The sequence below is a fragment of the Nonomuraea sp. NPDC050328 genome (genome assembly GCF_044459405.1).
In the GTDB taxonomy this organism is placed as follows: Bacteria; Actinomycetota; Actinomycetes; order Streptosporangiales; family Streptosporangiaceae; genus Nonomuraea.
This window is the reverse complement of the sequence record NZ_JBITIW010000002.1, coordinates 276,193-388,377: the sequence shown is the minus strand read 5'-3', so window position 1 is coordinate 388,377 and position 112,185 is coordinate 276,193. Positions and strand designations below refer to the sequence as shown.

Annotated in this window: 103 protein-coding genes (2 of these 103 cut by a window edge); 53 read left to right on the top strand and 50 right to left on the bottom strand. The window is 71.8% G+C overall.

The window, feature by feature from the left end; all coding sequences use genetic code 11:
• From ACIBG7_RS07945 to rocD, 7 genes are all read left to right on the top strand, one after another.
• A protein-coding gene (locus tag ACIBG7_RS07945; RefSeq protein WP_357927232.1) for a CDP-alcohol phosphatidyltransferase family protein crosses the window boundary here: on the top strand, positions 1-1,026 show its 3' portion. It extends 489 nt beyond the left edge of the window; only the last 1,026 of its 1,515 coding nucleotides appear in the window; the start codon falls outside the window, past its left edge; its stop codon occupies positions 1,024-1,026.
• Entirely contained in the window at positions 1,023-1,742 is a 720-nt protein-coding gene (locus ACIBG7_RS07940) for a DUF5941 domain-containing protein (RefSeq protein ID WP_397335584.1), read from the top strand. The genes ACIBG7_RS07945 and ACIBG7_RS07940 overlap by 4 nt, the downstream gene beginning before the upstream one ends.
• A 5-nt stretch (positions 1,743-1,747) precedes the next feature.
• The gene (locus ACIBG7_RS07935) at positions 1,748-2,581 is read left to right on the top strand and encodes a PHP domain-containing protein (RefSeq protein ID WP_397335582.1); all 834 of its coding nucleotides are present in this window, start codon (positions 1,748-1,750) and stop codon (positions 2,579-2,581) included.
• A 29-nt stretch (positions 2,582-2,610) separates the two neighbouring features.
• Positions 2,611-3,546, top strand: a complete 936-nt coding sequence (locus ACIBG7_RS07930) for an isopenicillin N synthase family dioxygenase (RefSeq protein ID WP_397335580.1) — start codon at positions 2,611-2,613, stop codon at positions 3,544-3,546.
• Between the two features lie 27 nt (positions 3,547-3,573).
• A complete protein-coding gene (locus ACIBG7_RS07925) occupies positions 3,574-4,059 on the top strand; it encodes an Lrp/AsnC family transcriptional regulator (protein WP_357927243.1) in 486 nt (161 codons plus the stop codon).
• A gap of 107 nt (positions 4,060-4,166) precedes the next feature.
• On the top strand, positions 4,167-4,958 hold the full coding sequence (gene ddaH, locus ACIBG7_RS07920) for a dimethylargininase (protein ID WP_357927245.1): 792 nt from the start codon (positions 4,167-4,169) through the stop codon (positions 4,956-4,958).
• The gene (gene rocD / locus ACIBG7_RS07915) at positions 4,955-6,169 is read left to right on the top strand and encodes an ornithine--oxo-acid transaminase (protein WP_397335579.1); all 1,215 of its coding nucleotides are present in this window, start codon (positions 4,955-4,957) and stop codon (positions 6,167-6,169) included. The genes ddaH (ACIBG7_RS07920) and rocD overlap by 4 nt, the downstream gene beginning before the upstream one ends.
• 56 nt (positions 6,170-6,225) lie before the next feature.
• Here the strand turns inward: rocD and ACIBG7_RS07910 are convergent, their stop codons facing one another.
• The 4 genes from ACIBG7_RS07910 to ACIBG7_RS07895 all read right to left on the bottom strand — a co-directional run bounded on the left by ACIBG7_RS07910 (position 6,226) and on the right by ACIBG7_RS07895 (position 10,195).
• Positions 6,226-7,281, bottom strand: a complete 1,056-nt coding sequence (locus ACIBG7_RS07910; RefSeq protein ID WP_397335578.1) for a hypothetical protein — start codon at positions 7,279-7,281, stop codon at positions 6,226-6,228.
• On the bottom strand, positions 7,274-7,843 hold the full coding sequence (locus tag ACIBG7_RS07905) for an RNA polymerase sigma factor (protein ID WP_357927250.1): 570 nt from the start codon (positions 7,841-7,843) through the stop codon (positions 7,274-7,276). The genes ACIBG7_RS07910 and ACIBG7_RS07905 overlap by 8 nt, the downstream gene beginning before the upstream one ends.
• 92 nt (positions 7,844-7,935) lie before the next feature.
• Complete coding sequence (locus ACIBG7_RS07900; RefSeq protein ID WP_397335577.1) at positions 7,936-8,646, bottom strand: class I SAM-dependent methyltransferase; 711 nt, start codon at positions 8,644-8,646, stop codon at positions 7,936-7,938.
• 4 nt (positions 8,647-8,650) lie between these two features.
• The gene (locus ACIBG7_RS07895) at positions 8,651-10,195 is read right to left on the bottom strand and encodes an alkaline phosphatase D family protein (RefSeq protein ID WP_397335576.1); all 1,545 of its coding nucleotides are present in this window, start codon (positions 10,193-10,195) and stop codon (positions 8,651-8,653) included.
• A gap of 185 nt (positions 10,196-10,380) precedes the next feature.
• On the opposite strand from ACIBG7_RS07895, the gene ACIBG7_RS07890 reads away from it, so the two are divergent.
• Positions 10,381-11,661, top strand: coding sequence for a Glu/Leu/Phe/Val dehydrogenase (locus ACIBG7_RS07890; protein WP_397335575.1), 1,281 nt, complete (start codon positions 10,381-10,383; stop codon positions 11,659-11,661).
• Positions 11,662-11,954: 293 nt separating this feature from the next.
• Here ACIBG7_RS07890 and ACIBG7_RS07885 read toward each other — a convergent pair whose 3' ends face one another.
• Together ACIBG7_RS07885 and ACIBG7_RS07880 are read right to left on the bottom strand one after the other, a co-directional pair.
• Positions 11,955-12,161 carry a hypothetical protein gene (locus ACIBG7_RS07885; RefSeq protein WP_397335574.1) on the bottom strand — a complete coding sequence of 69 codons (207 nt, stop codon included), beginning with the start codon at positions 12,159-12,161 and terminating at the stop codon, positions 11,955-11,957.
• A 339-nt stretch (positions 12,162-12,500) separates the two neighbouring features.
• Entirely contained in the window at positions 12,501-12,935 is a 435-nt protein-coding gene (locus tag ACIBG7_RS07880) for a MarR family transcriptional regulator (RefSeq protein ID WP_357927261.1), read from the bottom strand.
• A gap of 62 nt (positions 12,936-12,997) precedes the next feature.
• On the opposite strand from ACIBG7_RS07880, the gene ACIBG7_RS07875 reads away from it, so the two are divergent.
• Both ACIBG7_RS07875 and ACIBG7_RS07870 read left to right on the top strand, forming a co-directional pair.
• On the top strand, positions 12,998-14,056 hold the full coding sequence (locus tag ACIBG7_RS07875; RefSeq protein ID WP_357927530.1) for a substrate-binding domain-containing protein: 1,059 nt from the start codon (positions 12,998-13,000) through the stop codon (positions 14,054-14,056).
• 54 nt (positions 14,057-14,110) lie between these two features.
• Positions 14,111-15,121 (top strand): acetamidase/formamidase family protein, encoded by a 1,011-nt coding sequence (locus tag ACIBG7_RS07870; RefSeq protein ID WP_357927263.1) that lies wholly within the window; start codon positions 14,111-14,113, stop codon positions 15,119-15,121.
• On the opposite strand, the gene rox is transcribed toward ACIBG7_RS07870, so the two are convergent.
• The 4 genes from rox to ACIBG7_RS07850 all read right to left on the bottom strand — a co-directional run bounded on the left by rox (position 15,122) and on the right by ACIBG7_RS07850 (position 18,808).
• Positions 15,122-16,546: a rifampin monooxygenase gene (rox, locus tag ACIBG7_RS07865; protein WP_357927265.1), complete on the bottom strand. Its 1,425-nt coding sequence runs from the start codon at positions 16,544-16,546 to the stop codon at positions 15,122-15,124. It lies immediately after the preceding gene.
• 122 nt (positions 16,547-16,668) lie between these two features.
• The gene (locus tag ACIBG7_RS07860) at positions 16,669-17,562 is read right to left on the bottom strand and encodes a Gfo/Idh/MocA family oxidoreductase (protein ID WP_357927267.1); all 894 of its coding nucleotides are present in this window, start codon (positions 17,560-17,562) and stop codon (positions 16,669-16,671) included.
• Positions 17,559-18,458: an NAD-dependent epimerase/dehydratase family protein gene (locus tag ACIBG7_RS07855; RefSeq protein ID WP_357927269.1), complete on the bottom strand. Its 900-nt coding sequence runs from the start codon at positions 18,456-18,458 to the stop codon at positions 17,559-17,561. The genes ACIBG7_RS07860 and ACIBG7_RS07855 overlap by 4 nt, the downstream gene beginning before the upstream one ends.
• Positions 18,459-18,460: 2 nt before the next feature.
• A complete protein-coding gene (locus tag ACIBG7_RS07850) occupies positions 18,461-18,808 on the bottom strand; it encodes a YrdB family protein (RefSeq protein WP_357927271.1) in 348 nt (115 codons plus the stop codon).
• A 115-nt stretch (positions 18,809-18,923) separates the two neighbouring features.
• On the opposite strand from ACIBG7_RS07850, the gene ACIBG7_RS07845 reads away from it, so the two are divergent.
• Positions 18,924-19,619 (top strand): TetR/AcrR family transcriptional regulator, encoded by a 696-nt coding sequence (locus ACIBG7_RS07845; protein WP_397335573.1) that lies wholly within the window; start codon positions 18,924-18,926, stop codon positions 19,617-19,619.
• Here ACIBG7_RS07845 and ACIBG7_RS07840 read toward each other — a convergent pair.
• Complete coding sequence (locus tag ACIBG7_RS07840) at positions 19,609-20,925, bottom strand: APC family permease (RefSeq protein WP_357927275.1); 1,317 nt, start codon at positions 20,923-20,925, stop codon at positions 19,609-19,611. The genes ACIBG7_RS07845 and ACIBG7_RS07840 overlap by 11 nt on opposite strands.
• An 89-nt stretch (positions 20,926-21,014) precedes the next feature.
• Between ACIBG7_RS07840 and ACIBG7_RS07835 the strand changes: the two genes are divergently transcribed.
• Positions 21,015-21,614, top strand: a complete 600-nt coding sequence (locus ACIBG7_RS07835; protein WP_357927277.1) for a TetR/AcrR family transcriptional regulator — start codon at positions 21,015-21,017, stop codon at positions 21,612-21,614.
• Positions 21,611-22,675 carry a P1 family peptidase gene (locus tag ACIBG7_RS07830; protein WP_397335572.1) on the top strand — a complete coding sequence of 355 codons (1,065 nt, stop codon included), beginning with the start codon at positions 21,611-21,613 and terminating at the stop codon, positions 22,673-22,675. Before ACIBG7_RS07835 ends, ACIBG7_RS07830 begins: the two co-directional genes overlap by 4 nt.
• A 3-nt stretch (positions 22,676-22,678) precedes the next feature.
• On the opposite strand, the gene ACIBG7_RS07825 is transcribed toward ACIBG7_RS07830, so the two are convergent.
• Complete coding sequence (locus tag ACIBG7_RS07825; protein WP_357927281.1) at positions 22,679-23,263, bottom strand: TetR/AcrR family transcriptional regulator; 585 nt, start codon at positions 23,261-23,263, stop codon at positions 22,679-22,681.
• A 140-nt stretch (positions 23,264-23,403) separates the two neighbouring features.
• Here ACIBG7_RS07825 and ACIBG7_RS07820 point away from each other — a divergent pair, with 140 nt between their 5' ends.
• Both ACIBG7_RS07820 and ACIBG7_RS07815 read left to right on the top strand, forming a co-directional pair.
• The gene (locus tag ACIBG7_RS07820) at positions 23,404-24,939 is read left to right on the top strand and encodes an MDR family MFS transporter (protein ID WP_397335571.1); all 1,536 of its coding nucleotides are present in this window, start codon (positions 23,404-23,406) and stop codon (positions 24,937-24,939) included.
• Between the two features lie 113 nt (positions 24,940-25,052).
• The gene (locus ACIBG7_RS07815) at positions 25,053-25,547 is read left to right on the top strand and encodes a hypothetical protein (RefSeq protein ID WP_397335570.1); all 495 of its coding nucleotides are present in this window, start codon (positions 25,053-25,055) and stop codon (positions 25,545-25,547) included.
• 35 nt (positions 25,548-25,582) lie between these two features.
• On the opposite strand, the gene leuA is transcribed toward ACIBG7_RS07815, so the two are convergent.
• The gene (gene leuA, locus ACIBG7_RS07810) at positions 25,583-27,265 is read right to left on the bottom strand and encodes a 2-isopropylmalate synthase (protein ID WP_397335569.1); all 1,683 of its coding nucleotides are present in this window, start codon (positions 27,263-27,265) and stop codon (positions 25,583-25,585) included.
• Between the two features lie 194 nt (positions 27,266-27,459).
• Positions 27,460-28,203 (bottom strand): dimethylargininase, encoded by a 744-nt coding sequence (gene ddaH / locus ACIBG7_RS07805; RefSeq protein WP_397335568.1) that lies wholly within the window; start codon positions 28,201-28,203, stop codon positions 27,460-27,462.
• A 38-nt stretch (positions 28,204-28,241) separates the two neighbouring features.
• On the opposite strand from ddaH (ACIBG7_RS07805), the gene ACIBG7_RS07800 reads away from it, so the two are divergent.
• Positions 28,242-28,487, top strand: a complete 246-nt coding sequence (locus ACIBG7_RS07800) for a DUF2630 family protein (RefSeq protein WP_357927289.1) — start codon at positions 28,242-28,244, stop codon at positions 28,485-28,487.
• 54 nt (positions 28,488-28,541) lie between these two features.
• Entirely contained in the window at positions 28,542-29,525 is a 984-nt protein-coding gene (locus ACIBG7_RS07795; RefSeq protein WP_397335567.1) for a GNAT family N-acetyltransferase, read from the top strand.
• Here the strand turns inward: ACIBG7_RS07795 and ACIBG7_RS07790 are convergent.
• Both ACIBG7_RS07790 and ACIBG7_RS07785 read right to left on the bottom strand, forming a co-directional pair.
• Complete coding sequence (locus ACIBG7_RS07790) at positions 29,510-30,130, bottom strand: hypothetical protein (RefSeq protein WP_397335566.1); 621 nt, start codon at positions 30,128-30,130, stop codon at positions 29,510-29,512. The two genes, ACIBG7_RS07795 and ACIBG7_RS07790, sit on opposite strands and share 16 nt — an antisense overlap.
• Positions 30,131-30,168: 38 nt before the next feature.
• Positions 30,169-33,549, bottom strand: a complete 3,381-nt coding sequence (locus tag ACIBG7_RS07785; RefSeq protein WP_397335565.1) for a protein kinase — start codon at positions 33,547-33,549, stop codon at positions 30,169-30,171.
• Positions 33,550-33,587: 38 nt separating this feature from the next.
• On the opposite strand from ACIBG7_RS07785, the gene ACIBG7_RS07780 reads away from it, so the two are divergent.
• The 3 genes from ACIBG7_RS07780 (at position 33,588) to ACIBG7_RS07770 (ending at position 37,038) form a co-directional block, all read left to right on the top strand.
• Positions 33,588-36,086, top strand: coding sequence for a BTAD domain-containing putative transcriptional regulator (locus ACIBG7_RS07780; protein ID WP_397335564.1), 2,499 nt, complete (start codon positions 33,588-33,590; stop codon positions 36,084-36,086).
• Between the two features lie 90 nt (positions 36,087-36,176).
• Positions 36,177-36,500: a hypothetical protein gene (locus ACIBG7_RS07775; RefSeq protein WP_357927298.1), complete on the top strand. Its 324-nt coding sequence runs from the start codon at positions 36,177-36,179 to the stop codon at positions 36,498-36,500.
• A 64-nt stretch (positions 36,501-36,564) separates the two neighbouring features.
• Positions 36,565-37,038 carry a hypothetical protein gene (locus tag ACIBG7_RS07770; protein ID WP_357927300.1) on the top strand — a complete coding sequence of 158 codons (474 nt, stop codon included), beginning with the start codon at positions 36,565-36,567 and terminating at the stop codon, positions 37,036-37,038.
• Here the strand turns inward: ACIBG7_RS07770 and era are convergent.
• From era to ACIBG7_RS07720, 10 genes are all read right to left on the bottom strand, one after another.
• A complete protein-coding gene (gene era / locus ACIBG7_RS07765) occupies positions 36,974-37,876 on the bottom strand; it encodes a GTPase Era (protein ID WP_397335563.1) in 903 nt (300 codons plus the stop codon). The genes ACIBG7_RS07770 and era overlap by 65 nt on opposite strands.
• Positions 37,877-38,347, bottom strand: coding sequence for an NUDIX domain-containing protein (locus ACIBG7_RS07760; RefSeq protein ID WP_357927304.1), 471 nt, complete (start codon positions 38,345-38,347; stop codon positions 37,877-37,879).
• A 1-nt stretch (position 38,348) separates the two neighbouring features.
• Positions 38,349-38,660 (bottom strand): cytidine deaminase, encoded by a 312-nt coding sequence (locus ACIBG7_RS07755; protein ID WP_357927306.1) that lies wholly within the window; start codon positions 38,658-38,660, stop codon positions 38,349-38,351.
• Positions 38,661-38,671: 11 nt separating this feature from the next.
• Positions 38,672-39,274: a hypothetical protein gene (locus ACIBG7_RS07750; RefSeq protein WP_357927308.1), complete on the bottom strand. Its 603-nt coding sequence runs from the start codon at positions 39,272-39,274 to the stop codon at positions 38,672-38,674.
• A gap of 286 nt (positions 39,275-39,560) precedes the next feature.
• Positions 39,561-40,853, bottom strand: coding sequence for a hemolysin family protein (locus tag ACIBG7_RS07745; RefSeq protein WP_357927310.1), 1,293 nt, complete (start codon positions 40,851-40,853; stop codon positions 39,561-39,563).
• Complete coding sequence (gene ybeY, locus ACIBG7_RS07740) at positions 40,850-41,314, bottom strand: rRNA maturation RNase YbeY (protein WP_397335562.1); 465 nt, start codon at positions 41,312-41,314, stop codon at positions 40,850-40,852. The genes ACIBG7_RS07745 and ybeY overlap by 4 nt, the downstream gene beginning before the upstream one ends.
• Complete coding sequence (locus tag ACIBG7_RS07735; RefSeq protein ID WP_357927313.1) at positions 41,311-42,372, bottom strand: PhoH family protein; 1,062 nt, start codon at positions 42,370-42,372, stop codon at positions 41,311-41,313. Before ACIBG7_RS07735 ends, ybeY begins: the two co-directional genes overlap by 4 nt.
• Before the next feature lie 90 nt (positions 42,373-42,462).
• A complete protein-coding gene (locus ACIBG7_RS07730) occupies positions 42,463-42,807 on the bottom strand; it encodes a histidine triad nucleotide-binding protein (RefSeq protein WP_397335561.1) in 345 nt (114 codons plus the stop codon).
• A gap of 10 nt (positions 42,808-42,817) precedes the next feature.
• The gene (locus tag ACIBG7_RS07725) at positions 42,818-44,005 is read right to left on the bottom strand and encodes an extracellular solute-binding protein (RefSeq protein ID WP_357927317.1); all 1,188 of its coding nucleotides are present in this window, start codon (positions 44,003-44,005) and stop codon (positions 42,818-42,820) included.
• Entirely contained in the window at positions 43,984-45,933 is a 1,950-nt protein-coding gene (locus ACIBG7_RS07720) for a vWA domain-containing protein (RefSeq protein WP_357927319.1), read from the bottom strand. Before ACIBG7_RS07720 ends, ACIBG7_RS07725 begins: the two co-directional genes overlap by 22 nt.
• Before the next feature lie 313 nt (positions 45,934-46,246).
• Here ACIBG7_RS07720 and ACIBG7_RS07715 point away from each other — a divergent pair, with 313 nt between their 5' ends.
• Together ACIBG7_RS07715 and ACIBG7_RS07710 are read left to right on the top strand one after the other, a co-directional pair.
• Positions 46,247-46,726, top strand: coding sequence for a SigE family RNA polymerase sigma factor (locus tag ACIBG7_RS07715; protein ID WP_357927532.1), 480 nt, complete (start codon positions 46,247-46,249; stop codon positions 46,724-46,726).
• Complete coding sequence (locus ACIBG7_RS07710; protein WP_357927321.1) at positions 46,723-47,355, top strand: hypothetical protein; 633 nt, start codon at positions 46,723-46,725, stop codon at positions 47,353-47,355. Before ACIBG7_RS07715 ends, ACIBG7_RS07710 begins: the two co-directional genes overlap by 4 nt.
• A 4-nt stretch (positions 47,356-47,359) precedes the next feature.
• Here ACIBG7_RS07710 and ACIBG7_RS07705 read toward each other — a convergent pair whose 3' ends face one another.
• From ACIBG7_RS07705 to hrcA, 3 genes are read right to left on the bottom strand one after another with little or no spacing between them, the layout of a single operon-like run.
• Complete coding sequence (locus ACIBG7_RS07705) at positions 47,360-48,085, bottom strand: 16S rRNA (uracil(1498)-N(3))-methyltransferase (protein ID WP_397335560.1); 726 nt, start codon at positions 48,083-48,085, stop codon at positions 47,360-47,362.
• Between the two features lie 36 nt (positions 48,086-48,121).
• Positions 48,122-49,255, bottom strand: coding sequence for a molecular chaperone DnaJ (gene dnaJ, locus ACIBG7_RS07700; protein WP_357927324.1), 1,134 nt, complete (start codon positions 49,253-49,255; stop codon positions 48,122-48,124).
• 11 nt (positions 49,256-49,266) lie between these two features.
• Entirely contained in the window at positions 49,267-50,286 is a 1,020-nt protein-coding gene (hrcA, locus tag ACIBG7_RS07695) for a heat-inducible transcriptional repressor HrcA (RefSeq protein WP_357927326.1), read from the bottom strand.
• A gap of 179 nt (positions 50,287-50,465) precedes the next feature.
• Here hrcA and ACIBG7_RS07690 point away from each other — a divergent pair, with 179 nt between their 5' ends.
• From ACIBG7_RS07690 to ACIBG7_RS07680, 3 genes are read left to right on the top strand one after another with little or no spacing between them, the layout of a single operon-like run.
• Entirely contained in the window at positions 50,466-51,377 is a 912-nt protein-coding gene (locus ACIBG7_RS07690; RefSeq protein ID WP_357927328.1) for a hypothetical protein, read from the top strand.
• Entirely contained in the window at positions 51,374-52,195 is an 822-nt protein-coding gene (locus ACIBG7_RS07685; RefSeq protein ID WP_397335559.1) for a DUF3097 domain-containing protein, read from the top strand. Before ACIBG7_RS07690 ends, ACIBG7_RS07685 begins: the two co-directional genes overlap by 4 nt.
• A 9-nt stretch (positions 52,196-52,204) precedes the next feature.
• The gene (locus ACIBG7_RS07680) at positions 52,205-52,954 is read left to right on the top strand and encodes a DUF4870 domain-containing protein (protein ID WP_397335558.1); all 750 of its coding nucleotides are present in this window, start codon (positions 52,205-52,207) and stop codon (positions 52,952-52,954) included.
• Positions 52,955-52,978: 24 nt separating this feature from the next.
• Here ACIBG7_RS07680 and hemW read toward each other — a convergent pair whose 3' ends face one another.
• A complete protein-coding gene (gene hemW / locus ACIBG7_RS07675) occupies positions 52,979-54,196 on the bottom strand; it encodes a radical SAM family heme chaperone HemW (protein ID WP_357927334.1) in 1,218 nt (405 codons plus the stop codon).
• Between the two features lie 169 nt (positions 54,197-54,365).
• Here hemW and ACIBG7_RS07670 point away from each other — a divergent pair, with 169 nt between their 5' ends.
• Positions 54,366-55,622 (top strand): glycoside hydrolase family 18 protein, encoded by a 1,257-nt coding sequence (locus ACIBG7_RS07670; protein ID WP_397335557.1) that lies wholly within the window; start codon positions 54,366-54,368, stop codon positions 55,620-55,622.
• A 408-nt stretch (positions 55,623-56,030) separates the two neighbouring features.
• Here the strand turns inward: ACIBG7_RS07670 and ACIBG7_RS07665 are convergent, their stop codons facing one another.
• From ACIBG7_RS07665 to lepA, 3 genes are all read right to left on the bottom strand, one after another.
• Complete coding sequence (locus ACIBG7_RS07665; RefSeq protein WP_357927338.1) at positions 56,031-56,675, bottom strand: MOSC domain-containing protein; 645 nt, start codon at positions 56,673-56,675, stop codon at positions 56,031-56,033.
• 11 nt (positions 56,676-56,686) lie between these two features.
• Positions 56,687-56,986: a hypothetical protein gene (locus tag ACIBG7_RS07660; RefSeq protein ID WP_357927340.1), complete on the bottom strand. Its 300-nt coding sequence runs from the start codon at positions 56,984-56,986 to the stop codon at positions 56,687-56,689.
• Between the two features lie 138 nt (positions 56,987-57,124).
• On the bottom strand, positions 57,125-58,999 hold the full coding sequence (lepA, locus tag ACIBG7_RS07655; RefSeq protein WP_357927342.1) for a translation elongation factor 4: 1,875 nt from the start codon (positions 58,997-58,999) through the stop codon (positions 57,125-57,127).
• Positions 59,000-59,013: 14 nt separating this feature from the next.
• Between lepA and ACIBG7_RS07650 the strand changes: the two genes are divergently transcribed.
• The 6 genes from ACIBG7_RS07650 to ACIBG7_RS07625 all read left to right on the top strand — a co-directional run bounded on the left by ACIBG7_RS07650 (position 59,014) and on the right by ACIBG7_RS07625 (position 67,943).
• Positions 59,014-60,012: a hypothetical protein gene (locus ACIBG7_RS07650; RefSeq protein WP_397335556.1), complete on the top strand. Its 999-nt coding sequence runs from the start codon at positions 59,014-59,016 to the stop codon at positions 60,010-60,012.
• A 108-nt stretch (positions 60,013-60,120) separates the two neighbouring features.
• Complete coding sequence (rpsT, locus tag ACIBG7_RS07645) at positions 60,121-60,393, top strand: 30S ribosomal protein S20 (RefSeq protein WP_397335555.1); 273 nt, start codon at positions 60,121-60,123, stop codon at positions 60,391-60,393.
• A 242-nt stretch (positions 60,394-60,635) separates the two neighbouring features.
• The gene (locus ACIBG7_RS07640) at positions 60,636-63,746 is read left to right on the top strand and encodes an FtsX-like permease family protein (RefSeq protein ID WP_397335554.1); all 3,111 of its coding nucleotides are present in this window, start codon (positions 60,636-60,638) and stop codon (positions 63,744-63,746) included.
• A complete protein-coding gene (locus ACIBG7_RS07635; protein WP_397335553.1) occupies positions 63,743-66,340 on the top strand; it encodes an FtsX-like permease family protein in 2,598 nt (865 codons plus the stop codon). The genes ACIBG7_RS07640 and ACIBG7_RS07635 overlap by 4 nt, the downstream gene beginning before the upstream one ends.
• Positions 66,341-67,255 (top strand): ABC transporter ATP-binding protein, encoded by a 915-nt coding sequence (locus ACIBG7_RS07630; RefSeq protein ID WP_397335552.1) that lies wholly within the window; start codon positions 66,341-66,343, stop codon positions 67,253-67,255. It begins immediately after the preceding gene.
• Positions 67,248-67,943, top strand: a complete 696-nt coding sequence (locus ACIBG7_RS07625) for an ABC transporter ATP-binding protein (RefSeq protein WP_397335551.1) — start codon at positions 67,248-67,250, stop codon at positions 67,941-67,943. The genes ACIBG7_RS07630 and ACIBG7_RS07625 overlap by 8 nt, the downstream gene beginning before the upstream one ends.
• Before the next feature lie 437 nt (positions 67,944-68,380).
• Here ACIBG7_RS07625 and holA read toward each other — a convergent pair whose 3' ends face one another.
• Positions 68,381-69,364 carry a DNA polymerase III subunit delta gene (gene holA, locus ACIBG7_RS07620; protein WP_397335550.1) on the bottom strand — a complete coding sequence of 328 codons (984 nt, stop codon included), beginning with the start codon at positions 69,362-69,364 and terminating at the stop codon, positions 68,381-68,383.
• Positions 69,365-69,908: 544 nt separating this feature from the next.
• On the bottom strand, positions 69,909-71,207 hold the full coding sequence (locus tag ACIBG7_RS07615; RefSeq protein WP_397335549.1) for a ComEC/Rec2 family competence protein: 1,299 nt from the start codon (positions 71,205-71,207) through the stop codon (positions 69,909-69,911).
• A 778-nt stretch (positions 71,208-71,985) separates the two neighbouring features.
• Here ACIBG7_RS07615 and ACIBG7_RS07610 point away from each other — a divergent pair.
• The 6 genes from ACIBG7_RS07610 to ACIBG7_RS07585 all read left to right on the top strand — a co-directional run bounded on the left by ACIBG7_RS07610 (position 71,986) and on the right by ACIBG7_RS07585 (position 77,939).
• Complete coding sequence (locus ACIBG7_RS07610; RefSeq protein WP_397335548.1) at positions 71,986-72,237, top strand: hypothetical protein; 252 nt, start codon at positions 71,986-71,988, stop codon at positions 72,235-72,237.
• A 133-nt stretch (positions 72,238-72,370) separates the two neighbouring features.
• Entirely contained in the window at positions 72,371-73,933 is a 1,563-nt protein-coding gene (locus ACIBG7_RS07605; protein ID WP_397335546.1) for an AAA family ATPase, read from the top strand.
• Positions 73,934-74,132: 199 nt separating this feature from the next.
• Entirely contained in the window at positions 74,133-74,504 is a 372-nt protein-coding gene (locus ACIBG7_RS07600) for a hypothetical protein (protein ID WP_397335544.1), read from the top strand.
• Positions 74,505-74,652: 148 nt separating this feature from the next.
• Positions 74,653-74,985, top strand: a complete 333-nt coding sequence (locus ACIBG7_RS07595) for a hypothetical protein (protein ID WP_397335543.1) — start codon at positions 74,653-74,655, stop codon at positions 74,983-74,985.
• Between the two features lie 635 nt (positions 74,986-75,620).
• On the top strand, positions 75,621-76,574 hold the full coding sequence (locus ACIBG7_RS07590) for a helix-turn-helix transcriptional regulator (protein WP_397335542.1): 954 nt from the start codon (positions 75,621-75,623) through the stop codon (positions 76,572-76,574).
• Between the two features lie 171 nt (positions 76,575-76,745).
• Complete coding sequence (locus tag ACIBG7_RS07585; protein ID WP_397335541.1) at positions 76,746-77,939, top strand: phage major capsid protein; 1,194 nt, start codon at positions 76,746-76,748, stop codon at positions 77,937-77,939.
• Positions 77,940-78,998: 1,059 nt separating this feature from the next.
• Here ACIBG7_RS07585 and ACIBG7_RS07580 read toward each other — a convergent pair.
• The 7 genes from ACIBG7_RS07580 to ACIBG7_RS07550 form a co-directional block, all read right to left on the bottom strand.
• Complete coding sequence (locus tag ACIBG7_RS07580) at positions 78,999-80,588, bottom strand: recombinase family protein (protein WP_397335540.1); 1,590 nt, start codon at positions 80,586-80,588, stop codon at positions 78,999-79,001.
• Positions 80,589-80,645: 57 nt separating this feature from the next.
• On the bottom strand, positions 80,646-81,782 hold the full coding sequence (locus ACIBG7_RS07575) for a ComEC/Rec2 family competence protein (RefSeq protein WP_397335539.1): 1,137 nt from the start codon (positions 81,780-81,782) through the stop codon (positions 80,646-80,648).
• 160 nt (positions 81,783-81,942) lie between these two features.
• Positions 81,943-83,058: a helix-hairpin-helix domain-containing protein gene (locus ACIBG7_RS07570; protein WP_397335538.1), complete on the bottom strand. Its 1,116-nt coding sequence runs from the start codon at positions 83,056-83,058 to the stop codon at positions 81,943-81,945.
• Positions 83,059-83,401: 343 nt separating this feature from the next.
• On the bottom strand, positions 83,402-84,214 hold the full coding sequence (locus ACIBG7_RS07565; protein ID WP_357927361.1) for a DegV family protein: 813 nt from the start codon (positions 84,212-84,214) through the stop codon (positions 83,402-83,404).
• Between the two features lie 182 nt (positions 84,215-84,396).
• Positions 84,397-85,605, bottom strand: a complete 1,209-nt coding sequence (gene hutI, locus ACIBG7_RS07560; protein ID WP_357927363.1) for an imidazolonepropionase — start codon at positions 85,603-85,605, stop codon at positions 84,397-84,399.
• 382 nt (positions 85,606-85,987) lie between these two features.
• Positions 85,988-87,376 (bottom strand): GTPase HflX, encoded by a 1,389-nt coding sequence (gene hflX / locus ACIBG7_RS07555; protein ID WP_357927365.1) that lies wholly within the window; start codon positions 87,374-87,376, stop codon positions 85,988-85,990.
• Between the two features lie 130 nt (positions 87,377-87,506).
• Positions 87,507-88,199 carry a DUF4097 family beta strand repeat-containing protein gene (locus ACIBG7_RS07550; RefSeq protein WP_397335537.1) on the bottom strand — a complete coding sequence of 231 codons (693 nt, stop codon included), beginning with the start codon at positions 88,197-88,199 and terminating at the stop codon, positions 87,507-87,509.
• Positions 88,200-88,356: 157 nt separating this feature from the next.
• Between ACIBG7_RS07550 and aceB the strand changes: the two genes are divergently transcribed.
• Genes aceB through ACIBG7_RS07510 form a run of 8 tightly spaced genes read left to right on the top strand, consistent with a single transcriptional unit; the run spans position 88,357 to position 97,345 of the window.
• Positions 88,357-89,934, top strand: coding sequence for a malate synthase A (aceB, locus tag ACIBG7_RS07545; protein WP_397335536.1), 1,578 nt, complete (start codon positions 88,357-88,359; stop codon positions 89,932-89,934).
• A 27-nt stretch (positions 89,935-89,961) separates the two neighbouring features.
• Positions 89,962-91,407 carry an FAD-linked oxidase C-terminal domain-containing protein gene (locus ACIBG7_RS07540; protein ID WP_357927369.1) on the top strand — a complete coding sequence of 482 codons (1,446 nt, stop codon included), beginning with the start codon at positions 89,962-89,964 and terminating at the stop codon, positions 91,405-91,407.
• Positions 91,408-91,460: 53 nt separating this feature from the next.
• Positions 91,461-92,480 carry an FAD-binding oxidoreductase gene (locus ACIBG7_RS07535; protein WP_397335535.1) on the top strand — a complete coding sequence of 340 codons (1,020 nt, stop codon included), beginning with the start codon at positions 91,461-91,463 and terminating at the stop codon, positions 92,478-92,480.
• On the top strand, positions 92,481-93,704 hold the full coding sequence (locus ACIBG7_RS07530; RefSeq protein WP_397335534.1) for a (Fe-S)-binding protein: 1,224 nt from the start codon (positions 92,481-92,483) through the stop codon (positions 93,702-93,704).
• 2 nt (positions 93,705-93,706) lie between these two features.
• Entirely contained in the window at positions 93,707-94,447 is a 741-nt protein-coding gene (locus tag ACIBG7_RS07525) for an IclR family transcriptional regulator (RefSeq protein WP_397335944.1), read from the top strand.
• A gap of 20 nt (positions 94,448-94,467) precedes the next feature.
• Entirely contained in the window at positions 94,468-95,205 is a 738-nt protein-coding gene (locus ACIBG7_RS07520; RefSeq protein ID WP_357927376.1) for an IclR family transcriptional regulator, read from the top strand.
• A 3-nt stretch (positions 95,206-95,208) separates the two neighbouring features.
• Positions 95,209-95,415 (top strand): DUF2277 domain-containing protein, encoded by a 207-nt coding sequence (locus ACIBG7_RS07515; protein ID WP_357927378.1) that lies wholly within the window; start codon positions 95,209-95,211, stop codon positions 95,413-95,415.
• Between the two features lie 46 nt (positions 95,416-95,461).
• On the top strand, positions 95,462-97,345 hold the full coding sequence (locus ACIBG7_RS07510) for a hypothetical protein (RefSeq protein ID WP_397335533.1): 1,884 nt from the start codon (positions 95,462-95,464) through the stop codon (positions 97,343-97,345).
• Here ACIBG7_RS07510 and ACIBG7_RS07505 read toward each other — a convergent pair.
• Positions 97,342-97,794 carry a hypothetical protein gene (locus ACIBG7_RS07505; protein WP_397335532.1) on the bottom strand — a complete coding sequence of 151 codons (453 nt, stop codon included), beginning with the start codon at positions 97,792-97,794 and terminating at the stop codon, positions 97,342-97,344. The two genes, ACIBG7_RS07510 and ACIBG7_RS07505, sit on opposite strands and share 4 nt — an antisense overlap.
• Positions 97,795-97,888: 94 nt before the next feature.
• Here ACIBG7_RS07505 and ACIBG7_RS07500 point away from each other — a divergent pair, with 94 nt between their 5' ends.
• From ACIBG7_RS07500 to ACIBG7_RS07470, 7 genes are all read left to right on the top strand, one after another.
• Positions 97,889-98,569, top strand: a complete 681-nt coding sequence (locus ACIBG7_RS07500; protein ID WP_357927384.1) for a response regulator transcription factor — start codon at positions 97,889-97,891, stop codon at positions 98,567-98,569.
• Positions 98,566-99,750: a HAMP domain-containing sensor histidine kinase gene (locus ACIBG7_RS07495; protein WP_357927386.1), complete on the top strand. Its 1,185-nt coding sequence runs from the start codon at positions 98,566-98,568 to the stop codon at positions 99,748-99,750. Before ACIBG7_RS07500 ends, ACIBG7_RS07495 begins: the two co-directional genes overlap by 4 nt.
• A 46-nt stretch (positions 99,751-99,796) precedes the next feature.
• Positions 99,797-100,111, top strand: coding sequence for a PepSY domain-containing protein (locus ACIBG7_RS07490; RefSeq protein ID WP_397335531.1), 315 nt, complete (start codon positions 99,797-99,799; stop codon positions 100,109-100,111).
• 79 nt (positions 100,112-100,190) lie between these two features.
• Positions 100,191-100,619, top strand: a complete 429-nt coding sequence (locus tag ACIBG7_RS07485) for an Hsp20/alpha crystallin family protein (RefSeq protein ID WP_357927390.1) — start codon at positions 100,191-100,193, stop codon at positions 100,617-100,619.
• Between the two features lie 61 nt (positions 100,620-100,680).
• Complete coding sequence (locus tag ACIBG7_RS07480; RefSeq protein ID WP_357927392.1) at positions 100,681-101,022, top strand: MerR family transcriptional regulator; 342 nt, start codon at positions 100,681-100,683, stop codon at positions 101,020-101,022.
• Between the two features lie 60 nt (positions 101,023-101,082).
• Positions 101,083-101,688: an RNA polymerase sigma factor gene (locus tag ACIBG7_RS07475; RefSeq protein ID WP_397335530.1), complete on the top strand. Its 606-nt coding sequence runs from the start codon at positions 101,083-101,085 to the stop codon at positions 101,686-101,688.
• A complete protein-coding gene (locus tag ACIBG7_RS07470) occupies positions 101,685-102,749 on the top strand; it encodes a CU044_5270 family protein (protein ID WP_397335529.1) in 1,065 nt (354 codons plus the stop codon). Before ACIBG7_RS07475 ends, ACIBG7_RS07470 begins: the two co-directional genes overlap by 4 nt.
• Here ACIBG7_RS07470 and ACIBG7_RS07465 read toward each other — a convergent pair.
• The 7 genes from ACIBG7_RS07465 to ACIBG7_RS07435 all read right to left on the bottom strand — a co-directional run.
• Positions 102,746-103,420 (bottom strand): HNH endonuclease family protein, encoded by a 675-nt coding sequence (locus ACIBG7_RS07465; RefSeq protein ID WP_397335528.1) that lies wholly within the window; start codon positions 103,418-103,420, stop codon positions 102,746-102,748. The genes ACIBG7_RS07470 and ACIBG7_RS07465 overlap by 4 nt on opposite strands.
• Before the next feature lie 67 nt (positions 103,421-103,487).
• A complete protein-coding gene (locus ACIBG7_RS07460; protein WP_397335527.1) occupies positions 103,488-106,628 on the bottom strand; it encodes a 2Fe-2S iron-sulfur cluster-binding protein in 3,141 nt (1,046 codons plus the stop codon).
• Positions 106,625-106,873: a sarcosine oxidase subunit delta gene (locus ACIBG7_RS07455; RefSeq protein ID WP_357927401.1), complete on the bottom strand. Its 249-nt coding sequence runs from the start codon at positions 106,871-106,873 to the stop codon at positions 106,625-106,627. Before ACIBG7_RS07455 ends, ACIBG7_RS07460 begins: the two co-directional genes overlap by 4 nt.
• The gene (locus ACIBG7_RS07450) at positions 106,873-108,075 is read right to left on the bottom strand and encodes a sarcosine oxidase subunit beta family protein (protein ID WP_357927403.1); all 1,203 of its coding nucleotides are present in this window, start codon (positions 108,073-108,075) and stop codon (positions 106,873-106,875) included. The genes ACIBG7_RS07455 and ACIBG7_RS07450 overlap by 1 nt, the downstream gene beginning before the upstream one ends.
• Positions 108,072-110,441 carry an FAD-dependent oxidoreductase gene (locus ACIBG7_RS07445; protein ID WP_397335526.1) on the bottom strand — a complete coding sequence of 790 codons (2,370 nt, stop codon included), beginning with the start codon at positions 110,439-110,441 and terminating at the stop codon, positions 108,072-108,074. Before ACIBG7_RS07445 ends, ACIBG7_RS07450 begins: the two co-directional genes overlap by 4 nt.
• Positions 110,442-110,527: 86 nt before the next feature.
• Positions 110,528-111,286: an SDR family NAD(P)-dependent oxidoreductase gene (locus ACIBG7_RS07440; protein WP_397335525.1), complete on the bottom strand. Its 759-nt coding sequence runs from the start codon at positions 111,284-111,286 to the stop codon at positions 110,528-110,530.
• A gap of 56 nt (positions 111,287-111,342) precedes the next feature.
• Positions 111,343-112,185, bottom strand: partial view of a tetratricopeptide repeat protein gene (locus ACIBG7_RS07435; RefSeq protein WP_357927409.1) — the end only. Its footprint extends 1,443 nt past the window's final position; 843 of the gene's 2,286 nt are visible here — the last part of the coding sequence; the start codon falls outside the window, past its right edge; its stop codon occupies positions 111,343-111,345.

Below are 112,185 nucleotides of genomic sequence, written 5' to 3'. Positions count from 1 at the left end.
CTCGGACCGCTCCACCTCAAGGCGCAGCACCTCCCGCTGCTGGCCGAGACCTGCCGCGAGCTGGCCGAGCTGGCCCACCTGTTCGGGCCGGAGGACGACCTGGTCCAGCTCGTCGCCTTCGGCCTGGTGCGCAAGGGCGTCTCGCTCGGCATCCGCGGCCGCCGCGACCTGTTCTTCCGCCGGGTCACCACCCAGCCGGAGGCCAACGAGGCCGGCGCCGAGATCGCCGGCATGGACGAGGACCGCGCCCGGCTCGACAACGCGGTCAAGGGCGCCGACGGCTTCTTCACCACCTACTTCGTCAGCACCTACTCGCGCTTCATCGCCCGCTGGGCGGCCCGGCGCGGGCTGACGCCCAACCAGGTCACCCTCATCTCCATCGCGCTCGGCGTGGCCGCCGCCGCCTGCTTCGCCACCGGCCAGCGGCTCGGCATGGTCGCCGGCGGCGTCCTGATCTACTTCGCCTTCGTCTTCGACTGCGTCGACGGCCAGGTCGCCCGCTACGCCCGCAAGTTCGGCGTGCTCGGCGCGTGGCTGGACGCGACCTTCGACCGGTTCAAGGAGTACGTGGTCTTCGCCGGCCTGGCGATCGGCTACGTCGCCATCGGGCACGGCGACGAGATCTGGGTGCTGGCCATGGCCGCGATCGGCCTGCAGTCGGTGCGCCACCTGCTCGACTTCTCCTACGGCGCGGCCAGCCGGCGCAAGCCGCCCCGGCAGTTGCCCACCCTGGAGCTGACCGCCCCCGACGACCGCCAGCTCCGCAAGCAGCTCGAGGAGCGCCGGGTCGAGCGCAGCGGCGGCATCCGCGGCCTGCTCAAGATGTGGACCAAGGCGGGGCGCAACCGCGCCGTGCACTGGACGCGCAAGATGCTGGTCTTCCCGATCGGCGAGCGGTTCGCGGCCATCGCGATCACCGCCGCCCTCTTCGACGCCCGGATCACCTTCCTCACGTTGCTGATCTGGGGCACCGTCGCCGCCTGCTACTCCCTCTCCGGTCGTCTCCTGAGGTCGCTCGCATCATGATCACTCAGCCGCAGGCCCTGTCCACCGGCGCCCCCGACCCCGACGAGGAGCGCCGCCGGATCCAGACCGCCCGCCTGCACGCCTACCGCGACGACGGTCCCCTCGTCCACGCCGTGGCGCCCCGCCTCGGCTTCTCCCTGCCCCCGGTGCCCACGCTCCTGGTCGCCGTCGTGGCGGTCGTCGCGCTGGCCGCCGCGGGGCTGCTCACCTCCGGCTTCTGGCTGCTGGTGCCGGCGCTGGTCATGCTCGTGCTGGTGCTGCCCACCGCCGCGCACAACCACCTGGGCCGCTTCGACTGGCTCACCCCGCCGCTGGTGCGAGGGCTGGAGTTCCTGGTCATCGTGCTGGTCGGCCTGGCCGCCGACGCGCCCAAGTGGCTGCTGTTCGTGCTGCTGTACGTCGTGGGCTACCACACCTACGACACCGTCTACCGGACGCGGCAGAGCATCTGGCCGCCCGCCTGGGTGTTCCAGGCCGGGCTCGGCTGGGAGCTGCGCCTGCTGATCCTCGGCATCGGCGCGGCGACCGGGCAGCTCACCTGGGTCCTGGCGGTGCTGACCGCCTACCTGCTGGTGCTCTTCTCGGTGGAGAGCGTCACCTCCTGGGTCCGGCTCGACAAGGCCTCCGCCCAGGCGGGCGCCGACGCCGAGCAGGATCTCGAGGCCTCCCCCGAGGACGCCCAGGAGGCCGCCACCGGCGAGGCCGACAAGGGCTGATCCGCATGCCGTACCCGGGACTGCCCGCTGACAGCCACGTGCACAGCCAGTGGTCCTGGGACGCGCTGGCCGGCTCGATGGAAGCCACCTGCGAGCGGGCGGTCCGGCTCGGACTGCCCGCTCTCGCGTTCACCGAGCACGCCGACTTCACGCCCTGGGTGCTCGGCCCCGGCGAGCGGCTGCCGGACGCCTGGCTGCCGCTGGTGCGCGAGGGCGTGCTCACCCCGCCCGAGCTCGATCTCGACGGCTACCGGGCCTGCCTGACCCGCTGCCGGGAGCGGTTCCCCCGGCTGACCATCCTGTCGGGGGTGGAGCTGAGCGAGCCGCACCACCACGCCGGGCGCAGCTCGCGGCTGCTGCGTTCCGGGCGCTTCGAGCGGGTGCTGGCCTCCGTGCACTCCCTGCCCGTCGGCGGCGGGTTCACCGAGGTCTCCGCTCTGTACGGCGAGCGCCCCGCCTCGGCCGTGGTGCGCGACTACCTCGCCGAGACGCTGCGGCTGATCGAGGGTTTCGACGACTTCGAGGTGCTCGCCCACCTCGACTACCCGGCGCGGAGCTGGCCCGGGCAGGCGTTCGCGGCGGCGGCGTTCGAGGAGGAGTTCCGCGAGGTGCTGCGCGCGCTGGCCCGGGCGGGCAAGGCCCTGGAGGTCAACACGCGGGTGCCGCTCGGCCCCGAGGTGCTGCGCTGGTGGCGCGAGGAGGGCGGGCGCGCGGTGACCTTCGCCAGCGACGCGCACGAGCCGGAGCGGCTGGCGCACGGCTTCGGGGTGGCGGCGGCCATGGCCGAGTCCGCCGGTTTCCGGCCGGGCGCGCACGCCTGGGACTTCTGGCTCGCCTGACCCGGCGCCGGGAGCCGATAATGCCGGGTATGACCGCGCTACCGGTGATCGACCTCAGCCAGGACTCCCCCACCGTCGCCGAGGAGGTCGGCCGGGCCTGCCGCGAGCACGGCTTCTTCTACCTGGCCGGCCACGACGTGCCCGCGGAGCTGACCCGGCGCCTCGACCGGGCCGCGCGGGCCTTCTTCGAGCTGCCCGAGGCGGTCAAGAACGAGATCTCCATGGAGCGCGGCGGCCGGGCCTGGCGCGGCTTCTTCCCGGTCGGCGGCGAGCTGACCTCGGGCGTGCCGGACCTGAAGGAGGGGCTCTACTTCGGCCGCGAGGAGCCGCCGGGACCGGTGCCGCTGCACGGCCCCAACCTCTTCCCCGAGCAGGTGCCCGAGCTGCGCGAGGCGGTGCTGGAGTACCTCGACGTCATGACCGCAACCGGCCACCGGGTGATGCGCGCCGTCGCCGAGAGCCTGGGCCTGGACGGCGGCTACTTCCGTGACACCTACACCGCCGACCCGACGGTGCTGTTCCGGATCTTCCACTACCCGCCCAGCGAGCCGGACGCCGACGGCTGGGGCGTGGGCGAGCACACCGACTACGGCCTGCTGACGCTGCTGCTCCAGGACGGCAACGCGGGCCTCCAGGTGCACACCCGCGACGGCTGGATCGACGCGCCGCCGATCGAGGGCACGTTCGTCTGCAACCTCGGCGACATGCTCGACAAGCTCACCGGCGGGCTGTACCGCTCGACGCCGCACCGGGTGCGGAACCTGACCGGCAACGAGCGGCTGAGCTTCCCGTTCTTCTTCGACCCCGGCTGGGACCGCGAGGTGCCGCCGCTGCCGTACACGCCGGGCGGCCGGGCCCGCTGGGACGGGCAGGACCTGCGCGCCTTCACCGGCACCTACGGCGAGTACCTGCTGGGCAAGGTGGCGAAGGTCTTCCCCCAGCTCCGCGCCGACGTGCTCGGATAGCGCGAAGAGGCGGTATACAGGACTTTCGTGGAACTGGACCGGCTTGACCGTGACATCATCGGCGCGCTCGTGGAAGACGCTCGGGCGACTTATGCCGAAATAGGCCTTCATGTCGGCCTTTCCGCGTCGGCGGTGAAGCGGCGCGTCGACCGGCTGCGCGAACTGGGCGCGATCACCGGGTTCAGCGCCCGCGTCGCGCCCCAGGCGCTTGGCTGGACTACCGAGGCCTACGTCGAGCTGTTCTGCGCGGGCAAGACCAAGCCGTCCGACATCGCGCTCGCGGTGACGCGCTATCCCGAGGTGGTCTCGGCGGCCACGATCACCGGCGAGGCCGACGCGTTGCTGCACATCCGGGCGACCGACGTGCGGCACGTGGAGCGGGTGATCGAGCGCATCGCGGCCGAGCCGTTCGTGGTGCGGACCAAGTCCTCGATCGTGCTCTCGCGGCTCGTCGACACCCCGCCGGGCACCGCCGTACCGGAGGCACGCAACGGATCCCCGGTCGGCGGCTGAGACGCGCAACAGACCTGCGGCAACACGCAATGCAGGGTGCTTGGCCTGCATAAACATGCATTCCTAGGCTGTCTCCGTTCCCCCTGAACGAGTGATGGAGCCCAGCCATGCCCAAGCACTACCTGATGTGCCGCCCGGAGTTCTTCGCGGTCGAGTACGCCATCAACCCCTGGATGGACCCCTCCGAGGGCGCCGACCGCGAGGTGGCGATCGGGCAGTGGGAGTCGCTGAAGGCGGCCTACGAGGGCCTCGGGCACAAGGTGAGCCTGATCGACCCGATCGACGGGCTGCCGGACATGGTCTTCGCCGCCAACGGCGCGCTCGTCGTGGGCGGCCGCGTGTACGGCGCGCGCTTCGCCTTCCCCGAGCGCGCCGCCGAGGGCCCCGCCTACCTGAAGTGGTTCGTGGAGCAGGGCTTCGAGCAGGCCAAGGAGGCGGAGTTCACCAACGAGGGCGAAGGGGATTTCCTCACACTCGACGACGTCATCCTGGCCGGGACCGGCTTCCGGACCGACCGGTCGGCGCACCTGGAGGCCCAGGAGTTCCTCGGCGTCCCAGTGGTCACGCTCCAGCTCGTCGACCCGCGCTTCTACCACCTGGACACCGCGTTGTTCCCGCTCGACGGGCGGAATATCGCGTACTACCCCGGAGCGTTCAGTGAAGGGAGCCGTGAAGTGCTGCGCCGGATGTTCCCCGACGCGGTGATCGCCACCGCGGCCGACGCGGAGGTCCTCGGACTCAACGCGGTCAGCGACGGCTCCACCGTCGTGATCAATACCGAAGCGCACGATCTTCAGCTCGAGCTGAAGCGCCGTGGCTACGAAATCGTCACCGTCGACCTGTCCGAGCTTCGCAAGGCGGGCGGCGGACCGAAGTGCTGCACCCTGGAGATTCGATGAGCACCACCACCGACCTGATCGAGATCAGCGAGCGCCGGAGCGCGCACAACTACCACCCGCTGCCGATCGTCATCCACGAGGCGCACGGTGCGTGGGTCACCGACGTCGAGGGCAAGCGCTACCTGGACTTCCTGTCCGGGTACTCCAGCCTCAACTTCGGTCACGGCAACGAGAAGATCATCGAGGCCGCCCAGGAGCAGCTCCGCAACCTCACGCTGACCAGCCGCGCGTTCTACCACGACCAGTTCGCGCGGTTCGCGGCCGGGCTCGGCGACCTCACCGGCAAGGACATGATCCTGCCGATGAACACCGGCGCCGAGGCCGTCGAGACGGCGATCAAGGTCTCCCGCAAGTGGGGCTACGAGGTCAAGGGCGTCGCGCCGGAGCAGGCCAACATCATCGTGATGGAGGACAACTTCCACGGCCGCACCACCACGATCGTCAGCTTCTCCACCGACCCGGACGCGCGCGACAACTTCGGCCCGTACACCCCCGGCTTCACGATCGTGAAGTACGGCTCCGCCGAGGCGATCCGCGAGGCGATCGACGAGAACACCGTCGCGGTCCTGGTCGAGCCGATCCAGGGCGAGGCCGGCGTGCTGGTGCCGCCGGACGGCTACCTCACCCAGGTGCGCGAGATCTGCTCCGAGAACAACGTGCTGATGATCGCCGACGAGATCCAGTCGGGCCTCGGCCGGACCGGCAAGACCTTCGCCTGCGACCACGAGGGCGTCGTCCCGGACATCTACGTCCTGGGCAAGGCCCTCGGCGGCGGCGTCGTCCCGGTCTCGGCCATCGCCGCCAACAGCGACGTGCTCGGCGTCATCAAGCCGGGCCAGCACGGCTCCACCTTCGGCGGCAACCCGCTGGCCTGCGCGGTCGGCAACGCGGTCATCGAGATCCTCAACACCGGCGAGTTCCAGGAGCGCGCCACCCGCCTCGGCGAGATCCTGCACGCCCGGCTCGGCGAGCTGGTCGGCAAGGGCGTCATCACCATCCGCGGGCGCGGCCTGTGGGCGGGCGTGGACATCGACCCGTCCCTCGCCACCGGCCGCCAGGTCTCCGAGGCGCTGCTGGCGCGTGGCGTGCTCGCCAAGGACACGCACGGCTCCACCATCCGCCTGGCCCCGCCGATCGTCATCTCGGAGGAGGACCTCCTCTGGGCCGTCGACCGGCTCGCCGAGGCCATCGCCTCCTTCACCCAGGCCTGACCCCTGTTTTCCAGTACGGCCCGCATCCGGTCCTCCGGGTGCGGGCCGTACGCGTGTCAGCCGGAGGGCGTCGGCACCAGCACGGTCGTGGTGCCGGTCGGCCGGAGGTCCGGCTCCACCGGCGACCACACCGGGGAGGGCAGCGGGGTGTGCCAGTTCGGCTTGTGCGAGGTCGGCCGCACGGTCGGCGCCGGCGGCTGGAGGCAGAGCCCGCTGGGCATCGCGCTCGGGCCGGGCATGAGCTGGTACCGCACGCGAGCGGTCAGCAAGGTGACCATGCCGGCGACCCGGCCGTGCTGCGTCTGCGTCGCCGTGACCCGGCGGCCGAGCACCAGGTAGCTCTCCGGGTCGAAGACGAGCTGGTCCAGGTAGCCTCCGACCCGCCGCCCCAGCGCGGTTCCCGGACGGCCGAGCGCGTCCCGGACCTCCGCCTCGACCTCCCAGCCCGGCAGGCCCTTCAACGCCTCGAAGGCGGCCTTGCGCTGCGCGAAGGGCATGTAGGTCTGCTCCAGCAGCCGGGGCAGTTCCAGCCCGCCCAGCGGCGCACCGGCGGCCCGGCGCTCCATCCACGCCCGCATCGCCCCGGGCTCCGCCGGCAGGCTCCGGAGATAGGCGTAGTCGACCCGGGCCCCGTCCTCGATCGGCGGGCACGGGGTGCCGGCGAACCGGCCCGGCGGCGGGAGCGGGATACCGTCCACGCCGGTCTCGACGAGCCCGACCCCGTGGTCTCCGTCGACCGGCTGCCAGACCCGCTCGTAGCGGATGCCCGCACTCGGCTGCGGCGTGGCCGCGCTCGGCACGGACGGCGTGTTGACCAACGACTCGATCATGATGAGCTGTCCGGGACGCGGGTCGAGCTCCTCCAGCCCGCCCACCGCGGCCCCCCGGATGTCGCCCGGCCCACCGACGCGCACCGCCACCCCGCCGACCAGCACGACCGTCACCGCGAAGACCGCGGCCACCGGCCCGAGCCAGCGCGGCCACCGGGGCGTCGCCGCCCGGGCCGGCGACCGGTCCGCGAGCAACCGGGCGCGCAGCGCCTGTCTGGCCCTCTCCGGGTACGGCGGGGCCTCCGGGCGGTGTTCGGCGAAAATCCTGACCTCGTCATCCACTGTGCCGCTCCTCAACGAAGGGACCCAGGTCCCGGCGTACCTTGGCCCGTAACCGGTGCAGCCGCGAGCGGACCGTCCCGACCGGCACGGCGAGGGCCAGGGCCGCGTCCTCGTAGGACAGGTCGGCCCACGCCAGCAGGAGCAGCAGGTCGCGCTCGGCGGCGTTGAGCCGGGTGAGGGCCCGGGCCAGCCGGGGCTGGAGCTGCTGCGCGCTGACCCGTTCGGCGCTGCGCTCGTCGAAGGCGGCCTCGGAGCCGCCCGGCCGGTCGGCCGCGAGGCGGGCCAGCGCGCGGGTGCGCCGGCGTTCGGCGCGGCGGTGCTGGGCGATGACCCGGGTGGCGATGCCGTACAGCCAGGGCCGGGCGTCCTCGCGGGCGCGATCGTAGTCGGCGCGGCGGCGGAAGGCGGTCAGGAAGACCTCTCCGACCACGTCCTCGGCGAGCTCGCCGCCGAGCCGCCGGGCGGCGTAGCGGAACAGCTCGTCGGCGTGCCGGTCGAAGAGCCGCGCGAAGGCCTCCGGTTCGGTCAGCGACCGCCCGATCAGCTCGGCGTCAGCGGTCAAGGAAGGTCCTCCCGGGAATCACTGCTGTCTTCCCGTACTTGGCCGCAGGCTGAGCCCTGGTTCCGCCTGTTTTCCCGCCGTTTCGCGGCCGGTCAGCCGAGGGTCCAGGCGAGGAGGGGTTCGGGGGCGGGGGCGGGCACGAAGCCGGCCCGGGCGAGTTCGGCCTCGAGGTCGGCGCGCGTGGGCCGGTAGGCGTCGCTGACCACGACCGTCTCGTCGATGACCACGCCGCGCTGGCGGATCAGGTAGCGGAAGCGCGAGGTGACCCGGCCGGACTCCGCCGCAAGGACGCGGGAGCGGATCTCGTAGACGTGCCGGCCGACGCGGTAGCCGGCCAGGAGCTCCTCCTCGCCGGGTTCGGGCAGCGGGCGCTCGCGGTGGTTGAGCACGAGCAGGCCGCCGGGTTCGAGCTGGCGGGCGAGCACGGGCCAGAGCCGCTCGCGCTCCTGCGGCGAGAAGGCGGCCAGCACGGCGATCAGCACGACCGCCTCCACCGGCTCGTCGAGCTCGACGTCCAGGCCGCCGCAGGGCAGGACGGTGACCCGGTCGAGCAGCTCGGGCCGGTCGGTGAGCCGGGACAGCAGCACGCCGCGCATGGCGAGGGCGGGCTCGACGGCGAAGATCTCCGCCGGGGTGGCCGTGGCGATGATCTCGGTGACCCGTCCGGTGCCCGCGCCGATCTCCAGGACGCTCCGCCGTACTCCGGACAGCAGGCCGGGCAGGTGCTCGCGGACGGCGGGCAGGTGGCCGTCGTCGTGCCAGAGGTCGTAGAAGGGCACGGCCCTGGAGAAGTGCTCGTCCATCCCGCTATTTCACCCTGAGCGCGTCGATCGGCGCGAAGTCGGGCGAGGCGGTGTACCAGGTGACGGTGGCGGCCTCGCCGAGGTCGAGGGTGGCCAGGGCGTTGCTGAACCACGGCCCCTTGGTGATCCGCCAGCGGAAGGGCGGGCGCGGCAGCCCGGCCAGCCGGGCCAGGAAGCGGCCGACCAGGGTGGCCAGCCCGAACTGGGTGATCACGTTGGCCAGGCGGAGCGTACGGCTGAGCGGGTTGCGGATGGGCGAGCAGACGAGCTGGTGGATCGGCCCGGCCTGGGCGGCGTAGGAGTAGTGGACGTCGCCGGACAGGATGAGGACCGGCTTGCCCTGCCGGTGCAGCAGGCTGCCGAGCTGGTCGAAGGACTGCCGGAAGGCGGCCCAGTGCTCCAGGTCGAAGGCCTGCCGGAAGGTCTCGGACAGCCGCGCGACCAGGCGGCCCCACTTGCCGTCGGACAGGGCCTCGTTCCAGTTCTGGACGTAGTGCACGCCCTCGGGCAGCAGGTACGGGATGGACGAGCCGATGACCAGCCGCCCGGTCGGCGCGCTGACCTGCTCCAGCAGCCACGACCACTCGGTGGGGTCGAGCATCATGCGGTCGCGCGGGGTGAGCTGGCGGGCGCAGCGGGTGTCCACCATGATCAGGCGGGTGTCGCCGAACTCGCGCGAGTAGCTCCAGCGGTTGCTGGCCGGGTCGGCGTCGGCGCGGGCGGCGAAGACGTCGAGCGCCTTGGTCGCCTCCACCTCGTCGCACTCGCGCAGCCGGGCGAAGAGCTCGTCCTCGGCCCGCTCGGCCGGGGAGAGGTTGCCCAGGTGCTGGTAGACCCAGTAGGCGCCCAGCCCGGCGATGACGCGGCGCGGCCACCACTCGACCTTGGCCATCTTCCGCCGCCAGTCGCGCGAGGTGTTCCAGTCGTCGCGCAGGTCGTGGTCGTCGAAGATCATGCTGGTCGGCACGGTCGACAGCAGCCAGCGGATCTCCGGGTCGGACCAGGCCAGCCGGTAGAGCTCGGCGTACTCCTCGTAGTCGGCGATCTCCTTGGCGGGCTCGGTGCCGGGCCGGCGTTCCTGGATGAAGCGCACCATCTCCGCCGACGGGCTGTCGGCGTAGACCTGGTCCCCCAGCAGCAGCAACGCGTCGGGCCACTCCTGCTCAGGGGCGTTCTTCAGGTGCCGGGCGTAGGCGCGCAGCAGGTCGGGGCCGTGCGTGCGGTTGTGCGCGGCGTCGTGGGGCACGCTGGTACGGCAGGAGCCGAAGGCCAGCCGGGTGGCCTTGTCCTGGTTGGTCAACATGATGCGGCTGGGCGACTCGCCCGGCAGCGGCCACACCCGCTCACCGTCGAGCCGCACCTCGTAGGCGCCCTCCGCCTCGATGTCCACGATGGCGTAGTGATGCCCGTGCACGGTGAAGGTCCGCGAGCTCGCGTCCACGCCGCTCGCGCGCACGCCCACCTTGCAGGGCACGCTCGTCTCCACCCAGATCGAGGCGCTGCTCGAATCCACATACCGCAGCAGCGGCCCCACCACCAGTGATGCCATGCCGTACCCCTTCCCACTTCAAACGATCACAACAGATCGGCCGCGAAGCCACAACAGACGCAACGCCACCCCCTAGCCAACGCCAAACCCCCCGCCTAGGGTTGATTCCGACAGATCGCCCATACAGGTAAGGCAACGGCGCCTTGCCTGAATTATGGGCGTCCATAACAGGAGGACTTCCTTCCATGACCGTCATGGTGCCGTCAAGGACGCCGGCCCACTCGATCACCCCCGGCCGCCAGGCCCTCGACTCCGCGCTCCACCAGCTCGCCCAGGCCGCCGAAGGACTCGGCCTCGACGAGGGCCTGCACGCGATGCTCGCCACCCCCCGCCGCTCGCTGACCGTCTCGGTCCCGGTGCGGCGCGAGGACGGGCGCATGGACGTCGTGCAGGGCTACCGCGTGCAGCACAACATCACCAGAGGCCCGGCGAAGGGCGGCATCCGCTTTCATCCCGGCACCGACCTCGACGAGGTCACCGCGCTGGCGATGTGGATGACCTGGAAGTGCGCCCTGGTGGGCATCCCGTACGGCGGCGCCAAAGGCGGCGTGGCCGTGGACCCGGGCTCGCTCACCACGCGCGAGCTGGAGCGGCTCACCAGGAGATACGTCAACGAGATCCTTCCGCTCATCGGCCCGGAGAAGGACATCCCCGCCCCGGACGTCGGCACCGACGAGCAGACCATGGCGTGGATCATGGACACGTACAGCGTCAACGCAGGCTACTCAGTCCCCGGGGTCGTGACCGGTAAACCCACCACTTTGGGTGGGTCGCTCGGCCGCGCCGGCGCCACCTCGCGCGGCGTCCAGATCGCCACGATGGCCGCCTTGGACCGTTCCGGCGACGGCATCACCGTGGCCGTGCAGGGCTTCGGCAAGGTCGGCGCGCTCGCCGCCCAGTACCTCGCCGACGCCGGCTGCCGCGTCGTGGCCGTCTCCGACGTCACCGGCGCCATCCACTCCGCCGCCGGCCTGGACGTCGCCGCCGTGCGCGCCTGGGTCGCCGAGACCGGCGGCGTGCGCGGCTACCGCGAGGCCGACGCCCTCGGCCTGGACGAGCTCCTGGAGCTCGACGTCGACGTGCTCGTCCCGGCGGCGCTCGAAGGCGTCCTCACCGCCGCCAACGCCCCGCGGGTGAAGGCCAGGCTCATCGTGGAGGGCGCCAACGGGCCCACCACTCCCGAGGCCGACGCCATCCTGGCCGACGCCGGCACCGTCATCGTCCCGGACATCCTCGCCAACGCCGGCGGGGTGATCGTGTCGTACCTGGAGTGGGTGCAGAACATGCAGGCCTACTCCTGGAGCGCCGGCGAGGTGGACGTGCGGCTGCGTGATCTCATGGAGGGCGCCTTCGGCGAGGTCAAGTCCCTGGCCGCCGACCGCGGCGTCACCCTCCGCGACGCGGCCCACCTGATCGGCGTCGGCCGCGTCGCCGACGCCCACCGCATGCGCGGCCTCTACCCCTGACCGCCCTCCGCCGTGCTGGGGCCTGCCGTCCGGCGGGCCCCGGCACGCCGGGACCTCACAGTCATTCCGGAAGCAGGATCAGCGCCCCCGTATGGGCGGGCCGGACCACGCTGAACTGCCCCGTTCACGGCCTTGCTGCCCTGCCGCCTCTCGACAAGCTGGCACACCTCGGTGGCCACTGTGGTCGGGACCAGCAAGGGTCCGGGGTGGATTCGCAGCAGCCGCGCGCAGGCCACGGGGTGGTTGTCACGACCGTTCACCGCTGCCACCAAGGAGGCCCGTGTCGAGGACGATCACAAAGCGTGATCGTCCTCCGACCGCAGGATCTCCTCAGCCCGTTCCGCGAAACCCGGCTCCGCCTCCAGCATCCCGATGAACGGCAGCTCGCGGACCGCCGGCGGCCCATCTAGCTGGTCCCGGACCAGGCGGAGCAGAGGCGCCACCTTCTCCTCCGGCAGCGGATCCACCAGGTGATGAAGCTCCTCGCGCATCATGCTCATGCCACGAGGCTAGGAGACGAGCGTCCCAGCCAGTAGGACACGCATCCCAATTCGTTCCCGAAGCCCGGCAACCGTCTCTTCCCCCCTGCCTGCTTGGCGTGCCTTGTCGCCGTCCCCGGTTTCCGTACGTCGTCACGCCGACGGCCCTTCCCTCCACGCGCACCTTCGGCAGGGGATCACCTTCCTGGCCCTCGCCACGGCGAGACTGCGGCGTCTCGGGATCCCTCACCTGCTGGCCATCGGCTCAATCCGGGCCGGCCATCACGCAACGGTGAACAGGTGGGGTGTGGGGGCTCTGCCCCCCACAAAAGGGAGCCCGGAGCGAAGCGGAGGCTCGGTCTACTGTTGTTCGAGGGCCCGGATGAGGTCGTCGAGGTCGGTCATGAGGCGTCCCGTGCGGTCGGGCCCGTAGGCGGCCTCGATGTCCCGGTGGTGCTCGGCCACCGTGCCCTCGACGCGGGCCAGGAGGTCGACACCCCGGTCGGCGAGGAAGACGGCGACACGGCGGCGGTCGCCCGCGCAGGGCCCCCGGTAGACGAGGGCGGCGTCGATCAGGCGGTCGACGGCCTTGGTGAGGGTCGGGTGGGGCATGAGGACGGCGACGGCGAGTTCGCCCATGGAGTGGCCCTGCCCGTCGGCCAGGGCACGCAGGATGCGCCACTGCTCGACGGTGACGCCTTCGGCGCTGAGGGCGGTGGCGAGGGCGCGGTTGACGCTGCGTTCGGCCCGGCTGAGGAGGTAGGCGAGTGAGGCGCCGAGCCCGGTCGTCACCATCGAATCCTCCAGCCCCGTACGAAATGCCGCCGTAAGGGAGGATACTCGTCCACGTGGTCCCGATGGTCGATCCGCTGGAGGCACGGCTGCTGCCGTCCGAGGCGACGAGGATCGGGCTGATCGTGCCGGTGTCGGGAGTGCTGGGCATGGTCGGCCCGAGCGCGATCAACTGCGCGTTGCTCGCGGCGGAGGAGTTGAACGCCAAGGGCGGCATCCTGGGCCGTCCGGTGGAGCTGGTGCTCGTCGACGGGGGCCGCCGGCCGTACGAGGTGGCCGAGGAGGTGGCGGGGCTGGTGGCCGGGGGCACGGTCCAGGCGCTGGCCGGGTCGGTGGCCAGCGACGTGCGGGTGGCGATCGTGAGCGCGGTGCGCGGGCGGGTGCCGTTCGTGTACGCGCCGCCGTACGAGGGGGGCGGGCACGCGAAGGGCGTGTACTTCCTGGGTGAGACGCCGGTGCGGCAGCTTGGGCCGGCGATCGCGTGGCTGGCCGAGCACCGGCGGGCGCGGCGGTGGTTCCTGCTGGGCAACGACTATGTCTGGCCGCGGCTGGTGCACTCCGGTGTCCGGAAATATCTGGAGCAGGTGGTGGCTGAGCTCTATGTGCCGTACGGCAGAGCAGCCGCCACCATCGAGACGATCAAGTCGACCCGCCCCGACGCCATCCTGGTGACCCTGATCGGCAGCGACCTGGTCGAGTTCAACCGCGAGTTCAACGCCTCGGGCCTGACCACCCCCCGGCTGTGCGCGGCCCTGGAGGAGCACGGCCTGATGGGCATCGGCGGTGACGACACCGGCGAGCTGTACGCCTCGATGGGCTACTTCCACGGCCTGACCACCGACGCCGGCCTGCGCTTCGCCGAGCGCTACACCAGGGCCTTCGGCCCGAGCGCCCCGCTGCTGAACGCGCACGGCCACGGCCTCTACGAGGCGGTCGCGATGCTGGCCGCGCTCGCCGCCAGGGCGGGTTCGCTGGCCGTACCCGACATCGACGCGCACGCGGACGGCACGTCGATCACCAGCGCGCGCGGGCGGCTGACCCTGGAGGACCGGCACGTCCGGCAGCGGGTCCTGCTGGGCCGGGCCGACGGGCTCGAATTCTTGCTGGAGAAACCTTTTCTCTAGAAAGCGATAGGTCCTAGGGTGCCTTCCAGGCATCCCGCACGAAATCGAGGTTGTATGAACGTCCTGACCTACCGCCCGGAGCCCAGCGAGCTCAGCTACACCTTCGGCGGCCGGGCACCGGTCGCGAAGGTGCGCCCAGGGACGATCCTGGAGCTGTTCACCGAGGACTGCTTCGGCGGCCGGGTGCGGGACGTGGGCGACCTGCCGTCGCAGGTGTGCGAGTTCCCCTTTCTCAACCCGGTGACCGGCCCGTTCCACGTGGAGGGCGCCGAGCCCGGTGACACGCTGGCGTTGCACTTCGTCTCGATCACCCCGGCCCGGGACGTGGCGTGGTCGTCGACCTTCCCGCTGTTCGGCGCGCTGACCGGCACGCACACCACCGCGACGCTGCAGCCGGCGCTGGAGGAGCGGGTCTGGCGTTACGACCTCGACCTGGAGCGGCGGGTGGCGCGGTTCGAGGCCCGCCGCAGCGACTACTCGGTCGAGCTGCCGCTCGACCCGATGCACGGCACCGTCGGCGTCGCCCCGGCGGCCAACGAGGCCCGGATGACGATCACGCCGGACGCGCACGGCGGCAACATGGACACCACCGAGCTGCGCGCCGGCGTGACCGCCTACCTGGGGGTTAACGTCGAGGGCGCGTTGTTCGCCATCGGCGACGGGCACGCCCGCCAGGGCGAGGGCGAGGTCTGCGGCACCGCGCTGGAGTGCGCGATGAACACCGTGGTCGCGGTCGAGCTGATCAAGGGCGTCGCCACCCCGTGGCCGCGCCTGGAGGACGATCTGCACCTCATGTCCACCGGCTCGGCCCGGCCGCTGGAGGACGCCTTCCGGGTCAGCCAGCACGACCTGGTGACCTGGGCGGCCGAGCTGACCGGGCTCGACACCCTGGACGCCTACCAGTTGATCAGCCAGGCGGGCACGGCGCCGGTGGGCAACGTCTGCGACACCAACTACACGATGGTGGCGAAGGTCGCCAAGGAGTACCTGCGCGGCGGCGAGGTGTACGGCTCGGCCCACGCGCGGCTGCGCGAGCTGGCCCGGCAGTACACCGCGCAGCGCTAGTCAGGCGCCGAACCACCTGCGGAGGTGGGCGAGCAGTTCCTCCTGGGCCTCGCCCGCCCACGCGACGTGGCCGTCTGGCCGCAGCAGGAGCGCGGGCGCGTCCAGCTCGGGGCTGACGTCGACGACGTGCTCGACGCGGCCCTCCCAGCCGGCCGCCGACAGCCGGCCGGTCTGGTCGAGCAGCAGGCCCCGGCCGCCGTGCATCAGCTCGTAGAGCCGCCCGCGCTTCAGCTCCACGTCGCGCAGCCGCCGGCCGACCAGCTCGTGCCCGCCTTCGCCGAAGTCGTAGCGGACCGAGACGGCGGTGACCTTCTCCATCAGGTGCCGATTGACCTGCTCGAAGTCCATCAGCTCGGACATCACCCGGCGCATCGCCCGCGGCCCGGGCTCGGTGGACATGAGCAGGCCCTGGGCGCGGGTGTTGTCCAGGACGTCGGCGGCCACCGGGCGGCGCTCGGCCTCGTAGCTGTCCAGCAGCCCGTCCGGCGCCCAGCCGGCGACCTCGGCGGCCAGCTTCCAGCCGAGGTTGAAGGCGTCCTGGATGCCGAGGTTGAGCCCTTGCCCGCCGAGCGGCGGGTGGATGTGCGCGGCGTCGCCGGCCAGCAGCACCCGGCCCTCGCGGTAGCGCTCGGCCAGCCGGGTGGCGTCGCCGAAGCGCGACAGCCAGCGCGGCGAGTGCACGCCGAAGTCGGTGCCGGCGTAGCGGCGGAGCTGGCGGCGGAAGTCCTCCAGGGTCGGCGGGACGGTCTTGTCCCGCGTGAGCCCGTCGGCGGGCACGACGACGCGGAAGACGCCTTCGCCGCCGATCGGGCCGAGGCCGAAGAAGAGCTCGGTCTTGCGGATCTCCGTCACGAGCTCGGCGATCGCCGCCGGGTCCTCGGTCACCTCCATCTCGCCGAGCAGCGTCTCGCGCCGGGCCGGCTCGCCGGGGAAGCCGATGCCGAGCAGCTTGCGCACGGTGCTCCGGCCGCCGTCGCAGCCGACCAGGTACCGGGCGCGCAGGCGGGTGCCGTCGGCCAGCTCGGCGGTCACGCCGTCCGCGTCCTGGCTGAGGCCGGTGAGCTCCCGGCCGCGGCGGATCTGCGCGCCCGCCTCGGCCGCGTGCTCCTCCAGCAGCCGGTCGATCACCGGCTGCGGCAGGCCGAGGAGGTAGGGGTGGGCGGTGTCCATCCCCTCCGGCCACGGCTTCATGATGCCGGCGAAGTAGCCGCCGAGCTGGAACTTCTTGCCGGGCTCGAGGAAGCGCCCCAGCAGGCCGCGCTGGTCCATCACCTCGATGCTGCGCACGTGCAGGCCGAGCGAGCGGACGAAGGGCGGCGGGGTGGCCTCCTTCTCCAGGACGACCACCTCCACGCCCCACAGCCGCAGCTCGGCGGCCAGCATCGTGCCGGTCGGTCCACTGCCCGCGATGATGACGTCGATCATCACTTCCCCCTTGTTTTCGCAGGTCCGGACGTACGGCTAGCGATTGTGCGGCATGACGGGGGTCTTGCCGCAAGCCCCGGGTCGCGCTATATGTTGAAAGTGGCGGGAAGTGTCTACTCCCGTCAGCGCTCCGCGGCGACGGCGATCTCCTCGCAGATCTGGTGCGTGACCAGCGCGTCGCCCGCGTCGAGCAGCTCACCGGCCCGCACCGCCTCCAGGAAGGCCAGCGTCACCTGTTCGACCCCGCGCTGGCGGGAGACGGGCACCCAGTCGGGCCGCCGGACCAGGCTCTCGCCGGCCGGGGTGTAGGTCACCACGTCGCCGAGGTTGACCACGCGGCTCTTCTGCCCGCCGCCCATGACCTCGCAGGACTCCTCCGAGGCGCCGCTCGCGCGGTGCATGGTGCCGATCGTGGTGAAGCCGTCGCCGTGCAGGCTGAGGACGATGTGCTCCAGCACGCCGCCGGCCACCCGCACCTGGAAGGAGTGCGAGCGCACCGGGCCGGGGGCCAGGAAGCGCAGGGTGTCGACGACGTGGATGAAGTCGTCGAAGACCGCCCGGCGCGGGGTGTCCGGGAAGCCGGTGCGATTCTTCTGCATCAGCACCAGGTCACGAGGCGCCTGGGCCAGGGCGGCGTAGCCGGGGGCGTGCCGGCGGTTGAATCCGACCAGCAGCGAGCGCCCGGCCTCGCGCGCCAGCCGTACCAGCGCCTCGCTCTCGCCGAGGGTGTAGGCGATCGGCTTGTCGACGTAGACGTGCACCCCGGCCTTGAGCAGCGTCTCCACGATCGCCGGGTGGGCGTCGGTGGCGGCGTGGACGAAGGCCGCCTCGACCCCGGCGGCCACGACCTCCTCGACCGAGCTCGACAGGGCGGCGACCCGGTGGGCGGCCCCCAGGCGCTCCAGCGTCCGGGGGTTGCGCGTGCACAGGTGGAGGTCGAGTCCGGGCTGGGCCGCGAGCACCGGGAGGTAGGCCTTCTCCGCGATGTCCCCGAGCCCGATCATGGCGATTCTCATCGCCCCAGGGTACGGCGGAGCGCCTCGTCGAGCGGCGTGGGCGCCATGCCGAAGGTCTTCTGGAAGTCGGTGGAGTCCATGACGAACGGGGCGGTGAACTGGTAGCGCACCTCGCCCAGCTCGCCGATCATCGGGGAGAACAGCCCGGCCGCCCGCACCAGCGGCCACGGCAGGGAGCTCATCTTCGGCGCGGGCTTCCCGAGCACGGCCGCCATGCGCGCGCCCATCTGCCGGAAGGTCTGCGGTTCGTCGCTGGGCACGTGCCAGGCGCGGCCCCAGGCCCGCTCCTCGCGCCCGGCGATGATCAGGGCGTCGGCGACGTCGGGCAGGTAGGTCCAGGTGTGCGGGACGTCGAGCGGCCACAGCACCGGGATGCGCCGCCCGGCCAGCAGCGGCGCGATGAAGCGGTCGCCGAGGTAGGACTGGTCGGTGGCGCCCGGGCCGAAGTAGTCGGAGCCGCGCACCTCGACCGTCCGGATGCCGGCGGCCAGCGCGTCGTGCCACATGCGGGTCCGCACCTTGAACTTGGCCGAGGGCGAGGCCAGCGGCAGGTCCTCGGTCATCGGGCCGCGCACCGGGCCGTAGGGGTAGAGGTTGCCCAGGATGGTCAGGACCGCGCCGGTGTCGCGGGCGGCGGCCAGGAAGGCGTCGGCCATGGGCGGCCAGTCGGTGAGCCAGCGGTGGTAGGGCGGGTTGACGCAGTTGTAGATCACGTCGGCGCCGCGGGCGAGCTCGGTGAGCCGGCCCGGGGCGGCGATGTCGGCGGACACCCTGGTGGTGCCGTCCGGGCCGCTGCCGGAGCGGGTGACCACGACGACCTCCTCACCCTGGGCGGCGAGCTTGGCGGCCAGGTGCGAGCCGACCTGGCCGGCTCCGACGACGATGTGCTTTCCCATGATCAGACCTGCTTCCAGACGAGGCGGAGGACGCCGTTGAGCGCCCACAGGGCGAAGAAGGCGGCCGCGGGGGCGGCCGAGGCGGCGAAGTAGAGCAGGACGGCGCCGCCGCCGAACCAGACCAGTTCGAGCAGGAGGCGGGCGAGCCCGGTGAGCGGGTAGGTGGCGCCGTTGGCGGCGCCGAACAGGGCCCACACGGCGATGAAGAGGGCGGGTGCGCCGATCCCGGCGACGATCCGGACCAGCCAGCCGGCCGGCAGGGTGAAGCCCCAGAATCCGGCGGCGGCCAGCACGCCGAGCTCCAGGAGGAACATCAGGAGCAGGTTGGCGCCCTTGAGAACCGACATCATCGCCTCGCAATTTCGTGATTAGTGCTTCGCAACGAGAGCAATGCTCTCCAAATGAAGCGCACTTGTCAAGAGCAGTGCTCTCACAAACGGGCACCGCTCTGATACGGTGACGGCTATGAGCGCTGGACGTACGGCACGAGAACGGGTCAGGGCTGAACTGACCAGGGAGATCACCGAGATCGCGCGGCGTCGCCTGGCCACGGAGGGGGCCGGCGGGCTGTCACTGCGCGCGGTCGCCAGGGAGATGGGGATGGTCTCCAGCGCGATCTACCGCTACTTCCCGACCAAGGACGACCTGCTGACCACGCTGATCATCGAGGCGTACAACGCGGTCGGCGACGCGGTCGAGCAGGCCGACGAGGCGTGCGACCGGGACGACTACACCGGGCGCTGGCTGGCGATGTGCACCGCGGTGCGCACCTGGGCGCTGGCCCATCCGCACGAGTACGCGCTGATCCACGGCACGCCGGTGCCCGGCTACCAGGCGCCGCAGGACACCGTGGACCCGGCCTCCCGCGACGGGGTGCGCTTCGGGCTCCTGATCGCCGAGGCGGCGTCGGCGGGGGCGGTGGCCGCGCCGCCACCCACCCCCGCCCCGCCGGGCGCGGCACAGGACGCCCGGCACCTGGAAGCGATCTTTCCAGGGGTCCCGCCCGAGGTCGCACTGCGCGCGGTGCACGCGTGGACCTGGTTGTACGGGTCGGTCAGCTTCGAGTTGTTCGGGATGTACAACAACCTCTTCCACCACCTGGACGCGACCTTCGAGCACGGAGCCCGCTCGATGGCCGCCTACCTGGGGTTCACTCGCTGACGTCCTGGACCGCCCAGCTCCGCCGTACGGTGAGGAAGAACAGCGCCGCGGCGACGGCGAGGATGCCCGCGGTGACGAACAGGCTCGGGCGGCCGATCACCGGGTCGAGCGCGCTGGCGTAGACGACGTAGCCGAGCGCGAGCAGCCCGGCGACCGGCGCGAGCGGGTAGAGCGGCATGCGGTAGGTGCCGCGTGCCGTACTGCCGTTGCGCCGGCCGGCGATGACCGCCACGCACAGCGCGGCGTACAGCACCACGAGCGAGGTGCCGGTGACGACGAGCAGGAACGACAGCGGCACGAAGCAGACCGCGGCGCTGATCACCCCGGCGACCAGCGTGGCGGGCCACGGCGTGCCGAAGCGCGGGTGGATCGTGCCCAGCACGCGGTTGACGCCGGCCGGCCAGGTGGCGTCGCGGGCGGTGCTGAAGATCAGCCGGGCGCAGAGCAGCATGATGGCCAGGACCGCGTTGACGATGGCCAGGGCGATGCCGAGGCTGACCAGCGTGGCGAGCGTGGAGCCGCCGCGCGCGGTGACGAAGCCGAGCATCACGTCGCCCTGGAGGCTGTCGGCCGACAGCAGCACCGCGGTGATCGGGATGAGCTCGGCGGCGACGGTGATGAGCAGGGCCCAGAGGATCACCCGGGCGATGTCGCGGCGCGGTTCGTGCGTCTCCTCGCCGAAGTAGACCGCCGAGCCGTACCCGTTGTAGGAGAAGATCGCCACGGCGGTGGCGATCGCGATCAGGCCCAGCCCGCCGCCGGCCAGCGGCTCCACCAGGATGGCCGAGGCCGGACGGGTGACGTTGGCCAGCCCGAGCCAGGTCACGACCGCCAGCGCGAGCATCTCGACCGCCAGGAAGATCCCGGTGACCAGCGCGTTGACCTTGATGTCCAGGACGGCGAGCACCATCGCCAGCAGCACGGTCACCGCGGCGACGACCGGCCCGTTGAGGCCGGGGATCAGCGCGCCGAGGTAGGTGCCGACGCCGAGCGCGATGACCGCGAGGATGAGGAGCTGGGTGACCAGCACCAGGACCAGCGCCATGAAACCGGGCAGCCGGCCGAGGGTGCGGCCGATGATGGTGTACTCGCCGCCGGTGAGCGGATAGGCCGACGACAGCTCGGCGTAGACGAAGGCCATGAAGACGCCGACCACCGCGGCGGCGACGTAGCTCCAGAAGGCGCCGGTCCCCGCCTGGGCGATGACGCCCGGGGCGATGATGAAGACCGACGAGGCCGGGGTGATGGCGGACAGGACGATGAGGAGGGTGCCGAAGGCCCGTAACCCGCGCGGCAGAGTGGTCATGACGCCTCCATACTTTTAACAAGCATCAAAGAACTCGACGTCGGCCCCGTCAATAGCTTTGAATGTCATTCAGACAACTGAGAGGTGAGATGGCACGACCCTCCCGTGCGCACGAACGCCGTGCGCACCTGATCGAGGCGGCCCGCCGCAGCGTCGTCGAGCGCGGCCTGCTGGGGCTGCGGCTGCGCGACGTCTCGGAGGAGGCGGGCATGTCACCCGGCTCGGTGCTCTACTACTTCCCCGGCCTCACCGACCTGCTGCGCGAGGTGCACCGGGAGGCGGTCGAGCGCTTCTGCACCGCCCGTGAGGAGGCGGTGCGCGAGGAGCCCGACCCGGGGCGCAAGCTGGCCGCGATGATCGACAGCGGGTTGCCCGGCGACCCGCGCGACGAACTGTGCGTACTGCTCTACGAGCTCGGCGCCATCGCCCGGCGCGACGCCGGCTGCGCGGCCGAGTACATCCGGCTCTACGAACGACAGGTGGGAATCTACGTGGCCATTCTGGAAGCGGGCGCGGCCACCGGCCGCTTCGCCCTCACCGGCGACGCGGTGGTGATCGCGCGCAACCTCGTCACCCTGGAGGACGGCTACGGCCTGCACGCCACCATGGCCGTGCCGACCGTCACCCCCGCACAGGCCGCGGCGCAGATCCGCGCCTACGCCGCCGGCGTCACGGGGGTGAGCCTGTGAGGGCGCGCGACCTCGGCCTCGCGCTCGCCGGGCTGCCCGGGGCGCACAACGCGATCACCGACGTCCCCGGCGTCGAGGTCGGCTACACCACGCTCGTGGCCGGCGACGACGTGCGCACCGGCGTGACCGCGATCCTCCCCCGACCGCGCCCCGACCTGGCCCTGCCGTGCGCCGCGGGCTGGCACTCGCTCAACGGCAACGGCGAGATGACCGGCACCGCCTGGATCAGCGAGAGCGGCTCGGCCGGCCTGCCCATCATGATCACCAACACGCACGCGGTCGGCTCCTGCCACCGCGGCGTCGTCGAGTGGGTCACCCGCGAGCGGCCCGCCGGGGCGCACGAGTGGCTGCTGCCGGTGGTGGCCGAGACCTGGGACGGCTACCTCAACGACATCACCGGCGATCACGTACGGCCCGAGCACGCCGTCGCGGCCATCGACGCCGCGCACCCCGGCCCGATCGCCGAGGGCTCGGTCGGCGGCGGCACCGGCATGAACTGCTACGGCTTCAAGGCCGGCAGCGGCACCGCCTCCCGGCTGGTCTCGCACGGCGAGGACACCTACACCGTCGGCGCCTTCGTCCAGGCCAACTTCGGCGCCCGCCGCGAGCTCACCATCACCGGCCGGCCGGTCGGCCCGTTCCTGCTCGACGACGACCCGTTCGCCGACGCCGCGCCCCCGCCCGGCGCGGGCTCGGTCATCGTCGTGCTGGCGACCGACGCGCCCCTGCTTCCGGGCCAGTGCACCGCGCTCGCCCGGCGGGTCCCGCTGGGCCTGGCCAGGACCGGGACCACCGGCTCGCACTTCTCCGGCGACATCTTCCTGGCCTTCTCCACCGCCAACGCCGGGGCGCTCACCAGCGGCTTCCCCGAGGGCGCGGCGGTCTACGAGAGCCTGCGCTTCGTGCCCTGGGGATGGATGGACCCGTTCTACCGCGCGGTGGTCGAGGCGGTGGAGGAAGCCGTGCTCAACGCCCTGGTCGCCGGCCGTACCATGACCGGGCGGCAGGGCCGGCGGGTGCCGGGACTGCCGCTGGAGCGGGTCCTCGGGCTGCTCGGCTGACGGTCACCGGAACGGGCGCGCGAACTGGTCGAGCACCTCGTCGCTGACCTCCTGCAGGGTGCGGGCCTCTTCCTCGGCCAGCCACCGGTGCGTGGCGATCCGCAGCGCGGCCAGGAACGCGCCGGCGATCACCATCGGGTCCACCCCGTCCGGCTGGACCCGCCCGGCCAGGAGCTGGCCGAGCTCGTTCTCCAGCCGGACCCGGCCGGCGAGCTGCCGCGCCAGCAACGACGGGTGCTGCTTGGCCAGCCGGGCGCGCTGCAGCCATTCGCGGTCGGGCGAGCCCTGCTCGCCGTAGTAGGACGCGAACGCCCCCCGCAACGCCTGCCAGGCCGAGTACTCCGCCGGCTGGTCGCGGACGAGCTGGACGAGTTCCGCCACGCGCTGCTCGTCGCCGTAGAGCAGCGCGTCCTCCTTGCTCTCGAAGTAGTTGGAGAAGGTCCGCCGCGAGATGTTGGCCGCGTCGGCGATGGCCTCGACCGTCACGTGGTCGAGCCCGTGCTCCATCACCAGCCGCAACGTGGCCTCGTGCACCGCCTGGCGCGTCTCGGCCTTCTTGCGCTCGCGCAACCCGACTGTCGTGTCCATGATGCGGACGAGCTTACCGGAGGGGAATAAATGCCCAGTGCGCAAACTTTCTCACTGTGCATGTATGGTGTCCCAGTCATCCCCTTTCCTGGAGGTCGCGAATGAGCGCACAGCCGGCAGCGCCGCCCACGGCGGCACCCATGAACCACCGCCAGGTGCTCGAATCGCTCAGCGGCCTGCTGCTCGTGCTCTTCGTCGCGATGATCAGCGGGACCGTCGTCTCGGTCGCGCTCCCCCAGATCATCGGCGCCCTCAACGGCACGCAGTCGCAGTTCACCTGGGTCATCACCGCCTCGCTGCTGGCCTCGACCGCCTCCACGCCGATCTGGGGCAAGCTCGCCGACCTGTTCGACAAGAAGCTCCTGCTCCAGATCTCCATCGTGCTGTTCACCGTGGCCTCGCTGGCCTGCGGCTTCGCCCAGAACGCCGGGCAGCTCATCGCCTTCCGCGCGGTCCAGGGCCTGGCCATGGGCGCGGTGCAGATCCTGGCGCAGGTGATCATCGCCGCCATGATCAGCCCCAAGGAGCGCGGCCGCTACAACGGCTACCTCGGCGCCGTCATGGCCGTCGCCACCGTCGGCGGGCCGCTGCTCGGCGGCCTGCTCACCGACACCTCCTGGCTCGGCTGGCGCTGGTGCTTCTTCATCGCCGTGCCGTTCACCGCGGTCGCCCTGGTCCTGCTGGCCAAGACGCTGCACCTGCCCGACACCCGCCGCACCGGCGTCTCCATCGACTACTGGGGCGCCACCCTCATCGCCACCGGCGTCAGCGTCCTGCTCATCTGGGTCACCTTCGTCGGCAACAGCTTCGCCTGGCTGTCGTGGCAGACCGCGGCCATGGCCGGCGGCGGCGTCGTGCTGCTCGCCCTGGCCACCTGGGTCGAGACCCGCGTCAAGGAGCCCGTCGTCCCGCTGCACGTCATCCGCCGCCGCACCCCGGCCCTGGCCATCCTGGCCAGCCTCGCGGTCGGCATGGCCATGTTCGGCGGCTCGGTCTTCCTCGGCCAGTACTTCCAGACCAGCCGCGGCTTCGGACCCACCGAGGCGGGCCTGCTCACCATCCCGATGATGGCCGGCGTCCTGCTCTCCTCCACCATCAGCGGCCGGATGGTCTCCCGCACCGGCAGGACCAAGCCGTACATCATGGTCGGCCTGATCGTCCTGACCGCCGGCTTCCTGGGCCTGTCCACCATCGACCACGCCACGTCGCTGGTCCTGATCTCGCTCTACATGCTCCTGGTCGGCATCGGCGTCGGCATGTCCATGCAGAACCTCGTCCTGGTCGTCCAGAACACCGTGCCGCTCCGCGAGATCGGCGCCGCCAGCGGCGCGATCACCTTCTTCCGCTCGCTCGGCGGCACCGTGGGCGTCTCCGTCCTCGGCGCCATCCTGGCCAACCAGGTCACCGCCAACGCCCTGGAGGGCCTGGCCAAGGCCGGCGTCCCCGTCACGGGCGCCACCACCGGCAAGATCGGCCCCAACCTGGGCAGCCTGCCGGAGCCGATCCAGGAGATCATCAAGGTCGCGTACGGCGACGCCACCGGGCACATCTTCCTCGTCTCGGCGGGCATCGCGGTCGTCGGCATCATCGCCGCGGCCTTCCTCAAGCCGGCCACCCTGCGCGACAGCCTGGACCTGCCGTCCGAGCCCAAGCAGGAGGCCACCGCCTCGGCCTGATCAGCCCGAGGCACCGCAGACCGGAGGCCGCGTCCCCCTCGCCCGGGGGCGCGGCCTCCCCCGTTCGCGGTGGGTCTCCCGTTTTGTCGGACCGCGCGGCTACCCTGCGTGCTGTGGATCAGGTCGAACCGCTTCAGATGCCACCGCTGGTGCTCTACGCCGGCAAATCCCCCGCTTTCCTGCTGGCCTGGCGGCGGGGCACGGCCGACGGGCAGCCCGTCTGGGAGGCCCGCCTCGCCGTACCGCAGTCACAGGTGGACGTCTACGGCCACCGCGTGCACGGGCTCAACTACCGGTGGGCGCCCGCCGCGGAGCTGAAACAGCTCCCCGGCGTGGACTACTCGCCGGTCCCCCGGCCCGCGCCCGGCGACGACACCGAGCCGCAGCCGCTGCGGATGCCGCCGCTCGTGCTGCGCCCGGACGGCTCGCCCGCCTTCCTGCTGGCCTGGCAGCCGGTCACCGGCGAGGGCGGCACCCGGTGGGAGGGCGTCCTGGCGACGATGCCCGACCAGGCCGATCTGCGGGTCGAACAGGCCCGCGCCGCGGCCTCCGAGATCACCAAGCTGCCCGAGGCCGACTACAGCGGCGTCCCCGCACCCGGCCGATAGCCCGGGGGCGCGTGGCGCCCCCGGGCGGAAGGCGGTTACCGGGTGGCCCGGTTGACGGCCGAGATGATGGCTTTGAGCGAGGCCGTCGTGGTGTTGGCGTCGATGCCGACGCCCCACAGCACCTGCCCGCCGACCTCGCACTCCACGTAGGAGGCGGCCTTGGCGTCCGAGCCGGAGGTCAGCGCGTGCTCGACGTAGTCGAGGACCCGCACCTCCACGCCAACGGCGCCGAGCGCGTCCACGAAGGCCGAGATGGGCCCGTTGCCGGTGCCGCTGATCTCCCGGATCTCGGCGTCGAAGCGCACGTCGGCGCTGATCCGGTCCTTCTCGTCGACGGTCGACTCGTGCCGGTGCGCCATCAGGCCCAGCCGGCCCCAGCGGTTGGCCGGGTTGGGGAGGTACTCATCGGCGAAGACGTCCCACATCTGCGCGGGCGTGACCTCTCCGCCCTGGTCGTCGGTCTGGGCCTGCACGACCCGGGAGAACTCGATCTGCAGCCGCCGCGGCAGGTCGAGCTGGTGGTCGGCCTTCATGATGTAGGCCACGCCGCCCTTGCCGGACTGGCTGTTGACGCGGATGACCGCCTCGTAGCTGCGCCCGATGTCCTTCGGGTCGATCGGCAGGTACGGCACGGCCCAGGTGTAGTCGTCCACCGGCACCCCGGCCGCGGCCGCGTCGCGCTCCAGGTGCTCGAAGCCCTTCTTGATGGCGTCCTGGTGGGAGCCGGAGAAGGCGGTGTAGACCAGCTCCCCGCCCCACGGGTGGCGCGGGTGCACGGGGAGCTGGTTGCAGTACTCGGTGACGCGACGGATCTCGTCGATGTCACTGAAGTCGATCTCGGGGTCGACGCCCTGCGAGAACAGGTTCATGCCCAGGGTCACCAGGCAGACGTTTCCGGTGCGCTCGCCGTTGCCGAACAGGCAGCCCTCGATCCGGTCGGCGCCGGCCTGGTAGCCGAGCTCGGCGGCGGCGACGGCGGTGCCGCGGTCGTTGTGCGGGTGCAGCGACAGGATGATGGAGTCGCGGTGGGCCAGGTTCCGGTTCATCCACTCGATCTGGTCGGCGTAGATGTTGGGCGTGGCCATCTCGACGGTGGCGGGCAGGTTGATGATGACCTTGCGGTCGGGGGTGGGCTGCCAGACCTCGTTGACCGCGTTGCAGACCTCGACAGCGTAGTCGAGCTCGGTGCCGGTGAAGGACTCGGGCGAGTACTGGAAGTGGACGTCCACCTCGCTGGCCTCGGCGAGCTTCTTGACCAGCTTGGCGCCCTCGACGGCGATGGCGGTGATGCCCTCGCGGTCCTGGCCGAACACGACGCGGCGCTGCAGGGTCGAGGTGGAGTTGTACAGGTGCACGATGGCGCGGTGCACGCCGGTGAGCGACTCGAAGGTCCGCTCGATCAGCTCGGGGCGGGCCTGGGTCAGCACCTGGATGGTCACGTCCTCGGGGACGCGGCCCTCTTCAATGATCTTGCGGATGAAGTCGAAGTCGGTCTGGGAGGCGGCCGGGAAGCCGACCTCGATCTCCTTGTAGCCCATCCGGACCAGCAGCTCAAACATCTGCAGCTTGCGGTGGGAGTCCATCGGGTCGATCAGGGCCTGGTTGCCGTCGCGCAGGTCGACCGCGCACCACCGGGGGGCCTTGGTGACGACCTGGTCGGGCCAGGTGCGGTCGGCCAGCCGTACGGGCTGGAAGGGCTGGTAACGGTGGATGGGCATGCCACTGGGCTGCTGAGAAGTCATCGGGGTTCCTCGCCGGTTTCGTCAAGACGGAAAGCGGCCGACACGCGGAAGCGGCACCGCGGCGAGGGAGCCGGCCTCTTACAGGCCCCCGCCGCGGCGGCTAAGAAGAAGCAGCCCGCGCAGCATGTCAAGCACGCTACCAGACGTCTCGCGATGACCCGGCCCTGGTCTCACATGATGAGAACCGAAAGGCAGGTGACGCAGCCTTCCAGCTTCTCGAACTCGGAGATGTCCACCTTGACCGGCGAAAGCCCGCGCGCCTCCAGCAGGGCGGCGGTGCGGGGGGCGGAGGCGGCCATGAGCAGCCGCGTCCCGCCGAGCGGCACGACGTGCGAGCCGGCCTCCTCCGGCGGCACCAGCAGGCCGGGCAGGTCCACGAAGGCGGGGTCGCCGATGAGCGTGCCGTCAGGCAGGGCGGTGACCGCGGACTTGAGGTGCAGCACGCCGCGCAGCTCCACCGGCACCACGGTGTGGTCCGGCAGCGCGGCGGCCAGTTGCGCGATGCCCTCGTCGTTGCTGCGCGCCGAGCGCCCGACGTAGACGGTCTGGCCGACCTGCAGCACGTCGCCGCCGTCGAGCGTGCCCGGGGCCTCGATGCGCCGCACGTCGAGGCCGAGGTCCTGGACGGCACGCGCGGTGGAGTCCACCTCGGGCCGCCGCTCGGGCGCGCCGGGCCGGGTGAGGACGGCCCGCCGCCCGGCCACCACGAGCGTGTCCTCGACGAAGGGGGCGTCCGGCAGCTCGTCGGCGGCCTCCAGGTGGACCGCGCGCCAGCCGTTGTCCTCCAGCGCGGCCACGTAGGCGGCGTGCTGCGCGAGCGCCAGAACGGGGTCCACCGGAGTGCGTTCGAGGTGGGTGACGAGGCCGTCGGCCAGCCGCGGTCCGGGCTTTCTTACCAGCGCGATACCAGACATAGGGCGTGTTCTATCACGCGGTGGCTAGAGTCAGGATCATGCAGGACAACGAGATTCTGGGCCGGATCAAGGATCTGGTGGCGGAGGAGCACGAGCTGCGCTCCCGGTTGCAGGACCGCTCGATCGGCTCCGACGAGGAGAACGCGCGCATGCGGGAGGTCGAGGTCGCGCTCGACCAGTGCTGGGATCTGCTGCGCCAGCGCCGGGCCCGGCGCGAGTTCGGCGAGGACCCCGACGCCTCCGGCGTGCGCCCGCCCGGCGAGGTGGAGAACTACCAGCAGTAGGGGCGCCGGAAAACCCGTGGCGCCCGCCTCTCCGCGTCGGTTTGGCTGGGCGGCATGGAACTGCACCGCATCGATCTCGACCGGCCGGGTCACCTGCTCGACGGCTACTACGCGGCCTACGTGGCCGGCGACGACGAGCGCCCCGAGCCGCCCCGATCCCGGCCGAGGTTCGCGTGGATGATCACCCGGGGCTGGGCCGGCTACCCGCACGAGGCCTGGGCCGCGGTGGCGGACGGCGAGGTGGTCGGCGGCTACGCGCTGGAGTTCCCGGAGGACGAGAACCCGCACCTGGCCGAGCTGCTCGCGCTGACCGTGCATCCGGCGCACCGCCGCCGGGGCGTGGGCCGCGCGCTGATCGCGCACGTCCATGAGCGGGCCCGGGCCAACGGCCGCGGCGCGGTGCTGACGTGGGCCCGGGCGGAGGGCGCCACGGCGGGGTTCGCCAAGGCGCTCGGCTTCGACCAGACCTACGCCTCGGTGCGCCGCCTGCTCGACCTGCGCACGGCCGGCTGGGACCGCTACCGGGAGCTGGCCGCCGTGCGGGTGCCCGGCTACGAGCTGGAGTACTGGGACGGCCCGGCGCGCGGCGCGCGGCTGGACGACCTGACCGCCCTGATGCAGGGCATGAACGACGCCCCGCAGGCCGAGGGGGTGGACAAACCCGACTGGGGGCGGGAGCGGGTGGCCTTCGCCGAGGAGGCGCTGGGCCCGTGCCGCCAGCGGTCGCTGGTCGTGGTCGCGCGCCGCCTGGCCGACGGCGTCCCGGCCGGCTTCACCCGCATCTACGTGGACGAGGACGGCGAACCGGCCTGGGGGCTGCAGGCCGACACGACCGTGCTGCGCGAGCATCGGGGCCGGCGGCTGGGCGTGCTGCTCAAGGCGGCCAACCTGGTGCGCCTGCGCCGCGACGCCCCCTCGGTGGAGCGCCTGGTCACCTGGAACGCGGCGAGCAACGCGCCCATGGTGGCGGTCAACGACGAGCTGGGCTACCGGCCCCTCGACGCGTGGGGCCAGTGGACGGCTCAGTCGGCGACGTAGGTGAGGAACGAGACGTGGTAGCCGCGCGCCTTGGTGCCGCGCACGTGCATCCCGACCGAGCCGCCCTCGTAGTACCAGTGGCACACGTAGCCCTTGGGCTCCTTCGAGCAGCCCATGAACTGGTGGGGCGTCGAGTTCGGGTCGTACTTGACCTTGAACTGCTGCTTCACCGCCCCGGTCGAGGCCACTTCCAGCGCCGCGTGCCGGTCGCCGCGCTGGTAGGCGCCGTAGAGCCACTTGGCCGCGGCCGAGGGCTTGGTGAGATGGCGCGAGGTGTACACGCGGGTCACCTTCGAGCCGGAGACGATCATGCGGATGCCGTTCAGCCCGCCCGGCACGGTGACGCTGGTGTGCCGGAAGTCGCAGACGCCACCCGTGCAGTGCGGCCCGGTGTCGGGGGCACGGAACGTGTAGGCGAACAGCGTCTTGACCGCGGCCGGCGAGGCGAGCGCGGCCGCGGCGGCCGGGTCGTCGGCCAGCCAGGCCTTGAAGAGCTGCCCGGCGACCTTGGCGGGCTTGGGCGGGGCCGCGGCGGCGGCCTGGGAGTGCAGCAGGAGGGCGGCGCAGGCCGTGGCGGCGACGCCGAGCAGGAACTTCGAGCGCATGTGCCGACGGTAGGTTCGAGGGCTTGCAGGCCGATTTCTCAGCGGTTGCACTCCGTGATCGGCGCCGTGCCGGGGTCCAGCGCCGTCCACTCGGCCTCGGTCAGCGGCTTGGTGAGCCGCGCGCAGACCGCCGCCGCCACCCGGGCCGGTTCCAGCGGGAAGCTCCGGACGATCCCGCCGGGCACCGCGCCGGCCAGCGAGGAGCCGGCGAAGGCCAGCGAGGCGCCGCTCTGCGCGCCGATCTCGGTGCCGCCGTCGAAGAGCACGCCGAGCGAGCGCCGCCCGGCCACCTCCCACAGCCGGACGCGGTCGCCCCGCTCGTAGGAGGCCAGCAGCCGGCCGTCCGGCGACCAGCGGACGAACTCGGTGATCCCGGCGGCGGGGAGGTCTCCGGCGGGTCCGCTCAGATCGCCCTTCCACAACCGGATCCGCTCGTCCCCGGCGAAGGCCACCAGGCTGCCGTCGGGGCTGAACGCGGCTGGCCCGGACAACGCGCCGAGGCCGGCGGGCGCGGGCAGCAGGCGGCCGGTGGCCGGGTCGAACGGCGTGGGCGGGTTCCCGGCCAGCGCGAGCCGCCCGTCGGGGCGTACGGCCAGCGGTTCGGCCAGCGGTTCGGCCAGCGGTTCGGCCAGGCCGACGGGCACAACCCGCGGGCCGGCGCGAAGCTCCAGGCGTTCGGGCTGGAAGGTGTCCACCAGCAGCCCGCCCGGGACGAAGGCCAGCTCGTCCACGCCTTCGGCGCCGTGGCTGAAGGAGTGCAGGACCTGGCCGGACGAGGTGTCGAGCACCCGCACCCCGGCCTGCCCGCCCACGGCCAGGCGGCTGCCGGTGGGGTCGAAGGCGAGTTCCGCCCGGTAGCCGCCGAGTTCCACGGCGGGGCCGATGCGGCGGGCCGTACCGGCGTGCCAGAGCTGGGCCCGGCCGCCGGCGAAGGTGGCCAGCAGCCGCCCGCCCGGCCCCAGCACGGCCGAGCTCCCGGCGACGGCGGTGCGCGGCTCGTCGAACAGGTGGGCCAGGTCGAGCGTGGTGACCTCGCCGTCGAGGGCGAACAGCCGCAGCACGCGCCCGGTCTCGTCGAATCGGACCAGGTCGAGGTCGTCGGCGACCTTGCGGCGCACGACCGCGGTCCCGTCGTCGGTGCGCAGCACGATCAAGTCGCCCAGCAGGCTCCAGATCGCCAGGTACCGGTCGCCGAACCCGAAGGCCACCTGCAGCCCGGCGGCCGGCGCGACGGTGGCGGAGACCTCCTCTCCCGAGGGCCAGCGACGCAGCCGGACGACGCGCTCCTGCGTGCTGTCGCCCGGCTCGACCAGGGCCAGCAGGCCGCCGCCCGCGCTGAACGCGGCGTCGTCGGACTCGGTCTTGGCGGTCAGCCACGAGCGCTCCAGCCGCCGCCGCGGCCCCGTCTCCCACAGCTCCACCGGCCCCGCCTTGCCGCCCGAGCGCACCACGCCGTACGCGGCGTCGGGGCTCAGGGCGTCGTACGGCACGCCGTCCGGGCTCAGCAGCCGGGTGCGGGTAGCGAGGTCCCACCAGGCGACCGCCCACTCCCCCGACGGCACCGCCAGCCGCCGCCCGGTGGCGTCGAATTCCAGCAGCCCGATGTGCGGCAGGCTGATCGGGCTGTCCAGCTCCACCCCGGTGGGCCGCGCGGAGGCCACGTCCCACAGCCGCACCCGCCGGGCGTCCTGGAGGGCGAGGGTGCGCCCGTCCGGGCTGAGCGCGGCCTTGACCGCCTCGCCGACCCCGGTGATCAGGCCGGTCCTGCGGCGCTCGCGCACGTCCCACAGCGCGGCCCGGCCGCCCGCCACCGCGACCAGCGTGCGGCCGTCGCGGCTGAGCGCGTACGTGGTGCCCGGCGCCGCCTCCGGTTCGGCGAAGACGTCGAGCAGCGGCTGGGCCAGCGAGCTGTTGAGCGCCTCGCGGGTCTCCGCCAGGTCCGGCGCGAGCCGCCAGCCGGCCACGCTGAGCGCCATGGCCGCCCGCGGGTCGCTCTGCCGCAGGTCGGCGGCGCGCAGGGCGAGCGACCTGGCGGTGGCCTCGTCCCGCTGCCGGTCGGCGACGCCGCGCCGGTACTCGGCCAGCCCCAGCCCGCCCAGCGCGGCGACCAGCAGCACGCCGAGCGCGCCGGCGAGCAGGCCGCGGCGGCGCGAGGCGCTGCGTTCCCGCCGGGTGGCGGCGGCCAGGAAGTCGCTCTCCAGCTCGGTGAGCGTCACGTCCTTTCGTTCGGTGGCCGCCCAGCGCAGGGTGCGGTCGAGGACGCTGCCGTGCAGCAGGTCGGCCGGCCGGCGGGCGTGCTCCTGCCACGAGCGGGCCGCCTCGGTCAGCCGCCGGTGGACCGGCAGCCCGTCCCGGTTGGCCGCCACCCAGCCGCGCAGCCGGGGCCAGGCCCGCACCAGCGCCGGGCCCGCCAGCGCGTAGCCGTCCGCGCTCTCGCTCACCAGCCCGGCGGCCACGTACCCGGCCAGCAGGCCCGCCTCACCGACCTCGTCGTACGGCGTGCGGCGCGGCTCGCCCTCGCCGTCCACCAGCCGCAGGAAGACCTCCGGCGCCCGCGCCCGCTCGGCCTCGGTGAGCTCCTCGAACAGCTCCTCGGCGACCGTGCCCAGGTCGGGACCGCCCTGCCCGGTGAGGTCGGCCGCGGCCTCGCCACCGGCGGCCAGCGGGTCGGCCACCTCGCCCAGCAGCGCCAGCAGCAGGTCGCGGGCGGAGGGCCGGTGGGCGGGCTCACGCTCCAGCGCCCGGCGCACCGGGTCCCGGAGCGCCTCCGGCAGCGCGCCGAGCTCCGGCCGGAAGCCGAGCGCGCCCAGCGCCCCCTCGACCGCGTCGCGCCCGGTCGCGGCGAAGAGCACCACCAGGCCCCACGCCCACACGTCCGCCGCCGGCCCGGCCGCCCGTCCGGCCAGCACCTCCGGCGCCATGTACGTCGGCGTGCCGAGCACCGGCCCGCTCGTGGTCGGCCCGGCCTGCCTGGCCACCCCGAAGTCGATCACGCGGGGGCCGTCCGGGCCGAGGATGATGTTGTCCGGCTTGAGGTCGCGGTGCACGATGCCCGCCTGGTGGATCGCCGCCAGCGCCGCCGCCACCCCGGCCGCCAGCCGGTGCGGGCCCTCGCCGTCGAGCCGGCCCACCTCGCGCAGGCTCGGGCCCGGCACGAACTCGCTCACGATGTACGGCACCGCGAGATCGACCTCGATGACGCGTGCCGTACAGAAGGCGGCGACCTGCTGCGCCGCCGCGGCCTCGCGCGCCAGCCGGTCACGCGCCGCCGGGTCGCCCGCGCGCGGCACCTTGATCGCCACGCGTTCGCCGGCCTCGCCGTAGGCCTCGTAGACCACGCCCTGGCCGCCGGCGCCCAGCCGGCCCGCCAGGGCGTAGCGGCCCAGCCGCTGTGGGTCGGAAGCAGTCAAGGGAGCCATCGGCTGTGCCATCCTAGGGCCCTATGGACTTCCGGATCATGGGTTCACTGGAAGTGAGCGACGGCGGTCAGGACCTGACCCCCACCGCGCCCAAACATCGTGATCTGCTGACGATGTTCCTGCTCAACGCCCGGCGTCCGCTGACCGTGCCGCAGTTGCGGCGGCTGCTGTGGCCGCACGAGGACGGCGAGCGCTCCGACTCCCTGGTCCGCGGCTACGTCGGCCAGCTCAGGCAGGTGCTCGGCAAGGACGTGATCACCACCGTCTCCGGCACCTACACCTTGGCCATCGCCCCCGCCCAGCTCGACGTCAACCGCTTCCGCGACCTGGTCGAGCGGGGCGAGTACGGCCCGGCGCTGGCGTTGTGGCGCGGCCAGGCGCTGGAGGACGTCGACCCGCGGGCCGAGCGGTGGACCCAGACCCGGCGGCTGCGCGAGGAACTGGCCGAGCTGCGGCTGCTGGCGCTGGAGCGGCGGCTGGAGGCCGAGTTGAACGCCGGGCGGCACCGGGAGGCCCTGGCCGAGCTGCGCGGCCTGGTCGAGCGGCACCCGCTGGCCCAGCGCCTGCACGGCCTGCTCCTGCTGGCGCTCTACCGCAGCGGGCGGCGGGCCGAGGCGCTGGAGTGCTACGGGCGGCTGCGCGCCGAACTGGACGCCGCGCACGCCATCGAGCCCGACCCCGATCTGCAACTCCTGCACCACCGGATGTTGCACGACGACGTCTCGCTGCACGTGGCGGCCGGGCCGCCGCTGCTGCTGCCGCCGGACGTCACGCCGTTCACCGGCCGGGCCGCCCTGCTCGACGAGGTGGTCGGCCCGCAGGTCACCGTCGTGCACGGGCCGGCGGGCGTGGGCAAGTCGGCGCTGGCCGTGCACGCCGCCTGGCGGGCCAGGACCGGCTTCCCGGACGGCATCCTCTACGCCGACCTGCGCGAGACGCCGCCGGGCGCGGTGCTGGAGGACTTCCTGCGCTGGCTCGGCTGCCCGGCCCGGGCGGTGCCGGCCGCGGCCGACCGGCGCGAGCGGCTGCTGCGGACGTACGCGGCCAACCGGCGGGTGCTGGTGGTGCTCGACAACGTCACCGCCGAGGCACAGGTCCGGCCGCTGCTGACCGCCGCGCCGACGGTGGTGACCAGCCGGTCCACGCTCGCCGGGCTCACCGGGGCGCGGCGGGTGGCCGTGGGGCTGCTGGAGCCGGACGAGGCCACGGCCCTGCTGAGCGACCTGGCCGGGGAGCGCGGGCCGTACGACGAGCTGGTGGCCTGCTGCGGCGGCCTGCCACTGGCGTTGCGGGTGGCCGGGGCGCGGCTGGCCGCGCGGCCGGGGTGGAGCGCGGCGCACCTGGCCGGGCTGCTGGCCGACGAGCGCGGCCGGCTCGACGGGCTGCACGCCGGGGACCTGGAGGTCCGCAGCGTGCTCGCGCTCGGCTACGAGGGGCTGGCCGAGCCCGCGCGGGCCGCGCTGTGCCGGCTGGGCGCACTGTCGGCGCCCGACTTCGGCGAGTGGCTGGTCGGCTCCGCGCACGCCGAGCCGCTGGCCGACGCCGGGCTGCTCGACCCGCACGGCGTGGACGTGGCGGGCCAGCCGCGCTACCGGCTGCACCCGCTGACCCGGCTGTTCGCCCGCGAGCGGCTCGACGCGATCCCGCAGGTGCTGGCGGAGCTGGCCGAGGAGGTCATGGCGCGGGTGGGCATCGCCCGGTTCACGCTGGTCTCCGGGGATCCGGCCACGATCCTGGCCACCCGCGACATCCGCGAGTCGGTGCAGTGGCTGCTGGCCGAGCACGGCTTCCTGGTGGCCTTCACCGCCGACCTGGGCCGGGCCGGGCTCGACGAGGCCTGCCACCGGCTGGCCCACCTGCTGACGCCGTTCCTCGACCGGCACCGGCTGCTGGCCGACTGGCGGCAGGTGGCCACGGCCGGGCTGGAGGCGGCTCGCCGTACCGGACAGCCGCGGGCCGAGGCCCTGGCCGAGCGCGATCTGGGCGACCTGCTGCTGGCCGAGGAGCGCTGGGAGGAGGCGCACGAGGTGCTGCGCCGCGCGCTCGGGCTGGCGCTGCGCGCCGGGGCCGACACCGTGCCCGTGCGCCGCCGGCTCGGCCAGGCGCACCTGGCCCTCGGGCACCTGGCCGAGGCCGAGCGCAGCCTGGGCCGCTGCCTGGAGGCGGCCGGCCGCCCGCACGAGCAGGCCCTCACCCTGCTCGCCCTGGGCAGCACGCTGCGCCTGGCCGGCCGCGCGGGCGAGGCCGTGGCCCGGCTCACCGAGGCCGCCGCCGGGCTGGCCGAGCTGGGCGAACGCCACCGGCACGCCGACGCGCTGCTCGAACTGGCCGAGGCGGAGCTGGACCGCGGCGAGCCGGCCGCCGCCCGGCAGGCCGCCCAGCAGGCACGGAACCTCGCCACCCGGCTCGGCGACCGGCTGCTCGGCGCCCGCGCCCTCCAGGCCCTCGCCCGCGTCAACCGGGCGGAAGGCGACGCCGAACAGGCCCGCGAGCTGGACGAACAGGCCCACGCCTGGCTGGCCGCGGCCGGGGCCTGACGCGGACTCAACAAGACCTCAACACGCCCCGGCCTACTTTCCTCCTGTCGCCGGGAACCGCCCCGGAGCATCCGACCAAGGAGGACCACCATGAACACCTTCGCCAAGCTCGGCTCCGTGCTCGCCGCCGGTGCCCTCTCCCTCGGCGCCCTGGCCGCCGCCACCCCCGCCGCGCAGGCCGCTCAGCCGGCGCAGGCCGCTCAGGCCGCCAACTGCGTGCGCGTGGACCACTGGACCGGCCGCGTCTCCCAGACCGTCAAGGTGACCAACAACTGCACCTACCGCATCTCGTTCCAGGTCAAGCGGGTCGGCCCGGACAGCCCGTGCTTCCTGGTGAACGGGAACGGCTACGGGCGCACCTACCAGTGGGCCCGCTACGCCAACTTCCAGGGCATCCGCTGGAACTGCGCCTGACCGCAACGGCCGGCTCTCCCCCGGCGCGAGTGCCAACCGGGGGAAAGCCTCCTACAGTGAAGGCATGGCCTCACCACGAACCTCCGCCTTCGCCGTCGCGCTCGCCGGCGGCCTGCTGGTTCTGAGCACGACCACGCCGTGGATGGCGGTCGAGGCGGGCGTCGGCCTGTTCCGCGGCGGCCTGTCCGCCACCACGCGCGGCCTGGAAGACCCGCTGGGCCTCTACACGCTCCTCGCCGGACTGGCCGCGGCGGCGCTGGGCGTCGCCGGGCTGCTCACCCGGCGGCGCTGGCTCACCGCCCTGGCCGCCCTGCCCGGCGCGGGAGCCACCGCCCTGGTGGTGTCCTACGTCGCCGGGCGCAGCGACGTGGGGCTCGACCTCGGCTACATCACGGTCGGCTCGGTGCTCAGGCCCGGCTGGTACGGCGCGCTCGGCTGCGCGCTGGCCGTGGTGCTCTTCGCCGTGCTGGCGATCAGTCGTAGAAGCCGAGCCGGCGCAACTGCTTCGGATCGCGCTGCCAGTCCTTCGCCACACTGATCCGCAGGTCGAGGTAGACCCGGCTGCCGAGCAGCGCCTCGATCTGCTTGCGCGCGCGGGTGCCGACGTCGCGCAGCCGCTCGCCCTTGTGCCCGATGATGATCGCCTTCTGCGAGGGCCGCTCGACGAACAGATGGGCGTAGATGTCGAGCAGGTCGTCGCGGCCCTCGCGCGGGAGCATCTCGTCGACGACGACCGCGATGGAGTGGGGCAGCTCGTCGCGCACGCCCTCCAGCGCCGCCTCGCGGATCAGCTCGCCGACCAGCACCTGCTCGGGCTCGTCGGTGAGCTGCCCGCCCTCGTACAGCGGCGGCGACTCCGGCAGGTGCTCGATCAGCACATCGGCCACGATGTCGAGCTGCTCGCCCGACTCGGCCGAGACCGGCACGATCGCCGCGAACTCGCCGAGCTCGGAGACGGCCAGCAACTGCTCGGCGATCTGCTCGCGGGAGGCGAGGTCGGTCTTGGTCACGATGGCCACGATCGGCGTCTTGCGCACCGCGGCCAGCTTGTCGGCGATGAACCGGTCACCCTTGCCGATCTTCTCGTTGGCCGGCACGCAGAACCCGATCACGTCCACCTCGGTGAGCGTGGAGAGCACGAGGCTGTCGAGCCGCTCGCCGAGCAGCGTGCGCGGCCGGTGCAGGCCGGGGGTGTCCACGATGACCAGTTGCGCGTCCGGCCGGTGCACGATGCCTCTAATGGCCCGCCGCGTGGTCTGGGGCTTGCTGGAGGTGATCGCCACCTTCTGCCCGACCAGGGCGTTCATCAGCGTGGACTTGCCGACGTTGGGCCGTCCGACGAAGCACGCGAATCCGGCGTGATGTTCTGTGGTCACTTAGTGATTGTCCCACCAGGCGAAGGCCGCGGGCAGCACTCGGGGCGCCCAGGCGGGCATCTCGAGCCCCGACGCCTCCTCCTCGCCGACCCATCTGACCTCGGTGATCTCTTCCATGTCGGGCGTCGGCGTGCCGCCCACGACGGCCAGCGCGTAGACCGCGTTGACGTAGGCGCACTCGTGCCCGTTGGGGTAGACGGTGCGGAACTCGGGGCCGCCGAAGACGCCGATCAGCCCCCGCACCTCGACCTCGAGGCCGACCTCCTCGGCCAGTTCGCGCACGATGGCCTCCTCGGGCACCTCGTCGGGGTCGACGCCGCCGCCGGGCGGGGCCCAGAAGCCGAGGTCCTCGTGCCGGGCCACCAGCAGCCTGCCGTAGGAGTCGAAGACCATGCCGGTGACCGCGGGCAGGAGCAGCAGGCGGGAGCCGACCTCGGCGCGCAGCTCGGCCAGGTAGGGGGACATCGCCATGTCAGGACCGCAGCGTCCCGTCGGGGCCGGCGACCAGCAGGACGCCGCCCAGCTCGCGCACGAGTTCCTCGTCGCCGGCGCCGGGGCCCTCGCCCGCGGTGACCAGGGCCGCGGCCTCCAGGGAACGCGCGCCGCTGGAGACCGCGGTGGCCACCGCGACCTGCAACGCCGACAGCTTCAGCGCGGCCAGCGCGACGTCGGTGCCGCTGTAGGTGCGCCCGGTCTCGTCGCGTACGGCGGCGCCCTCCACGGACTCGTTGCGGGCGCGGGCCGAGCGGGCCAAAACGATGAGCTTGTTGTCTTCTGGGTCCACGAGAGCCCAGGTTACTTGAGGAACGAGCGCGCCAGTTGCTGGGTGCGCCGGCCGTCCACCGCGGCCAGCCCGGTGTGCACCAGCGAGATGACGGTGTCGCCGGTGCGCACCAGCAGCACGTTCATGGCGTACGGGTAGCCGTTGAGCCGTCCCTTGGCCTGCCCGCCCACCACGTCGTCGCCCACCGACTCCACGTCGAGCCGGCGCAACGTCAGCGTGGTGCCGCCGCGCGCGGTCAGGCTCGTGCACTCGTTCAGCGACTTGCCCAGGTCGCGCAGGTGCCAGTCGGCCTCCTCACCGGTGTAGGAGGCCATGCCGACCGCGACCGTCTCGCCGAGCAGGTCGCCCTCGTAGCTGACCGCGGCCTGGGCGCGGATGCCGCGCGGCGGCGCGTGGCCGGCGGCGGCCTGCAGGACCGCCCGGCAGGGCCGGCTGGGCACGGCGAAGGGCGGCGACCAGGCCGGGCGGGCCCTGGCCGAGAAACCGTCGGGCAACGCCGGGCTGCGGTTGAGGATCTCGCGCAGCCGCCGTAGCTCCTGGCGCACCTCACCGTCGGCGTTCTGGGCCCCCTCGCCGCCGCATCCCGTCATCAGCAGGGCGCAGCAGGCGATCACTATCCAAGATCCCCGATTCACGATCAAGCATGTGCCCAGGCCACGAAAGAGGCAATCCACGGGAGTCGCCAATAAACGCTTAAGGGTGCCCTCGCCAGGCGAGAGCACCCTTAACCGTCGAGCAACTCGCGTTGCTCTCCCCCCTGGGATCCTCCTCGCGACCGCGAACCCCTCCCGGTGTCCGGACGATCCCCCAGACACCCACCGCACAGGGTGTCTGAGGAAGAGACTGCCGGAGGAAGCTTGCAATCCACTTGTAGAACGCTTGATGCCGAAAAATCCAGGACTAGTCCTGGTCGGCGGTAGCTTGCAGGGGCTCGTCGGATTCGTCGGTCTTGACGCGGCGGGCCAGCACGGTGCTGATCCGGTTGCGCCGGCCGGCGAGGCTCTCGGCGGTCAGCCGCAGCCCGGCCACCTCCGCCTCCGACCCGGCGATCGGGACCCGGCCCAGCGCGTGCGCCAGCAGGCCGCCGACCGTCTCGACGTCGTCCACCTCGATCTCGGTGTCGAACAGCTCGGCCAGCTCGTAGATCGGCATGCGGGCGGTCACCCGCAGGGCGCCGTCCGGCTGCTCCTCCACCCGGGGAGCCTCCTGGTCGTACTCGTCGGTGATCTCGCCGACGATCTCCTCCAGGATGTCCTCGATGGTGACCAGGCCGGCCGTCCCGCCGTACTCGTCGATCACGATGGCCAGGTGGATCTGCCGCGCCTGCATCTCGCGCAGCAGCTCGTCGATCGGCTTGCTCTCCGGCACGTAGCTGGCGGTGCGCATGATCGTGTCGACCCGCTCGGCGCCCGAGCGCAGCTCGGAGATGCGCCGGGCCACGTCCTTGAGGTAGGCGATGCCGATGACGTCGTCCTCGTTCTCGCCCACCACCGGGACGCGCGAGAAGCCGCTGCGCAGCGCCAGCGACAGCGTCTGGTCGAGCGTCTTGCCCCGCTCGATGAAGACCATGTCGGTGCGCGGCACCATGACCTCGCGCACGAGCGTGTCACCCAGCTCGAAGACCGAGTGGATCATCTCGCGCTCGTCCGGCTCGATCACCCGGCGCTCCTCGGCGAGGTCCACCAGGTCGCGCAGCTCGGCCTCGGAGGTGAACGGGCCCTCCTTGAAGCCCTTGCCGGGGGTGAGCGCGTTGCCGACCAGGATCAGCAGCGACGGCAGCGGGCCGAAGACCTTCGTCAGCACGTAGACGACCGGCGCGCTGGCCAGCGCGATCGGCTCGGCGTGCTGGCGGCCCAGGGTGCGGGGCGAGACGCCCACGATGACGTAGCTCACCACCACCATGACCGCGGCGGCGGTCACGTACGCCCAGCCCTGGTCGCCCATCAGGTCGATGAAGAGCGCCGCGGCGATCACCGTGGCGACCAGCTCGCAGCTCAGCCGGAGCAGCAGCAGCAGGTTGAGGTAGCGCGGCGGGTCCGTCACGATCGCCTGCAGGCGCTTGGCGCCCGGCCGGCCCTCGCGCACGAACTCCTCCGCGCGCACCCGGGAGATGCGCGACAGTGCGGTCTCCGCACTGGCGATCAGGCCGCCGCACACCACGAGCACGACGGCCAGGAGCAACCAGCCGTTCACCGGTCGCGCCACTCCTCCAGGAGCTTGGCCTGCAGGCCGAACATCTCCTTGTGCTCCTCCGGCTCGGCGTGGTCGTAGCCGAGCAGGTGGAGGATGCCGTGCGTGAGCAGCAGGTCGAGCTCGTCCTGCGTGCTGTGCCCGGCCTCGGCGGCCTGCTGCTCGGCGACCGTGGGGCAGAGCACCACGTCGCCGAGCAGCGCCGGGTCGACCGGGCCCTCGCCGTCGCCGCGGGCGCCGCCGCCCGGGCGCAGCTCGTCCATCGGGAAGGAGAGCACGTCGGTGGGGCCGGGCTCGCCCATCCACTTCTCGTGCAGCTCGGCCATGTGGTCCTCGTCCACCACGATGAGCGACAACTCCGCCAGCGGGTTGACGTCCATCGCGGCCAGCACGTGACCGGCCAGCGCGATCATGCGCTGCTCGTCCACCTCGACGCCGGACTCGTTGTTGACCTCGATGCTCATGACCGCTCCCCCGTGCGCGTGCCGTACCGGCTGCGCCCCTGCTGCTTGACCGCCGCCAGCTCCTTCTGCCGCTCGGCGTCGTAGCGCCCGTAGGCGTCGACGATGTCGCCGACCAGCCGGTGGCGCACCACGTCCTCGCTGGACAGCCGCGCGAAGTGGATGTCGCGGATGTCGCTGAGGATGCCCTGGACGACGCGCAGGCCGCTCTCCACCCCGGAGGGCAGGTCGACCTGGGTGACGTCACCGGTCACCACGATCTTGGAGCCGAAGCCCAGCCGGGTCAGGAACATCTTCATCTGCTCGGGCGAGGTGTTCTGGGCCTCGTCGAGGATGATGAAGGCGTCGTTGAGCGTGCGCCCGCGCATGTACGCCAGCGGCGCGACCTCGATCGTGCCCGCCGCCATGAGCTTCGGGATCGTCTCGGGGTCGAGCATGTCGTGCAGCGCGTCGTAGAGCGGGCGCAGGTAGGGGTCGATCTTCTCGTAGAGGGTGCCGGGCAGGAAGCCCAGCCGCTCACCCGCCTCGACCGCCGGCCGGGTCAGGATGATGCGGTTGACCTTCTTGTCCTGCAGGGCGCTGACCGCCTTGGCCATGGCCAGGTAGGTCTTGCCGGTGCCGGCGGGGCCGATGCCGAAGACGACCGTGTGCTTGTCGATCGCGTCGACGTAGCGCTTCTGGTTGGCCGTCTTGGGCCGGATGGTGCGGCCGCGGGAGGACAGGATGTTGAGGGACAGCACCTCGGCCGGCCGCTCGGAGGTCATCTTGAGCATGGCGATGCTGCGCTCGACGCCGTCGGGGGTCAGTTCGCCCCCGGTGCGCAGCACCTCGACCAGCTCCTCGAACAGGCGCACGACGGCGCCGCTCTCCTCCGGGCTGCCGGTGATGGTGATCTCGTTGCCCCGGACGTGGATGTCGGCGCGGAAGGCGCCCTCGATGACGCGCAGCAACTCGTCCCTGGAGCCCAGGAGGCTGACCATCGAGTGTTCGTCCGGAATCAGCACCTTCGCCTGAGTGCGAGTCGGCGGGGCTGGTCTGCGGGATTCGTGTGGCTCGGACATGGGCAGGCCGTACGGCCTGGTGCCTCCTGGTCTGGAGTGGTACTCGTCAACCCCATGCTATCCGGGACCTGCGGAAAGGTCTCGGGGGTTTTAGCCCGGCGGCCAGGTGAGATCCCGCCCGCCCAGAACGTGGGCGTGGACGTGGAAGACCGTCTGGCCGGCGCCGGGGCCGGTGTTGAAGACCATCCGGTAGCCGCCCTCGGCCACGCCTTCCTGCTCGGCGACGGCGTGGGCCGCCTTGAGCACCTCGTCGGCCAGGCCGCTGTCGGCCTCGGCCAGCGCGGCGGCGGTGGCGTGGTGCTCCTTGGGAATCACCAGCACGTGCGTGGGGGCCTGCGGGTTGATGTCGCGGAAGGCCAGCGCCCGGTCGTTCTCGTAGACGACCTCGGCCGGGATCTCCTTGGCGACGATCTTGCAGAAGAGACAGTCCGTCACGGCGTTCACCCTATCCGCAGGCCTCCCCGCCGGTCATCCGCCCCGCCCGCGCACCGGCCAGCACGTCGGCCATCCCTTCCGGCTCCTTCTCGCGTACGGCCAGCGTCAGGCAGCGCCGGTAGGCCTCGCCGTACTCGGGGTAGTGCTCCAGCTTGGGCCGCTCGGCCCGCTCGAGCTGGCCCTTGACCAGCTCGGCGAAGGCCGACAGCCGCTCCCGGTCGGGCGGGTCGGCGGCGTCGGCGGGCCGGGGCAGGTCGCAGGGCCGCACGTCGGTGTAGGCGGCGGCGACCACCGGCGGGTAGCCGCCGCAGGCGAAGAGCCGGCGCTGGACCTCCGGCGACAGCAGGTACTCGATGAAGGCCCGTGCCTCCTGGGCCTTGCCGGACCCGGCCGCGACCGCCAGGTTGGTGCCGCCGAGCGCCGGGGTGCCGGGCAGCGCGGAGACCTCGAAGGGCACGCCCTGGGCGCGCAGCCGGTGGTAGGCGTAGGGCCAGTGCCGCAGGTAGCCGGTCCTGCCCTGGGCGAAGGCGGCCAGGGACTCGCCCTCCCGCCAGGACCACGAGCCGCCGAACTGCTCGTTGTCGTCGGCGGTGCGCGCGGCGGCCAGGTCTCCGGCCAGCTCCAGCAGGTTGACCGTGCCGCCCTCGTAGTCGGCGAGCTGGGCGGCCAGAGTCTCACCGGTGGCCCACAGCTCCGCCCACGACCGGGGCTCCGGCAGGTCGGGGCGGCGGTAGAGGAGCCCGACGTCGGCGGCGAACGGCACGCCGTACTGGATGCGGTCCCAGGAGCCGCCTTCGGCCAGGTCGCCGACCAGGCCGGTCAGCTTCCCTGGGTAGGGGTCCAGCAGCCCGGCGGCGGCGAACTCGGCGGTCGCCGCCACGTCGAGGGCGTAGACGTCGTAGCCGGGGCACCGGGAGGCGCCGTCGGCCCGCAGCTCGGCGGTCATCAGGTCGGCGACCTCGGAAACCTCCGTGACCTGCACTTCGGCGCCTCGGTAGGCGGCGATGACGGTCCGCCAGATGTCGTCCGCCGAGACGTCGGGGGCCATGGCCACGCGCACGGCGGCCGGCCGCGGGCACTCCTCGCGGTGCCCGAGCTTCCAGGCCACGGCCGGCACGAAGCCGAGCACCAGCAGGGTCGCGGCGAACCACACCAGCGGCGCGATCGCCATCCCGCTCACGGTCCGGCGGTCAGCCATAGCTTGATCAGCTCCTCGTGGACCACGTCGGCGGGGTCGTCGGACGGGGCGATCCGGTGGCAGGCGTCGCCCTCCTGCAGCAGGCGCTCGCGCAGCTCGCCGCAGTCGCCGCCGCCGGTGAGCAGGGCCAGCACGGTGAAGTCGCGCCGCGGCGACGGCTCCGGCGGCAGCGCGCCCGCGCCACCGCCGTCGGTGAGCAGCACCAGGATGCGCTCGCGCCCGCTGTCGGCCAGCCGCCGGGCCGCCTGGTCGAGCGCCCGGTCCAGGCGCAGGTCGCTGCCGGTGGTCCGGACCCGCTCGACCGCCTGGTCGAGCTCGCGGAAGGTGTCGCCGGGCAGCCGCGCGCCGGGGGCGGCGGCGGAGAAGGTCAGCACCGCCGCCTCGTCACGCCCCTCCTGCAGCCGGCCGAGCAGGTCGCGGGCGGCGCTCTTGGCGAGCTCCAGCGCGCTGCGTCCCAGCGCGTCCTGGTCGGCCATGGAGCCGGAGGCGTCCAGCGCGATGGCGAACGAGGTGCGGGGGTGGGCGCGGGCGATGCGGTCCTGGAGCGCACGGACGTTGACCTCGCCCGGCGCGACCACGTCGGCCACCGGGGTGGAGACCGAGCGGAAGCCGCCGTCGGCGCGGCGCAGGCGGTGCTCGTCCTCCAGGCGGTCGCCGGCCGCCGCCAGCCAGGCCGCTAGGTCTTCCGTCCAGCGTTCGCGCTCGTAGGACTGCTGGGCCCGCCAGCGCAGGTGGACCAGGTCGTAGGCGAGCACCGGCAGGCTCGGCGGGTAGAACGAGCTGACCGCGGCGCCCGGCTCGGGCTCGCCGCACTCGGGCATCCGCGCGAAGGTGAGCGCCAGGTGCTCCGGGACCACCATCGCCAGCGCCGGATCCTCGCCGTCGGCCAGCTCCTGCCGCGCGTGGCAGAGCAGGTCCACGGCGTCGGAGAGCGGCACCCCGGCCGGGGACAGGCCGAGCTCGGCGTTGATGTCGTTGAGGTTGCCCGCGTCGCCGTTGGGGTCCTTGCCGATCTCGGCCGGCGGGTAGAGCGCGTCGGTGGCGACCAGGCCGCTCTCCGACAGGTCGCCGCGCGGGCGGGCGAGCCGGCCGCCGAGCAGCGAGCGCAGCCGCTCCAGCGACTCGCGCTTGTCGGTCTGCGTCAGGCCCTCGGCGACCTTGGGGGTGACCGCGACGACCAGGGGCGAGGTGGCGATGGTACCGAGATTGGCCGCGCTCAGCAGGGTCTCCCGGTCGGCGACCAGCTCGGCGAGGTGCTCGGCGTGCGCGGTCACGATCAGGTCGGGGTGGACGGCGACCAGCGGGCGGTGCACGCCTTCCGCGCCGGGCTCGTCGATCCAGCCGTCCTGGGCGGCCCTGGTCAGCTCGGCCGGGGCGGGCGCGCGCTCGACGGCCACCCGGACCCGCGCGCAGCCCGACGAGCCGGCGCGCTCGCGCTCGTAGCGCGCGGCCAGGTCGGTCAGCGCCGCCCACTGCTCCACCGGTACGGCCAGCCGTACCTGCACCGGGTGCCCGCACGTGCCCAGGTCGGCCCGCTCGGCCCACCGGACGAAGGCCCAGCCCCCGGTCACCGCGGCGGCGACCAGCACGAGCCGGAGGACGACGCGCCACCCGCGCTCGTCCCGCCGCCCGCCGGCCAGCCGGTAGAGGAAGGCGGCGACGGCCGCCTGCCGGGCCCGCAGCCGCGCCAGCCGGACGCCGACCCGGCCCTGCGGGGCCCGCGACATCCGCCACGCCGCCACCAGCACGGCCAGCGCGTAGCCGCCGGCGACGACCACGTTGGGCAGCAGGGGCGGGAGGACCGGCGCCAGGTTCAGCAGGCTGGCCAGGCCCTCCAGGACGACGGCGAGCCCGGTGAGGGACTCCGCCGCCGGCTTCAGGCAGGAGCGGAAGGGCGGCGTCTTCCGCCCGGGAGGGGGATCGGGCATAGTCTCACCTGGGTCCGACCCTATGCCGACCATGCCGTTGTGAATTGGTAATCCATCGTTTCGTGCGTTGGAAGATCCCCACGGTTAGGGTGAGTGTGCGACACTTCACCCGATAAATTCGACAGATTCAGGGTCGGGCGAGGCCACCTGGCGAGGACACGACTGGGTCATGCACCCCAAGGAACCGGGAAACCCTCCAGAACCGGAAGAGCGTAAACCCACTGGGAAGGCCGCGCGTCCCACTGATGTGACCACCGAAACCTTGCTGGCCGACAGGTCGCTCGGGGCGGTGCAAGTCGGGTGGGACGCCGACATGGCCGTGACCGCGCTCTACAGCGCGCACTTTCGGTCATTGGTGCGTCTCGCTGTGTTGCTCGTACGCGACATAGCGACCGCGGAGGAAGTCGTGCAGGACGCGTTCGTCGCCCTGCACGGGGCCTGGCGCCGGCTCCGCGACCCCGACAAAGCACTGGCCTATCTGCGACAATCCGTTGTCAACCGGTCCCGTTCCGTGCTGCGTCACCGCGCGGTCGTCGAGAAGTACGCACCCAAGGGCATGCCGGACGCCCCGAGCGCCGAGAACGGCGCCATCGGCGAGTTAGAACGCTCCGCCGTCATCGAGGCCCTGCGCTCCCTGCCGACCCGACAGAGAGAGGCCCTCGTCCTTCGCTACTACGGAGACCTGTCAGAGGCTGAGATCGCCCATGCGATGGGCATCAGCAAGGGCGCGGTCAAGAGCCACACCGCACGTGGCATGGCCGCCTTGCGTTCCGTCCTGGAGAGCATCACATGACTTCCCAGCGCCCCGACGATCACGGCGACCTGCTGCGCCGTGTGCTTCGTGCGGAGGCGGACCAGGTCGTGCCGTCTCCGGAAGGACTCGAGATCATCCGTGCCCGCATCTCGCGGCGCGGTGTCCGGAACCTGTTCTGGTGGCGGGCGAGTGCGGGCGTCGCGAGCGCGCTGCTCGTGGCGGGCACGGTCGTGATGGTCGTCCCCGAATGGCGCAACACGGTCATCACCAACGTCGTCGACAACGGCGGCACCCCCATCGGACCGGCCGAGCCGTCGTCCTCCTCCACCTCGCGCAGCAAGCCGCCGGAGCAGTCCCCGCAGGACCCGCCGGCCGTGCCCAACCCGGGCACGCCCACCGCGCGCCAGCCTCAGCAGCAGCCCAAGTCCCAGCGCGCCGAGTCCACCAGCCAGCCCTCGACCTCCCCCTCGCCCACGCCGACCGAGTGCCCCACGCCGGCGCCGGAGGAGAGCGACTGCCCCGAGGAGAGCCCGTCGCCCTCGCCCTCCGAGACCACGTCCGTCGAACCGGACGGCGCCTGCCCGGGCGAGGAGTGCCCGCCGGAGGAGAGCCCGGCCGACCCCGCGCCGACGATCGAGTACAGCCCGCTGGCCGAGCCGACCGGCTGAGCCGTCACCACCTGCCGGTGCGCGCGAGCAGGACCGAGGCCGCGGCGACGCCGGCCGTGGAGGTCCGCAACACCGTCGGCCCCAGCAGAGCCGGTACGGCTGCCGCGAACCGGTCGAGTTCCTCGTCCGCGATGCCGCCCTCCGGGCCGACCACGAGCACGATGTCGCCCTCGGCCGGCAGGTCGATCCGCGAGAGCCGTACCTCCGCCGCCTCGTGCAGCACGACGCCGAGCGCGGCGTTGGCGAGCAGCTCGGCCACCTGGGCGGTGCTCGCCTGCTCGGTCACCTCGGGCAGGTGGAAGCGCCTGGCCTGCTTGCCGGCCTCGCGGGCGGTGGCCCGCCACCGGGCCAGGGACTTGGCGGCGCGCTCGCCCTTCCACTGCGTGATGCTGCGCTTGGCCGCCCACGGGACGATCACGTCGACGCCGGCCTCGGTCATCATCTCGACGGCCAGCTCGCCGCGCTCGCCCTTGGGCAGGCCCTGGACGACGATCAGGCGGGGGGCGGGCGGCGGCAGCTCGTAGCTGCGCAGCACCTCCAGGCGCAGGGCGTCCTTGAGCTGCTCGGTGACCACGCACTCGGCGACGGCGCCCCGGCCGTCGGTCAGGTCGACCCGCTCGGGCGGGCGCAGCCGCCGTACCGTCGCCGCGTGGCGGCCCTCGGGGCCGCCCAGCACGATCTCGCTCTTGCCGAACTCCAGCCGGTCGGCCAGGAACACCGGGACGCTCACGTCACCATCGTCCCACGCCCGCGACCGGGCGAGAGGTCAGCGGCCGTTGAAGGCGTCCCGCAGCCGGGAGAAGAAGCCCTGCTGACCGGGGGCGAACTTGCCCGGCGGCCGCTCCTCGCCGCGCAGCTTCGACAGCTCGCGCAGCAGCTCCTCCTGGGCCGGGTCGAGCCGCGACGGCGTCTCCACGTTGACGTGGATGAGCAGGTCGCCGCGCCCGGTCTCGCTGAGCCGCTGCACGCCGCGCCCGTACATGGTGATGACCTGCCCCGACTGCGTGCCGGGCCGCACGTCGATCTCCTCGGCGCCGTCCAGCGTCTCGATGGTCAAGGAGGTGCCGAGCGCGGCGGCGGTCATCGGGATCTGCACGGTGCAGTGCAGGTCGTCACCCCGCCGCTCGAAGATCTCGTGCGGGCGCTCGACGATCTCCAGGAACAGGTCGCCGGGCGGGCCGCCGCCGGGGCCGATCTCGCCCTCGCCGGCGAGCTGGATGTGCGTGCCGTCCTCGACGCCCGCCGGGATGCGGACCTTGATGGTGCGCCGGGTGCGGACGCGGCCGTCGCCGGAGCACTCCTGGCAGGGGTGGCGGATGATGCTGCCGAAGCCGCCGCACTGCGGGCAGGGGCGCGAGGTCATGACCTGGCCCAGGAAGGACCGGGTGACCTGGGAGATCTCGCCGCGCCCGTGACACATGTCGCAGGTGTCGGGGTGGGTGCCCGGCGCGGTGCCGGCGCCCTCGCAGACCTCGCAGCGCACGGCGGTGTCCACGTGCAGCTCGCGGGTGGTGCCGAAGGCCGATTCCTTCAGGTCGAGCTCGACGCGGATGGTCGCGTTGCGGCCACGGCGGGCGCGCGAGCGCGGGCCGCGCTGGCCGCCGCCGGTGCCGAAGAAGGCGTCCATGATGTCGCTGAACGGGAAGCCCTGGCCGAAGCCGCCCGCGCCCGCCCCGGCGTTGGCGAAGGGGTCGGCGCCGAGGTCGTACATCTGCCGCTTGTTCGGGTCGGACAGGACCTCGTAGGCCTGGGTGATCTCCTTGAACCGCTCCTGGGTCGCGGGATCGGGGTTCACGTCAGGGTGCAGCTCACGGGCGAGACGGCGGTACGCCTTCTTGATCTCGTCCTGACTCGCCTCACGCCGGACCCCGAGGGTGGCGTAGTAGTCGCTGTTTGCCACTTATCGACCTCTTATGAAGCAGCCAGGATCTGGCTGACGTAACGTGCCACGGCGCGCACCGCGCCCATGGTGACGGGGTAATCCATCCGGGTGGGGCCGAGCACGCCCAGGCGGGCGAGCTGCTGGCCGCCAGAACCGTATCCGGTCGCCACGATCGACGTCCCCCGCAGTCCGCTGTAGGGGTTCTCCGAGCCGATCCGGACGGTCAGGGCGGCCGGGGTGTCCGGGGACGTCTCGCCCAGCAGCCGCATGAGCACGACCTGCTCCTCCAGCGCCTCCAGCACGTCCCGCAGGCCGCTGGAGAAGTCGGCGCCGGCCAGGTTGGCCGCACCGGCGAAGACGATCTTCTCGTCGTGCCGCTCGACCAGGGTCTCCAGCAGTACCGACAGGATCGTCGCCACGACCGGGCGGTCCTCGGCCGGCACCCGTTCGGGCAGGTCGGCGACCAGGTCGGGCACGGCGCTCAGCCCGCATCCGTCGAGGCAGGCGTTGAGGACGGCGCGCAGGTGCGCGATCCGGGCCTCCTCGATGACCTCGGGCAGCTCGATCACCCGCTGCTCGACGCGGCCGGTGTTGGTGATCAGCACCAGCATCACGCGGCGGTCGGTGAGCGGCACGAGTTCGACGTGCCGCACCGTCGAGCGGGTCAGCGTGGGGTACTGCACCACGGCGACCTGGCGCGTGAGCTGGGCCAGCAGGCGGACGGTGCGGGTCACGACGTCGTCGAGGTCGACCGCGCCGACCAGGAACGTCTCGATCGCCCGCCGTTCGGCCACCGACAGCGGCTTGACCTGCGAGAGCCGGTCGACGAACAGGCGATAGCCCTTGTCCGTCGGCACGCGGCCCGCGCTGGTGTGCGGCTGCGCGATGTAGCCCTGCTCCTCCAGCACCGCCATGTCGTTGCGGACGGTGGCCGGGGAGACGTTGAGGTTGTGGCGCTCCGCGAGCGCCTTGGAGCCCACCGGTTCGTTGGTGGACACGTAGTCCTCGACTATGGCGCGGAGGACCGCGAGTTTCCTGTCGTCGAGCACGTGCTCACCTCCTGCGTCGACCTTACCGAGAACGTCAGATCTGGCACTCTGTGTTCCCGAGTGCCAAGTGTACGGCGCGCGCCCGCGTGGTGCGATAAGGCCTGCTTGGCCCGTGCCGCGAAGGGGCCCGGGGACCCCGGTATGGCGATATGTGGCGACATGGAGTCAGACTGCTAGATATGACCGACGATTCCCAGACCCCGCCCGAGGACTCCACCCGGCGCGTGTCGCGGGACGACGTGCCCCCGCCCCCTCCCGGCCAGCCTCCCACCGGCCCCCAGGCTCCGCCGTACCAGCAGCCTCATCACGGGTCGGGCCCTCAGTACGGGCCCGGCCCTCAGTACGGATCCGGCCCTCAGTACGGATCCGGCCCGCAGTACGGCCCTGGTCCCCAGTACGGCGGGCCGCCGCCGCCCCAGGGCGGGCCCGGTCAGCCCCCGCCCGGGCAGCAGCCGCCCTACGGCGGGTACGGCCAGCAGCAGCCCTACGCCGCGCCCCCGCAGTACTTCCAGCAGCCCTACGGGGCCCAGCCCTACCAGCAGCAGCCGCGCCCGAAGGTGAAGCCGTCGCTGTGGTGGATCGGCGGCGCCTGGGCGCTGGCGGTGGTCGCGGCGATCGTCGGCGGCGTCCTGTTCGTGGCCAACCTGTCGGAGTCCGGCTTCGGCCCGGTCCGGACCTTCGCCTCCGGGGAGCAGGTCACCGTCCGGCTCGACCCGGCCGACGAGCCGACCCTGTACTACACCGGCCCGCGCGCCAACTACACCTGCAAGAGCCTGGGCGACGCCCAGCTCTCCCAGGCCACCGGCAACGAGACGGTGACCATCAACAACCTCACCTGGCACGTCATCGGCAGGGTCAGCGTGCCCTCGGCCGGCGACTACCAGGTGTTGTGCACCACGCAGGAGCAGGTCGCCGGGCGCTTCGGCGTGGGCGCCGCGCCGCTCAAGGGCCTGGCCGGGGTGCTGGGCGGCATCGGCGGGCTGATCCTGCTGTCGCTGGGCGGCTTCCTGGTGGCGGTCGTCGTCACGATCGTCGTCCTGCTGCGCCGCAGCGCCAATCGCAAGCGGCTGCTGCTACCGTCCCAAAGGTGACGCGATACGACGGAGACGTGCTCGCGGGCAACTGGCGACGGCCGCTGAAGGGCAAGATCCCCCAGGTGCCCGCGGAGCTCGACCTGGTGGTCGAGGACGCCGACAGCGGTTTCTGCGGCGCGGTGGTGGGCTGCGACAAGGAGGCCGTCACCCTGGAGGACCGCTTCGGCCGCCGGCGGCTGTTCCCGCTGGCGCCCGCCGCCTTCCTGCTGGAGGGCAAGCCGGTCACCCTGGTCCGCCCGGCCGCCGCGCCCCGCGGGCCGGCACGGAGCGCCTCGGGATCCATCGCGGTCGAGGGGCTGCGGGCCCGGGTCGCCCGCGAGAGCCGCATCTACGTCGAGGGCGTGCACGACGCGGCGCTGGTGGAGAAGATCTGGGGCCACGACCTGCGGGTCGAGGGCGTCGTCGTGGAGTACCTCGAAGGCGTCGACCACCTGGCGGCCATCGTCGAGGAGTTCGAGCCCTCCCCGGATCGCCGCCTGGGCGTGCTGGTCGACCACCTGGTCGCCGGGTCCAAGGAGAGCCGCATCGCCGCTCAGATCACCTCGCCGCACGTGCTGGTGGTCGGGCACCCCTTCGTCGACATCTGGGCCGCGGTCAAGCCGTCGGTCCTGCGCATCCCGGCCTGGCCCTCGGTGCCCAAGGGGGTGCCGTGGAAGGAAGGCGTCATCGCCGCGCTCGGCTGGCGGATGGAGCCCGCGGAGGCGTGGAAGCGCATCCTGGGGTCGGTGTCCTCCTACGCGGATCTGGAGCCCGAACTGCTGGGGCGGGTGGAGGAGCTCATCGACTTCGTGACTAACCCGGGTGACTCCGATTAGCCTCGGAGCATGAGTCAGCCCTCGGACGACGACGCGACGCGGCGTATCCCGAACTCCGACGCCCAGCCAGGTTACGGACAACCCGGTCACGGCCCGCAGGGGTACGGCCAGCCCGGCTACGGACAGCAGGCCCCGAGCCAGCCGGGCTACGGGCAGCAGGCGCCGAGCCAGCCCGGTTACGGACAGCCCGGTTACGGGCCTCAGGGCTACGGCCCGCAGGGCTACAGCCAGCCCGGCTACGGGTACGGCCAGCCGCCGAGCGCTCCGGCCGGATACCAGCAGGGCTATCAGCAGGGCTACGAGCAGGGTTACCAGCAGCCCGGGTATCAGCAGCCCGGTTACCAGCCCGGTTATCCGCAGGCGGGCTACCCGCAGGCCGGTTACCAGGCCGCCCCGGGTTACGGCCAGCCGTACACCCCGGGCGTGTACGGCCCGCGTCCCGGCACGGACGACACCTCGATGGCGATGCTGTCGCACCTGCTGGGCATCCTGACCGGCTTCGTCGGCCCGCTGATCATGTACTTCGTGAAGAAGGACCAGTCGCCCTACGTCCGCGACCAGTCCGCCGAGGCGCTGAACTTCCAGATCACCGTCTTCATCGCCTACATGGTCAGCCTGTTCCTCACCATGGTCTTCATCGGCTTCCTGCTGATGTTCGCGGTGTGGATCTGCGCGCTGATCTTCGAGATCATGGGCGCCGTCGCGGCCAACCGGGGCGAGCGCTTCCGCTACCCGATCAACATCCGCATGGTCACCTGACCACACCCCACGCCGGGGGCGGCGCTACGCCAGGTCGCGGATCAGCGCGTCGGCGAGCAGCCGTCCCCGCAGGGTGAGCAGCATCCGCCCGCGCTTGAACGCCTCGGTGTCGAGCAGCCCGTCGCCCAGCGCCCGCGCCACCGCCGTCCGCGCGCCGGGCGCGACGTCGGCCAGCGGGTAGCCGGAGTCGAGCCGCAGTTCGAGCATCAGCCGTTCGACGCGCTGGTCGTCCGCGCTGAGCAGTTCGCGGGCGTGGGCCGGCGAGCGGCCCTCGGCCAGGCGTTGCGCGTAGGGGGCGGGGTGCTTGACGTTCCACCAGCGCGTGCCGCCCACGTGACTGTGCGCGCCCGGCCCCACGCCCCACCAGTCGCCGCCGGTCCAGTACAGCAGGTTGTGCCGGCAGCGCCCGGCCTCCGAGGTGGCCCAGTTGGAGACCTCGTACCAGGTGAAGCCGGCCTCGCTCAGCATCCGGTCGGCGATGAGGTAGCGGTCGGCCGCGGTGTCGTCGTCGGGCATCGGCACCTCGCCGCGCCGGATGCGCGCGGCCAGCTTGGTGCCGTCCTCGATGATCAGCGCGTAGGCGGACACGTGGTCGGGCCCGGCGGCGATGGCCGCCTCCAGCGATGCCCGCCAGTCGTCGTCGCTCTCCCCCGGCGTGCTGTAGATCAGGTCCAGGTTGACGTGCTCGAACCCGGCCTTCCTGGCCTCCTGTACGGCGACGCCGGCCCTGCCGGGCGTGTGGTGGCGATCCAGGACGCGCAGCACGTGCTCGCGGGCGCTCTGCATGCCGAAGCTCATCCGGGTGAAGCCCGCCTCGCGCAGCGTCTCGAGGTAGGCCTGGTCGACCGACTCCGGGTTGGCCTCCGTGCTCACCTCGGCGCCCGGGGCGAGCCCGAACTCGGCGTCGATCGCGCCCAGGATCCGGCCGAGGTCCTCGGCGGGGAGCAGGGTGGGCGTGCCGCCGCCGAAGAACACCGTCTGGACGGGCAGGTCGGTCTCCCCCAGCACCCGGCGGGCCAGCCGTACCTCCTCGATCGCGGTGTCGGCGTAGTCGCGCTGCGAGGCGCCGGGGCCGAGCTCGGAGGCGGTGTAGGTGTTGAAGTCGCAGTACCCGCAGCGGGTCACACAGAAGGGCACGTGGACGTAGAAGCCGAACGGCCGCTCGCCCAGGCCGGCCGCGGCGCTCGGCGGGAGCTCACCGGTCGCGGGGACCGGATCGCCGTCGGGAAGGGTGGAAGGCACGTCATCAAGTGTGCCGCCTCCCCACCAGTGCCCCGCTCACCAGCCGCTCGAAGGCGCACTCAGGGGGAAACCCGGCGCCCGGGCGGGGACCCATTGACTGGCCGTCCCCTCCGTCCTACGATCCGCTCAACTTATAGGAAAGTTTCCTATAAGTTCGAGGAGCCGCCCTGTGAAGAAGATCGTCCTTCTGCTGGCCACCGTTCTCGGCTTATCCCTGGTCTCCGCCGTGCCCGCCGAAGCGCACCGTGACTACAAGCGTGTCGCCTATTTCATCCAATGGGGCATCTACGGCCGCAATTTCCATGTCAAGGACATGGACACCAGCGGCGCCGCCGCCAAGCTCACGCACATCAACTACGCCTTCGGCTTCGTCAATGCCGACTCCGAGTGCTACTCCGCCGACCCGTGGGCCGACTGGCAGCGCCCGGTCCCGGCCGAGCAGAGCGTGGACGGCGTCGCCGACGAGCCCGGCCAGGCGCTCAACGGCAACCTGAACCAGCTCAAGAAGCTCAAGGCCAAGCACCCCGGCCTGAAGGTGCTCATCTCGCTCGGCGGCTGGACCGGTTCCAAGCACTTCTCCGACGCCGTGCTCACCCCGGAGTCGCGGGCCAAGCTCGCCAAGTCCTGCATCGACCTGTGGCTGCGCGGCAACCTGCCCGGCACGCCCGACGGCACCGGCGCCGGCGTCTTCGACGGCATCGACCTCGACTGGGAGTGGCCCGGCTCCGAGGGCGCGCCCGGCAACGTGATCCGGCCCGAGGACAAGCAGAACTTCACCGCCTTCGTCGCCGAACTCCGCTCCCAGATGCGCGCCTACTCGCGCCGCGCCCAGCTCACCGCCTTCCTCCCGGCCGCCGCGGCGAAGATCGACGCCGGCTTCGAGGTCGCCAAGGTCTTCGGGCTGCTCGACTTCGCCACCATCCAGGGCTACGACCTGCACGGAAGCTGGGACCCGATCACCGGGCACAACGGCAACCTCTTCACCGACCGGCGTGACCCCAACGCGGTGAAGTTCAGCGTCGACCAGACCGTCCGGGACTACCTCTCCCGTGGGGCTCCCGCCCGCAAGATCGTCGTCGGCGTGCCCGCCTACGGCCAGGGCTGGACCGGCGTCACCGACCCCGGCCCCCGGGGCGACGGTCTCTGGCAGCCCGCGACCGGCCCGGCCCCCGGCAAGTGGGCCGCGGGCAGCGAGGACTACAAGGACCTCGCCGCCAAGCCCGGCAAGCGCTACCGCGACGTGCGGACCGGCTCGTTGTGGCTCTACGACGGGAACGAGTTCTGGTCCTACGACGACCCGGCCTCGCTGACGCAGAAGGCGCTGTACATCCGGCTGCGGGGGCTGGGCGGGTCGATGATGTGGTCCATCGACCAGGACGACAGCACCGCCTCCCTCACCACCGCCCTCTACCGCGTCCTCCGGTAATCCTTCTCCCGCGTCCTGCGGTAACCCTTCTCCCGCGTCCTGCGGTAACCCCTCTACCGCGTCCGCTGGTAGCCCCTCTGCCGCTCCGGCGGTGGACCCCGACGTTGCGCGGCGCGCCCTCTGGGTGGGCGCGCCCCGCAACCACCCGGCCCCGCCTGCCGTCCGGGCCCCCGACCCGGCAGGCGGCGGCCCCTCGTGTACGGCCGGCCGCGGCGTGGAGAGCCTGGCCCAGCCGACGGCCCCCCGGTAGGCGGGAGCCCCCGCCTGCCCGAGGGGCGGACGCTGAGCCCCGAGGTGAACCGGCCTGGCCTGAGGCCGCCCCAGCCCGCCCAGAGCGGCGGGACTCGACCCGGGCGAGACGAACCGCGGCGTACGCGGTGGTGCGGGGCCTGTGGGGTGGCCCCGGTGTCAGGAGGCGGGGGTGGGTTCGGTGGGGAGGACTCGGGCGGCGACCTTGTCCCAGTGGGGGGCGTGGCCCGGGTAGGCCAGCAGGCGGCGCATGAGCTCGGCGTCACCGTGGTAGGCACGGAAGGACTCGGCGACGGTGACACTGTTGCCGGGCCGGTGGACGATCTCAACCGTGTCGCCCACGCCGAGGTCGCCCTCCTCGATCACGCTGAGGTAGGCACCGGGCCGCCCGGCGGCGGTGAAGCGCTTGACCCACCCACGCTCGTCGAGCCAGTTGCGGAAGACCACGCACGGCACCCGCGGGGCGGTCACCTCGACGACGGCGGTGCCGATCCGCCAGCGCTCGCCGAGCATGGCGCCGTTGACGTCGAGGCCGGCCGTGGTGAGGTTCTCGCCGAACTGGCCGTCCCGCAGAGTGCGCGCCATCTCGCCCTCCCACCAGTCGTAGTCCTCCCGCGCGTAGGCGTAGACGGCCTGGGTCGGCTTGCCGTGGTTGGCGAGGTCGGCCCGCTCGTCCCCGGCCAGCCCGCCGGTGCGGACGGCGACGCGGCCCTCGACCGGGCGCTTGTCGATGGCCGTGCGCTTGAGGTTGCCCGCCCACTCCGCGTCCACTGCTGACCCGACATTTACTGAAATAAGCCGCATGTTTGCAGACGCTAGCCGAACCTGCCGTTGAGCTGCGACTCAGATTCCAGCTCGGCCAGTTGTAAGACCGCTTCCAGGGCTTCACGGCGGGCTTCCTCGGGGCTCGCCCCGGCGCGGGCGAAACAGTCGGCGGCGACCTCCAGGACCACCTGCAGCACCGCCGACTCCGGGTAGGGCACGTTGATCAGAACCGTGCCGTCGGCCGCCACCTCGGCCGGGGTCACGTGCGCCCGCAGGATGCGCCTCGTCTCCTCGGCCATGGCGACCCCCAGGATGGCGGCCCGCTCGAACCGCTCCGCGGCGACACTCATGCCACACCACTCCCACCTGTCTCGCACATCAGTTCGACTGTGGTGATGGTAGAGATCGGCACCGACATTTCCCGGCGCCTGCCGTACCCGAAAGAAAAGGACCCCCCTGAAGAGGAGGGTCCTGAAACGCGGACGGAGCTACTTCTTGGACTTGTCCCCGGAGGGGGCCTCGGTGGAGAGGGCGGCGACGAAGGCCTCCTGGGGGACCTCGACGCGGCCGACCATCTTCATCCGCTTCTTGCCCTCCTTCTGCTTCTCCAGCAGCTTGCGCTTACGGGTGATGTCACCGCCGTAGCACTTGGCGAGGACGTCCTTGCGGATCGCGCGGATGTTCTCGCGGGCGATGACGCGGGCGCCGATGGCCGCCTGGATGGGCACCTCGTACTGCTGCCGCGGGATGAGGTCCTTGAGCTTCTTGGCCATCTCGACGCCGTAGGCGTAGGCCTTGTCCTTGTGCACGATGGCGGAGAAGGCGTCGACCGCCTCGCCCTGCAGCAGGATGTCCACCTTGACCAGGTCGGAGGCCTGCTCGCCGGCGGGCTCGTAGTCGAGCGAGGCGTACCCGCGGGTGCGCGACTTGAGCTGGTCGAAGAAGTCGAAGATGATCTCGCCGAGCGGCAGGGTGTAGCGGATCTCGACCCGGTCCTCGGACAGGTAGTCCATGCCCTGCAGCGCGCCGCGGCGGCCCTGGCAGATCTCCATGATCGCGCCGATGAACTCGGCCGGCGCGAGGATGGTGGACTTGGTGACCGGCTCGTAGACCTCGGCGATCTTGCCGCCGGTGGGGAACTCGGACGGGTTGGTGACGGTCAGCTCCTTGCCGTCCTCCATGACCACCCGGTAGACCACGTTGGGCGCGGTCGAGATGAGCGACAGGCCGAACTCGCGCTCGAGCCGCTCGCGCACGATCTCCATGTGCAGCAGCCCGAGGAAGCCGACGCGGAAGCCGAAGCCGAGCGCGGCGGAGGTCTCCGGCTCGTAGACGAGGGCGGCGTCGTTGAGCTGGAGCTTGTCGAGGGCCTCGCGCAGCTCGGGGTACTCGTCGCCGTCGATCGGGTAGAGGCCGGAGAAGACCATCGGCTTGGGGTGCTCGTAGCCGGCGAGCATCTCGGTGGCGCCGCGCACGGCCGAGGTGACGGTGTCACCGACCCGCGACTGGCGCACGTCCTTCACGCCGGTGATGAGGTAGCCCACCTCGCCGACTCCGAGCCCGCGGTCGGAGATCTTCGGCTCGGGCGAGATGACGCCGATCTCGAGGGTCTCGTGCTGCGCCTGCGTGGACATCATCAGGATGCGCTCACGCTTGGACAGGTGGCCGTCCATGACCCGGACGTAGGTGACGACGCCGCGGTAGGTGTCGTAGACGGAGTCGAAGATCAGCGCACGGGCGGCCGCGTCGGCGTCGCCGACCGGCGCGGGGACCGTGGCGACGACGTGGTCGAGCAGCTCGCGCACGCCCACGCCGGTCTTGCCGGAGACCCGCAGCACGTCGCCGGGGTCGCAGCCGATCAGGCCGGCGATCTCGTCGGCGAACTTCTCCGGCTGCGCCGCGGGCAGGTCGATCTTGTTGAGCACCGGGATGATGTGCAGGTCGTTGTTCATCGCCAGGTACAGGTTGGCCAGCGTCTGCGCCTCGATGCCCTGGGCGGCGTCGACCAGCAGGATCGCGCCCTCGCACGCCTGGAGCGAGCGGGAAACCTCGTAGGTGAAGTCGACGTGGCCCGGCGTGTCGATCATGTTGAGCACGTGCCCGTCCCACGGCAGGCGGACCGCCTGGGACTTGATGGTGATGCCGCGCTCGCGCTCGATGTCCATCCGGTCCAGGTACTGAGCGCGCATGGAGCGGTCGTCGACCACGCCGGTGATCTGCAGCATCCGGTCGGCAAGGGTCGACTTGCCGTGGTCGATGTGCGCGATGATGCAGAAGTTGCGAATCAACGCGGGGTCAGTCTGGCCAGGCTGAATGCGCACCGGGGTCCGTTTCGACAGGGTTGAGCTCAACGTCAAATCCATGGTGACATGTCCGGATGGCTTCCCGGACCGTCCTCCGCTCCGGCCTGCGCCTCCTGGCGCTCGCCGTAGCGCTCGTGGTGTTGCTGGCCGGGCTCGTCGCCGGCGCTCACCGTGTCAAGTTTACCGGCGACCCGGAGGCGTGGGCGAAGAGCACCGGGAATGACGCGCTGTGGATGGGTCACATGTGGGTGGACGGGCGGCGGAAGCAGGGTGACCTTCGCCACCTCGCCGGGCGGCTCCGCCGTACCGGGATCAAGGATTTGTACGTGCACACCGGGCCTTTCTCCCCGGACGGCACGCTGGATCCGGCCCTGTACCCGGGCGCCGGGAATCTCGTGCGATGGGTGCGGGAGGAACTGCCCGGCGTCCGCGTCTCGGCCTGGCTGGGCCAGAAGGTCGACGGCGTGCTCGACCTGGACGACGTCAAGACCCGGCAGAACATCCTGGCCTCGGTCGCGACCGCGCTGAAGGCCGGCTTCGACGGCGTCCACTACAACTTCGAGCCGATCGGCGACGGCGACACCGCCTTCCTCGACCTGCTCGACCGCACCCGCCCGCTGACGAAGCTGATCTCCACCTCCACCCCGCAGATCGAGCCGTACCCCGGCATGCGCCTGGCCGCCCGGGTGGCGGCGACCCACGACAAGTACTGGTCGCAAGGCTATTTCCGCGACGTCGCCGCCCGCGCCGACCAGGTCGCGGTCATGACCTACGACGCCTTCCTGCCCGCGACCGCCCTGTACGGCGGGCACGTCGTCCGCCAGGCGGAGCTCGCCCTCGACCTCGTCCCCAAGGACAGACTGGTGCTCATCGGCGCTCCCGCCTACCACGACCACGGCGTCTCCTGGGGGGACGAGGCCGAGAGCGTGGCGGCCGCCGCGCAGGGCACGCGCCTGGCTCTGACCTCGTCCGGCAGGCGGGAACGGGTGGGTCTGGCCCTCTACGTGGACTTCGCGGCCACGGAACAGGACTGGCGCGAGTACACTGAGAGCTGGTTCCAGCCGGGTCGTTGATTTGAGCGACGCCCTGGCTTATTGGTAACCTGAACAACTGCGTGTGGCGCGCCCTCTCACCGAGCCCGCGCGTCCCATCCAATCTCAGACCTTCACCGAGGCTTCTTCGTGGCGAACATCAAGTCCCAGATCAAGCGCAACAAGCAGAACGAAAAGGCGCGCCTGCGCAACAAGGCCGTCAAGTCTTCCCTGAAGACCGCGGTGCGCAAGTTCCGCGAGGCTGCCGAGAGCGGCGACGCCGCCGCGGCGATCGAGGCGCAGCGCGCCGCCTCCCGCCAGCTCGACAAGGCTGTCAGCAAGGGCGTCATTCACAAGAACCAGGCCGCCAACCGCAAGTCGGCGATCGCCAAGCAGGCCGCCGAGCTGGCCGCCGCCAAGTAACGCTCGCCGAGCGCCGCACCCCCGGGACGGGGTGCGGCGTTTTCGCGTGTCCGGAGCCCGGCGCATCCATACTTCGTGGCAAAGAGCATGAAGATGTGGATGACGTCGCGGTTGTGTCACAGTTCCGATATCACGCAGGCATCGCCGCAGCGTATCGGCTACGCAACCGTTGAGAAGATCACCTTGCTCCCCCCCGTCAACCATCTGACAGAGTGCCTTCAAGACGGGACAAAGGGGGGCTCATGCGGGGGCGGGTGCCGCTGGTGATCAAGCGCGCGTTCAGCGAGCCGCTGCTCCTGCTCGCCGCGCTGGGCTCGATCCTGCTGGCCACCACCACGCTGGTCTCGCTGACCATGTACGCCTCGACGATCGCCGAGGTCGGCGTCCGCCGCACGATGGAGACCGCGAGCTTCCGCACGCTGTCGGCCACCGTCTCGACGCCGGTCACCGGCAAGACCTTCGCCGAGCTCGACCGCATCGTCCGGGCGCAGTTCGCCGAGACCTATCCGGGCGTACCGGTCGCGATCACCACGAGCATGCGCTCCGACTCCTATGTCCGTCCCGGCCAGGAACGCCTGGAGCACCCCGAACTGCTCCGGTTCGGCAGCCACGACGACCTGCAACGCCAGGCGAAGCTCATCGAGGGCGCCTGGCCGGGCCACGGGGGCCGGGTCATCGAGGCCGTCCTGTCCACCACGGCCGCGAACACCCTCGGCCTCAAGCCGGGCGACGAGTTCGACACCGCCGCCCGGCTCGACGGCAAGCGGGTCCGCGTCAAGATCACCGGCCTGTTCCAGCTCAACGACCCCTTCGGCGACCAGTGGAGCGGCGAGCCGCTGCTCAGCCGCGGCGCGGAGACCGGCGACTTCACCACCTACGGCCCGCTCATGGTCTCCGGCGAGACCTTCCTCGCGCGCCTGGCGTCCACGGTCAACTCCACCTGGACCGCCCTGCCGGACCTGACCCGCATCTCGCCCGATCAGCTCCAGCCGCTGGCCGCCAGCGTGACCACCCTGCGCGAGGACCTACAGCAGGCGGGCTGCCGCTCCTGCGCCGCCGCCAGCCGGCTGCCCGAGATGCTCACCCAGCTCGGCACCGCCTCCCTGGTCGCCCGCTCGACCATGCTCATCCCGGTGCTGCAACTGCTCCTGCTGTCGGCCTACGCGCTGATGCTCACCGCCCGGCTGCTGGCCGACCACCGCCGGATGGAGGTGGCCCTGCTGCGCTCGCGCGGCGCCGGCACCTTCCGGCTCGCGGGACTGGCCGGCGGCGAGGCGCTGCTGGTCGCCCTGCCGTGCGCGCTCGTCGCGCCGTTCCTCGCCTCGCCGCTGTTGTCGCTGGTCAACTCGCTGCCGTGGATCAAGTCCAGTGGGGTGCGGCTCGCCCTCACCCCCGACCTCGGCACCTTCCTCATCGCCCTGTCGGTCGCGCTGCTGTCGGCGGTGCTCCTGGCGCTTCCCGCCCTCGCCGGTGCTCGCCGTACCTATGTGGAGGAGCAGTCGTCGCGGGGCCGCGGCGGCGCGCGCGGCCTGATCCAGCGCGCGGGCGCCGACCTGGCGCTGCTGGTCGTGGCCGCGCTGGCGATCTGGCAGCTCCAGCACTACGGCGCCCCGGTCACCACGACGGCGGCGGGCGGCCTCGGCATCGACCCGCTGATCATCTCCGGCCCGGCGCTGGCGCTGCTCACCGGCGGCATGCTGGGCCTGCGCCTGGTCCCCCGGGTGTCGAAGATCGCCGAACGGATCACCTCGAAGCGGCCCAGCCTCGCCCCCGCGCTCGGCGCCTGGCAGGTGGCGCGCCGCCCGCTGCGCTACGCCGGGCCCGCCCTGCTGCTCACCATGGCCATCGCGATCGGCATCGTCTCGCTGGCCACCGCGGCGACCTGGCGGTCCTCGCAGGTGGACCAGGCCGTGCACCTGGCCGGGAGCGACCTGCGGCTGTCCGGCCCGGCCGACGGCCCCGAGCTGGGCGCGTTCGGCCGGGGCACCGCCTTCGCCGCCCTGCCGGGCGTCGCCGAGCTCGCGCCGGTGCTGCGGCAGGAGGTCGAGTTCGGGGCCACCACCAGCGTGCTGCTCGCGACCGACTCGGCCAAGCTCGGCCGGCTCCTGCACCTGCGCGCCGATCTGTCCGACCAGAACCCCGCCGAGCTGGGCCGGGCGCTGGCGGTCCAGACGCCGGCCGGCCTGGAACTCCCGGGCACGCCCGCCAAGCTCGTCTTCGACCTCAAGGTCAACACCCCGGACGTGGGCAGCTCGCCGGTGCGGGCCGTGCTCTCCGACAAGTACGGCGTCTGGCGGGACGTGCCGCTGACGGGCATCCGCCCCGGCGCCAACCGGGTCGAGATCGACCTGCGGGCCATGGCCGGACGCTCGGGCGAGCTCACCTACCCGCTGCGCCTGCGCAGCCTCGTCGGCACCAACACCAACGGCGCGATGGTCCCGATCAAGGTCGAGCGGATCACCGCCGACGGCCGGGAGCTGTCCTGGAAGCCGCAGCTCGAACTCGTCGACACCTCGACGCCCGGCCAGCCGCCCACCGTCTACCTCCCCGACGGCCCGCCGCAGCAGGCCAAGCCGCTGCCGGTCGTGCTGACCGCGAGCCTCGCCGCCGAGCTCAAGGTGCGGGCGGGCGCGACCACCAAGGTCACCTTCGAGCGCCGGCCCATCGACGTCACCGTCGTCGGCGTGGTCGAGCGCATGCCCACCACCACGCCCGAGCGGCACGCGCTGCTGGTCGACTGGACCGCCCTGCAGTACCGGGGGCTGGTCCAGGGCGACTTGGCGCGCCCGGCGACGGAGTGGTGGCTGGCCGCGCCGGACACGGCGCCGGCCGCCGGGGCCCTGCGCACGCAGCCCGCCTGGAGCGTCACGACCGTCGACCGCCAGGCCCTGATCGCGCAGTTCCGCGACGACCCGCTGGCCAGCGGCCTGCAGGGCGCGCTCATCCTCGGCTTCGCGGCCGCGCTCGTCTTCGCCGCGCTCGGCTTCCTGGTGAACGCGAGCGTCGCGGCCCGCGAGCGGATGAGCGAGTTCACCATCCTGCGGGCGCTCGGCGTCAGCTTCCGGCAGATCTTCGGGCTGCTCGCCGTCGAGCAGGCCTTCGTCATCGGCCTGTCGATCATCGCCGGTACGGCTCTCGCCCTGGTGGTGGGCTCGCTGGTGGTGCCGCACATCGTGCTCACCGGGCAGGCTTCTGCGGTCACGCCCGCGGTGCTGCTCGACATCCCGTGGCCGGCGACGGCGGCGATGCTCGTGGCCGTGACCGTGATCTTGTTCGCCATCGTCGCCCTCCTGGCCCGCAGCATGCGCAAGCAGGGGCTGGGCCGGGTGCTGCGGATCGGGGAGGACCAGTGAAGGCGCTGCTGCTGGCCAGGGTGAACGCCGGGGCGGTAGCCGTACTGGCCGTGCTCACCCTGAGCGCCTGCCTGCTGGTCGGCGGGCTGCCCCGCGCGATGCAGGCCTCCTTCGACGACGCGCTGCGCAAGGACCTGCGCGCGGCCGGCGCCGACCAGATCGACCTCACCGTGCGCTACGAGCCGCGCGGCGGCGACTCCGGCATCAGCAGCCATGCGATGTTCATGCAGTTCGACGACATCTTCCGCGGGAAGATGCCGGCGGCCCTCGACCGGATCGTCACCCCGGCTGGCGCCGGGACCTCGCACCTGAGCCTGAAGAGCGTCAACACCCCGATGGTCGGCACCACGACCAAGTTCCTGAACGTCGGCTGGCTCTCCAACGGCGACCGGCAGGTCACCTGGGTGGAGGGCCGCGCGCCCGCCGCCACCAAGGACAACGTCATGGAGATCGGCGTCGCCCGCACCGCCGTGGGCGGGCACATGGGTTTCGCCCTCGGCGCGACGTACCGCATCGGCGCGACCGACCCCACCACCGTCAAGGTCGTCGGCGTCTTCGAACCCAAACGCGCCGAAGATCCCTACTGGCGGCACAACCAGGAGTTCCTGCAGATCAACGAGGTCGTCCGGCCCGGCGCGGCGGACGCCGACCTCTACTACACCGCGCTGATCGACGCCAGCAGCCTGCCCGCCCTCCAGGACAGCGACCGACGCGTCGTCTACGCCTGGATCATGGGGGTCGAACCCGGCCAGGTCGGCACCCAGGGCTTCACCGGAGTGCTCGACGCCCTGAACGACTTCACCCGCGAGCTCGGCCTGATGTCGCCCAGCTTCAGCCCCTACGTCCTGGACACCCGGTTGAAGGCCGTCCTGGAATCCTTCATGGACGAGCTGGCCACCGCGCAGACCATCCTGTACCTGCTGCTGGGCGGCCTGCTCGTGGTCGCGCTCGGCGTGGCCGCGCTGGCCACCCAGCTCGTCACCGAGCGACTCGACCCGACCCTGTCGCTCATGCGCGCCCGCGGCGGCTCCCTGGCCCGCATCACCTGGACCGGCACCTCCGTCATCGCCCTCGCCACCCTCCCGGCCGCCCTGATCGGCTACGGCCTGTCCTACCTCGTCCCCGGCGGCACCACGCCGATCGTGCACCTCGCCCCGGCCCTGGTGCCGCTGACCGCCCTGGCCTTCGCCGCGGTACGGCAGGCGAACGCCCACCGCTCGCCCCTGAACGAACGGCGCGGCGACGTGGCCTCGCCTAGGCCCTCGGCGCGGCGGGTGACGCTGGAGATCCTGGTGATCGGTCTGGCCCTCGGCGGGGCGTACATGGTGCGCTCGCGCGGCCTCGCCACCGACGTGGCCACCCAGGGCCAGGACCCGTTCCTGCTGCTCGTCCCGGTCGCGCTGACGCTGGCCGCGGCGTTGATCACGTTGCGCTGCTACCCCTACCCGTTGCGCCTCGTCGTCTGGCTCGCCTCCCGCGGGCGGCCTGCCGTACCGTTCCTGGGGCTGACGCGGGCCGCCCGCGCCCGGTCCTTCAGCACGCTGCCCGTGCTGATCCTGCTGCCGGCGCTCGCCGTCGCGATCTTCGCCTCGGTGATCTCCACCGGCCTGACCCGCACCCAGACCCTCGCCGCCTGGCAGGCCGCCGGCGCGCCCATCACGATGCGCACCGACCTGGAGTACGACGCGGCCGCGATCGAGCGGATCAAGCAGGTCCCCGGCGTCGAGACGGTCGTGCCCGCCCAGACCGGCCGGGTCCAGCTCGGCATCGGCACCCAGAAGCTGGAGATCATCGCGATCGACCTGGCCGCCTACCGCGACCTGGCCAAGGACAGCCCGCTCGACCTGCCCGCGCCGCCCACCGGCGACGGCATCCCCGCCCTGGTCTCCCCCGACCTGCGCGACCGCCCCAAACTGGACATCGGCTGGCAGAGCCGGATGACCCTCACCCCCAAGGGCGAGATCGCCTCCGTGCCCGGCTTCTTCCACGGCTCGATGTTCGCGCTGGTGCCCTTCGACGCCAACGAGCGCGCCGGCACCCGCACCGCGGTCAACGCCCTGCTGATCAAGGGCGACGCGGACGTGGCCGCCCTCACCGCCGCGGCCAAGGTGGACAGCCGCGTCACCACCTACGCCCAGCGCCACGCCGCGATCGTCGAGGACCCGCTGACGGAGATGATCCAGCTCGCCCTGCTCGTCGTCACGCTGGCGCTGGCCGCCTACGCCATCGTCGCGGTGATCGTCTCCCTGGTGATCAGCGCCGCCGACCGGACCGCGGCCCTGTCGTTCCTGCGTACCCTGGGACTGTCCACCGGGCAGGCGCAACGGCTCACCGTGCTGGAGGTCTCCCCCCTGATCGTCATCACCGCGCTGGTCGGCCTCGGGCTGGGACTCGGCCTGCCCGCCGCGCTCGGGCCGGGCATCGACCTGTCCTCCTACGCGGGCGACCTGGCCGTCGACCCGACCGACCCCGACCTGCTCACGCCGATCCTGCTCGGCGTGGGGCTCACCGTGGTCGCCATCCTGGGAGCCCTCGTGCACACCACCATCACGCGCCGCCGTACGCTCGGCTCGGTCCTACGAGTGGGGGACTAAGTGGAACAGACACTCTCGGAGCTGGAGAACCAGGCCGCCCAGGAGAAGGCCGCCTTCGGCGGCGACGCGCACATCGTCTGCGACAACCTGGTACGCATCTACAAGACCGAAGGCGTCGAGGTCGTCGCCCTCCAGGGCCTCGACCTGCTGATCGACAAGGGCGAGCTGGTCGCCATCGTCGGCGCCTCGGGCTCCGGCAAGTCGACGCTGCTCAACGTGCTGTCCGGGCTGGACGTGCCGACCGCCGGTCTGGCCCGGGTGGCCGGCATCGACCTGCTCGCCATGACCGCCCGCGACCGGCTCCGCTACCGCCGCGACGTGGTCGGCTTCATCTGGCAGCAGACCGCGCGCAACCTCCTGCCCTACCTCACCGCGCGCGAGAACGTCGAGCTGCCGCTGCGCCTGGCCGGCAAGCGCGGGCGCGCCCAGCGCTCGCGCAGCCTGCTCGACCTGCTCGGCGTCGACTACTGCGCCGACCGCAAACCCGCCGAGATGTCCGGCGGCGAACAGCAGCGCGTGGCCATCGCCGTCGCCCTCGCCAACTCCCCCCAGCTCATCCTCGCCGACGAGCCCACCGGCGAGCTCGACAGCGAGACCTCCGGGCTGGTCTTCGAGGCGCTCCGCACCGCCAACAAGGAACTCGGCGTCACCGTCGTCATCGTCACCCACGACTCCCTCGTCTCCGAACAGGTCGGGCGGACCATCGGCATCCGCGACGGCCGCACCTCCAGCGAGACCCTGCGCCGCGACGGCGAACACGCCCAGGAGTACGCCGTCCTCGACCGCGTCGGCCGGCTCCAGCTCCCCCGCGACTTCACCAACGCGCTCAACATGGAGCGCCGCGTCCGCCTCGAACTCGAGTCCGACCACATCGGCGTCTGGCCGTCGAGCCCCAAGGAGGAAACCGGTGAGTGAGCCCCTGGTCGTGGTCGAAGGGCTGCGCAAGGTCTACCGCAGCGGGCCCAAGGAGGTCGTCGCCCTCCAGGACGTCACCTTCAGCGCCTACCCCGGCGAACTCGTCGCCATCCGCGGCCGCTCCGGGTCCGGCAAGACCACCCTCCTCAACCAGATCGGCGGCCTCGACCGGCCCGACGCCGGACGCGTCGTCGTCGCCGGCCAGGACGTCACCAGCCTGGGCGAGGACGCCCTGCTCGCGCTGCGCCGCGACGTGCTCGGGTTCGTCTTCCAGTCCTTCGGGCTGATCCCGGTGCTCTCGGCCGCCGAGAACGTCGGCGTGCCCATGCGGCTCGTCCGCATGCCCGCCGACGAGCGGGACAAGCGGGTGCGGATGCTCCTGTCCCTCGTCGGGCTGGAGCAGCACGTCAACCAGCGTCCCTACGAGCTGTCCGGCGGCCAGCGGCAGCGGGTGGCCATCGCCCGCTCCCTGGCCAACCGGCCCCGCCTGCTCATCGCCGACGAGCCCACCGGGCAGCTCGACTCGCAGACCGGGCGGCAGATCATGCAGCTCCTGCGGGCCCTCGTCCGTAGCGAGGGCGTCACCGCCCTTGTCGCCACCCACGACCCCAGCCTCATCACCTTGGCCGACCGCGTCCTCGAGATCAGCGACGGCATCCTTCACGAGGCGGCCCTCCAGGGGTCATAGCCCTTTCCTTGGGGTACGGCAGGCGGCGCGTGCCTTGCACCCAGCGGCCGGACCCCACCCCGTCCTCCCAACCGGGGCGGGGCACTACCCAGGCGTACGGCAGGCATCCCGGCGGCGCCTGGCTTGGTGACGGAGGCCAGGCATCACCCAGATCTCCCCAACCAGGGCTGGACCCGCCGGCCCCATCCCTCCCCCGCCGGCCATCTGAACGGACTGGGCCTGAGCCGGCTACGGCCGACCTCACCGACTCGCCCACTCACCTCAGGCCGGGGCCATCACCCGTCCCGATCAACCACCCACCGCGAGCCGGCCGTCGCCAACCATTCCGAGCGACCACCCACCGCGAGCCGGCCGTCACCACCCACCCCGACCGACCACCCACCACAGGCCAGACCTCACCGACCCACCCCGACCGACCACCTACCGCGGGCCGGACGTCACCGCCCATTCCGATTGGCCACGATCTGCTGGATGGCGTGCTCCAGCGCATACCCCGTGTCCGCGCCCCCGCCCTTGACCTGCTCATCAGCATGGGCAACCGCCTGGATGGCCCGAGCCAGCCCCTGCGGCCCCCACCCCCGAAGCTGCCCCCGCACCCGATCCACCTGCCACGGCGGCATCCCAAGCTGCGCAGCCACCTGCGGCCCCCGAGCGTTCCGCGGCGCACTCTGCACCTTAGCCAGCCCCCGCAACCCCCGAGCCAACGCACTCACCAGCAGAACCGGCGCCACCCCACTGCCGACAGCCCACCGAACCTGCTCCAGCGCCTCCGCCAGCCGCCCCTCGACCGCCGAGTCCGCCACGTTGAACCCGGTCACCTCGGCCCGCCCCCGGTAGTACCGCTCAACCGCCGCCAGGCTGATCGCCTTCTCCTGCGTGTCGAACATCAACTGGCTGCACGCCGCCGCGAGACTCCGCAGATCGTTCCCGACCGCCTCCAGCAGCGCCTGCGCCGCATCAGCCGAGATCGTTCGCCCCGCCCCCCTGATCTCCCCCCGGATGAACTCCATCCGCTCACCCGGCTTCGTCACCTTCGCCACGGTGTGCAGCTGCGCCCCAGCCTTCTTCACCCCGTCGACCAGAGCCTTCCCCTTCACCCCACCGGGATGCACCAGCACCAGCGTCGTGTCCTCGGCCGGATTCTTGGCATACGCCAAGATCTCCGCGACCACGTCCTTGGACAGGTCCTGCGCTTGCCGAACCACCACCACCGACCGGTCCCCGAACAGCGACGGCGAGGTCAACCGGGTCAATTCCCCCGTCTCGACCTTCCCCCCCAGCAGATCGTGCACCTCCGCCGTAGGATCGCCCCCCCGCGCCGCCCCCACCACCGCGGCCACCGCCCGATCCACGAGCAGCTCCTCCTCGCCGACAATCAGGGTCACGGGTGCGGGCGAAGTCTGGGCCATGCCGTGCAGCATGCCACGTCCCACCGACAAGCCGGTACTCAACGCCCCCGATCCCCGACCCACCCTTCATCCCATCCACCTCCCCCTATCCACCCGCCCCTATCCACCCGCCCCTATCCGCCCGCCCCTATCCGCCCGGTTCGCTCCACCTCGGTCCGCCCACGCCCCGGCCCCACGCCCCGCCCTCTGCCCGGCCCTCTGCCCCGCCCTCTGCCCGGCCCTCTGCCCCGCCCCACCCCGGTCCCACGCCCCGGTCCCACGCCCCGGTCCTACGCCCGGCCCTATCCGCCCGCCCCTACCCACCCGCCCTTATCCGCCCCACCCCGGTCCGCCCACGCCCCGGCCCCACGGCCCTGCCCCACGGCCGGCCCTCTGCCCTAGCCCCACGCCCCGGTCCCCAGCGCCGCTCCCTCCCGCTGTCCCCTGCGCCGCTCCTCCCGTTGTCCCCCGCACCCCTCCCCTTCGCCATCCGCCCACGACTGGCCCTCGCCGTGTGCCCGCGTCTTGCCGAGCTCACCGCATCCCCCAACCCGCAGCTCGCCACCCGCTTGCCCGATCAAGGACCTCCCCCGGCATGCGAATGCCCAGCAGCCCCCTCCGCGAGCCCAGCCGTCCGTCTGGACGACGAACCCGCCGCCTCTTCCGCCCGCTTCGCTCCCCGGACGATGGCCAGCTTCCCGTCCCGCTCCACAACCGCCAGCGCCCCCATCTGGTCAGTACGAAAGACCCGCGCCCCCACCCCGGCCAAGGCAGCGAGCGCCCCAGGAGCCGGATGCCCATAGTCATTGCCCCGCCCCACACTGATCAACGCCGCCCGAGCCCCCACCGCACCGAGGAACCCGGGATCCTGCCGAGCCGAACCATGATGCGGAACCTTGAGAATGTCCGCCTGAGGCACGCCCTGCCGTACCAACTGCACCTGGGCCTCGGTCTCGATGTCCCCACTCAGCAACGCCGACCCCACAGCCCAGCGCACGTGCAGCACCACGCTCGCGTTGTTCAGCATGCTCCCCTCCCCCGGACCAACGAACTCCTCGCTCTCGTGCGGCGCGAGCACGGTCACCTCCGAGGGACCGAACGTCCACCTCGCACCGGGTTGAGCCGATAGGGCGACCGGTCGAGGCGCGTCCCGTGACGACGGCTTGAGCTCCGCTCCATGCGCACCGCTGACCAGCAAGGCACCCACCCGCCGATGCCTGAGCACCCCCGCCAGCCCACCGATGTGGTCGGCGTGCGGATGAGTCAGCACGATCAAGGGGATCTCCCGAATGTCGAGATCGCGCAGGCACCGATCCATGAGCACCGGATCCGGGCCGGTGTCGACGACCACCCCTCTCCTCTGGCCCGCCGCGATCACCAGCCCATCCCCCTGCCCGACATCGCACATCACCATCAGCCACCTGTCGGGCGGCCAGGGAGCAATCACGGGTGGTACGGCAAGCACCGCCGCGAGCACGGCGCCCATGACCACGACCAGCGCCTTCCTCCACCGCCGCCACAGAGGCACGGCCACCGCGCACACCACCGCGAGCAGGAGGAGGCCACCGATTCCCGCCGGCCAGGGGATGTTCGTGAGCGGTGCCTGAGCCGCCCATCCGGCTACCGCGATGATCCAGCCCACCGCATAGCCGGCAGGGATGACGAGCCATTGCGACACCTCCGGCGACACCGGCGCGACCACCGCCGCAGCGAACCCCAGAACCGTGGCCGGCGCGACTGCCAGACCTGCCAGGAGGTTGGCAGGGATGGCGATCAGGGTGAGCTGCCCAGCCATCAAGATCAGGACCGGCGTCACCGCCGCTTGGGCAGCGACCGGAACCGCCACCGCTTCCGACATCCACCTCGGCAGCCGCACCCGCCACCACCTGGGCTTCTCCCACCTACGATGCTCCGCCCCGGACTGGCCCAGCCGGTCGTACTCCGGCCGGGCCTGACCCAGCCTGCCGAACTCCCGCCGGGCCTGACCCAGCCTGCCGAACTCCCGCCGGGCCTGGCCCAGCCTGCCGTACTCCTGCCTGCCGTACTCCTGTCTGCCGTGCTCCTGCCTGCTGTACTCCCGCGTGTACCGGTCCGGCCATGGCTGCTCAGCTCCGAGCGGACCCGGCACACACTGATCCAGCGTGAGCGACCTTGGGTCGGCCGCTTCCGCCCCGAACGAGCCACGCTTGCGCTGGTCCAGCGTGAGCAGGTCCGACTCAGGCTCATCTTGCGCCCCTTCTTGTCTGGGGTTGGACAGGCGATCTCGGAGGCGGGGTGCCAGGAGGAGGATGCCTGCCGTCGCGCAGACGGAGAGGGCGAAGCCGTACGAGGATGCTCCACGAAGCTCGGTATCTCCATAGTACGCCTGACCAGGGAAAACGGAACCCCGCCCCCGCAAAGAGTCCGAGATGTCGGGTTAGGGAGAACCCTAGAGCGGGGAGCCTTCTATCAGGCGCGTGGAACGGGTCCGTCTGGCAGACCCAACGAAGCGCGTGGGCCACCGCCCTAAAGGCGGTCGGGAGATCTTCACGGATCTTCACATGGGGTCAGAGTCGTAACAGTTGCCGAAGGAAGCCCGCAGAGGAAGCGGCGGCCACGCCAGAGCCGCAAGCCTCATTGGCGACGGGCGCTCAGCTCCTAATGGCAAGGGACTCGTGATCATGCCCAGTACGCCAATCCGCCAGACCACCCGCACCCAAGCAGCCCGCGCAGCTCTTGCACGCGCCGTGCGCAGCGGCACCCCGGAAGACATCGCGGAAGCCCGCAGGTACTACACCGCATCGCACATCGCCGATGTGATCATGACGCACGCCGAGAAAGAAGGAAGCGTCACGATCCCTCAGGTTCGGATGATCCTCGAAGACACGCGCGCCCTGCTGGAAGAGGCCAGCGAAGACAGCGCATGAACTTCTCTCAGACCAGGCGGGGCAAGAGGGCTGCACTTTCCACGGTCGCCCCCTGCCGCACCGCCAAAGACCCCCGCCACTCCACGAAGCCGCCGTTTCGTACCCCGGAGGACGTGACCGAAGGAGACCCTAGATGCTACCCAGTTCCACGCTTGTCGACCCGATTCCGTCCACTGGTAAGGGGCTGCACCGCTTCGCTACCTGCGTGGAATGCGGCAGCCTGACCTTCGCCTGTGAGGGATGCGGCGAGGCGCTCGGAGACCAGGCGCAGGGCCGTTTGGTGAAGTACCCCTTCATGGCGGAATGGTGGGCTGGACACGACCGGTGCGACGAAGATCGCGTTCCCCCTGAGGAGTGGGCGGAAGCGCATCGCTTCGGCACCCTTCCGGAGGCGACCCACTGGACGCCCCGTCCCTTCACCGCGCAGAGCGTAGCGGAGTGGTTCGCGGCTCAACCGATTACACAGGTCGGGGACTGGCGGGACGTCGTCCGGGACGCGAAGACGGCCCCGCTGCTCGCTCTAGACGGCCCTTGCTCCCACAGCGAGACCGGCGAACCCGTCAAGCCGCCGAAGAAGCGGCGACGGCACCGAGACGACTCTGACGAGGAAGATGAGGCGGAAAGGGAGTACCGCAGAGCGAAGGCGCGGCGCGAAGGGCTTCGACGTGACGCGGAGGACCAGGCGGCGGAACAGCTTCGGGATCTATCTACAGTTGCGGCATCCCGCACGGTGACGGGTGCCCATCTCTTCGAGTTGCCCGCTACTGCCCCCGCCATCTGGGGTGAGGCGAACAGGGTCGGGTGGATGGCCGGCGAGTCCTTGATGATCGCCTCACCGCCGGGCATCGGGAAGACGACTCTGGCCACTTGCCTGGTCTTCGCGAGGCTGGGGCTCGGGGATCGCGAGGTCCTTGGGATGCCCGTCGTGGAAGGCAGGCATGTGCTCTACCTCGCGATGGACCGACCGGACCAGATCTTGCGAGCCTTCCAACGTCAGGTGGTCCACAACGCCGCGTGGCGGGACGTACTCGCTGAGCGGCTCACCGTATGGCGGGGACCTCTGACCGCCGACCTCGCGAAGAACCCCGAGTTGCTGTGTCGTCTCGCGGAGTTGCATAGGGCGGACACAGTAGTGATCGACAGTCTCAAGGACGCCGTGATGCAGCTCAGCCAGGACGAACCCGCTGCCGGATACAACCGGGCGCGACAGCTCGCGCTGGCGGCGGGCATCGAGTTGATGGAACTGCACCACACGCGCAAGTCATCCGCCGATGGCGGGGTGCCCAAGTCGGCTGCCGACGTGTACGGGTCCACGTGGCTCACGGGCGGTGCCGGATCGGTCTTTGTGCTGGAAGGTGAAAGCGGCAGTCCCATCGTGACCTTCCACCACCGGAAGTCTCCCTCCGGTGCCGTGCCCCGCTTCAAGGCTTGGCTGGATACCAAGCTTGGCCTGGTCAGCCTGATCGAGGCGGTTGAGCCCGTGGCACTGGCCGGGGACTGCGGACACGACGGCATCTCGGCACGCGAACTGGCCCGGCGCCAGACCGGGAAGCAAAATCCGTCCCCCGCTGAGGTGGAGAAGGCCCGTAGAGATCTGCTGACGGAGGTGGACGCGGGTGTTCTTGAACGCTTTGACTCCCCCCGCACGGGAGGGGGAAGGCCGGAAGCCCGGTTCCGGCTCACCCCCAGAATGTAAGGACCAAAATTCAATCACGGCCATTACACGGAATCCGCAATCACGAAACGACTCACACGATACGCACGCGATCAAGGAACCCGCAGGTCGGGGCAATCACGCTCAATCACGCGGCGTCTCGCCCCCACCAATCACGAACACACCCCTCCCTAGAAGGAGGGGTGTGTGAGTGGGGCACTCAGAAGGAAGGAAATCCACCTTGAGCGATCAAGAGGCGAAGCGACTGACCATCTCCTTGATGATCAACCATCTCCGCGACAACCCCAGCACAGCCGCAGAGATCATTGGCTTGGTTCCCGACAGCACTCTGCCGGACCTGCTCGGCTCCGCCGTCCGACTCACCACCCGGCTGAGCCATCTCACCCCCACCGCCAACGTCGTGCTCGGCCCGCCACCTGATGTCGATCCCGGCTCGCCGGAGGAGACGAGAGGCGCGATCCAGGCAACGGTCAAGCACGCGGCGGAGATCGCTCACCTTGAGTTCGGCACACGCGGCGCGGAAGTCATCTTCGTGCATGCCGCCGCGCGGAACCGCCTAACCGATGGGACGTCGGAAGGGGATCTGAAATGACCTACGAGCAAGAAGGCCCGGATCAACGCCCGGCGGCGCGCGATGAGAAGCCTCCCGAGCCGGATCGAGAGTCCGCGTCTCACTGGGATGAGCGCCTGTGGCATGGCCCGAGCCGCCGCAACCGGATCTAGGGAAGGGGCGACGGATCATGACCTCGCACGATGACTTCACCGACACGCGACGGTGCGTTGTCGCTACCGTACGCGCACTTCTCAAGGACGATCTCCGCACCGCTCGGCATCTGCCGACGCTCGTGGATGACGCTCGGGAATTCGCAGATGTGTCCATTGGCTTGCTGCAAGCGGTGTGCCAGCTTTACCCGGTCGCGGCTGCCTCCATCAAGGCACCGCCGCCCACCTCCGACGCTCGGCAGGCGGGATACGTCGCTTGTCAGCTTGCGATGCTGGTCCTCAGAGGCGGGGCGGGAACTCAAGCTCCCCGGCTGCTGGAGACACTGGCCTACCGTATGGCAACCACCTGAACCGCACGGCCTTTGACCCTACGCCCCGCCTGGTGGGACCCACGGCGGGGCGTAGGGGGTCAAGGGGGGACACGGCCCCCGCGACATGGGCGGGATGAACCTTGTGCGGGGGCCGTGTCGCGCCACACCGGAGCAACCCTCCAGCGCTCCGATGTGAGTAGTGGGGCTATGGGCTCGACCGGAGTGGGACCGGGCATCCGGATATGAAGTTGCGGCGGAGGGCGGAGATCGCTCCCCATTTCCGCTTCGGCGGGTGGCATGTCTCGCAGTCCAGGGAACAGGAGACGGGGCACCATACGTCACCGCACCAGTGGGTGTCATGATGCGGTGTCTCGGGGTTTCCGATGCCGTCCCTGCTGTAGATCTCAATGCGGAGTGTCATCGTCGTCTCCGGCCATCGTCGTTGCCACCAGTCGCCCGTTCTCGTAGGTCCACAGCTCTCGACCCACCTGCTCAGGTCTCACCAAGGGCCTGTCGGGGTTCAGCCGGAGCCGGACGATGTTCACCGCCACCTGACGCTGGCCATCACTCTCTGTCCTCGACATGTCCCCAATCACAGCGGTCAGGAGTCATGATGGGAGGTACCAGGCCCACACCCCCACCTGGAGGCCCACACCTTGATGCCTATCGGCCCCATGATCGCGGAGCTGAGGATGGAACTCGGCCTCTCTCAGGCTCAGCTCGCGGATCGGGTGAACAAGATCTCCGGCAAGTGCCTCACCCGCTGGGATGTGTCTCGGTGGGAAGCAGGCCGGCGCGTCCCTGTGGGCGACATTCCAGCGCTAGCCGTAGCTCTGGACGTGGCTGAATCTGTCCTTGACGAGGCGGCAGAGGAGGCGCGCAGAGCCCGGAGACCTGACACGGTAACGGCTGACGCGCTGGAGGGTGTGCTTCTCTCTCACCGCAAGCTGGAAGACACCGTGGGCTCAAGGGTGGTGCTTCCCGCCGCGATAGCGCATCAGAAGCAGGCGGAGACTGTTCTCCGAGAAGCGCGAGGAGTCAGCCGGGACAGACTCGCGTCAGTCGCTTCCTCGTCGGCTCAGTTCTCTGGATGGCTCACGGCGTACTTGAGGCAGTTCGGCAAGGCTGATCGTTTCTACGACAAGGCCCTGAGGATCGCCCTCGAAGCCAACGACGATGACGCGGCCTCCACGGCGCTCGCCATGAGGGGACACCTCGCCTGGATGAGGGATGACGTTGGCGAGATGATCGCTCTCTCAAGGGCTGCCCGGAAGCTTGCCGTGAGACCAGCGACCAAGACGATTGCCACACAGCAGCAAGCGAGAGCGCATGCCCTGGAGGGAGACGAGGTCAGCGCCCTTCGCCTGTTCGATGCGGCGGAAGAGAGCTATGACCCGGAGGCGACAGCGCCCGATTCGGCGTACTTCTACAGCCCGCCCTACCTGATGATGCAACGCGGCATCGTCATGTTCTATCTGGGACGGTTCCAGGATGCCGCCGCCTTGATCGGGCAGGGTCTCGCGGAGCTGCCAGAGGAGATTCGGAACGCGGAGTGGATGGACTGGTACAAGAACATCAAGGCTGACGCGGAGGGCGGCGGAAGGAAGCTCGCCACTATCCAGCGATAAGTGGTGATTCAGGCTTCAGTGCCGGGTATATCTCAAGAGCAGAAGCCGACCAGGCCAGCCAAGATCGAAGAGCCCCAAGCCAAGATCGAAGAGCCCAACTGACGGCGAGACGTACGACGCGTCGAGCATTCCCTAGCTCCGCGTCGCTTCCTCGACGAAAGCGATTCGATCATGGCGTACTTCACCTACGGCAAGTCCCTCTCAGAACTCAAGGACGACCTCACCACGATGAGGGCGCGCTTGAAGGAACTCACATCCAAGGCCACCCACACCACCGCCGAAAAGGTGGAACTGGACACGCTCAGCGACGCGACGATGAACGCGGTTCGCGCCCTGGAGCGGAAGCAGTCCCAGAAGACTCTGAATGACGCCCTCAAGGAGCTGAACGGCGGTGCCGTCCCTCCGGTCGGCGGAAACGGGGCGGTGACATGGGGTGAGAAAACTCTCCGGCGCATGCTCGGCGGGGATCGTCCCGGCGACCTCTTCGGAGCGAAGGCGGTTCTCTCTCCGACCGGTGCCGTCACCACACCTGTCGCAGCGCCAGCGCCGTACGTACAGGGTCAGCCAGCTACCTCGCTGTTGAGCCTGATCCCGCGTCAGCCGACCGACACGCACTTCAGCTATCTGCGGCAGACCACGCGCACCAACAACGCGGCACCCGTCGCGGAGGGCGCGCGCAAGCCGACGTCGATCTACACCCTCGAACTGATCGAAGATCGGTGCCGCGTCATCGCGCACCTGTCGGAAGAGGTTCCGCGTCAGGTGCTCGCGGATCTCCCCGCCTTGCAACAGTTCCTAGACGGCGAGATGCGGTACGGGATCGATCTGGCGGTTGAGGGGCAAATCCTCAATGGGTCGGGTGCTGGTGAGAACATGCGAGGCATCCTCAACACGTCCGGTGTCCAGGTACAAGCGTTCGCCACGTCCAAGTTGCTGAGCATCCGGTCAGGCATCACGAAGCTACAGAATCTCGGCTACGAGGCGGGAGCTATCGCCCTCCGCCCGGTGGACTGGGAAGCTATCGAGACCAGCGTGACGGACGCCGGTTCGTTCATAGGCGCAGAGGCAGGACAGGGCACTCCGGTGGACGCCATGCGGCGCACACTCTACGGCGTCCCGGTGGCGCTGTCCCTCGCCGTTCCCGCTGACAAGGCCGTGGTCTTCGATCCTCGCAAGGTGCAGCTCAACACCCGTGAGGAAGTTCGACTGGACTGGTCGGAGTCGGTGTACAAGCCGGACCGCTTCGGGGCGGGGCAGGGCGGCACAGCGTTCGAGGCCAACATGATCACGTTCCGTGCCGAAGGTCGCTTCGGCCTGGAGATCCACGCACCCAGCTCAGCCGTCTCGGTGTCGCTGGTCGCGTGACGCTCTTCCCTCGTGGCTGTCATGGGCTTGGGACTCCATCTCCCCGAGCCGCCGTCACGAGGGAAGGCCAGCAGGGCGTTCGGGGTCGCTTGATCCTCCGTTTCCCGACCCCTTCGCCCTGCTCCCTAATCGCACCTCTGAGCCCCCAACGCGTAGTCACGGCACTGGAGGCCGGACCGCTGGCTGGTAGGGCGCTGGTCGCTCGCCCCGGTGTGTTCCAGGCCGCTGTAGGACAGCCGGGGGTAGGGGCGTTCAAATCTCTCCGTGATCATGGAGTCAAGGGACCACCGAGGGGGTCTCGTTCTCCCACAGGCGGAAAATCCGATCGTCGAGCCGTGCTCAAAGGAGTGATCAACTATGGGCGGACCCGGTAGCGGGCGAACTCCTAAACCCACTGCCCTCAAGCTGCTACAGGGCACCTATCGCGCTGATCGCGCGAATCAGGCTGAGCCTGTTCCGCCACCTGGACCGGTCGCCCCGCCGTACAAGCTTCCGCCCACGGTGCGAGAGATCTGGGATGATCTGCTCCTCAAGATGCCGCCCGGTTTGATCACGCCGTATGACGCGGAGTCATTCGCAACGCTCTGCGCGGTGATCGCAGGAATGCGGAACTCGGTCCGTCGTGGCGACGATGCGCGGGAGATGGGCCGGTGGGTCACCATGTTCGTGACGCTGTCAGCCCGGTTCGGACTCACGCCGGCTGATCGTGCGAGGGTGACTCGCCCTCAGTCCCAGCCAGATACGAAGGGCGAGGACCTGCTCACTTGAACAAGGACCCTGTTACTGTCGGTTATGCGTTCAGCGAGGGCAAGTTGGGGGCATCGCTGAGCGACAAGAGCGAAGGGACCGGGATACTAACCCTATCCCGGTCCCTTCTTGTGCACCCCCGTGCCCCCTATGTCTGACGGATGAACACGAACCTCGCTTCGCGGCGTACAGGGCTCAGCTTGCACACCACGTCGAAGGGACGTTCGTTCCTGTCAGCGTACGAGAGGGTGAGCAACTCACCCTCCGGGGCGAAGTAGGCGATGGTCTCCCACAGGAGACTGCTAACGATCGTCATCGCTCTTCTCCCCCCTCGTCCAGCATGAGCGTGAGCTTTGTGCGCTTGACCTCCGACTGGTTAGCCTGCCCGGCGTAGATGATCTCCACGGCCAGATCCGTGGATCGCGGGACGTAGGGCTTCGTCCAGCGGAAGGTCAGCATCCGCTCGGAGCCCTTGAGCTGGAACCAGATGGTGTCCGCCCGGAACGGACCTCCGCGTCCCCCCGCCTTGTGGACGACGATCTGGGCCAGGAGCGCCCGGAGCATCTCCCGTTGTTCTTCGAGGCTGGAAGCGTTCCAGGTCTCGTCCGTGTACCGTGCAGCCGCTTCGCGCTGCTCACGCTCCTTCTCGCGGGTGGCTACCTCCCGGCGAACCTCCTTCTGCCGGTGACGCAGGTTCCGAAGCGTCGCGAAGTAGTCGGCATCCGAGATCTGGTCCTCTTCGTACGCCTTGCGGGTGGTATCGATCTTCCTTTCGATCTTGTCGATCTCTGCGGAGAGGTCTTCGATGATCTGCTGATCGTCGGAGGCCCCCAGCGGGCCTTCCTCGTCCTGCTTCGCCTCCAAAGTGGCGACCACTGCGAAGCTGATCAGGACATCGATGATCCGGCCCGTCCTCGTGATCTCCCCGCATCCGCCGAACTGTTTCCGGCACCGGTAGACGTAACCGCCCGGGTCGCGCTTGTCGGGAGCCCCGTACAGGGCCGAGCCGCACTCTCCACAGGTGGCGACCCCAGAGAGCAGGTATCGACGCGGCTTGTGCTCGCCGATGCCCCGATGGGAGCTGAGGACGGCTTTCACCGCCTCGTGCTTCGCCACGGAGATGATCGGTTTCCAGTTCCCCTTGAAGCGCTCGGTGACCACCGTCTTCTCCGGATAGTGCACCGTGTGGGTGTAGTCCATCATCCCTGCCAGTGCAGGGTTAGCCAGGATGCGCCGGACGGTCGAGGGGTACCACCGCTTACCTCTCCCACGTGACCCCCTGGGAGGCGGGCAGCCTTCGAGATTCAGTCTCTCTACGAGATGGCCGATACTGCCGCCGGACAGCAGATGCTTCACCCAGCTCCGGATGACTTCGGCTTCCTCCTGGACGATCTCCATGTCGGCGGTGTAGCCGAACCTCCGTCCTCCCGTGGGCTTCTCTCCCTTGCGAGCCTTCGCCAGCAGGGCGCGACCGGACCGCTCGCTGATGCGCTCTGCTTCCTGCTGAGCGAACACCCCTTTCATGTGCAGGTTGCCCCTGCCGTTGGCCGTACGGAAGTCGTCTCCCTCGATGGTCTCCACCGGACACCCTGTGGTCTGGACCCATTCGACGAAGTCCACCAACTCAGACATTCGTCGGGTGAGACGGTCGAGGGAGTACACAAGAATGCCGTCGATCTTCCCGGCGATGTAGTCGGCCTTGAGCTGCTCGAAGACCGGACGGGCCTTCCCCTTGCTCGCACTGGTGTCGTTCTCGACGTAGTGGACGGGGTTACCCCATCCGAGATTCGCGGCGAGTCGTTCGAGGTCCTCCTTCTGACGGCTGACACCCAACTCCAGGCCGCGCAGGTCTCTGGAGATTCGTTCGTACGCGCCGGGCCGCTTCGGTTTGGCTCTAGACATGATGACCTCTCGGGTTGAATGTTCCCGCTGGTCAGCGGGCTTATCCCATCCCGAGTTTCAAGAAGCTCGCTCGTACGAGCGGGCGAGAGCCGGTTCGAAGAGGATCAAGATGACCACCGACGCCGAGAGGGCGGTGATGCCGTCCTTTGTGCGGCCGGTGCCCAGGGCTGTGACGGCGACCAGGCCCATGACGAGGGCGCGGAGGACGCTCGGGGACGGCCGGGCGACGACAGCAAAAGCGATCATGGCGGCGGCAGCCAGGACAGCACGTGCTGGGAGGGAGAGACCAGCGACGCGGCCGAGGACCAGGACCGCGCCGGCGACGATGGCGAGGTTGGCGCCTGACACGGCCAGAAGATGGGTGAGGCCTGCGTCGCGGAAGTCGGCGGCGACTTGGGGGTCCATGCGGGAGACGTCGCCGACCACCAGCCCGGGGAGGAGCCCGCGCTGGTCCGGCGGGAGTACGTCGGCGGCGTTGCGGAGGCCCGCTCGCAGGTCGCCGGCGATGCGGTGGATCCAGGACGGGGGTGACAGGACGCGGGGCTCGGTCCGGGCGAGCAGGGTTGCGGCCGTGAGATGGCTGGGGTCGGCTGGGGCCAGGCGGGCGGTCACCTCGATGCGCTGGCTGGGGAGCAGAGTGCGCCAGCCCGGGCCGAAGGCGTAGAGGCGGACGGGGATGTCCATGGCCAGGCGGTGGGAGCCGGTGATGAGGGTGCGGAGGTTGGCTGTGACGACGATCTGGTCTCGGTGGAAGTAGCTGCCGGGGCGGGGGGAGCGGATCTTCGGGTCGTCGGTCAGGACCAGCTGGGCGGTGATCGTCGCGCCGCGTTTGGTCAGGGCTGGGAGGGGGCCTGAGGAGATGGACAGGAGGTTCAGGGCGACGACTGTGGAGGTGGCTGCTACTGCGGCCAGGGTGGTGAGGATTGTGAGGTTGGAAGGGGCACGACGGGCTGCGCGATGGTCGGTTGTGGGGTGACCTGGTTCGGGACGACCTGGTTCAGGGTGGCCAGGCACGGAGTAGCCAGCCGCGGAGCCGCGGGCCAGCAGAAGGCGGGACGCTGAGCGGCGGGTTGTGGGGCGGCGGTGGAGGGTTAGGGCGGCTAGGGCGCAGGCGGCGGTGACGAGGAAGCCGGTCAGGGGTGGGCAGCCGAGGAGGATCAGGGCACTGGACCAGGCGCCCAGGGCGGGGAGCACCAGGGTCCAATTCTGCGCCGCGGTCCAGCCGTGCGCCTGGGTCCGAACGTGGGGCCGGGCGTGGAGCTGTGCGTGGGTTTGGGTCCGGGCGTGGGCCTGTGCATCGGATTGGGGCTGGGTGCGGGCGGGGGTGGCGGTGGGGGGTGGGGGGTGGGGCATGTCAGATCTGCACCTTGTCCTTGAGCTCGGCGTACGTTCGGGGGCCGATGCCGCTGACCTCGCGGAGTTGGTCGACTGACTGGAAGCCGCCGTGGGTGTCGCGGAAGGTGATGATGCGCTGGGCCAGGACCTCGCCTACTCCGGGGAGTTGTTCGAGTTGGTCGGGGGTGGCGGTGTTGATGTTCACGAGGGCGGTCGTTGCGGGGGCGGCTGCGGGGGGCGGGGTGTTGGGGGCGGCGGGGGTGCCTATGGCTATTTGTTCGCCGTCGGTCAGGCGGCGGGCGAGGTTGACGGTGCTGGTGTCGGCGCCTGGGCGGGGGCCGCCCGCGGATTGGAGGGCGTCGGTTACTCGGGAGCCTGCCGGGAGGGTGTAGACGCCTGGGCGGCGGACCTTGCCGGTTACGTGGACGATCAGTTCTGCGGTGGGGGTGGGGGTGGTGCGGGGGTGTTGTTGCTGGGTGGAGGGGGCTGGGTTGGGGGTGGGGACGGGGAGGGGTTCGGGGAGGGGTTGGGCGCGCCACAGCCAGAAGGCGGCGATGACTGCGGCTACTACGCCTAGGAGGATGAGGGCTCGGGTTTGGGGGCGGGCTGGGGCTAGTTGGGTGGCCACCGTCGCGCGGAAGGCCTCGAAGGTGGGGGGCAGGTTGGGGGGCTCCAAGGTTGGGGGGTTTGGGGCGGGGTGGGGGTGCTCCGCGGTGGGGGGTGGGGGCGGCGAGATGGGCTGCTGGTTGTAGGGGTTGAGTCTGGGCGGCTTGCTGGTCTGGGGGTGGGTGATGGGGTAGCCGAAGGTGAGGTAGTCGTCGTAGGCGGGTGAAGGTGAGGTGGGTGGCTTGGCAGTGGGGGATGGCGGGGGGCGGTCCGCCGTGGGTGGGTCGGCGGTGAGCGGCCTCGCCGGGGTGGAGGCAGAAGCGGGTCCGGCGGTGGTGGTGGGGATGGCCGTGGCGGCGGTAGGGGGTGGCGGGGCGGGAGCGGGGATGGGCGTGACGGGTATGGGGGTGCCCTGAGTGGGGGTGTCCGGCGTGGGGGTGGGCGTGGTGGGGCGCCGAGGCAGCCCCGTGGTGACGATCGCGTGGAGCCGCTTCTCGGCGATCAGGCGGTCCTGCTCGTCGGCGCGCACTCAGGGAGGTTAGGTGGGGCGACGGACCGGCTCGCGGGGCCGAGTGTGGTTCTGGGGATAACCGGGTGGGGAGGCTCGGGTGTGGATAAGGGGATCCGGCAGGCCGGTGCAGGCGCGAGTAGGTCCGAGGCGACAAGGTTCCGCGCTTGGCAAGCACCGGGCAGCAAGGCGCCAGAGCGGCGTCGGGGCAGCGTAGGGGTGCGTGTTGCAACGCAGGGCGCAGGGCGCAGGGCTCAGGCGCGCGGGAGCGCAGGGCGCAAGGGAGTGAAGGGCGCAAAGGAGCGAAGGAGCCGGGGCAGCCTAGAAGCGCAGGACGAACTCAGGGTGGGTTCGCCGACGGGCCCTAGGCGGAGATGGTGACGCCGAGCATGCCTGGGCCGACGTGGGCGCCGACGACGGTGCCGACCTCGACGAGGCGGATGGTGGCGTCGGGGAGGCGGTCGGTGAGGTGGGTGGTGAGGGTGGCGGCCCGCTCCGGGGAGGCGAGGTGTTGGACGGCGACGTCCAGGGCGCCCAGGTCGGCGGCGGCCTTGGTGGCCAGTTCCTCCAGGCGGAGGAGGGCACGGCCGGGGGTGCGGACCTTCTCCAGGAGGGCGATACGGCCGGCGGTCACCTCCAGCAAAGGTTTGATCATCAGGGCGGAGCCGACGAGGGAGGCGGCGGCGCCGATACGGCCGCTGCGGCGCAGGTGGTCGAGGGTGTCGACGTAGAAGAAGGTACGGGTGGAGGTGACGCAGCGGCGGGCGGCGGCGACGACGGAGGGGAGGTCGCCGCCGGCTTGGGCGATACGGGCGGCGGCCAGGACTGGGTAGCCCAGGCCCATGGCGATGGAGCGGCTGTCGACGACCTCGACCGGGATGGGGGCCGTCCCTGCGGCGGCGGTGGCGGCGGCAGCCGTACCGGAGAGTTCGCCGGACAGGTGGATGGAGGCGACCGCGGTGAAGCCGGCGGCGGCGAGTCGGGCGTAGGTGTCGGCGAAGAGCTGGGGTGGGGGCTGGGAGGTCTTGGCCCGGCTCAGGGCGCTACGGCTGAGGTCGACGGTGCCCTCGGGGTGGGCGGCGCCGTCCACGATCACCTGCAAGGGGACGATGGTGACGCCCGCCTCAGCGGGGAGGTAAGCGGTCGAATCCGTGACGACAGCAACCGTAGGTGGCATACATCACTATTGCATGGACGGCTCGTGGCACTGGACCCCGGCGTCGGCGGCCTCTCTTTGCAGGGTCGCCTGCTGCGGTCCCGGGTCCAAAGGTACTGCGGCCGGGCTTCGACTTAAGGCCGGCACACCAAGCGAAGCCCGGGACATCAAGCGAAGCCCGGGACACCAGGCGAAGGCAGGGGCTACTGCACCGGGGTGCCGCCGCGCCAGACGCGCTTGGGCTTGAGGCCGTAGGACCAGGCGAAGGCGCCCTCGTGGTCGGCGTCCCACTGGACGATGTCGGCCAGCCGCCCAGGAGCCAGGATGCCGCGGTCAGGGGCGCCGAGGACGGTGGCACCGCCCAGGGTGGCGGCCCGGAGGGCGTCGCCGACGCTCATGCCGAACATGGCCACGGCCAGCGAGATGACCAGCGGCATCGAGGTGATGCCGCAGTGGCCGGGGTTGTGGTCGCTGCCGAGGGCGACGGTGACACCGGCCTTGAGCATGCGCTTGACCGGCGGCACACTGCCCCGCTGCATCGCGGTGGCGGGGCAGATGACCGCGGGCACGCCGTACCGGGACATGATCGCGATGTCCTCGTCGGAGGTGAAGTGCAGCAGGTCGGCCGAGGCACAGCCGAGCTCGGCGGCGAGCTGGACGGCGCCACGGCGGCTGAAGACCCCGGCGTGGATACGGGGAAGGAGCCCGACGTTGCGGCCGGAGGCCAGCACCCAGCGGGACTCCTCGGTGGTGAAGTGGCCGTCGTCGCAGTAGACGTCGACGGAGTCGGCTCCCGCCGCGGCGGCGTCGGCGCACCAGGCGCCCACGGCCTCGACGTAGTCACGCTGGCGGCCGAAGTACTCAGGGGGCACCACGTGCGCGGCCAGGAAGGTCACGTGCACGCGGGGCATCATCGGCTCCTTCTCCAGCTCGCGCAGGAGCCGCACGTCGGCGAGTTCGCCGTCGCGGGTGAGGTGGTAGCCGGTCTTGGCCTCGACGGTGGTGGTGCCGCTCTGCAGCCAGGAGCGCAGCCGCTCGCGCACGCCGTTGCAGAGCGTCCAGGGGTCGGTGCCACGGGTGACGGTGACGGTGGAGCCCACGCCGCCGCCGGCCGCGGTGATGGCCGAGGCGCTGGAGCCGCCGGACCGCATGGCCATCTCGGCGTAGCGGTTGCCGGCGTAGACGGGGTGGGTGTGCGCGTCGATGAGGCCGGGGGTGACCAGCGCACCGCCGAGGTTCTCGACGTGGTCGACATCGACGATGTCGTCGACGACGCCGGGCACGTGCTGGGGCAGGTCGGCGGCACGGCCGACCCAGGCGATGCGATCGTTGTGGACCAGGATCGCCGCGTTGCTGAGCACGTCGTGCCCAGTCCACAAGCGGCCGATGTTGGTCAGGAGCCGTACGGTCACCGCATCACCGCCTCACCCAGAGTGCAGGCACGCACGGACCACGAAGACAGCACTGAGCTAACGGCTGGCGCCGCGCCCACTGAGTCCGCTCCGGGTCCGGACGACATGGGGTCTCCTGCTCTCACCCGCGCAAGATTGTGCGGTGACCGATCGCCGGACTCATGATCCGGCGATTTCAGTTCAGTTACGTTATTTCACAGGTGCGCTTGCTGTACAGGGTTATTCGGAAGAAAGCCCAATCATCCCTGGGACCCCCGCAGGTGACTTGACTCACAGCAGCCAGCATCCGAAACCCGCGCCATAGTAGGGGAAAGCTGGGCTTATCTTAACACCCTGCCAGCCCCTGTCTATTTTCACCTATGAAATCCGGATAAATCCGGAATCAGACATGTTCGACCGGTTTGCCAACCTTCTCCAGCTCGTGGAACAGGCTCGACAACACCCTGGCGTGCAGCACCGTGCCGTCGGCCGTGTGGTCGACGGAGAGCACCTCGCCCTCCTTGTGCGCCCGGGAGATCAGGTCCCCCCGGTCGTACGGCACCAGCAGCTGCACCTCGTGGTCGAGGCGCGGCAGCCGCTCCTCGATCAGCGCCATGAGCTCCTCGATGCCCGCCCCCGTGCGCGCCGAGACGACGATGCTGTCGCCGTTGAAGCGCCGGGTGAGACGGTCGACGGTGTCCTGGTCGGCCGCGTCCGCCTTGTTCACCACGATGATCTCGGGCACGTCGAGCGCGCCCTCGATGTCGGCGAAGACCTCGCGGACCGCGGCGATCTGCCCCTCGGGATCGGGGTGTGAGCCGTCCACGACGTGCAGGATGAGGTCGGCCTCGGCCACCTCCTCCAGCGTGGAGCGGAACGCCTCGACGAGCTGGTGCGGCAGGTGCCGCACGAAGCCCACCGTGTCGGCGAGGGTGAACAGCCGGCCCTCCGGCGTGCGCGCCTTGCGCACGGTCGGGTCGAGGGTGGCGAACAACGCGTCCTCCACCAGCACGCCCGCGCCGGTCAGCCGGTTGAGCAGGGAGGACTTGCCGGCGTTGGTGTACCCGGCGATCGCGACCGCCGGCACCTCGCGGGAGGCGCGGTGCGAGCGCATGGTCTCGCGCGCCACCGACATGCCGGAGATCTGCCTGCGCAGCTTGGCCATCCGCTCGCGGATGCGCCGCCGGTCAAGCTCGATCTTGGTCTCACCGGGGCCGCGGCCGCCGATGCCGACACCGCCGGCGGCACGGCCGCCGACCTGCCGGGAGAGGTTGCCGCCCCAGCCTCGCAGGCGCGGCAGCAGGTACTGGAGCTGCGCCAGCTCGACCTGGGCCTTGCCCTCGCGGCTCTTGGCGTGCTGCGCGAAGATGTCGAGGATCAGCGCGGTCCGGTCGATGACCTTGACCTTGACGATCTCCTCCAGTTCGCGGAGCTGGGCAGGGGTGAGCTCGCCGTCGCAGATCACGGTGTCCGCGCCGGTGGACTCGACGATGTCTCGCAGCTCCAGCGCCTTGCCGGAGCCGATGTAGGTGGCGGGGTCGGGCTTCTGCCGCCGCTGGATCAGGCCGTCGAGGACCTCGGATCCGGCGGTCTCGGCCAGGAGCTTGAGCTCCAGGAGGGAGTTGTCGGCGTCGTTCGCCGTGCCGGACGTCCAGACCCCCACCAGGACGACGCGCTCGAGCCGAAGCTGGCGGTACTCGACCTCGGTGACGTCCTGCAGCTCGGTCGACAGACCGGCCACCCGGCGGAGCGCGTGGCGCTCTTCGAGGTCAAACTGAATTTCTTCGTGCATTCCTGTCATCTCTAATAGGGAACGTCTGGACACCCGGGTCTCTTCCCCGAGGGCGCCCTCCCAAAGATGGTGACACGCGCCCCCGACAGGATTCATCTCCTTATCAGCGCCCACACCGGCGCGCCGGCCGTCAGGAGGTCTCGAGGACCTGCGCGTTTCCCGCGTTCGTGGTCAGCGTGATCTTGCGCGGTGAGGCCGGGTCGTCCGGCACCTCGACCTTCCTGTCCCCCACACCCGTGCTCGCCTCGACGTCGTAGCTCCCCTTGGGCACGTACACGGTCACGTCCCCGACCCCGGTCTTCGCCCGCACCTGGTCCGGCTCGCCGGCGAAGGAGACCTCGACCTCCCCCGCGTCCGTCTCGGCCTCGAACCGCTTGGCCAGCACCCCGTCCGCGTCGATGTTCCCGGCGCGCGTGCTCACGTCGGCGGCGCCGGAGACCGCGCGCAGCGTCACGTTCCCGGCGTCGGTGGCCAGTTGGAGGGCCATGCCCTTGGGCACCTCGATCCGGTAGTCGACGCCGCAGTCACCGAAGGTGTCCGGGCAGTTGTAGTTCAGGCTCAGCCCGCCGCCGCCGACCTCGTGCGCCGTCCGGGGCTTGCCCGAGCGCCAGTGGAGCGTCTCGGTGACCCGGATGCCGGTCCGGTCGCTCTCGTTGACCACGATGTCGCCCGCGCCGCTGTCGACCGTGAGCTTGGCCACCTTGTCGGTGACGTCGTAGGAGACCTGCTCCTGGTGGCGCGACCCGACCAGGTCGCCGATCCCGCACCCGGTGAGCAGCACACCGGCGGCCAGCGCCCCGGCGATCGCGAACGTCTTCTTCATGACGTCCATCCTGCTGAGGTACGGCAGGCCTCACATCGGGGAACAACCCCGAGCGGCGCTAGGGGGACCCCCGGCCTTTGACCCATGGAATCCCATGAAGTAGCTTCGCTTCCATCATTCAGAAGTCATTTTCCACGGAATGGAAAGAGGGCGGCGCATGGAGATCACCGGCCCCATGCTGGACAGGTTCGACGAGGTCCTGACGCCGGAGGCGCTGGAGTTCGTCGGGACGTTGCAGCGCGAGTTCGGCGCCCGGCGCCTGGAGCTCCTGGAGGCCCGGCGGGCCCGGCAGGCGGAGCTGTCGGCGGGCGGCACCCTCGCCTTCCTGCCCGAGACCGCCCACGTCCGCGACGGCGAGTGGCAGGTCGCGCCGCCCGCGCCGGGCCTGGAGGACCGGCGCGTCGAGATCACCGGCCCGGTGGACCGCAAGATGACCATCAACGCCCTCAACTCCGGCGCGAAGGTCTGGCTGGCCGACTTCGAGGACGCCAACTCCCCGCTCTGGGAGAACTGCGTGCTCGGCCAGCTCAACCTGCGCGAGGCGCTCGACCGCACCATCGACTTCGAGACCGGCGGCAAGTCCTACGCGCTCAAGCCCGACGCCGAGCTGGCCACCATCGTGGTCCGGCCGCGCGGCTGGCATCTGCCCGAGAAGCACGCCGTGGTGGACGGGGCGGAGATCTCGGCCTCCCTGTTCGACTTCGGGCTCTACTTCTTCCACTGCGCCCAGCGCCAGCTCGACAAGGGCCGCGGGCCGTACTTCTACCTGCCGAAGATGGAGTCGCACCTGGAGGCGCGGCTCTGGAACGACGTCTTCAACCGGGCCCAGGACCTGCTCGGCATCCCGCGCGGCACGATCCGGGCCACCGTCCTGATCGAGACCTACCCGGCCGCCTTCGAGATGGAGGAGATCCTCTACGAGCTGCGCGAGCACTCCGCCGGGCTCAACGCCGGCCGCTGGGACTACCTGTTCAGCGTGATCAAGAAGTTCCGTACCCGCGGCCGGGAGTTCCTGCTGCCCGAGCGCAACGCCGTCACCATGACCGCGCCGTTCATGCGCGCCTACACCGAGCTGCTCGTGCGCACCTGCCACAAGCGCGGCGCGCATGCCATCGGAGGCATGGCCGCGTTCATCCCGAGCCGCAAGGACCCCGAGGTCAACGCGGTCGCGCTGGAGAAGGTGCGGGCCGACAAGACCCGCGAGTCCGGCGACGGCTTCGACGGCTCCTGGGTGGCCCACCCCGACCTGGTGCCGATCTGCCGGGAGGTCTTCGACGGCGTGCTCGGCGGCGCGCCCAACCAGCTCGGCAACAAGCGCGAGGACGTCCACGTCACTGCCGAGGACCTGCTCAACGTCTCGGCCACGCCGGGCGGGATCACCGAGAACGGCCTGCGCGGCAACGTGGACGTGGCGCTGCGCTACCTGGCCGCCTGGATGGGCGGGCTGGGCGCGGTGGCCATCCACAACCTGATGGAGGACGCGGCGACCGCCGAGATCTCGCGCTCGCAGATCTGGCAGTGGATCCACAACGGCATCGAGCTCGGCGACACCGGCCAGGTGGTGACCAAGGAACTGGTCGAGCAGATCATCGCCGAGGAGCTGGCGAAGATCGCCGAGGAGCCAGGCTACGACAAGGAGCTGTTCGCGCAGGCGGAGGCGTTGTTCAAGGAGGTCGCGCTGGACGACCGGTTCGCGGAGTTCCTGACCCTCCCGGCCTACGCCCGCATGCCATGATATTTCCGGACCGACGGGAGGGGTGACGTGCGCGACCTGTCCGCCTTCACCGCCCGGTTGCGGGAGTTCCTCCCGCCCGAGGCGGTGATCACCGATCCGGTACGGCTGCGCACCTACGAGTGCGACGGCCTGACCTACCACCGCGTCACCCCGGGCGTGGTGGTCCTCCCGGAGTCCGCCGAGCAGATCGCCGCCGTGGTCAGGCTCTGCAACGAGTACGGCACGCCGTTCGTGGCGCGCGGCTCGGGCACGGGCCTGTCCGGCGGCGCGCTGCCGCGCAGCGACGGCGTGCTGATCGTGACCTCGCGGATGCGCCGGATCCTGGAGATCGACCTGCCCAACCGCCGCGCGGTGGTCGAGCCGGGCGTCACTAACCTGGCGATCACCGAGGCGGTGCGCGCCGACGGCTACTACTACGCCCCCGACCCCTCCAGCCAGCAGGTCTGCTCGATCGGCGGCAACGTGGCGGAGAACTCCGGCGGCGCCCACTGCCTGAAGTACGGCTTCACCGTCAACCACGTCCTGGCCTGCGAGCTGGTCACCCCGGACGGCGACCTGGTCACGCTCGACCGGATGGATCCCGGTTTCGACCTGCTGGGCGCTTTCATCGGCTCGGAAGGCACCCTGGGCATCGCCACCAAGATCACCGTACGGCTGAGCCGTACCCCCGAGTCGGTGATCACCGTGCTGGCCGCCTACGCCGACCTGGAACAGGGCGGCCGGGCGGTCTCGGCGATCATCGCGGCCGGGATCGTGCCCGCGGCGATCGAGATGATGGACGCCCTGGCCATCGAGGCCGCCGAGGCCGCGGTCGCGTGCGAGTACCCGCGGGGCGCGGGCGCCGTGCTCATCGTCGAGCTCGACGGCCCGGCCGAGGAGGTGCGGCGGCAGTTCGAGCAGCTCCAGGAGATCTGTTCCGGCGCCTTCGAGCTGCGGGTGGCGGCCGACGCGCTGGAGCGGGCGGCGATCTGGAAGGGCCGCAAGTCCGCCTTCGCGGCGGTCGGCCGGATCAGCCCGGCCTACATCGTGCAGGACGGCGTGGTCCCGCGCACCTCGCTGCCGAGCGTGCTGGCCGGCATCGACGAGCTGTCCGCGCGGCACGGGATCGCCGTGGCCAACGTCTTCCACGCCGGCGACGGCAACCTGCACCCGCTGGTCCTGTTCGACGACGCCGAGGAGGGCGCGGGCGAGCGGGCCGAGACCGTCTCGGGCGCCATCCTCGACCTGTGCCTGGCGCACGGCGGCTCCATCACCGGCGAGCACGGCGTGGGCGTCGACAAGGCGCGCTACATGCCGAAGATGTTCACGCCCGACGACCTGGACACCATGCAGCTCGTGCGCTGCGCCTTCGATCCGCGCGGCCTGGCCAACCCGGGCAAGGTCTTCCCCACCCCGCGGCTGTGCGGCGAGGTGCCGGGCGTGCGCAAGGGCGTGCACCCGCTGGTCGAGTCGGGGAGGGCCGAGCAGTTCTGAGCATCGACGGGGTCACCGTACGCGCGGCGGGGCCGGACGACGTGGTCGCGGGCGTGCCCGCGACCTGGGTGGCGCTGCCGGAGAGCACCGAGGAGCTCGCCGCGGTGCTGCGGGCCTGCGCCGAGCGCGGGCTGGCGGCGGTCCCGGTCGGCGGCGGCACCAAGCTCGACTGGGGCGGCCCGCCCGAGCGCTGCGACGTGCTGCTCGACCTGTGCTGCCTCGACCGCGTCCTGGAGCACGCCGCCGGCGACCTGGTCGTGCGCGTGCAGGCCGGGCTCACCCTCGACCGGCTGGCCGCCGCGCTCGCCGCCGCGGGCCAGGAGCTCGCGCTCGACCTGCCGCTGCCGGGCGCGACCGTCGGCGGGACGCTGGCCACCGGCCTGGCCGGGCCGCGCGCGCTGCGCTACGGCACGCCGCGCGACCTGCTGATCGGGATCACCGTGGTGCTGGCCGACGGCACGATCGCCCGCTCCGGTGGCAAGGTGGTCAAGAACGTCGCCGGCTACGACCTCGGCAAGCTCTTCACCGGCTCCTACGGCACGCTCGGCGTCATCGCCGAGGCGACCTTCCGGCTGCACCCGCTGCCGCAGGACCGCCGCTGGCTGGTGACGCGGCGCGACCCGCGCGAGGTCTTCCCGGTGCTGGCCGCGCATCAGGCCGAGCCGAGCGCGATCACTCTCGACTGGCCGGAGGGGACGGTGACCGTCCTGGTCGAGGGCGCCGCAGCCGAGGCCAGGGCGCAGGCGCTCCGCCTGGAGGTGGGCGGCGACCTGCTCGCCGGGGAGCCGGCCGGCTGGGCCGGGCTGGACGAGCCGGTGACCGAGGTCAGGACCCTGCCCACCGGCCTGCCCGCGCTCCTGGACGCGCTGGGCGAGGCCAGGACGCGGCTGTGGCTGGCCGACCACCTGGTGGCCTACACCGCCGCCGGGCCCGATCGCCTGCACGGCGACGGGCGTCGCGTGCGCGCGCTCGGTCAGCCGCAGGCCGCGCCCAACCCCCTGCTCCAGCGGGTCAAGGAGCGGTTCGACCCCGGTCGCGTGCTGGCGCCCGGCCGCCTTCTCGGAGGGTTCTGAATGGATCCGGAGCTCATCGGCGACTGCGTGCACTGCGGCTTCTGCCTGCCGGCGTGTCCGACGTACGTGCTGTGGGGCGAGGAGATGGACTCCCCCAGGGGCCGGATCCACCTGATGGCCCAGCACGTCGAGGGCACCCCGCTCACCTCCGAGATGGCCGGGCACTTCGACGCCTGCCTCGGCTGCATGGCCTGCGTCACCGCCTGCCCCTCCGGCGTGCGGTACGACCGGCTGATCGAGCAGACGCGGGCCGAGGTCGAGCGCGTGCACGTGCGCGACCCGCAGGAGCGCGCGATCCGCGGGCTGGTCTTCAGCCTCTTCCCCTACCCGCGCCGGCTGCGGCTGCTGCGGCTGCCGATGCGGCTGACCGGCCCGTTGCGCGGCTTCCTGGAGCGGGTGCACCCGAGCCTGGGCGCGATGGCCGCCCTCGCCCCCGAACCCGGCCCGCGCTCTCGGCTGCCCCGGCTGGTCAAGGCCCGCGGCCCGCGCCGGGCGAGCGTGGGCATGCTGCTCGGCTGCGTGCAGCGCGAGTTCTTCCCGCAGGTCAACGCGGCCACCGCCCGGGTGCTGGCGATGGAGGGTTGCGACGTGGTCATCCCGCCCGGGCAGGGCTGCTGTGGCGCGCTCAGCGTGCACTCCGGCCGCGAGGACCAGGCGGTACGGCTGGCCAAACGCACGATCCGCACCTTCGAGCGCGCCGGGGTCGACACCGTCGTGGTGAACGCCGCCGGCTGCGGCTCGTCGATGAAGGAGTACGCCGACCTGCTCGAGGCCGAGCCGGAGTGGGCCCGCCGCGCCTCCCGGATCAGGACCGTCGACCTGGCCGAGTGGCTGGCCGAGCTGGGCCCGGTCGCGCGGCGCCACCCGCTGCCGCTGACCGTCGCCTACCACGACGCCTGCCACCTGGCCCACGCCCAGGGCATCCGCCGCCAGCCCCGCGACCTGCTGGCGGCCATCCCCGGCCTGACCCTGCGCGAGCTGCCCGAGCCGGAGATCTGCTGCGGCTCGGCCGGCACCTACAACATCTTCCAGCCGCGGGCGGCGGCCGAACTGGGCGACCGCAAGGCCGCCGGGCTGGCCGGGATCGAGGCCGACCTGCTGGTGTCGGCCAATCCCGGGTGCACGCTGCAGATCGCCTCGGCCATGCGGCGGCGGGGCGGGCGGGTGCGGGTCGCGCACACCGCGCAGGTGCTGGACGCGTCGCTCCGGGGGGTGGGGTTGTGAGCGTGCAGAGCGTGGAGCGCGCCTTCGACGTGCTGGAGGCGCTGGCGGCGCACGGGGGCGAGGCGGGGCTGTCGGAGCTGGCCGCGCGCACCGGCCTGCCGTACGGGACGATCCACCGGTTGCTGCAGACGCTGCTGGCCCGGGGGTACGTGCGTCAGGAGGCGGACCGGCGGTACGCGCTGGGCGGGGCGCTGGTCCGGCTCGGCGGGGTGGCCGAGCGGATGGTCGGCGAGTGGGCCCGGCCGTATCTGGCGCGGATGGTGGAGCTGTCCGGCGAGACGGCCAACCTGGCGGTGCTGGAGGGCGACTTCATCGTCTACGTGGCCCAGTCGAGCTCGCCGCGGCGGCTGCGGATGTTCGCCGAGGTGGGCAAGCGGCTGCTGCCGCACAGCACGGCGGTGGGCAAGGTGCTGCTGGCCGACCGGCCGGAGGCGGAGGCCGTGGCGTTGTTCGAACGCACCGGGATGCCGCGCAAGACCGCCAACACCATCACCACGACCGAGGCCATGCTGGGCGAGCTGGCGCGGGTGCGGCACCAGGGGTACGCGCTCGACCTGGGCGAGGAGGAGCTGGGCGTGCACTGCCTGGCCGTGCCGGTGCACGACGGGGAGCGGGTGGTGGCCGCGATGTCGGTCTCCGGCCCGGCCGAGCGCATCGACGCCCTCGACCGCGAGGAGCTCGCGGAGGGCATGCGGAAGATCGCCTACGCCTTCGGGACGGAGCTCAACCCGCTGCGGGCCTGACGCGGCTACGCTGTTGCGCCATGAGCAACAGCTCCGTGCAGTCGGTCGACCGGGCCATCGCGATCCTGGAGATCCTCGCCCGCGAGGGCGCCACCCGCGTCACCGACCTGGCCGCCGAGCTCGACGTGCACAAGTCCACCGCCTTCCGGCTGCTGGCCGCGCTGGAGCAGGGCGGCCTGGTCGAGCAGAGCGGCGAGCGCGGCCGCTACCGGCTCGGCTTCGGCGTCGTCCGGCTGGCCGGCGCGGCCAGCGCGCAGCTCGACCTGTCCCGCGAGAGCCGCGAGGTCTGCCGCCGGCTGGCCGAGGCGGTCGGCGAGACGGTCAACCTGGCGGTGCCGCAGGACGGCCACGCGGTCAACATCAGCCAGGTCCGCGGCCCGGCGGCGATCAGCGGCCACAACTGGGTCGGCCAGCGCACGCCCGCCCACGCCACCTCCAGCGGCAAGGTGCTGCTGGCCTTCGGGGCGCTGCCGCTCGCGCCGGTGCTGGAGCGCTACACCGCCGCGACCGTCACCGATCCGGACGCGCTCGGCCTCGACGAGATCCGCCGCCGCGGCTGGGCGGCCACGGTGGAGGAGCTGGAGGTGGGGCTGAACGCGGTCGCGGCGCCGGTCAGAGGCGCCGACGGCTCGGTCGTGGCCGCCGTGAGCGCCTCCGGGCCGTCCTACCGGCTGACCACCGAGCGGCTCGCGGAGGTGGCGGCGGCGCTCGTCGAGGGCGCGGGTGAGATCAGCCAGCGGATCGGCTATTACCGTTGAGACATGTGTAGAAGCATCAAGACGCTGCGCCCGCCGTACACCGAGGAAGTCACGGAGGAGGACGTGCGCGCGGCCGCCCTGCAGTACGTCAGGAAGATCTCCGGCTTCCGCGCGCCGGCCAAGCACAACGCCGAGGCCTTCGACCGCGCGGTCGCCGAGATCACCCGCGCGTCGGAGGAACTGCTCAGCTCCCTGCAGATCGGGCGTTGACAACCGCCCCGATGCGGTGAAGCGTCCCTCCTGAGGAGGGACGCCAATGATCAGCGGGCTCTATCGCGGCCGGAACGGTGACTCCGAGGTCGAGCTGAGGGTGGATCTCGACGGCCCGAGGGCGACCGGGCGGGTGAGCGGGGACCTGTTCGCGCGCGCCGGGGAGACGCTGTCCTACGTCGGCTCGTTCGTCGTGCACGCGCCCGAGCGGCGCGGGGCGGTGGTGGGCGGCACGGGCGCGTTCACCTACCCGGTGACCGGCAGGGACGTCGAGCTGGGCGAGACCGAGCTGCTGCTGGACGGGGTGCGGTACCCGCTGGAGTTCGCCTCGCCGTATTTCCGGCGGGTGCTGCTGGAGATCGACTCGGTGGTCGGGGCCGTGCCCTTCGTCGCCTACGACACCGGCTCGCTGCCCGGGCCGCCGGGCGATCCCCGGGTGCTCGGCGTGACCGAGGCCTACGCCGAGGCCGGCGTCGAGCTGGTGACCGGTCCGCCGGGCGTGACCCCGGTGGACGGCTCCGGCGCCGACCTGGCCTGGGACGACGCCGAGCTGCACCATGCGATGACGCAGGCGTTCACCGCCTTCGGCGACGGCGCGGCCTGGCGGGTGTGGCTGCTGGTGGCCAGCAAGCACGTGGGCGGCTACCGCGGCATCATGTTCGACTACAACGACGCCTGCCAGCGCCAGGGCGCGGCGGTCTTCCACGACGCGATCAAGGGCGACAGCCCGCAGGCGCAACGCGCGCAGCTCCGCACCTACGTGCACGAGCTGGGGCACGCCTTCAACCTGCTGCACTCCTGGCAGAAGAACCTGGCCACGCCGCCGCAGCCGCTCGGCCCCGACGGAGGTTTCGGCGACCTGTCGTGGATGAACTACGTCCAGAACTACCGGCCCGGCGGCGAGCGCGGCTACTGGGCGGCCTTCCCCTTCCAGTTCACCGACACCGAGCTCATCCACCTGCGGCACGGCTTCTACCGCGACGTGGCGATGGGCGCGAACGCCTTCGGCAGCGGCGCGGCCGAGATCCAGCCCTTCGAGCAGCCGGTCGAGGACCACTCGGGGCTGCGGCTGGAGGTCAGGGCCAAGGAGTGGTTCGGCTTCGGCGAGCCCGTGGTCGTCGAGCTGAAGCTGGCCACCGCCGGCGAGCCCCGGCACACGCACAGCCACCTTCACCCCGACACCGAGTTCACCCAGGTCTCGATCACCCAGCCGTCCGGGCGGACCGTGCTCTATCGGCCGATGATGCGGCACTGCGTGGACCACTCCCTCGACGTGCGGCTCGACGCCGGCAACCCGGCCATGTACCGCAGCGCCTACATCGGGCACGGGCGCGACGGGCACTACTTCCAGCAGCCGGGCGAGTACCGCGTCCGCGCGCAGTACATCGCCGCCGACGGCTCGCGCATCGTCTCGCCGACCTGCCTGGTGCGGGTGCGTTACCCGGTCGCCGATGCCGACCACAAGGTGGCCGAGCTCATGCTCGGCGAGGAGCAGGGCAAGCTCTTCTCCCTGCTCGGCTCCGACTCCCCCACCCTCAGCTCCGGCAACGCGGCTCTCGACGAGGTCATCGACCGGTACGGCGGGCATCCCCTGGCCACCTACGCGCGCCTGGTGAAGGGGCTCAACGCCGAGCGGGAGTTCAAGCACCTGGAGGGCAGCCGGCTGCAGATCCGCCCGCCGGACGCGCAGGAGAGCATCACCCAGCTCGGCGCGGTGGTCCGCGAGGGCCGCGTCGACAACATCACCCTCAACCTGGCGATGCGCCGCCTGGCCAGGGCCGAGGCACGCAAGGGCGACCTCGACCGGGCCTACGCCGTCCTGGACGACATGGTGGACACCTTCGCCGGAAAGCACCTCAACGCGGTCGTGCTACGGCAGATCCGGCGGCAGGCGGAGCTCACCAAGGCGGCGTTGAGCGCGGAGAGCTAGCCGGTCACCAGCGCGGGCCGGTCGCCGGAGCAGGCCACGCGCACCTCGACGTCCTCGCGGTCGTCGCCGTCGAACTCCACCCGGGCGACCGGCGCGGGACCGGGGTCGGCCTCGTCGATGGAGTAGCCCTGCGCGGGACTCCACGACCTCAGGGTGACCTGGCCGGCCTCGCAGACGGCCACGACGGTGCCGCCGGGCGAGGTCAGGGCGGTCGCCTCGCCGGTCACGGCCGGGCGCGGCGAGGAGGGACTGAGCGACGGGCGAGGCGAGGCGGGGCTGAGCGCCGGACGCGGGGAGGCCGACGCCGAGGCGAGGGCCGCGCGCACCTCGTCCTGGCTCATCACGTGCCCGTGGGTGCCGAGCAGCCCGCCGAACAGGCCGAGCACCGCGACCGCCGCGGCGGTCGCCGCCACCACGATCGCGCCCCAGGCCAGCACCAGACGGGTCATCTCCCCCACTCTTCCGCATCTCGGGCTAAGGCCAGGTTAAGCCGACGATAAGCCGGCATGGACCACGCTCCGCCAGCGGTTACGGTAGCCCTCTATGGCGGACATCCTGCTGATCGAAGACGATGCGACGATTCGCACCGCGCTCACCCGCGGGCTGCGCGAGTTCGGGCACGCCGTCGCCTCCTCGCCGACCGCGCTCGACGGACTCCGCCAGGCCCTGGACGACCGGCCCGACCTGATCGTGCTCGATCTCGGCCTGCCCGACCTCGACGGCCGCGAGCTGCTGCGCATGATCCGCGCGGTCTCCAAGGTGCCGGTCATCGTCGCCACCGCGCGCGACGGGGACGCGGAGATGGTGCCGGTGCTCGACTCCGGCGCCGACGACTACGTGGTCAAGCCCTACAGCGCCGCGCAGCTCGACGCCCGCATCAGGGCCGTGCTCAGGCGCGGCGGGGAGGGGCGGGGGGCCGAGCCGTACCGGGTGGGCGGGCTGACGGTGGATCCGCGCGCCCGGGTGGCGACGCTGGACGGGCGCGAGCTGGATCTGACGCCGCGCGAGTTCGACGTGCTGTGCCATCTGGCGGCGCGGCCGGGCGAGGTGGTCACCCGGCGCGAGCTGCTCACCGAGGTCTGGCAGGTCCCGTACGGCGGCGCGGACAAGACGGTCGACGTGCACCTGTCGTGGTTGCGCCGCAAGCTGGGCGAGAGCGCCGCGAGCCCGCGCTACCTGCACACCGTGCGCGGTGTCGGGGTGAAGCTGGCCGAGCCGTCATGAGGCGCTGGCTGGCCCTGCTGGTGGCGGCGACCACCTCGCTGGTGCTGATCGCGTTGCTGGTGCCGATGGCGCTGCTCATCCGGGTGGCGGCCGAGAACGCGGCGATGAACCGCGCCACGGCCGCCGCCGAGGCCGTGGCGCTCTCGCCCGATCCCGAGTTGTCCGCGCAGCGCGCCTCGTTGCCGGTGACCGTCTACCACCGCCCTGCGCAGGCCGAATCCGCCGCGGTACGGCTGGCCGCGACCGGCCGCAGCGTGACGGCCGAGGCCGACGACGGGCGTGAGGTGCTGACCTCGGTCCAGTCGAGCGAGGGCACGGTCGTCATCTGCGTCTTCGTCAGCGAGGCCGAGCTGCGCAAGGGCGTCTCGCAGTCGTGGCTCGCCCTGCTCGTGCTGGGGCTGGGCCTGGTCGTGCTCGGCATCGGCCTGGCCGACCGGCTGGCCCGGCGGCTGACCGCGCCCATCCACGAGCTGGCCGGCGTCTCCCACCGGCTGGCGCGCGGCGACCTGGAGGCCAGGGCCGCGCCGGGCGGCCCGCCCGAGGTGGCCAGCGTGGCACTGGCCCTGAACCATCTGGCCGGCCGGATCGGCGACCTGCTGGCCGCCGAGCGTGAGTCGGTCGCCGACCTGTCGCACCGGTTGCGCACCCCGCTGACCGGGCTGCGGCTGGACGCCGAGGCGTTGCGCGACCCGGCCGAGGCGGCGCGGCTGGCCGCCCGGGTGGACGACCTCGAACGCGCGGTGAGCGCGGTCATCACCGACGCCCGCCACCGCACCGCCGCCTCCGCCTCGTGCGACGCCGCCGAGGTGGTGGGCGAGCGGGTGCGGTTCTGGTCGGTGCTGGCCGAGGACCAGGAGCGGGCGGTGACGGTGACGCTGCCCGAGCGGCCGGTGCACGTGGCCGTCGGCCGCGAGGAACTGGCCGCGGCGGTCGACGCCCTGCTCGGCAACGTCTTCGCGCACACGCCCGAGGGCACCGCCTTCGCCGTGGGGCTGTCGGACGAGGGCACGCTGACGGTGACCGACGAGGGACCCGGCTTCGACCCCGCCCTGCTGGAGCGCGGCACCAGCGGCACCGGCTCGACCGGGCTCGGGCTGGACATCGTGCGGCGCACCGCCGAGTCCTCCGGCGGCTCGATGCGGCTGACCGGACACGGCGTCGAGGTTCGGCTCGGACGTTAACCGCGGCTTAGCGCGCCTTTAGGGCGGATCGCGGTGCACTGGGATCATGCAGAAGACAACGAAGATCATCGTGGTGAGCGTTGCCGCCATGGCCGTCGTCGCCGGGGGCAGTGCCGCCTTCGCCGCCTCCCAGGAGGCGCCCGCGATCACCAAGGAGCGCGCGGTCCAGATCGCCCAGGCCCAGGTGCCGGGGGCGACGCTCACCGACGCCGAGCACGACGGCAAGGTCTGGGAGGTCGAGCTGCGCAAGGACACCGTCGAGCACGACTTCGACATCGACGACCAGAACGGCAAGGTCCTCAAGCACGACACCGAGACGGATGCCCAGGACGACGCCGACGACGCTCAGGATGACGACTGAGGGCTTGCTTCTATCCCGAAGTGGAGTTAACCTACAACTGTAGTTAGAGGTTAGCTTCACTACGAGAAGGAGACCGGCGATGCTGCTCACCTCCGTAGACCCGTTCTTCCAGGAGTTCGAGCGCCAGTTCAACCGCCTCACCCGGCAGACCGCCGAGCAGGGCCCGATCATGCCGATGGACGGGTTGCGCCGCGAGGACGACGTGGTCCTGCGGTTCGATCTGCCCGGCATCGACCCCGGCTCGATCGAGGTGACCGTCGACCGCGGCGTCCTCAGCGTCAGCGCCCGCCGCGAGGAGGAGATCGGCCAGGACGAGCGGGTGTTCGTCCGCGAGCGCCCGATGGGTACCTTCACCCGGCGCGTCTACCTGTCCGAGCACCTCGACAGCGACGGCATCGAGGCCGGCTACCACAACGGCGTGCTGTCCGTCCGCATCCCCGTGGTCGAGCGCGCCAAGCCGCGCAAGGTCGAGATCCGGCAGGGCGAGAACAAGGCCATCCGGGCCTGACGAGAGATCCAGCAGAGGGACGAGCCCGGCGGGCTCGTCCCTCTCGTCGTGAGGAGGCCGCATGGCTCGACTGCCGTTCGACGACGAGCACGCCCCGCTGTACTCGCTGGGGCAGGTCGCCGAGATGCTCCAGGTGCAGCAGGCCTACCTGCGCCGCCTCGACCAGCACGAGGTGGTCTCGCCCGGCCGCTCCCCCGGCGGCCAGCGCCGCTACTCCCGGCGCGACATCCTCGCCGTGCAGCACGTCACCCGGATGGCCGACGAGGGCATGACGCTCAACGCCATCCGGCGCATCCTCGAACTGGAGGCGGAGGTCACCCGGCTCCGCGCCGAGCTCAGGATCGCCCGCGAACGGCTGGCCGGGAACGAGCCTGGAACCGGCCGGGCGGGTGCGGGTGAGTAGAGGGTGACGGGCGCGGACGCGCCCATGAGAGGACCCTCCGATGCAACGACCCCTTCCGTGGTGAGCCAGGCCGTGCCGGCGGGCAGGCCGGCGGGCGCCACCGCCTCGGTGCCGCCGGCGCACGCCGACGCCCGGCTCATCGAGCAGTCGCTGGCCGAGCCCGAACGGTTCGCCGGGCTGTTCGACCGCTACGCCGAGGAGATCCACCGGTACGCCGCCCGCCGCCTCGGCCCGGAGAACGTCTCGGCCGCCGACGACGTCACGGCCGAGACCTTCCTGGCCGCCTTCCGCAAGCGGGGGCGCTACGACCTGGCCCGCCCCGACGCCCGGCCCTGGCTGTACGGCATCGCCGCCAACCTCATCGGCAAGCACCGCCGCACCGAACTGCGCCGGCTCCGCGCGCTGGCCCGGCTGGCCGAGCCGGTGCACGAGCCCTTCGAGCAGCGCAGCCACGACCGGGTCGACGCCGAGGTGCTGCGGCCCGCGCTGGCCGCCGCGCTCGCCGCGCTCAGCCGGTCGGAGCGCGAGCTGTTCCTCCTGGTCGCCTGGGCCGAGCTCTCCTACGAGCAGGCCGCGCAGGCGCTCGGCATCCCGCTGGGGACCGTGCGGTCCCGCCTGTCCCGCACCCGTGCCAAGATCCGCCGTGTCCTGGAGGCCGCCCGATGAACGAGATCGACCTTTACCGCGACGAGCGGCCGGATGCGGCGCCGTACGACCCGGGCACCAAGGCCATGGCCCGGGAGCGGCTGGCCGCGGCGGGGCGCGGGCGGACGGCTCGGCGGCGCGGGCCGTACCTGATGGTCGCGGCGGGCGGGCTCGCCCTGGCGGCGGCGGTCACGGTGGTCCAGGCGCTGCCCGCCACCCCGCCGGCCCAGTCAGCCCAGCCGGCCCAGTCGGCCCGAGCGGCCCGGACGACCGAGCCGGCCCTGACGCTGATGTCGGCGGCCGAGGTCCTCGACCGCGCCGCGCAGGCGGTGGACGAGGAGCTGACCCCGCGCGACGACCAGTACGTCGTGGTGCGCTCGCAGACCATGTACGGCTCCTACGCGCTGGGGAAGAAGGAGGAGCGCTGGCTCTATCGTTCCAAGCGCACCATCTGGCTCAGGGCCAGCCAGCCCGAGCAAGGACCGTACGGCGTGCTGCGCATCGAGATGCTGGAGCCACGCGCGTTCCCCGGCTGGCCGATCCCGCGCAAGGCCTTCGCCGAGGCGGCGGCCGGGCCGGAGCTGCGCGCGCTGGTCGATTGCGACGGCGGCACGATCCCCGAGCGGCTGCGCACCGACTACGTCTCGCTCAAGCGCCTGCCGGCCGACGCCGAGGGCATGCGCGCCCACCTCTACGCGCAGGAGGGTGAGCCGGACGACGCCGACCGCGCCGCCTTCCAGCGCGCCGGCGACCTGCTGCGCGAGACCTACCTGCCGCCCGCCCAGCGCAAGGCCCTCTACCAGGCGGTCGCCACCATCCCCGGGGTGAGCGTCACCGGGACGGCCGAGGACGCGGCCGGGCGCACCGGCGTGAGCATCGGGCGCGAGTACGGCGGGCAGCGCGACGAGCTCATCTTCGACCGCGAGAGCTTCGCCCTGCTCGGCGAGCGCAGCGTGGTGACCGACGCGGGCCGGGCGGGCGCGCCGGAGGGCAGCCTGCTGGCCTCGACCGCCCAGCTCGAGGTGTCGGTCTCCGACACCGCCCCCGAGCCGGACGAGCCGCCCTGCGGGGCCAAGGGCTAGCAGGTCTCCAGGCCGCGCTCCAGAGCCTTCTTCTCGGCCTCGGTCACCCACAGGTCGTACTTGGCCTTCACGTCGATCTGGCGGGTGACGTACTCGCACCAGTACGACCGGCGCGGCGGCATCCAGGTCGCCGCGTCGGAGTCGCTCTTCTGGTTGTTCAGCGGCCCGTCCACCGCCAGCAGGTTGAGCGGGTCGTTGGCGAACTGCCTGCGCTTGTCCGCCGACCACCGCTGGGCGCCCTTCTGCCAGGCGTCCGACAGCGGGATCAGGTGGTCGATCTGCACGGCCATGCTGGTGTCGTTGCCGCGCCGGAACTTGATGGTCTTGCCGCCGTAGGGGTCCTTCAGGACGCCGGTGAGCACGATGCAGTCGTGCGTCCCGGACTTGAAGGTCTCGTCGGTCAGGTCGCGCTTGAGGATGTCGTTGCGGGTGTCGCAGCCGTTGCGGTCGACGTCGGCCCAGGCGGGGCCGAACTCGTCACGGTCGAAGCCGGTCTTGGGCGCGCGGCCCTTGACGGCGAGCTTGTCCAGCTTCTTGCGCGCCTCGCCGGGCTTGCCGGTGCTGACCGGGTCCTTCTGGGGCTGGCGGTCGATGGCCGCCTCCAGGCCGCCGCACCCGCTCAGCGCCGCGAGGCCGATCATGCCCGCCATGCCTGCCACTGCCCACCGCATGCGCACGCGGCACGCTCCGTTCGGTCAAGTTCCGGTACGCCTTCCACCATATTTCCGGAAATAGCGGCTATATGCCGTCGAGGGCGTCCAGGAGCCATTCCGCGAGGTAGGCGGCGAAGGAGGAGCGGACGTAGAGGCGGTAGGTGTCGGGTTCCGTCCGCTCCAGCACCACGCCCGCCTTGCCGACGGTGGTCTGGGCGTGGCCGGTGAACACCCGGGGATGCAGGTCCAGCGGGCAGCCGGTCATCAGCACCTCCCGGGCGGCGGGGCCGGACAGCTCCAGCACGGTGCGTTGCCCGGACACCTCGACGCCGCCCGCGGGCGCCTCGCCGCCGACGACGAGCCACCACGCCGGACCGAGCCGCAGCCCGCGGCCCGGATCTTCCCCACGCACCTCCCACATCGGCACGAACGGCACCTCGCGCACCCGCACCCGCGCGCCGGAGGCCGCCGCGAACCGCCCGGCGAACCCCGCCGCCGGACTCACCGCCTCCAGCACCCCGGACTCCGGGTCAACCGGGTCAGCCGGGTCAACCGGATCAGCGAGCTCACCGGCCTCCGGGTCGCCGTCGCGGTGCAGGTCGTCGGGCTCCGGGTCGCCGTCGCGGCGGAGGTTGTCGGGGTCGTAGAACACCGGCGAGACGACGGTCACCGGCACCCGCCGCGCCCCGTCCACCGCGACCAGCCGCTCCCCCTCGGCCGCCTCCCGCACCAGCGCCAGCACCGCCACCGGATAGCTGGAGGTCACATACCCGATCGCCGGCGCGGCCCCCTCCCGGGTGAGCTGGGCCCCCTCCGGCACGGGCTCCTCCGCCACCAGTCCCACCAGCCGCTTACGAGACTCCCGCGCGGTGTCCGGCCGCAGGTGCGAGCGCCGCCCCACGAAGTCGGGCTTCCGCCGCGAGACGATCCACCCCATGCCGAGGTCCTGCGGCGTGACCGTCCCGTCCGTCTCCTGGCCGACGATCGCGAAGCCCTTCTCGGCCCGCAGCACGTGCATGGTCTCCGTCCCGTACGGCACCGCGCCCAGCTCCAGCACCCGCCACCAGAGCGCCCCGCCGTACTGCCAGGGCACGTTGACCTCGAAGGCCAGCTCACCGGAGAAGCTGATCCGGAACACCCGCCCGGGCACTCCGAGCACGGCGGTCTCGGCGTAGGTCATGAACGCCAGCTCCGCCGCCTCCGGCGCGAGCGCGCGGATCACCCGCCGAGCCCGCGGCCCGGCCACCGCGACGGTGGCCCAGTGGTCGGTGACCGACACGAAGCGCACGTCGAGCCGGGGCCACTCGGTCTGGTGCCACTCCTCCAGCCAGTCGAGCACGGCGGCGGCGTTGCCGGTGGTCGTGGTCATCAGGTAGTGCTCGGCACCGAGCCGCGTGGTCACGCCGTCGTCGAAGACCATCCCGTCGGCGCCGCACATCACCCCGTACCGGCACGAGCCGACCGGCAGCGTGGAGTACAGGTTGGTGTAGATCCGGTCGAGGAACTCCCCCGCGTCGCGCCCCCGGATGTCGATCTTCCCGAGCGTCGAGGCGTCCATGGCCGCCACCGCCGTGCGGGCCGCCAGGCGTTCGCGGGCCACCGCCTCGGCCATCGACTCCCCCGGCCGCGGGAAGTACCACGGCCGCTTCCACTGGCCCACGTCCTCGAAGACCGCCCCGCGGGCCACGTGCTCGCCGTGCATCGCGGTGACCCGCACCGGGTCCGACAGCAGCCCCCGGTCGCGCCCGGCCAGCGTCGCGAAGGACACCGGCGTGTACGGCGGGCGGAACGTGGTGGCCGCCGGCGTCACCCCCAGCAGAGCCCCCAGCACCCCGGCCACGATCGACGTCTTGCCCTGCTCGGCGCCGGTCCCCGCGGTGGTGAACCGCTTGACGTGCTCCGGCGAGCGCAACCCCGCCCCGACCGCCCGCGCCAGATCGGCCACCGTCACGTCGCGGTGCAGGTCCGCGAAGGCGGTCGCCGGGTCGTCCCCGCAGGTCCACAACCGGGCCGGCGGGCGGAGCGCGCCCTGGTCGCTGTCCGGCACCCGCACGGCGACGGGCGCCCCGTACCCGGTCAGCGCCGCCGCCTCGGCGCCCGCGGCCAGCCCGTCCGCGATGGCCTCGGCGCTGCCGTAGACCCCGCGGCACGCCCCGGCCGAGCGTTCGGCCTGCGCGGACAGGTGCGGGACGAAGGTCTGCAGCTCGTCGTCGAAGCGCAACCGCCCCTGCGACTGGCTGAACAGGTGCACGACCGGGTTCCAGCCGCCCGCGACGGCCAGCAGGTCGGCCTCGACGTGCCGGTCGCCGATCAGCACCCCGTCGAGCACCCCGGCGGCGTCGGCCGTGGTGCCGGTGACGAGCTGGCCGTCGGCGCGCGGGTCCACGACCGCGACGATCTCGACCCCGGCCGCCGCCAGGTCGCGGGCCGCCTCGTGGCCGGAGTCGGCGCACGCGAAGACCAGCGCCCGCCGGCCGGGGGCCACGCCGTACCGGTTGGCGTAGGTCCGGGCGGCCGAGGCCAGCATGACGCCGGGGCGGTCGTTGCCGGGGAAGGCGATCGGCCGCTCGTGCGCGCCGGTGGCCAGGACCACGCGGCGGGCGCGCAGGTGCCAGAGCCGCTCGGCCTCCGGCGTGGGGCGGGAGACGGCCAGGACGTAGTTGTGGTCGTAGTAGCCGGTGGCGGTGGTCCGGGTCAGGATCCGCACCTCGGGCAGTTCCCGCAGCCGGGCCTCGGCGTTCCCGGCCCAGCGCGCGGCGGGCGCGCCGTCGAGGAGCACGCGGCTGGACAGCAGGTCGCCGCCGAGCCGGGGTCCCTCGTCCAGGAGCACGACGCGGGCGCCCGCGCTGCCGGCGGCCAGGGCGGCGGCCAGCCCGGCGGGCCCGCCACCGATGACCAGCACGTCGCAGTGCAGGTAGGCCTTGTCGCAGCGCCGCGAGTCCGGTGCGGAGGGGTCGATGCGGCCCTTGCCGCGCAGGCTCCACGCCTCCAGCCCCTCGCGCAGCTCGATCGTGGTCGCCGGGAGCATCGGATCGGCGCCCACCCGGACCAGGGCGTTGGGCTCCTCGGGCCCGGCGGTGTAGACGCCGCGCGGCCGGCCCAGATCCACGCTGTGCCCGACGACCCGCACGCCGTTGCGCAGCAGCGCCGCGGCCAGGGTGTCGCCGGGCAGCCCGCTGTACGGCACGCCGTCGAAGCGGAAGGCCAGGGTGGGCGGGGTGGTCATGGCGCCGTCCTGATCTCGTGGGTCACGGTGTGCCGCCGGACGGTGAACCACGTCCGGCAGCCGCCGGAGTGGAACCAGCGCTCGTGGAACCAGCCCTTGGGGTTGTCGCGCAGGAAGACGTACTCGGCCCAGGCCGCGTCGTCCAGGTCGCCGGGCCGTTCGGGGTAGGCGATCCCGGCCTGCCCGCCGTACCGGAACTCGTTCTCGTCACGTGGCCCGCAGTGCGGGCAAGGCAGGAGCATCATCAGTGTGCGACCGCCGCCGCTCCGTGTTCGTCGATCAGCGCCCCGGTGCGGAAGCGCTCCAGCGAGTAGGGCTCGGCCAGCGGGTGGGGCTTGCCGTGCGCGATGGTGTGCGCGTAGGCCCAGCCGGAGCCCGGGGTGGCCTTGAAGCCGCCGGTGCCCCAGCCGGCGTTGATGAACAGGTTCTCGACCGGGGTGGGGCCGATGATCGGGGAGGCGTCGGGCGAGACGTCCACGATGCCGCCCCAGGTGCGCAGCACCCGCACCCGGGCGAACAGCGGGAACAGCTCCAGGGCGGCGGCCATCTGCGCCTCGATGACGTGCGCGGCGCCGCGCTGGCCGTAGGAGGTGAACTGGTCGATGCCCGCGCCCATGACGAGCTCGCCCTTGTGCGCCTGGCTCACGTAGACGTGCACCGCGTTGGACATGACCACGCAGTCCAGCACCGGTTCGAGCAGCTCGGAGACCAGGGCCTGGAGCGGGTGCGACTGCAGCGGCAGCCGGATCCCGGCCTGGGCGGCCAGCACGCTGGTGTGCCCGGCGGCGGCCAGCGCGATCTTCCCGGCGTGGATGACCCCGGCGTTGGTCCTCACCGCGACCGCCCGGTTGCGGGTGATCTCGAAGCCGGTGACCTCGGTGTTCTGCAGCAGGTCGATGCCGTACCGGTCGGCCTGACGGGCCAGCGCCCAGGCGACGTGGTCGTGCTTGGCGATGCCGCCGCGCCGCTGGAGGGTGGCGCCGAGCACCGGGTAGCGGGCGCTGCCGCGCACGTTGACGATCGGGCAGAACTCGGCCACCTGGTCGGCGTCGAGCCACTCGGCGTCCACCCCGTTGAGCAGGTTGGCGTTGACCCGGCGGCGGCCCTCGCGCACATCGTGCAGGGTGTGCGCGAGGTTGAGCACGCCGCGCTGGCTGAACTGCAGGTCGTAGTCGAGCTCCTCGCTGAGGCCCTCCCAGAGCTTGAGCGAGTGCTCGTAGATGGCCGCGCTCTCGTCCCAGAGGTAGTTGGAGCGGATGATCGTGGTGTTGCGGGCCATGTTGCCGCCGGCCAGCCAGCCCTTGTCCAGGACCGCGACGTCGGTGATGCCGTGGTTCTTGGCCAGGTAGTAGGCGGTGGCGAGGCCGTGGCCGCCGGCGCCGACGATCACCACGTCGTAGGAGTGCTTGGGCTCGGGGGTGCGCCAGAGGAAGTCTGGGTGGGTCACCGACGGATCTTCTCCATCTTGGGGTCGTACAGCGGCTCGGCGGCGACCGTGGCGGGGACCAGGCGGTCGAAGTAGGCGATCTCCACCTCGGTGCCGGGCTGGGCCAGCTCGACGGGCAGCCACGCGTAGGCGATGGCGTGGCCGACGGTGTGCCCGTAGGCGGCGCTCGTCACGTGGCCGACCGTCCGGCCGGCGTGCCGTACCGGCTCCTTGCCCAACACCACGGCGGCGCTCAGCAGGGGCACGAGTCGGCGCACCGGCTCGCGGGCCAGGGCCTCGCGCCCGAGGAAGTCCTTGTCCTCCCGGACCGCGAAGCCGATCCCGGCCTCGTACGGGTTGTGCTCGGGCGTCATGTCCACGCCCCAGAGCCGGTAGCCCTTCTCCAGCCGCAGCGAGTTGAAGGCGGCCCGGCCGCCGGCCGTCACGCCCTCGCGGTACAGCGTGTCCCAGAGCTTCAGCCCGAGGTCGGCGCTGGTGTAGAGCTCCCAGCCGAGCTCGCCCACGTACGAGACGCGCATGGCCAGCACCGGCACGTGCCCGACGTAGCCGCTGCGGCAGGAGAAGTAGCGGAAGCCCTCGTGCGACAGGTCCATGTCGGTGAGCGGCTGGACCAGCTCCCTGGCCTGCGGCCCCCAGACGCCGATGCAGCAGGTGCCCGGGGTCAGGTCGGCGACGCGCACGTTGGCCGGGGCGTGCCGGCGCAGCCAGTCGAGGTCGAGGTTGCCGTTGGCGCCGACCTGGAAGCGGTCCTCGGCCAGCCGGGCGACGGTGAGGTCGGAGCGGATGCCGCCCCGGCTGTCGAGCAGGAGGCTGTAGGTCACCGAGCCGGGCTTGCGGTCCACGTCGTTGGTGGTGAGGTACTGCAGGAAGGCGGCCGAGCCGGGGCCGCTGACCTCGATGCGCTTGAGCGGCGTCATGTCGTACAACGCGACGCGCTCGCGCGTGGCCCTGGCCTCCCCGGCGGCGATCGGCGACCAGAAGCGGGCCGCCCACTCGTCGCGCTCGGGCACCTCCTCGGCCAGGGCGGCGTTGGCCTCGAACCAGTGCGGCCGCTCCCAGCCCGCGCCCTCCAGGAAGCACGCGCCGAGCTCGCGCTGGCGCACGTGGAAGGGGCTGGTGCGCAGCGGCCGGGGCGACTCCATCGGCTGCAGCGGGTGGATGATGTCGTAGACCTCGACGAAGTTCTGCCGGCCGCGCTCCTCGACGAAGGCCGGGGCGAGCTGCACGGGCTCGAACCGGTTGAGCTCGCACTCGTGCAGGTCGAAGGTCGAGACGCCGTCCACCAGCAGCTCGGCCACCGCCCTGGCCACGCCCGCCGAGTGCGTCACCCAGACCGCCTCGGCCAGCCAGAAGCCCTCCAGCTCGGCGGCCTCGCCGATGAGCGGGAAGCCGTCGGGGGTGAAGGAGAAGACGCCGTTGATGCCGTCGGTGTGCTTGCTCGCGGCCAGTTCCGGCAGCAGCTCGGCGGCGTCGGCCCAGGCCGGGTCGAAGTCCTCGGCGGTAAAGGCCTGCACCGAGGGCATGGTCGTCGCCCTGGCGGCGATCTCGTGCTGGGCGACCGGCATCGGGCGGTGGGCGTAGGAGCCGATGCCCAGCCGGTCGCCGTGCGCGCGGAAGTACAGGTCGCGGTCCTGGTGGCGCAGGATCGGCAGCGACTCGCGCACACCCGCCAAGCGGCCGGAGCGGGCGTACTGGTGGGCCAGCGGCAGCAGCGGCACGCTCACCCCGGCCAGCGCGCCGATCGTGGGACCCCAGAAGCCGGCGGCGCAGACGACCACGTCCGCCGGGACGGTCCGCGGGCCGTCGGCCGACTCGACGGTGACCCCGACGACCCGGCCGCCGCGTTGCTCGACGCCGACGACGGTGTGCTCGCCCAGGAAGCGGGCTCCGCGGGCGATCGCCCGCCGGGCCTGCGCCTCGCCGCTGGCCACGGCGTCCGCGAGGCCGTCGGTCGGCACGTGGTAGCCGCCGAGCACCTTGGCCCGGTCGAGCAGGGGCCAGAGCCGGGCGCACTCCTCGGGGCCGATCACCTCGCCGTGCACCCCCCAGGACTCGGCCCAGCCGCGGCGGCGGTGCAGGTCGTGCAGGCGCTCGGGGGTGGTGGCCACCTCCAGCCCGCCGACCTGGTCGAAGGTGCCCAGCGCGAGGTACTTGCGCACGGTGTAGGCGGCGAACTCGGTCATCGCCTTGGACGAGTTGGTCTGGAAGACCAGCCCGGGCGCGTGGGAGCTCGACCCGCCCGTGCGGAACAGCGGGCCTCGCTCGACGACGGTCACGTCGGTCCAGCCCCGGCCGGTCAGCTCGTCGGCGAGCGCACAGCCGACGATGCCGGCTCCAATGATCACTAATCGCGGCCGGCCCACCATGCGCCCTCCGGTTGTTCCTTAATACGCAACACGCACCGGACTACGCAACGACCATAGAGCGCCGACCGCCCCGCTACAAGAGCGCCTCAGGTCAGCAGGATGCCGCCGTCCACCGGAAGGACCACCCCGGTGATGTAGGAGGAGGCGTCGGAGGCCAGGAAGACCGCGGCGGCGACCAGCTCGGCCGGATCGCCCGCCCGGCCCATCGGCACCCGGGAGTCGAGCATGCGCTCCAGGTAGCCGGGGGCGTACTGCTCGGTCATCTCCGAGGCGAAGAACCCCGGCTCCAGGCAGTTCACCCGGATGCCGCGCCGCCCGGTCCACTGCTGCGCCAGGTCACGGGTGAGCCCGATGACCCCCGCCTTCGACGCGCTGTAGGCGGCCTGCGGCAGCCCCGCGGTGGTCTCGCCGAGGATGCTGCCGATGTTGACGATGGACGAGCCCGGCGCCATGACCCGCGCGCACGCCTGCGCCATCCAGTAGGTGCCGTGCAGGTTGATGTCCACGACCGCGCGGAACTGCTCGGGAGTCTCCCGCAGAGCCGGTACGGCGGTGCCGACCCCGGCGTTGTTGACCAGCACGTCGACCCGGCCGAAGGCCTCCATCGCGGCGCCCACCAGGCCCTCGCAGGCGGCCGGGTCGGTGACGTCGGTCTCGACGGCGACGCACCGGCGGCCGGTCTCCTCGACCAGCCGCCGCGTCTCCTCCAGGCGGTCCTTGCGCCGGGCGCCGATCGCGACGTCGGCGCCCGCCTCGGCCAGGCCGCGGGCGAAGGCCACGCCGAGCCCGGAGGAGGCGCCGGTCACGATGGCGACCTTGCCGCCGAGGCTGAACCGTTCGAGCATGGCGAATCTCCTTCGACCCGTACGTTCTGGATAGAAGGAGATTCTAGAGAGAACGATTAGAGACCGTACTCCTTGGTGATGCGCTCGTGCCGCTCCACCTCGACGTCGATCTCGCGGGCCAGGTCGAGCCAGGCCAGCGGGTGCGACCAGCGCTCGGTGGCGTCGTCGAGCAGCGCGTCGACCTCCTCGGCGCTCACGCCGGGCGGCACGGCGACCCAGCCGTACAGGCCGGGCAGGCGCTCACCGGTCGAGGGGTGGGTGACGGTGTAGTTCTCGTCGCTGTAGACCCACATCGGCCAGCCGCGCTCGGCCATGACCTCGGTGAACTCGGCCCAGTCCGACTCCGACGGCGCGGCGCCGTCGAAGAAGTAGCTGGTGTAGCCGCCCTGGCGCAGCAGGCTGACCGCGGCGAACGGCGGCACGAAGTTCTGCTGCTCCTCCGGGGAGGAGGGGATCGGCTCCAGCAACTGCGGGTCGAAGACGACCAGGTCGCCGGCGTTGTACTCCATGCCGCGCGGCTGCGGCAGCGCCAGGCGGGCGGTCGCCGGGCCGGTGCGGATGGACAGGATCTGCCGCTGGCTGCCGTCGGGTGCGGGGAGGATGATGCGGACGAGCCCCATCTCCTCCTCGACCGGGCCCTCGGTGGACTTGAGCGGCATGCCGATCTTGGCGGCGCCCCGCCGTACGGTCGCCCAGTCCTCGGCGGAGGTCGCCATGACGATCATGCGCCAGACGTCCTCCTCCGTGGTGTCCTCGTCGTCGATGACGTTGAGGAGCACGGTGGCGGCCTTCTCGTTCTCGCCCATCTGCTGGAGCGCGCCGGACAGCAGGCGGCGCGCGGCGATGCCGCCGCCGTTGGTGACGGCGTGCTCGGCCTCGCCGACCGCCTCCTCCCAGCG

What these genes read in the sequence shown, in the direction of transcription:
- ACIBG7_RS07940 (WP_397335584.1), top strand. Translation starts at nt 1,023, where the DNA reads ATGATCACTCAGCCGCAGGCCCTGTCCACCGGCGCCCCCGACCCCGAC.
- ACIBG7_RS07935 (WP_397335582.1), top strand. Translation starts at nt 1,748, where the DNA reads ATGCCGTACCCGGGACTGCCCGCTGACAGCCACGTGCACAGCCAGTGG.
- ACIBG7_RS07930 (WP_397335580.1), top strand. Translation starts at nt 2,611, where the DNA reads ATGACCGCGCTACCGGTGATCGACCTCAGCCAGGACTCCCCCACCGTC.
- ddaH (WP_357927245.1), top strand. Translation starts at nt 4,167, where the DNA reads ATGCCCAAGCACTACCTGATGTGCCGCCCGGAGTTCTTCGCGGTCGAG.
- rocD (WP_397335579.1), top strand. Translation starts at nt 4,955, where the DNA reads ATGAGCACCACCACCGACCTGATCGAGATCAGCGAGCGCCGGAGCGCG.
- ACIBG7_RS07900 (WP_397335577.1), bottom strand. Translation starts at nt 8,646, where the DNA reads ATGGACGAGCACTTCTCCAGGGCCGTGCCCTTCTACGACCTCTGGCAC.
- ACIBG7_RS07895 (WP_397335576.1), bottom strand. Translation starts at nt 10,195, where the DNA reads ATGGCATCACTGGTGGTGGGGCCGCTGCTGCGGTATGTGGATTCGAGC.
- ACIBG7_RS07890 (WP_397335575.1), top strand. Translation starts at nt 10,381, where the DNA reads ATGACCGTCATGGTGCCGTCAAGGACGCCGGCCCACTCGATCACCCCC.
- ACIBG7_RS07885 (WP_397335574.1), bottom strand. Translation starts at nt 12,161, where the DNA reads ATGAGCATGATGCGCGAGGAGCTTCATCACCTGGTGGATCCGCTGCCG.
- ACIBG7_RS07880 (WP_357927261.1), bottom strand. Translation starts at nt 12,935, where the DNA reads ATGGTGACGACCGGGCTCGGCGCCTCACTCGCCTACCTCCTCAGCCGG.
- ACIBG7_RS07875 (WP_357927530.1), top strand. Translation starts at nt 12,998, where the DNA reads ATGGTCGATCCGCTGGAGGCACGGCTGCTGCCGTCCGAGGCGACGAGG.
- ACIBG7_RS07870 (WP_357927263.1), top strand. Translation starts at nt 14,111, where the DNA reads ATGAACGTCCTGACCTACCGCCCGGAGCCCAGCGAGCTCAGCTACACC.
- rox (WP_357927265.1), bottom strand. Translation starts at nt 16,546, where the DNA reads ATGATCGACGTCATCATCGCGGGCAGTGGACCGACCGGCACGATGCTG.
- ACIBG7_RS07860 (WP_357927267.1), bottom strand. Translation starts at nt 17,562, where the DNA reads ATGAGAATCGCCATGATCGGGCTCGGGGACATCGCGGAGAAGGCCTAC.
- ACIBG7_RS07855 (WP_357927269.1), bottom strand. Translation starts at nt 18,458, where the DNA reads ATGGGAAAGCACATCGTCGTCGGAGCCGGCCAGGTCGGCTCGCACCTG.
- ACIBG7_RS07850 (WP_357927271.1), bottom strand. Translation starts at nt 18,808, where the DNA reads ATGATGTCGGTTCTCAAGGGCGCCAACCTGCTCCTGATGTTCCTCCTG.
- ACIBG7_RS07845 (WP_397335573.1), top strand. Translation starts at nt 18,924, where the DNA reads ATGAGCGCTGGACGTACGGCACGAGAACGGGTCAGGGCTGAACTGACC.
- ACIBG7_RS07840 (WP_357927275.1), bottom strand. Translation starts at nt 20,925, where the DNA reads ATGACCACTCTGCCGCGCGGGTTACGGGCCTTCGGCACCCTCCTCATC.
- ACIBG7_RS07835 (WP_357927277.1), top strand. Translation starts at nt 21,015, where the DNA reads ATGGCACGACCCTCCCGTGCGCACGAACGCCGTGCGCACCTGATCGAG.
- ACIBG7_RS07825 (WP_357927281.1), bottom strand. Translation starts at nt 23,263, where the DNA reads ATGGACACGACAGTCGGGTTGCGCGAGCGCAAGAAGGCCGAGACGCGC.
- ACIBG7_RS07820 (WP_397335571.1), top strand. Translation starts at nt 23,404, where the DNA reads ATGAACCACCGCCAGGTGCTCGAATCGCTCAGCGGCCTGCTGCTCGTG.
- leuA (WP_397335569.1), bottom strand. Translation starts at nt 27,265, where the DNA reads ATGCCCATCCACCGTTACCAGCCCTTCCAGCCCGTACGGCTGGCCGAC.
- ddaH (WP_397335568.1), bottom strand. Translation starts at nt 28,203, where the DNA reads ATGTCTGGTATCGCGCTGGTAAGAAAGCCCGGACCGCGGCTGGCCGAC.
- ACIBG7_RS07800 (WP_357927289.1), top strand. Translation starts at nt 28,242, where the DNA reads ATGCAGGACAACGAGATTCTGGGCCGGATCAAGGATCTGGTGGCGGAG.
- ACIBG7_RS07795 (WP_397335567.1), top strand. Translation starts at nt 28,542, where the DNA reads ATGGAACTGCACCGCATCGATCTCGACCGGCCGGGTCACCTGCTCGAC.
- ACIBG7_RS07790 (WP_397335566.1), bottom strand. Translation starts at nt 30,130, where the DNA reads ATGCGCTCGAAGTTCCTGCTCGGCGTCGCCGCCACGGCCTGCGCCGCC.
- ACIBG7_RS07785 (WP_397335565.1), bottom strand. Translation starts at nt 33,549, where the DNA reads ATGGCTCCCTTGACTGCTTCCGACCCACAGCGGCTGGGCCGCTACGCC.
- ACIBG7_RS07780 (WP_397335564.1), top strand. Translation starts at nt 33,588, where the DNA reads ATGGGTTCACTGGAAGTGAGCGACGGCGGTCAGGACCTGACCCCCACC.
- ACIBG7_RS07775 (WP_357927298.1), top strand. Translation starts at nt 36,177, where the DNA reads ATGAACACCTTCGCCAAGCTCGGCTCCGTGCTCGCCGCCGGTGCCCTC.
- ACIBG7_RS07770 (WP_357927300.1), top strand. Translation starts at nt 36,565, where the DNA reads ATGGCCTCACCACGAACCTCCGCCTTCGCCGTCGCGCTCGCCGGCGGC.
- ACIBG7_RS07760 (WP_357927304.1), bottom strand. Translation starts at nt 38,347, where the DNA reads ATGGCGATGTCCCCCTACCTGGCCGAGCTGCGCGCCGAGGTCGGCTCC.
- ybeY (WP_397335562.1), bottom strand. Translation starts at nt 41,314, where the DNA reads ATGAGCATCGAGGTCAACAACGAGTCCGGCGTCGAGGTGGACGAGCAG.
- ACIBG7_RS07735 (WP_357927313.1), bottom strand. Translation starts at nt 42,372, where the DNA reads ATGTCCGAGCCACACGAATCCCGCAGACCAGCCCCGCCGACTCGCACT.
- ACIBG7_RS07725 (WP_357927317.1), bottom strand. Translation starts at nt 44,005, where the DNA reads ATGGCTGACCGCCGGACCGTGAGCGGGATGGCGATCGCGCCGCTGGTG.
- ACIBG7_RS07720 (WP_357927319.1), bottom strand. Translation starts at nt 45,933, where the DNA reads ATGCCCGATCCCCCTCCCGGGCGGAAGACGCCGCCCTTCCGCTCCTGC.
- ACIBG7_RS07715 (WP_357927532.1), top strand. Translation starts at nt 46,247, where the DNA reads ATGGCCGTGACCGCGCTCTACAGCGCGCACTTTCGGTCATTGGTGCGT.
- ACIBG7_RS07710 (WP_357927321.1), top strand. Translation starts at nt 46,723, where the DNA reads ATGACTTCCCAGCGCCCCGACGATCACGGCGACCTGCTGCGCCGTGTG.
- ACIBG7_RS07690 (WP_357927328.1), top strand. Translation starts at nt 50,466, where the DNA reads ATGACCGACGATTCCCAGACCCCGCCCGAGGACTCCACCCGGCGCGTG.
- ACIBG7_RS07680 (WP_397335558.1), top strand. Translation starts at nt 52,205, where the DNA reads ATGAGTCAGCCCTCGGACGACGACGCGACGCGGCGTATCCCGAACTCC.
- ACIBG7_RS07665 (WP_357927338.1), bottom strand. Translation starts at nt 56,675, where the DNA reads ATGCGGCTTATTTCAGTAAATGTCGGGTCAGCAGTGGACGCGGAGTGG.
- ACIBG7_RS07660 (WP_357927340.1), bottom strand. Translation starts at nt 56,986, where the DNA reads ATGAGTGTCGCCGCGGAGCGGTTCGAGCGGGCCGCCATCCTGGGGGTC.
- lepA (WP_357927342.1), bottom strand. Translation starts at nt 58,999, where the DNA reads ATGGATTTGACGTTGAGCTCAACCCTGTCGAAACGGACCCCGGTGCGC.
- ACIBG7_RS07650 (WP_397335556.1), top strand. Translation starts at nt 59,014, where the DNA reads ATGGCTTCCCGGACCGTCCTCCGCTCCGGCCTGCGCCTCCTGGCGCTC.
- ACIBG7_RS07640 (WP_397335554.1), top strand. Translation starts at nt 60,636, where the DNA reads ATGCGGGGGCGGGTGCCGCTGGTGATCAAGCGCGCGTTCAGCGAGCCG.
- holA (WP_397335550.1), bottom strand. Translation starts at nt 69,364, where the DNA reads ATGCTGCACGGCATGGCCCAGACTTCGCCCGCACCCGTGACCCTGATT.
- ACIBG7_RS07605 (WP_397335546.1), top strand. Translation starts at nt 72,371, where the DNA reads ATGCTACCCAGTTCCACGCTTGTCGACCCGATTCCGTCCACTGGTAAG.
- ACIBG7_RS07595 (WP_397335543.1), top strand. Translation starts at nt 74,653, where the DNA reads ATGACCTCGCACGATGACTTCACCGACACGCGACGGTGCGTTGTCGCT.
- ACIBG7_RS07590 (WP_397335542.1), top strand. Translation starts at nt 75,621, where the DNA reads ATGATCGCGGAGCTGAGGATGGAACTCGGCCTCTCTCAGGCTCAGCTC.
- ACIBG7_RS07585 (WP_397335541.1), top strand. Translation starts at nt 76,746, where the DNA reads ATGGCGTACTTCACCTACGGCAAGTCCCTCTCAGAACTCAAGGACGAC.
- ACIBG7_RS07580 (WP_397335540.1), bottom strand. Translation starts at nt 80,588, where the DNA reads ATGTCTAGAGCCAAACCGAAGCGGCCCGGCGCGTACGAACGAATCTCC.
- ACIBG7_RS07565 (WP_357927361.1), bottom strand. Translation starts at nt 84,214, where the DNA reads ATGCCACCTACGGTTGCTGTCGTCACGGATTCGACCGCTTACCTCCCC.
- hflX (WP_357927365.1), bottom strand. Translation starts at nt 87,376, where the DNA reads ATGCACGAAGAAATTCAGTTTGACCTCGAAGAGCGCCACGCGCTCCGC.
- ACIBG7_RS07550 (WP_397335537.1), bottom strand. Translation starts at nt 88,199, where the DNA reads ATGAAGAAGACGTTCGCGATCGCCGGGGCGCTGGCCGCCGGTGTGCTG.
- aceB (WP_397335536.1), top strand. Translation starts at nt 88,357, where the DNA reads ATGGAGATCACCGGCCCCATGCTGGACAGGTTCGACGAGGTCCTGACG.
- ACIBG7_RS07530 (WP_397335534.1), top strand. Translation starts at nt 92,481, where the DNA reads ATGGATCCGGAGCTCATCGGCGACTGCGTGCACTGCGGCTTCTGCCTG.
- ACIBG7_RS07520 (WP_357927376.1), top strand. Translation starts at nt 94,468, where the DNA reads ATGAGCAACAGCTCCGTGCAGTCGGTCGACCGGGCCATCGCGATCCTG.
- ACIBG7_RS07515 (WP_357927378.1), top strand. Translation starts at nt 95,209, where the DNA reads ATGTGTAGAAGCATCAAGACGCTGCGCCCGCCGTACACCGAGGAAGTC.
- ACIBG7_RS07510 (WP_397335533.1), top strand. Translation starts at nt 95,462, where the DNA reads ATGATCAGCGGGCTCTATCGCGGCCGGAACGGTGACTCCGAGGTCGAG.
- ACIBG7_RS07505 (WP_397335532.1), bottom strand. Translation starts at nt 97,794, where the DNA reads ATGACCCGTCTGGTGCTGGCCTGGGGCGCGATCGTGGTGGCGGCGACC.
- ACIBG7_RS07500 (WP_357927384.1), top strand. Translation starts at nt 97,889, where the DNA reads ATGGCGGACATCCTGCTGATCGAAGACGATGCGACGATTCGCACCGCG.
- ACIBG7_RS07495 (WP_357927386.1), top strand. Translation starts at nt 98,566, where the DNA reads ATGAGGCGCTGGCTGGCCCTGCTGGTGGCGGCGACCACCTCGCTGGTG.
- ACIBG7_RS07490 (WP_397335531.1), top strand. Translation starts at nt 99,797, where the DNA reads ATGCAGAAGACAACGAAGATCATCGTGGTGAGCGTTGCCGCCATGGCC.
- ACIBG7_RS07485 (WP_357927390.1), top strand. Translation starts at nt 100,191, where the DNA reads ATGCTGCTCACCTCCGTAGACCCGTTCTTCCAGGAGTTCGAGCGCCAG.
- ACIBG7_RS07480 (WP_357927392.1), top strand. Translation starts at nt 100,681, where the DNA reads ATGGCTCGACTGCCGTTCGACGACGAGCACGCCCCGCTGTACTCGCTG.
- ACIBG7_RS07470 (WP_397335529.1), top strand. Translation starts at nt 101,685, where the DNA reads ATGAACGAGATCGACCTTTACCGCGACGAGCGGCCGGATGCGGCGCCG.
- ACIBG7_RS07465 (WP_397335528.1), bottom strand. Translation starts at nt 103,420, where the DNA reads ATGCGGTGGGCAGTGGCAGGCATGGCGGGCATGATCGGCCTCGCGGCG.
- ACIBG7_RS07460 (WP_397335527.1), bottom strand. Translation starts at nt 106,628, where the DNA reads ATGACCACCCCGCCCACCCTGGCCTTCCGCTTCGACGGCGTGCCGTAC.
- ACIBG7_RS07455 (WP_357927401.1), bottom strand. Translation starts at nt 106,873, where the DNA reads ATGATGCTCCTGCCTTGCCCGCACTGCGGGCCACGTGACGAGAACGAG.
- ACIBG7_RS07445 (WP_397335526.1), bottom strand. Translation starts at nt 110,441, where the DNA reads ATGGTGGGCCGGCCGCGATTAGTGATCATTGGAGCCGGCATCGTCGGC.
- ACIBG7_RS07440 (WP_397335525.1), bottom strand. Translation starts at nt 111,286, where the DNA reads ATGCTCGAACGGTTCAGCCTCGGCGGCAAGGTCGCCATCGTGACCGGC.